Genomic DNA, 115,343 nt, shown 5'->3' on the forward strand with positions numbered 1-115,343 from the left:
TTTTTGCGGACAAGGCAACGCCTACTCCAAATCCCGCCCAGCGGGAAGGGCTGGTGTTGGTATCAAATACACAGTTCTCGATGACCCAGTCACGGCTTGGAGCATTGATTTCAATCCCGTCTCCTTTGATATTCACAAACCGGGTATTCAGGATCTTAACCTCGTAGCTCGGATTTATATTCGACAGAATGCCATAGCCGGAATTTTCGAACAGGCTGTTAAATACAGTTAGCCGGTTGACTGTTACCGCATTCTGAATCCCTTGAACGCTGCATTCGAATCTGACGTCGATAATGTTGATGTCGTCCCCGTTCGGCATAATGCCAATGCGGGCTTTAATCCCGATGCCTTGAACACTCTGTTTGCCGAGCAGGCGCAAGGCGGCTTCATCCTTGTTATCATTGCGGATCAAGGTAGCATCTCTTCTGCCTGCACCTAGAACGGATATATTTTCAGGGATATGAATTGAGTTGATTAGATAAGTCCCTCTGTCGAAATAAATCGTGCCGCCCCCCGAATTCTGCGCAGCCTTTACAGCCTTGGCGATACTCGCCGTATCATTGGTGACTCCGTCCCCTACGGCCCCGTAATCCTTCACATTGAACATCGGAATGGCAAAAGCCTGAACACTTCCTGCGCCCGTATCGCTGCTCCAGGCTTTCTCCGGAGCCTTATTCCAAATGAGTCCCACAGCCAGAGCTGCAGTAAGGACGGCAACCAGGGGCAAAGCTATTTTCCAGCGCATCATGAATCCCTCTCCTTAATGAAATGGTTTATGAGTAACTTTGAAAAACTTTTTTTCCGAAGAAAACATTAATTGTTTACAAAGTTATTCTAAATGAATATAATAATTTTGACAAATACTCCTAATGAATAATATATGACGATAATCATTCGATGTCAGAATATGTGAAGAATGAAAGGGAACATGAAAGGAAATGGGATAAGCGCTTTTTAAAAATATAAGAATTTATATGTTTCACACGATAACTTATCCTTCTATTTCTAGCTGAAACGGTACCGTCCTTAAAAAGGACGGCAAAGCCGTTTCCACTTGATAGAGATTAGGCAAGGAATATTTTTTTTACTTATTTGGTCGCGATATGAATAACTTTTTTTAAATTATTAAACATTTATTCTCAGTGAGAACCATGAGAGGGAGGCCAGTCCTCTTTGGAACGGCAGACGTCAACCTTCATTAGCATATGTGCCCCGCCAACTGTTGGTGCGGCAGCAACAGCGGACAAACGCTGAGATTCCGTATATCATTGCCTGCATTTTTCGCAGGATCAAAGGTAATGCCTCCTGTACCTATATCACTGGAGACACTCGGTCATGCTGTGGGTGCTGATACCTTAGACGTTAATCGTCAAGGGTGTGACGTGAGGAAGGGTTAAATGCCCGCTTATTGCAAGAATTCAGTTCGTCAATAAAGAAACAAGGGATGTGTTCGGGATGAAAAAGGTAAGAAAGGCTATTATTCCAGCAGCTGGGCTTGGAACCAGGTTTCTTCCCGCTACCAAAGCAATGCCGAAGGAAATGCTTCCGATCGTAGACAAGCCGACCATTCAATATATCGTGGAAGAGGCGATTGCTGCGGGCATTGAGGACATTATCATCGTTACCGGCAAAGGAAAACGCGCCATAGAGGATCATTTCGATATCGCGTTTGAGCTTGAGCATACCTTGTTTGAGAAAGGGAAGCTGGAGCTGCTGGAAGAGGTACGGCGTTCCTCCCAGGTGACTCTTCACTATATCCGGCAGAAGGAAGCCAAGGGGCTGGGGCATGCCGTATGGTGTGCGCGCAACTTTATCGGAGATGAGCCGTTTGCCGTGCTGCTGGGAGACGATATTGTGCAAAGCGACGTTCCGTGCACCAGACAACTGATTGAACAGTACGAAAGTCTTGGGAGATCAGTCATTGGCGTCCAGACGGTACCTGCCGATCAAACGAACCGTTACGGTATTGTAGATCCGCTGCGGGCCAGAGGGCGGCTGTACGAGGTGGACCGTTTTGTGGAAAAGCCGGCTCTAGGCCAGGCGCCTTCGAATCTGGCGATTATGGGACGGTATGTGCTTACGCCGGACATCTTTGATTTCCTGGAGAGCCAGGAGACCGGAGCAGGCGGTGAAATTCAGTTAACGGATGCCATTCAAAGGCTCAATACAGAGCAGGGCGTATATGCCTATGACTTCCATGGAGTACGGTACGATGTGGGCGAGAAGCTCGGGTTTATTCTGACCACGATTGATTTTGCCTTGAGAAGACAGGATCTGAGGCATGAACTGTTAAGTGCTCTCGGGGAAATTGTGGATAGAGAACACACCAGTACGTATGCAAAGTCAAGAGGTGAATAATAGATGATACCTTCCAGTCAAAGAGAAGAGGAAGCTGCCCTGTATGCTAAAAGGTACTATCCGGCAGTAAGGCGTGCCGGAGGCAAGCCGGAGACATTATATCTATTTAATAAACGGGTCTTTGACATTGCGGCATCTGCGGCGGCACTCCTTGTGCTGTCCCCCCTTTTCCTTATTCTTGCGCTGGTTATCAAGCTGGAAGATCCCCGCGGTTCTGTGTTTTTCGGGCAAACCAGGGTCGGGAAGGCAGGACGTTTGTTCCGGATTTACAAATTCCGCTCGATGATTGCCGATGCGGAAGCGCTTCTGCCGAACCTGTTGAACCAAAATGAAATGAGCGGCCCCATGTTCAAAATGAGAAATGATCCGCGGGTGACCCGGGTAGGCAGATTTATCCGCAGAACAAGCATTGATGAGCTTCCCCAGCTGGTAAATGTGCTTAAGGGTGATATGTCGCTTGTCGGCCCAAGGCCGTCGCTTCCACGGGAAGTGGAGAAGTACTCGGAATACGACCGGCTTCGTCTATCGGTCACACCGGGATGTACAGGGCTTTGGCAGGTGAGCGGGCGGAGCGGACTGAATTTTAAGCAAATGGTGGAGCTCGATCTGCTCTACATTGAGCAGAGAACGCTGGGCCTGGATCTCAAGATTATGTTTATGACGGCCTGGCAGCTCGTGAGATCGAAAAATGCATTCTAAATCATTTATAACGGGGTGAAGCGTATGGATCGCCATTCGAGAATATATGTAGCTGGGCATCGCGGTCTGGTCGGTTCGGCCATCGTCCGCGCACTTGAGAAACAGGGCTTTCATAATCTTGTCCTCCGTTCCAGAACAGAACTGGATTTGCGCAACGGCGCTGAGGTGGACCGTTTTTTTGAGGATCAGGAGATTGAGTATGTATTCCTTGCTGCGGCCAAAGTGGGTGGGATTGCAGCTAACAACGAACAACCTGCGGAATTTATCCGTGACAATCTGCTCATTCAGACCCATGTCATTGATGCGGCTTACCGTAACGGGGTGAGCAAGCTGATGTTTCTGGGATCAACCTGCATTTATCCAAAGCTGGCTCCGCAGCCGCTAAAAGAAGAATATCTGCTGACCGGAGAGCTGGAGCCGACCAATGCGCCCTACGCAGTGGCCAAAATTGCCGGCATCAACATGTGCCAGTCCTATAACAGGCAGTACGGCACCCGGTTCATTTCTGTGATGCCGACAAACATTTACGGGCCGAATGACAATTTTGATCTGTATTCGTCCCATGTGCTGCCTGCGCTGCTGCGCAAATTCCATGAAGCCAAGGAACAGGGCAGCCCGTCGGTGGAAGTGTGGGGCACCGGCAATCCGAAACGTGAATTCCTGCATGCGGATGATCTGGCCGAAGCCTGTCTCTATCTGATGGAGCACTATGAGGGCAATGATATCGTGAACATCGGTGTAGGTGATGACATTGCGATCAAAGACCTTGCACTGCTGATTAAAAAGGTTACCGGCTACGAAGGGGAAATCACATTCAACACATCCGTTGCGGACGGTACCCCAAGGAAGCTGGTGGATGTATCCAGAATCAATGCCCTTGGATGGAAAGCAAGAATTGGGCTCGAAGACGGGCTGCACGATGTGTACGCTGATTTTCAACATACGTATGCTGTGGAAAAATAATGATGCGGGGGAATTCATCAATGAAGAGAGCTTTAATTACGGGCGTTACAGGGCAAGACGGGTCCTATCTGGCGGAATTTCTTCTCTCCAAGGATTATGAAGTATTCGGACTGCGGAGAAGAACGAGCACGCCCAACTATGAAAATGTGTACTCTATTAAAGATCGCATTCATTGGATTTCCGGAGATTTGACCGATTTGGCTTCCCTGATTGAAGCGGTGAGAATCGCTGACCCGGATGAGGTATACAACCTGGGGGCGCAGTCGTTCGTAGCCGCATCGTGGCCGCAGCCATTGCTGACGAGTCAGATCACCGCCGTTTCCGTTACCAATATGCTGGAGGCGGTCAAGATTGTGAAGCCGACGGCCAGATTCTATCAGGCCTCAAGCAGTGAGATGTTCGGGAAGGTCGTAGAAACCCCGCAGCGGGAGACTACCCCTTTTTATCCGCGCAGCCCTTATGGTGTAGCTAAGGTGTACGGCCACTGGATTACCGTCAATTACCGGGAGAGCTTTGACATGTTCGCCTGCTCGGGGATTCTGTTCAATCATGAATCGCCAAGACGCGGACTGGAGTTTGTCACCCGCAAGGTGACCGACGCTGTTGCCCGTATCAAGCATGGGCTGCAAAACGAGCTGCGGATGGGCAATCTGGATTCCCTGCGGGATTGGGGCTTTGCCGGAGATTATGTCAAGGCGATGTGGCTGATGCTCCAGCAGGAGGAGCCGGATGATTATGTTATTTCGACAGGTGAAATGCATACGGTCCGCGAGCTGCTTCAGGTGGCCTTTTCGTATGCCGGACTTGATTATGAGCAGTATGTGGTGATCGATCCTGAATTTGTCCGTCCGGCCGAGGTCGACCTGCTGCTGGGCGATTCCTCCAAGGCCCAAACCAAGCTGGACTGGAAGCTGGAAGTCGGCTTCCATGAGCTGATTCATATGATGGTGGATGAAGATATGAAGCGTGTCGCTGCTGAGATCCGCTACCACGATGCCTTTACTTTAGTGAACTAATATTTCGATACAGCATAGGTGATCTAACAGGGGACGGCGCTGCCGTCCTTTATTCAAAAATAAGAATTTGTATGCTTCACGCTATAAATTATCCTTCTATTTCTCGCTGAAACGGATACCGTCCTATTGAGGACGACGAAGCCGTTTCCACTTGTGAAGGCTGAAAGCGGGTGAGTGCTCTGTGACCGCACTGAGATTGAGGCTGGCAGGGTTGAGACGCAATCGCGATTTCAATAACGTCATTTACAGCCTGCTTTCTTATTGTATTACTCCTGTCGTTCTGTTCATTTCAACGCCGCTGCTGCTCAGGCATCTGGGTGATCAGCAGTACGGGCTGTGGATTCTTATCCAATCGGTGCTTAATGTGCTGGCGGTATCGAATTTCGGCCTTGGCAATGCGCTGATCAAGCTGGGCTCCGAGAGTGACAGCGAAGAGAGATTTAATGCCCTCTTCCGGGTAACGCTTACGCTGTCGGTTATTCTGGCGGTGTCGGCGAGTCTTTTTCTTCTTCTGTTCGGCACTTATATTTTTCCTTTGCTGGTGAAGGCGGAAGGGCTGGATACCGTGCTGTCCGTCTCCTATTTTCTTAGCGGAATCATCGGCATTCGGATCATCAACGGTATTCTTTCCGGTGCCTACATGGCTAAGCAGCGTTACGATCTGAACAGCAAGGTGAATATCGTATTCAATCTGGCGAGCTCGATTGGCTTCACCATACTGGCCGTCATGTATGGAGACTTGTATCTGCTGGTGCAGTGGATGTTCGTGTTTACGGTGCTGCTGGCAGTATGCAATATCTTCGTTACACGCAAGGCGCTTCCCGGACTTCGATTTGCTCCCTATTTCGAGCGGGACAGCTTCAGAAGGCTGTTTCATTACGGGATTTATTCCTGGGGCCAAATGTTGATCAGCACGCTGAATGCCCAGATGGACAAATTGATTATCGGGGGATTTCTGGGTGCCAAAGTACTGGGGTACTACACGGTTTGCATGCAGGTGGTAGTGAAAATCCATGAAATTCCCGCTGCGGCCGGAGGATATTTACTGCCTAAATTCAGTTCACTTTCCAAGAGTGATGACCGCCGGGAAATCAGGAGGACCTATCATCAGTCACTGGTCATTGCCATTTCATTCGTAGGAGCTGCGGGTTTGGCAGCATTTGTGCTGGCCAAGCCAATTCTGTCCCTATGGATCAGCCCGGAGTTTGCTGAAGCCCATTATGTGCTGTTCCAGGTGCTGGTATTGTCGGTATCTCTGGGTGCACTTGGTGTAGTCCCCTATTATTGTCTGAATGGAACCGGGTACGTCAGGCTTAATACTGCCATTTCACTTCTCACCACACTGGTGACAATGGGTCTGTTTGTTCTATTGATCCCGAGATATGGTGCCATAGGCATCGGCCTGGGCAAATTTGTCGGCATACCGCTGGTTGTCTTCTCCCTGTATTACGTGGAGAAAGTGGTTCTGAATGGCAGCGGTCAAAGGAGGGAACCGGTTCGTGAAGGGACGATGGAAAGCATCTGAAGAGAATCATCAGAAGAAGTACCTGTTCTTTGATTTGCTGAATACTGGACATCATTATCAATATAATCTGGCTGTGATGAAGGGGGTATTGAAGGGGGCGCCCTCCAGTGAAGTCACATACTATTCCAGTAGACTGGAGGAGAACAGGCGGGCGGAGCTTGAGGCAGCAGGGATCAGTTATCAGCGGGCGGTGGAAAGGCGGTACCACCGTTATATGCCGTCCATGCTGGTCCGTGCGCTGCTTCTGCTGCAGGTGCTGCGTTTTGCTTACAAGCATAAGTCCGTTCTGCATCTGTTATATCTGGATACGCTGATCATTCCGCTGGTGTTCCTGATTCCTGCGCTGAGGGGGATGAAAATAACAGCGACGCTTCACTGGTATCCGCCAAGAGAGAGCAAGCGCAGGCTGCTGAGGAATCTGCTGCGGCGTCAACATCTCGATAAGCTTATTGTTCACGGGGATTATCTGAGGAAGCAGGTGCTGGAACTGACCAGCGTGGAGCAGTCAAGAGTAAGCTCTATCGTGTATCCCAACCTGCATCCTGCCGTAGTGCAGGAAACCGTTCAAGCGCCGGACATCCATGCCAGCCAAGGCGCTGCGGAGTTCGTGCCGACCTTACTCTGCTTCGGCGGCCTGCGGTATGACAAGGGGATTGACCTGCTATTGGAAGCAGCCGGGAGACTAACCGGCCAGCCGTTCTCTATCCTCGTCGCAGGCAGGGAGCAGGATTTCACACGCGGCGATTTGGAGCAGATCATCCGTGACAAGGGACTGGAGCACAAGGTAGAGCTATGTTTGGAATATATTCCGGATCATGAGGTGCCGTTATATTTCGAGCGGGCGGACATCATTGTGCTGCCTTACCGCAAAATGTTCTCCGGCCAAAGCGGACCGCTGACCGAAGCGGCGGCCAGAGGCAAGGTGATTATTGGACCGAGCCACGGGGAGATCGGGTACTGTATTGAGCGTTATGGACTGGGGGTCAGCTTCCGGGCGGAGGATATCAGCGATCTTGGCGACAAAATCGTCTATGCCATACATAACATGGATGAACTCCGCCGGAAATCACAAAGCTCGGAGTATAAGGCGCTCCTGTCGCCGGGTATTTTCGAGCAGCGGTATTTCGAGGAGCTTGCCGGGTAGGAGGGAGGATAATGTAAATGGCGTTCGTTTTAAAAATCGGATTCCTGCTGGTGACCGCCTTTTTGATCAAGCCCACGGCTTTGGGAGAGAACTACTCCATGCTGGGAATCGCAGCGGCTATGCTTGCCCTTTTGTTTCATCTCATTGATTGCCGGGTGCATCCCATGAAGAAAATATCCATTCAGGGCCCTCATCGGCTTGTGCTGTTCCTGGTACTGCTGCTGTTCAGCTACCTGCTAGGCCACGCCATGCTGATGAACTCCATCTTCCTGCTGAATGTGTTGAAAGCGGCAGTGCTGAACTGCACCGTAGTTCTCGTTGCGGCCTTCATCCTAAGCGAGGCAAGGGCCAACTATATTTTCTTTCGCAGCATGGTGATCATTTTTATTGGATTCATTGCGTCCTACTATATGACCATCACGCTGGCTGTATTTGTGACTCCCCTGGAGCAGCTGGAGTTGTTCCGGATCCAAATCGGGGACTATCCCTCCTCAGGGATGACCTACTTCCCCTTCACCGTCATGTACGGCGTTTACACCGTAGACGGTATCCGGTTTCCGCGGCTGCTGGGGCTGTTCAGGGAATCGGGCATTCTGCAGATGTTCCTGATCTGGTCATTGTTCAATCTGAAGTCCATCCGGCTTAACCGGTTATGGATTAAAGGAACACTGCTGCTGGGGATTATCGCTTCGTTCTCAACGGCAGGGCTTGCGATTCTCTTCGCCAACCTTGTGCTGTATCTCTTTATGAATAAAAAAGTGATGAGAGGCGTCGTCTTGCTCTGCTTAACCTATGTGGTGGTCATGTACGCCCCGTTTATCGGGATCAACGACAAGACGGAAACGCATGGCGCTTCCATCTCGGACCGTACCATGGCTACAGAAGCAGGGCTGGAAGCGCTCGGGAACAATCCGTTCGGTGAAGGCATGTACAACACCCGTATTCCCAACGCGGGGATCAACCTGGTAGCAGCTTCTTCCATGATCGGCGTGGCCGGCGTGCTGCTCGCGATGCTTGTCTATCTGGTACCGGCGCTTGCTGCCGGGGACCGCAGGCGGTATTTACTCGCAGTCATTCCCATTATTCTGACTTCGCTGATCTCACAACCGCTGCTGGATGCCCCGCTGCTCTATCTGTTGCTGATGGCCCCGTACAAGGGCGAAGAGGAACCACAACCCGAAGGGGCGGCATTACTTGTTCAACCCGCTTTGGAATACATCCGTTAGGATCAAGAAAAGGTAGGGTCTTATGATAAAAACACTATTGATAGCCTATCAGATCGCCCCGTACCGTATCCCGGTCTATAACACGATCGACGCATCGGAGGATATCGATCTTACGGTCTGGTTTCTGGAGGAGAAGGAAGCCAACCGGGAATGGAATATTGATTATCAGGATATGCGATTCCGGTACAGCTGCCTGCGCGGGTTCCATTTGTTCATTCAGCGTATGGATTTCGGGGTGCATATCAACCCGGGCTTATTCTTTAAGCTGGTACGCCTGAATCCCGATGTGATTATCACCACGAGCTATGACGCGATTGGCTATTGGGTCAGCTTGTTCTACGCCAAGCTCTTCCGTAAAAAGTTCGTAGTCTGGTGGGGCAGCACGCTGGAGAGCAGCAGAGTGAAGAACCGGGCGATGAATGCGGTGCGCGGATTGTATTTCCGTTCGGCGGATTCCTTTGTAACCTATGGCTCGGACTCAGCCAGATGCCTGAACCACTACGGCATTCCGGATGAGAAAATGGCTGTCGGCTTCAATACGGTGGATATCCGCTATTACTACCGGAAACGCCTGGCGGTTAAGCCCCATAAGGAAGAGGAGGGGCTGCTGAATCTCCTGTTTGTCGGTCAACTGATCAAGCGGAAGGGCCTGGAGGAGACTATCCAGTCATTGGCCCGGCTGAACCAAGAGAACTGGAGGCTGCGGATTATCGGCACGGGACCGGATGAGAAGAAGCTGAAGGAAATGGTCCGGCGGTACGGCATGGAAGAGAAGGTGCTGTTCGAGGGCTACAAGCAGAAAGAGGAGCTGACCGGCTATTTGGCGGCGGCCGACTGCCTGCTGGTCCCTTCGCTAATTGAGGTGTGGGGGCTTGTGGTCAACGAAGCACTTGTCTCCAACACCTTCGTGCTGGCTTCCAAATATGCCGGCGTGACGAGTGATCTGATTGTCGACAAGGAGAACGGGATCATCGCCGATCCTCTGGACCCGGCCAGTATGGATGAAGCGATGCAGTGGCTGTTCGACAATGTATCCTATTTAAAAGCAGACCGGAAGATCAAGCTGAGCATGTGGAAGAAGCTGCATCCCACGACCTATGCCAAATCAGTGGTCCGGGCCATCCGGATGGCGAGCCGGCCCAGCCATTAAAAAGGTAAGGCTAAGATTATTTCGAGAGAGGTGCAAGGCTATGAAGCCGAAAATTGTGTTCGTGATCAATTATTTTTACCCGGATTATGCTTCCACCGGCCAACTGCTGACCGAGCTGTGCCTGCATCTGCAGAATGACTTTCAAATTACCGTCATTGCTTCGCAGCCCGGCTATTCCGGGGAGGCGAACACAGAGAAGAGAAGATTCATTACCGATCACCTGGAGAATATTGAAATTATCCGTATCCGTCTTCCTGTGGTCAATAAGCTGAATAAATGGAGTAGGCTGCGATATATCGTAACCTACTTTTTTTATGCCATTGTTGCCGTGCTGAAGCAAAGAAACGTGGATTTTATCTATACGATCTCACAGCCGCCGATCCTCGGGGGGCTGATCGGAACGATCGGCAAGCTGCTGAAACGGTCGAAGCATATTTATAATATCCAGGATTTCAACCCGGAGCAGGCGAAGGCGGTCGGCTTCATGCAGAATGCCAGGCTGATGAAGCTTGCCCAGTGGGTGGACACCCTGAACTGCAAGCTGGCGGATCACATTATTACGGTAGGCCAGGATATGCAGGAGACCCTGCTGAGACGGTTTGCCAACAAGAAGGTGACAGAGAATACCGTCATTAACAATTGGACCAATGAACAGGAGATTATTCCCTTAAGCAGGGAGCATCCGCAGGTCCAGGGCTTCCTCGAGAAGCATGGCCTGCAGAATAAATTCATTGTGATGTATTCCGGAAACCTCGGGCTCTATTACGATCTGGAGAACCTGATCAAGCAGACGGCAGCCTTCCGTCATCTCGACAATCTCGCCTTCGTCTTTATCGGAGAGGGAGCGGTGAAAGCCAAAATGCAGGAATATGTGGCGGAGCACGAACTCTCGCAGGTCTATTTTCTGCCTTACCAGCCGAAAGAGGATCTGGTGTATTCCCTGAACGCTGCCCATGTACATCTGGTAGTCAATCAGAAGGGAATCAAGGGTGTCTCCGTTCCCAGTAAAATCTACGGGGTTATGGCTGCAGGCAAGCCGGTGCTTGGTGTCCTTGAGAACGGAAGTGAGGCGTACCGCCTGATTCGGGAAAGCAACTGCGGTCTTCTCGTCGAGCCTCACAGTTATGAGGAGGTTGTCCGCAGCGTGCTGGCTTTATATGAATGGGATCGTGAAGAGCTGGAGGCCTGCGGGATGCGGGGAAGAGCCTATTTGGAACAGTATTTAAGAAGAGAACTGTCTCTTGAACGTTATAGAGAGCTGCTGCTGTCTTTGAAAATCTCATAAAAAGGTGGGGGAATTCATGAAGCTGGTGTTATTGTCCGGGGGTTCCGGAAAAAGATTGTGGCCGTTATCCAACGATTCCCGCTCCAAGCAGTTTCTCAAAGTACTGGAGAACGAAGAGAAGGAAATGGTCTCTATGGTCCAGAGGGTATGGGGGCAGATTGAGCGCAGCGGACTGGGTGCATCCACGTTTGTAGCTACGGGGAAATCGCAGATTGAAATGATGCACAGCCAGCTCGGCCCGCATGTGCCTCTGATTATCGAGCCGGAACGCAGGGATACCTTCCCGGCCATCGCGCTTACAGCGGCCTATCTGTATTCCTTCATCGGAGTAGATCCGGATGAAGTGATCGCCATTCTTCCGGTGGACCCGTTTGTGGAAAACCGCTTTTTTGATACCGTCAAGCAGTTGGAGGAGGTTGTGTCGGCAACGAGAGCGGATCTTGCACTGATCGGCGTGCAGCCCACGTATCCCTCTTCCAAATACGGCTATATCATCCCTGAAAGCGGCGCGGATTCTTCCGGCGGCAGCCTGAAAGTCAGCCATTTCCGTGAGAAACCGCAGGAAGAGGAGGCCAAAAACCTGATTGCCCAGGGCGCCCTGTGGAACTGCGGAGTGTTTGCCTTTAGGCTCGGCTATCTTATTGATATATTGAGCGGGCAAGGCTTGCCTGTGAACTATGAGGAGCTGTCGGAGCAATATGACCAACTGCCCAAGATCAGCTTTGATTATGAAGTGGTAGAGAAGGCAGCCCATATCACTGTGGTTCCCTATGAAGGTTACTGGAAGGATCTCGGGACGTGGAACACTCTTACAGAAGAGATGAAAAACAATCAAATCGGCAGAGGAACGATCAGCGGGGATTGCAGCAACACCCATCTGATCAATGAGATTGATATCCCTGTATCCATTATCGGTTTATCCGATATTGTCGTGGCGGTGAGCCCGGACGGGATTCTGGTCACAGACAAGAGCGAAAGCCCGAGAATCAAGGACTACATTGATTATAATCAGGGACCGATGTATGAAGAGCGTCAATGGGGCTGGGTAAGAATACTGGATGACCAGTCGTATGAGGACGGACGCTGTGCCGTTACCAAACGGGTATGCATTCTTGGCGGCAAAAGTCTCAGTTACCGGATGCACACCAGCCGGGAAGAGGTTTGGACCATTATTAAGGGAGAGGCAGAGTTTGTGCAGAACGGGAATTTCATGCTAATCGGCCCGGGCAATGTCCTGCATATTCCGATGAAGACATTGCATACGCTCAGAGCTTCTGCCGACCTGGAGATGATAGTGGTCCAAAGCGGGCAGGTACGGGAACCTAACCGGATGCTCGAGCTGTATCCTACATGGGATGAGATGTCACAGCATTGCTTCAAAACCTCCTGAATAGTCGAATCATCCTAACCCAAAGGAGGCCAACACATGCATGCAATCGCCGATCAGCTGGAGGAAATCGTTCAGAGGCGTTATAACCGCTGGAAAAATGCAGAGCTGCCCGCTTATCTCAGCAAAGAGCTGAATGAGCTGAAGTCTGCGGAAATTATCGACCGCTTCTATCAAGATTTGCAGCTTGAGGATCATGGCATTTACGGAATTACCGGGGTTGGAACGAACCGGATGAATATATTTACGATCCGCCGCGTTTGCCGGGGACTGGCTGAGGAGATTAAGAGCCGCGGTTTTGCCGCCGGGCAGAGAGGCATAGCCATCGGCTATGATTCAACCTCCTTTTCCAAAGGGCTTGCGGAGCAGGCGGCGCTCGTTCTGGCGAATCATGAGGTGAAATGTTATCTGTTCCGCCAGCCTTCTCCCGCAGGTGAACTGGCCTTCGCCGTACGGTATTTACATGCTGCCGGAGGGCTGCTCATGTCGAGCGGGGGGGAGGCCTCCGGCTACAGCGGCTGCACCCTTTATGATGAGCATGGAATGCCGGTAGAGACGGAGACCAACCTGCGCTTGGCCCGTTACATGGAGCAGTGGGAAGATGGGCTTCATATCGGATTGATGAATGTAGAGGAGGCGGCCCGTACGGGCAGGCTCGTCTTTACCGGGGAGGAAGTCGCCAGCGCCTATCTGGAAGATGTGGACCGGATTCCGGTCTCCCGGGAAATCAATCAAATCATGGGCGCTTCTGTGCGTATCCTTTATATCCAGCCGGGGCAGGGGGAGGCAGGACTGCTGCGCAGCACGCTTCTGCGTTCCGGCTTTACCTCGGTACATGTCGTTCAGGACCCGAAGCTGCAGAGCGCGAAGTCGTCCTCCCAATACTTTGAGCTGTACGATTGGCGGCTGGCAAATGAGGCGGCTGCGGAGATGAATGCCGATCTGATTCTGGCGTTCAACCCGCAGTATAGTGAGCTGGCCTTGTCCATTAAGACGGAAATGGGCAAGTATCTTGTATTAAGCCACAGTGAAACGGCGGCGCTTCTTCTCCACTATCTTTTGCGGCAAAAGAACAACAGAGGGGGAAGCACTGCCGGTGGAGTGCTGCTTAAGTCTTTTTTTACAAGTGATCTTGCCTCGGCCATTGCCCGAAAAGAGGGGATTAAGACGATCAATGTTACCGGAGGTTTTGGCGGAGGGGCATCGCTGGGGAAATTTTGCCGATCGGGCAATCTCCCTTTTCTGTTCGGTTACGATGAGGACGGCGGATTTGCGGTCGGGGGCTCCATTGCTGGCAGTGACGCCATTCAGTATGCTGTGCTGATTGCCGAGATGTCAGCCTATTTTAAGTCCAGGGGCAGAACACTTGGCAAAGAGCTGCTGGACTTGTATGCGGAGCACGGCTGGTTCGCAGATGACAGGATAGAGCTTACATACCGCGGACTTGAAGGCCGGCAGAGGGTGAGCTTTATCATGGGGCGGCTGAGCAAGGATGCGTTAAGAGTAGTGGGCGGATTAAAGGTTGAGCAGTTGTATGACTTCCGGGCCCGGGAGCATATCCAACTGGCCAAAGGCAAACATTTGGCGCTGGATATGCCGCGGTATGACGCGCTCAAATTTATAATGGAGGACGGGTCCTGGTATGGTCTGCGGCCGGTATCTGCACAGCCGGGCATTCAGCTGTTCCTCGGCAGCCATGCTTCTGACAGCCTTGCCAGCAGGAGGAAGCTTGCAGCCATACGATCCGACGTACTGTTTATGCTGGAAAGCATGCTGTAAAACTGAAAATTTTTATTTGTTTACAATGTTATTCGAAACGAATATAATTGAGTCGACAAATACTCTTATTGAGGTATTTTTTGAGAGCCTTAGAGACTGTCTGAAATTGCGGAATGGTGAAAATGGGCATGTAAAGAGGCATGGAAACGGGTTAAAGCAATAATTTATGTCTTGTGGGTCGCGTATTGAATAATTATTATTTTGTTATTCGTTCTAATAATTCGAATGGAGGAATTTGAGTGGAGTTAAAACAGTATTGGACCGTAATCCGAAAGCGATTATGGCTGCTGGTCCTGCTTGTTGTTGTGATTACTACCGCCACGGGGATATACACGTATGAATACACCGAGAAGCAGTATACGGCGTCAACGAAGCTTATTGTAACCCCCAAGCAGGAGGTTGAGCTGCTTGGCGGTAAGCTGGATCTAAGCACCATCAACTCCAACATCCGGCTGATAGCGACCTACAAGGAGATCATCATGTCGCCGAGGATCATGAATCTGGTCGTCCAGCAGTATCCTCAGCTTGGCCTCACATCCGATGAAATGCTGAAGAAGGTAACTGTATCCGCCGTCGAGGAATCCCAGGTGATGTCCCTGGAGACAGTGGATACTTCTTACGCTCAGGCAGCTGCAATTGTGAATGCAGTGGCTGCCATATTCCAGTCAGAAGTGCCCAAGGTGATGAAAATAGATAATATCAGCGTCCTCAGTGAAGCCAATCCGGCGGATACTCCAGATCCCACATCACCGCAGCCGCTGCTCAATATGATTATCGGGCTAGTTCTGTCCCTGATGATCGGAACGGGGCTTATGTTCTTGCTCGATTACCTGGACGATACGATCAAGACGGAAGCGGATATCCGCGAAGTGCTCGGTCTCTCTACGTATTCGGCAGTTCCGGCGATTACCCAGCGGGACCGGGTGGCAGCCCCGAGAAATACAGCCAAGCCGACGAGGAGGAAGAAGAATGTCACGTTCGAAGTCTAAGCACTATCTGATTGCGGATCCCAGTCTGGATTCCCCGGCTGCCGAGGCCTACCGCAAGCTGCGGACTACTCTTGATTATTCGCACCAGGATGAAGGCATCCGGACGCTCATGATTACTTCGGCATTAAGCGGCGAGGGCAAAAGCACGACTGCCGCCAACCTGTCGATGGCTTACGCGCAGTGCCGGAAAAAAGTGCTGCTGATCGATGCGGACCTGCGCAGCCCGTCCCAGCACTCCATATTTAATGTAGAGCAAAACCCGGGAATCAGCGCAGTTCTAAATGGCCAGGCTCTGCTGGAGGATGTGCTTGTGCCCGTGCTTGACGGAACATTGACGCTGCTCCCGGCCGGACCCCTCTCCGGCAACCCTGCGGAGCTGCTGACCTCGCCGCGGATGAAAGATTTGCTGGCTGAGCTTAGCGGGAAGTTCGATCTTATCCTGATTGATACCCCTGCACTGCTGACCTACAGCGATGCCCAGATCATTGGGGCCCAGTGCGACGGCGTCCTGCTGGTAGTCAAGCCGGGCAAGGTGAAGAATGGCGCCGCGCTTAAGGCCAGAGAGAGTCTGGCGCTGGTTAAGGCCCGGGTGCTTGGAGCCGTCCTGAGCAACGTCAACCGCAAAAATGCCGGACGCTTTATCTACTAGAAGAAGGGTACAGGAGAATAGCTATGAATGCTTTCATTTATCTCGCTTTTGCATTGCTCCCGCTGGACAATTTCCCCTATATGTTCGGAGGAGCATACAAGCCGGTTTCTCTGATTTTTATCGTACTGTATTGTGTACTCAAGATTCCGGTACTGATCCGGATGAAGTTCCAGAGAAAGGAGATCTGGATCTTTATCGTTCTGGTATCGGCAGTCCTGATCTCCGCAATCCTGGGCCTGCAGAACAATTACTCCTTTGCGGGGCTTCAGGATGCAGTGGTTTCTCTGGCCGCCGGCATTATCATCTATCTGAGCTTCAGAATATATGTACATTCGAGCGAACACCGCAAGGATTCATTCCTGACCTTGTTCCGCTGGATGTTCAGAGGATATTGGCTGGCCGTCATAATCGGTCTGCTCCAGCTTGTATATATGTATGCCTTTCATAGCGGCGCGCTAAGCAGTGTAATCGGTTTTTTCGTCCAGAGGGATTCTTACGTCACCGCAGGACGGATGCATTTTACATTCTCGGAACCATCCTACATCGGACTTCATACCAATCTGCTGCTGTTCCCGGCCTATCTCATCCTGAAGAAATACAATTATTTAACGAAATCCGACAAAGTGCTGTTATGGATCTTTATCCCGTTATCGCTGCTCTCCTTGTCTATCCGTTATTATCTGGATCTGCTGTTTTTTGTGGTCGTGTATGTCATTGTTACCAGCAAGCCCGAAAAGTTCCTGATGTTATTCATGAAGTTTATGATGTACCTTGCGGCTGCTGCTGTTCTGCTGAATATCGTGTTTGTTAACAATCTCTTTCAATTAAAATCCGATCATTACTACCGTATTCTGCATATCTATGAGGATCCTGCCAGTATTACGGAAGATAATTCATTCAGCATCAGAAGCACTTACTCCAGCCTGGGTTTTCGATCCTTTCTCGATAAGCCGTGGTTCGGGTATGGAATGGGGAATTACTATTACGGCTTTATGCATAATTTGGACCATATTCCCGCTGATACCCTTGAAGAGAACGAGGAGCTTAGGGACGCTAAATACAATCTGACCCTCCCGCAATATAACATGTACACCCGGCTGCTGTCGGAATTCGGCCTGCTGGGGATTATGCTGATTTTATTATTGCTCTCTTTAGTAAGGCTCAGCCACAAGGGCAATTTCCCGAAGCTGATGGTCGTCCTGCTGTTGTATTCGCTTCTGCAATTTGATTCTTTTGCCTTCATCCAGGTGCTCTTTTGGGTGGCTATTCTGCAGAGCGAGGAGGTGTCCCGGCTGCGGATTGGCAAGGCGGAGAGCACAGAGAATAAAAGAAAGATGGCTAAGATGCATTCGGGCCCGTGGGTCCAGCTGCGGAGGTCAGAACATTATCCCAAGTGACAATGAAGGTGATCATAATGAAGAAAATCTGCATTATCGGCCAATTTCCCCCGCCTGTGCACGGATTGTCCAAAGCACTCGAGACACTTCTGAATTCCCGGCTTTTTAACGAAAAATACGAACTTACCCATGTGGATATCAAGGACAATAAGAAAGTTGCTGCTCATATGAGCAAGATCAACCGCCAGGACACAGATATTTTTTACTTTACCATTTCACAATCCAAGTGGGGCAATCTGCGGGATATGTTTATTCTGGCCAATCTGTTCAGGAAGGGCAAAAAAGTGGTCATTCATTATCACGGCGGCTACTTCAGACAGCTGTACAGCCAGTTTAATCCCCTGCAGCGGGCCATCAACAAGAAACTGCTCGCGAAAGTGGATGTGATGATTGTCCTCAGCAAAAGTCTGGAATGCCTGTTTGCCGGGATTGTCGATGCCGGGAAAATTAGAATTTGCGAGAACTGCATTGAGGACAGCCAGCTCTTAACCTCATGGGAATACGAGAGCAAAATCTTCAGGCTGATGGAAACCGAAAAACCGCTTGAGGTGGTATACCTGAGCAATTTCATTAAGAGCAAGGGATACTTCGATCTGTTGATGGCAGCGGAACGGCTCAAGGACCGGGACATTCATTTTCATTTTGCCGGCAGCTTCTTCAATCGGGAGGATGAGGAGGAGTTCCTGGCCTACATTCAGCAGAATGGGCTGCAGGATAAAGTGTCTTATCATGGCTTGGTAACCGGGGAGCGTAAGAAACGGCTGCTGGAGCGCTGCGATATCTTTGCGCTTCCGACCTATTATCCCAATGAAGGACAGCCGATCTCCATAATTGAAGCAATGGGCAACGGATTGGCCATTATCTCGACGAAACATGCCGGCATACCCGACATCGTATCCGAGGAGAACGGCTTTCTGATCGAACCGCAGTCGCCGGAGGCGATTGCCGGAGTCATCGCCGGACTGCTTCAGGACCGGAGCGGAATGAAGCAAATGGCTGATGAGAACCGGAGTAAGATTCTACGCAGGTATAAGGAAGCGGACTATCTAAAGCGGTTGGAACTAATTATGGATGAGGTCTGAACAATGAAGATGAACTTAGCGAAGTATGATCAATCCTGGTTCGTTAGAGGGAGAAGCGGCGCTGTAGTAATGCTGTGGTGGCTGATACAGGCAACCGTGTTCAGAGTGTCGCTGCACAATATGCACGGCTTCCGCAGCGCTTTGTTGCGTCTGTTCGGCGCACAGGTAGGCAAAGGGGTAAGGATAAGGCCTTCGGCGAAGTTCACGTATCCCTGGAAGGTCAAGATCGGTGATTATTCCTGGATTGGAGACCATGCGGAGCTGTACAGTCTGGACAGCATTGTGATCGGCGACCATTGTGTGATATCCCAGAACGCCTATTTATGTACAGGCAGCCATAAGCTGAATGATCCCCATTTCGGTCTCATTACGAAACCGATAGAGCTAAAAGACGGAGCATGGGTGGCTAGCCATGTCTTTGTATACCCCGGAGTAACAATCTATGAAATGGGAGTTGCAGGGGCAAGGAGCACCGTGATGAAAGATATCCCCGCGAACCAGGTTCATGTCGGATTTCCCGCCGTGTATTTCAAAGAACGATTCACGAGCTGAAAGGCTGCACCATTAAAGGAGAGTAGCAATGAGAATGATGAAGAAGGCCTCCGGCAAAAACTTTTCGTGGCTGTTCACCGGAAATTTAATTTATTCGTTATCCCAATGGGGGATGGTGGTTTTGCTGGCGAAGCTCGGAAGCCCGGCCATGGTCGGCCAGTATGTGCTGGCTCTGTCAATTACGGCTCCGGTCATTCTGTTTGCAAATTTCCAGCTTCGTGATTTCCAGGCTACCGATGCCAACAACCAGTATTCATTCCAGCAATATTTAACACTCAGGCTGCTGTCGATGACGGCTGTATTCCTCCTCATTCTCGCTGTTACTGCATTCATTCCGCTATCCTTGAATACGCTTCTTGTGGTCTGGTTCGTCTGCGCAGCCAAAATGGTCGAATCCGTCTCGGACATTTATTTCGGATTATTCCAGCGGAATGAAAAGATGGAGTATGTCGGGAAATCCATGATTCTAAAAGGGGTGTCCTCTGTCCTTGTGCTTGGGATAAGCGTCTATCTGACCCAAAGCATTGCCGCCGGAGCTTTAGCGCTTGCGCTTGCCTGGCTAGGGATTCTCTTGTTCTACGACATGAAGAACGGGGCTGCCATGCTACGCATCGTTTCGGCGGAAGGGAGACTGAAGAAGGGCCGCCTGGTGAGTCTCTGGAAGGATTTCGGGAAAGGGGAGCGGTCTACGCTCAAGGGGCTGCTCCTGCTTGTATTGCCGCTGGGCATTACCGCGGCGCTGGATTTCCTGAACAGCAGTATCCCCCGCTATTTTCTCCAGCATATCGGCGGTGAGGAAGCCCTGGGCTACTATTCTGCGATCGCCTACATCATGATGGCGGGAGGCACCTTTGTCAATGCAATGACGCAGGCGTCGAGTCCGAGGCTGTCGCGCTACTTCCGGGACAACCTGCAGCGGTTCAAACGGCTGCTCCTGCAGATCATGGGCCTATGCCTGCTGCTCGGACTTGCGGGTCTTTCCGCTGCCTATTTCATGGGTGAGTTTCTGCTCAGCCTGCTCTACAGTCCCGATTATGCCGCGTACAACAACGTCTTCATTATTATCATGCTGGCAAGTACGATCTGGTATATGACAGGCTGCCTCAGTGCAGCTTTAACCGTCTCCCGTTATATTAAGCTGCAAATTCCGGTATTTCTGCTGACCTGCTTATCCATTATCGCAAGCTCCTTCCTGCTGATCCCGGTCTATGGGGCAACCGGCGCCGCATGGAGCGTTTGCATCGGGATGGGGATAAGATTTGTCTGCAGCTTTGCGCTGGTTCTTCATGCCTTGTCCAGGCAAGAGGCACTTGCCAAACAGGCGGAGCAGCGGGAGGCGAGGATCGCTCTCGGCGATATAGCCAGGGGATAAGTTCTTCTATTTAAGCTCACAAAACTTTGATGAGGAGCAGAGACATGAACATTACTGTGATAGGAACAGGGTATGTAGGTTTGGTGTCAGGTGTATGCTATGCAGAGCTTGGGCATCAGGTGTATTGTGTCGATAAGGATGCGGAGAAAATTGAGCTGCTTCTGAGTGGCGGCATTCCGATTTATGAGCCGGGGCTTGGGGAGATGTCCTGCACAAATATGGAGGCGGGCCGGCTCCGCTTCACGACAGACCTGTCCGGTGCAGTGTCGGATGCAGAGCTGGTGATTATAGCGGTAGGAACGCCTTCGCTGCCGAGCGGTGAAGCGGATCTGCGGTTCGTCGATGCAGCCGTAAGGGAGATCGGCGCGGCCATGAACGGTTATAAAGTAGTCTGCGTGAAGAGCACCGTGCCGGTAGGCACCAATGACAGAGTCCGTGAGCTGCTGAGCGAGTTATACGAAGGGCCGTTCGATATTGCTTCGCTTCCGGAATTCCTGCGTGAAGGAACGGCTATCCGGGATACGCTGGCTCCGGACCGCATTATCATCGGGACGGACAGCCAGCGTGCTTCCGAACTGCTGAGCGGACTGCATGAGCCGCTGAACACCAGAATATTGATCACAGACATCCGCAGTGCGGAGATGATTAAATACGCCTCCAATGCTTTTCTGGCTACCAAAATTTCATTTATCAACGAGATCGCCAACATTTGCGAGAAGGTAAAGGCCGATGTCACAGAGGTAGCCAAGGGAATGGGACTGGATACACGAATCGGGCCCTCGTTTCTGGGAGCGGGTATTGGCTATGGCGGCTCCTGCTTCCCCAAGGATACAACGGCGCTGATCCAAATCGCAGGCAATGTGCATTATGATTTCAAGCTGCTGAAATCAGTAGTGGAAGTCAATAAAGAACAGCGCTATAGTGTCATCAGCAAGCTACATCAGGCACTGGGCAGCCTGGAAGGCAGAACCATCGCGCTGTGGGGGCTGGCCTTCAAGCCGGAAACCGATGATGTCCGGGAGGCTCCTGCACTGGAGATCGTAGACAGGCTCATTCAGCTTGGCGCCACTCCTAAGGTATACGACCCCGTGGCCATGGATAATTTCCGGCGGCTGCGGAATCATTCCGGGATTCAGTGGTGCAGCTCGGCGCTGGAAGCTGCGAAAGACAGCGACGCGTTGTGCCTGCTAACAGAGTGGAAGCAGTTTAAAGAGATCAATCTGGCCGAGGTAAAAGCAGCCATGAGCGGCACCGTCCTCATTGATGGCAGAAACGCCTTCTCGGAGCAGCAGGTAAGCGGATTGGGCTTTGGGTATTACCCGGTAGGCCGGCCTTCGCTCCAGGAGCCGTTTGGAATTCCGGAAGTCGTGTAGCTTTGCAAGGGGCGTTCCAGCCGGATCACGAAATGAATCCCTGCCGTAGGTGTGGCGGGGATTTTTTTGCGTTTCCATATCCCTGATTACTTAGCCTGGGAATGGAAATAGGATTAATTTATTGTAACCAGTAAATCGAGAAACTTTTAGACCGGTTGATGCGTCAAAGGGATAGTCAAGAAATTGGAATTATTTATTATCCAGGAGGGTGAGCTTGTGAAGAAGTTATGGATTTCGATTTTAGCGGGGTTGCTGGTGTTCCCGATGCTGCTGCAGTCCCCGGCTCAGGCAGATGCACCTATCAAAATTGTGATTGACGGTGTTCCCTTACCTACTGATCAACCCCCTATATCGGTGCGTGGAAGAACGCTGGTGCCGTTACGGGCCATTTTTGAAGCCTTTGATGCCACCACCACGTGGGATAAGCAGACAAAAACAGTAACAGCAACAAAAGAGGGTACAACGATTATATTGAAGCTAGGCTCCACACTTGCCACGATTAACAATAAGCCTGTTATCCTCGATGTGCCTGGTCAAAGTTTGAAGGGCAGAACGCTGGTTCCGACACGGTTCGTCAGCGAAGCTCTGGGTCAGGAAGTGGTATGGAATTCCAAAGCGAGAACCGTGTCCATAACGACTTCCGGAGGTAAAGGTGGAAGCGTAAGTCCGGCATCCAATGTAGTCCTGCAGGATGTGAGTGATAGCGGTGACGGACGTGATCTGCAGGTCAGCTTCGTCCGGGCGGCAGATGAGTCCATTGTTGATCATTACAGGGTATTGATTGTGAAAGCGGGGAACACATTAAACTTGTCATCCGCCCAACAGATCGCACCGTCCAATTATTCTACTGTATTGTCTATCGGAGCTAATCCTACGTTTAAACTGAACGCTGGGTCGAGGGATATCAGCGGTGAATTAATTAAAGTCAACCAGCCGTATATTGCTTATGTTTTGGCGGTAGGCAAAGGGAATAATACCAGTGCCCTTTCGAATAGTTCAGCAACGCTTACGTTGGTGAATAATATTGTATCCGCACCATCCAATATACAAGTGAATGATTTCGGGGATAATGGCGATGGACGGGATTTGTCCGTCAGCTTCAACAAGTTGCCGGATGAATCGAAGGTCAATTCTTACCGGATATTTGTAGTCAAAGCAGCGAATTATACAAATTTTAATGTGGCGGCAGCAAACGCAGTTTCCAGCTCCAACTACACCCAAGTCAGCAAGACGGGAAATAATCTTTCTCAGGTCTTGGCTTCAGGATCCAGGGATGTCGATGGAGCCCTTATAAAGCCGGGTGTGAGCTACCGGGTGTTTGTCATGGCGGTAGATAGCAGGAATGCGGCCAATCAAGTACTGTCTCCTGCGTCATCCGCGATTACGTTGTCCACTACAGGAATCTCAAGCTTTATCGTTAGTGATGTTAATGACTATGGAGACGGCCGGGATATGAAAGTGTCCTTTGTCCATCCCACAGCCGAAGCTAATATTAGCCAGTATCGGATTATGGTCGTACCTACGGCTTATTACAGCGGCTTCAGCGTATCTGAAGCGAATAATGTATCCAGCTCCAATTATACAGCGGTGAGTACATCAGGAAGCAGCACCAATCAAATCCTGACCTCATCAACCAGAGACGTACGGGGTAATTTGATCAAAAATGGAACTGGTTATCAAGTGTACGTGTTATCGGTTGGAAGCAATTCAAGTGCAAATGTGCTTTCCAGCGCTTCATCGGTTATTACGCTGCTGACTGACTTCAGTATGGGAGCCGTTTCTAATCTAACAGTAAGCGACGTTAGCGACAATGGTGATGGACGGGATTTGAAAGTATCATTTACTCATGCTGCGGACGAAAGGTACATTAGCAAATATCTGATCATGGTGGTGCCAACCTCATATTACAGCAACTTCAGCGTATCTGAAGCCAATCGTATATCCAGCTCCAACTATACAGCGGTGAGCACATCAGAGAATAGCACCAGTCAAATATTAAATTCATCCTCCAGAGATGTGCGCGGCAATTGGATCAAAGAGGGAACCACTTACAAAGTGTATGTATTATCTGTTGGTAGTGGGAATTATTCAGGTTCTAATGTCTTGTCCCAGGCATCCACGGACATTACGTTGTCGTCCAAAACCCCTGTGGTTTCTGTAACCAACGTCACGTATCAAGTGAACGACAGCAGAATACTGGCCCGCTTCACCAAATCGTCCAATGAGACCAATATTTCTGAATACCGGGTATTAGTAGTTCCGGCCAAGCAGGGTTTTGGCTTGGGTGATGCGCTTGGGGTGACCGCTTCCTCTTACAAGTCGATCATTCCTAACGGAACGAACCCGGTAATTACAGCATCAACAATCGATGTCAACGGTAGTCCCATCATAAAAGGCAAAAAATATAAACTGTATATTCTTGCCGTGGCAAATAACAAGGGGACGCAGAATGGCGGCCTTTCAGATTCAACGGAGGAGTTTGAATTATAATATTCAATGTTAAATGAGTCGTAAGCCTGACCTTCCATGGTCAGGCTTTTGTTAAAATATAAGAATTTATATGTTTCACACGATAACTTATCCTTCTATTTCTCGCTGAAACGGTACCGTCCTTAAAAAGGACGGCAAAGCCGTTTCCACTTGTGTAGGTAATAGAAGAGATGTATGATGTGCGGCCGTTTGAGCATTATAAATTCAGTATGGAAGTGTAGATGACCAGAGCAGGGCACCCGGCAGTCTTTACCGCAGCTGACTCAAGAAAAGACTTTTGAGGTTAATAACACAAGGAGCGGTAACGTCTGCTTGATTTCATATCAGAAGGGTGCGAAGTAAACGATGACTCATCTTGCAGATCAGATTATTATGCTGCTGGCGGTGCTGCTGCTTGTAGGAGTGCTTTCCACAAAATTCTCTACGCGGTTCGGCATGCCGGCGCTCGTATTATTTATTGCGGTGGGGATGGTACTCAGCCACTTTGTCTATTTTAACAATGCATCCCTGACCCAGATTGCCGGGATTTTTGCACTGGTCGTGATCCTGTTTGAAGGCGGGATGCAGACCAGCATGAAGGATATCCGGCCGATTATGGCGCCGGCGCTGTCTTTAGCCACGGTGGGTGTGCTGCTGACTACAGCCATAGTTGGCATTTTCGCCAAATTCATACTGGGAGTGCCTTGGGCGGAAAGCCTGCTGTTCGGAGCGATTGTCGGTTCAACGGACGCAGCCGCCGTATTCTCTGTTCTGGGCGGCAAAAACATCGACAAAAGGTTGACCTCCACACTGGAGGCTGAGTCTGGAAGCAATGATCCGATGGCCGTATTTCTGACCGTATCACTAATCGAATGGATTCAGCATCCCGATACTGCCATCTGGAGCCTGCTGCTGTCCTTTGTATGGGAAATGGGGATTGGCCTCCTGCTGGGGATCATTATCGGCAAGCTGGTCGTATATCTGATCAACAGAATCAACTTGGATTCCACCGGTCTGTATCCGGTAATGGCTATAGGGTTTGCTGTATTGACCTATGGCCTTACAGCCATGGTACACGGCAGCGGACTGCTTGCCGTCTATGTGATTGGCCTGACGCTGGGGAATTCCGAGCTGATGTATCACCGCACCATCATGAATTTCAATCACGGCTTTGCCTGGATGATGCAGATTGCTATGTTCATTCTGCTGGGGCTGCTGGTGTTCCCGCAGGAGCTTGCAAATATCGCTTGGGACGGGCTGCTGCTGTCCGTCATCCTGATGGTAATTGCCCGGCCGGCCGGGGTATTTATAAGCCTGCTCTTTGCCAAATTCTCTTTCCGGGAAAAAACACTGATCTCATGGGCTGGTCTTCGCGGCGCCGTGCCGATTGTACTGGCCACCTATCCGCTGCTGGCGGGTCTTCAGCAGGGACGGCTGTTCTTTAATGTCGTCTTCTTCGTCGTCCTTACATCGGCTGTTATTCAGGGGACGACGATTTCACCGCTTGCTTCCAGACTGAAGCTGGTCGGGCGGGAAGAAGCGGGGCAGCCTTCCCTGATGGAACTTGTGGCCCTTGGCAAGACGGACGCGGAATTCAATCATATCGGAATACGGTCCTCTATGCCGATTGCCGGGATGCAGATTGCAGAGCTGGGGCTGCCTGATGATATTCTCTTCACGGCGATCATACGGGACAAGAATATCGTCACTCCGCATGGTAATACCGTCATTCAGGCAGGAGATACAGTCTACGTGCTTAGTCCGAAGTCCAAACGCGACGAGATGCGGGCGATCTTCCGGAGCGGAAAAGGTAAGGCGGCGCAAGCAGAAACTACCTAGGTTTAGGCTATTGTAGTTCATGTAATCTTTTGTGCCGCAGCGAGGTGATTTGTGTCAATATAGGTGTTTTTGCTCCAATGTGACACAAATAATAGGAGTATAACAGAAAGTTATGCTAGAATTTGCAGCAACAAAATCGTCGTAATCGTTGCAAAAAGCATAACTTCATGTTATATTGTATATAGATTTAGAACAAGTCTAAATACAATAAAATATATACAAACCATAGGAGGCTATTAGAATGAGTACACAAGTAAAGAGCCAGACTGAACTGCATGCTGCTTTAAATCGCCAAACCGCGAACTGGACCCTGCTCGGAGTGAAACTGCATCATTACCACTGGTATGTGAGCGGATCGCAATTCTTCACGCTGCATGCCAAATTCGAAGAACTGTACAATGAAGCTGCAGGTTATGTGGATGAGCTGGCTGAACGCCTGCTCGCTATCGGCGGACAACCGGCCTCTACGATGACCCAATATCTGGCCCTCTCCGAGCTCAAGGAAGCTGTCGGCGGCGAAAGCGCCAAAGAAATGGTTACCCAACTCGTAAAAGATTTTGCCCTTGTTGCAGAAGAGCTGAAGCATTCCATCGCGGCAGCAGAAGAGCTGAGCGATCAACCGACTGCCGACCTGCTGATTGGTATCAGAAGCAGTGTTGAGAAGAGCGCCTGGATGCTGAATGCTTACCTGGCATAAGACCAAGTGACCAAGTACCAACAATCAAGAACCGCCTGTGATTCCCGGTATAGAAGCTGTGGCCGGGTTTATGGGTTGTGTGCATTGTCTGTAAATTAAAGAGTGCCCTTGCGTGATACGCACGGGCACTCTTTTTGCTAATTAAGATTTATATATATCCCTACTTAATAAACACTCCGCCGAATGGCAGCGCCTCACGGAGAAACCGTTTGATAATCCCGTCCTCATTGTTGTCGCGTTCAAAGCGCCGGCTCTGGCGACCGGCTTGGAACAGCACGGGCCCGTGGCCTGTCATCTTCCAATGATAGCTCATATGCTGGCTGGCCAGATGATTACCGTAGACGGTCAGCTCAAGCTTGGCATTCTCGGGGTAGGCAATGACGCTTCCGGCATCCACATACAGCGGGTCGAAGGGATGCAGCTCCGCTTCGCATACCGTTCCCTCAGTTAAGATGCCGATGCTGCCCCTGCCGGAGAACTTCACCTTGATGACATCGCGCGTCACGAGCATATTCTTCATGCTGAGCACCCGGGTCTGCATCGTAACCCCCTTACTATAGAAGAAGAGATGCCTGAAATCATAGAGCAGATCGCTTTTTCCGTCGAGCTGCAGTGTTTTGATCCGATAGCCGGGAGGGAGTGCGGCAACGAACCGGCAGGGCCCGGACAGATCCGAGCGGATCAGCTTGCGCTTGCGGTACATGCCCTTGACATCCATCAGCCGGTCCGCCCGGCCTGAAGAGGGACCTTGATAAGCAATAATCTGCTGCGGGTGCAGCACATGAACCTCTTCGTTCTCTCCAACAGTAAAGGCAACGGCTTGTCCGCTGCCGCTGTCGCCTTCATCCTGGACATCAACGTTCATAGCTTACACTCCCTGTTCCTGTGACTTCTGTTTATGTGGGTAACGCTCTGCTCCCTGCGGCCTACCGCAGCCGGTCGCTTCTTCTGGACCGGTAGCGCATCGCGAAGCGAAGCAGCCGGGTGAGCAGGAAATAACCGAATATAAGGGCGACCCCGGTAATGACCGTAACTTTAATCCTGTTATAGTAGTTTTCCCGGGCCGTACGATCGTTTTTCAATTCGTCAACCACCAGGCTTAATTGGCGGTTCTGCTCCTGAAGAGCCTCATTCTGGGTGCGGTACGTCTCCATCTCCTGCAGTGTCTGTCCCAAGGCTTGGGTCGTTTCGCCCAGCTCATTTTTGGTCTGCTGGAGCTCGTCCACTGTTTGCTGGTAGCTTTCCTGCAATTGATTAACTTCACCGGGCAATTCCGAGAAATTCTGCAATCCTTTATATATATCGCTGAAGTAATTGGCCTGAGCCGCAGGAGCCGGCAGGGCTGCCGTTATCCCAAGCAGCAGCAGGGCCGAACTTAACAGCTTGATCAATTTGCTCTTTACATGTTTTTTCATTACATATCACCACCTGGTATAGGCTAATATTACTTTTATTTTAACATAGCCGGACAACTTCCGGGTACCCTACAGGGGAAGCTTGGCATCATTTGACGGATAAAGCACATTTTTGTCCCCAGTTATGGAGGTAAAGGGACTTAAGCTTTTTAAAAATATAAGAATTTATATGCTTCACGCTATAAATTATCCTTCTATTTCTCGCTGAAACGGATACCGTCCTTTTGAGGACGGCGAAGCCGTTTCCACTTGCCCTGGGGCTTGCGGCAATAACCATAAAAGTAATACAGCATTAAAGACACTCAGGTTTCGGTTTTGCTACCACAGGTGTACAAATTATCGTATACTTTGAACGGAAAGGGGCTGATGTGATGAATAAATGGCTCAAGACGCTATTGTTTCTGGCAGGTTCTGCCTTTTTGACGCGGTTAATCCCGTTCTCTTCCTTGTTCCGCAATCTGGATACGATGGTTCACGAGTTCGGCCATGCGCTCATGACCCTGCTGCTCTCGGGAAGTGTGCTGCGCATTGAGCTGTACGCTGATCACAGCGGGGTCACCTATTCGGCCATTGGTGCGGGAGCACAAGCGATACTGGTGTCGCTGGCCGGATATCCGCTGGCTTCGTTATTCTCTTTGCTGCTGTTCTATTTATATAGAAGAAACCGGCTGCAATGGGGGCTGATGTTATCCACCGCCATAGCACTCATAATGCTGATTTTATATGTGCGGGGCGGATTCGGCATGATGTGGCTGGCCGGGTTTATTGCGCTGACTCTGGCAATGATGTTTCTCTGGCCTAAGATCAGCAAATATTATTACTTGTTTCTGGCGTTTCTCACGCTTGAGGAATCCGTAATGGGTACACTTTTTCTAGTATCGTCTGCGGCATTTACACCCTCCCGTGCAGGGGATGCGGCCAATCTGGCGAGGTTGACTCCTTTGCCGGCCATCTTTTGGGCAGTGCTGTTTCTTCTATTCTCATTGCTATGCGCCAAAGGGGCACTAGGTTTCTTGTTCAAGGAAGAGCGCCGGAACGGCAAGCTGGGGAATAGGTGAAATTACACAAATTTTTCGTCATCTTTAGACAAAAGAGCGATCTTTCGCAAAGAGGCAATCCACTTTTTAGTGGAGTGGCTCTTTTTTTGTCGATATTCTAGGTCCGAACATATATTCCATGACAAGGAGTTGTCCGCCATTATTGGTACATTAATAGAAGATCCAAAAAAAGAAAGAGGTGGAAATATGCAAGCAAGTATCCAGCCCATATTTACATGGAGTCAAAACCGGATTTTTGCAGGAGCTGCTCGGGATGTAGTTTTGCTAGTCGAGTGGGAAGGCATGGTCCAAGGTGTGGAAACCCGCAAGAAAAGCCGCAAAGTCGTTGCCCGTGAAATCGAACTGAGAGTATGGCTTGAAGCGCATGTAAGTCTGAAGGCATGTTATGGATGTGTAGTGGAGGCAGGGGAAGGAAGATCGCTGCTGCTTAAGCTTGGCAAAATACATGCGGGAGGGAGGAAATATATAGCGCTGGAATTCACCATGGCGGCGATGCCAGCCGGAAACCATGAAGCACTCTGGCTGCAGTGGCAATATAAACAACCCCCGGTGGAACGCATCCGCGAGCTGCCCTTGCATAAGCTAAGCCTAGAGTATACCCACCATACCGATGTGCTCGGCACGGTCAGCTGCTTTCATGTAGCCAAGCATTTGGAGCTGCTCAAGACAGCGATGGTGATGGAAGAAGCAGTGGCCTTACGTTCTAAGACATCCGACCCAGCTTCCTATGATAGGTTGCGCAGACAGGCGGATGATCTGCTGCTGCTGGCAACCCAATCTGGAGACATGCAGCTGGTTAAAGAGGCGGAGGCTTTGTACAAGCAGTTGGACGTGGGGATTCAGGTCTGGTGACTCTAGGAATACACAGTTTAAGATCCATCAACCGGTAACTAGGGCATATACATAACTGCACTATTTCGCTGAGTGCAAACCAGAATAGCTGACAGATAGAGCGATATATTAATGTGGTAATATAGTAAAATAGTTCTATTATATTTTTGTAACGAGGTTATTAATTCCCTGTTTTTAGATATATATAACTAATTTATTTAAAATAATGGGTCTATTTTACCATAAATCAAGGGGAACTGAAAATGACAGACCGATTAATCCGGCTGATGCGCATCATTACGCTAGTTCAGGCCAAACCCGGAATTTTAGCCCGTGAGCTGGCTGAACGCTGCGGCAACAGTGAGAGAACGATATACCGGGATATGGATGCGCTAAGTGCCATGCATATCCCTATTACCCACCTGGGGCACGGGAAGGGATATGCTTTTATCGGGAACTTTGCACTCTATCCTTTAGATTTGTCGGAAGAAGAATCGGCCGCATTTTCACAGCTCCGCGGCATTATGAATGACATTAAGCCTCTGCTGCCTGCGCATTTTGAAGACGCCTACGAAAAAATCATGGCTGCGGAATATAAGCAGAAGGCGGAAAGGGAAGAGAAGATGGAAAGCGTAAAAAAAGAAGCCGGGCAGCATTGGACAGAGAGGGGGACTTCACAGGGGGAGCCTTCGCCTTTTCTGACGGAAATTCTGCTGGCTATAATGAAACAGCGAAGCTTTCAGGCGGATTACAGTGAAAATGCCTATGAAGAGAAGGAGATACAGATCGATCCGTACTGTCTGGTTCCGCTGGAGAACCGCTATCATTTAATCGGGTTCTGCCACCGCTTTGGCATGATAAGGGCTTTTCACATCAACGGGTTTTCGAGTGTCAGGCCATTGAACCGTTTTTTTTCCAAGGAGCAATTTGATTTGCAGTCTTTTATGAAGCAGAAGTGGCGTTTGGACCAAGACAGTCTGGAGATCGAATTCAAGGTGAAATTTTCGGAACGGATGATGGATTGGATCAAATATGAGGAGTTGTTTGTAAAGCCGAGCAAGGTGGACCGCCAGAGCCGCTTTCTCCACTTTAAAGTAGCTGTTGAACAGGATATTGGATTTGTTCGTTGGATCATGAAATTCGAAGAGGAAGCGGAGATTGTGGAGCCGTTTTACTATAGGGATATGATGAGGGTTCAACTGGAAAGGTGGCTATTGGTCTACAAATAGAGCAGGAGCTTTTTGTTTTGTCATTCATTATACCCTTAAATCCTATGAGGTTAGTTAATCTTGCGAATTTTTCTTGTCTACCTTGGTTTTATATAGTAATGTTATACATTAAATAACAACTATGTCGATTTAATAATAAAAACTAACTTATAATGTAAGGTATTAACGGTTAAATCTCTCTTTTAGAGAGATTTTCTTGTCTGTCATTTGACCTTTGTTCAATTTTTAATAGAAGAGAGGGTTCATTTTGATCCAGCCAATTCTGGAAATTGAGGATTTGTATACTCATTTTTTTACGGACCGTGGAGAGGTTCCTGCTGTGGACGGCGTCGATTTGTATATTGATGCGGGCGAGGTTCTTGGAGTGGTTGGTGAATCGGGCTGCGGCAAGAGCGTCACTTCATTGTCCATCCTGAAGCTGGTTCCGAATCCTCCCGGCCGGATCGTAGGCGGCCGCATTCTATTAAAAGGGCAGGACCTTGTTCCGCTTAGGGAAAAAGAAATGCGAAAGATCCGCGGAGACTCGGTATCAATGATCTTCCAGGAGCCAATGACTTCGCTTAACCCGCTGTTTACGGTAGGTCAGCAGATTATCGAAACTGTGCGGCTTCACCGCGGCTTATCGAAACAGGTCCGTTTGTGTTCACCGAATGAAAGCACAATGATTCCATTACGCTGGACAAGAATCCGGGCTACTGGAAAGAAGGGCTCCCTAAGCTGAACAAAGTGATCGTCCGCTCCATTCCGGATAACTCTGCGCGCTTTACTGCTCTGCAGAACGGTGAGATCGACCTGATGGAAGACCTTAGCCCTGATGATCTGTCCACACTGGAAGGCAACACCGGGCTTCAAAATGATCTCCAGAATGTTTGATATCCTCTTGGCCTTTCCGAGTATTCTGCTCGCGATTGCAATTGTGGCTATACTCGGACCCTCTCTGCGGAATGCGCTGCTCGCCATTGCGATTGTTAACATCCCGACCTATGGAAGACTCGTTCGGGCCAAGGTGCTCAGCTTGAAGTCAGAGGAATACATCACGGCGGCAAGAGCGATCGGGATGACGAATACGCGTATTCTGCTGACTCATATTCTGCCGAACAGCCTGACGCCGATCATTGTACAGGGGACGCTGGGCATCGCAACGGCCATTATCGAAGCGGCAGCCCTCGGCTTCCTTGGCCTTGGTGCGCAGCCGCCTGATCCGGAATGGGGCAAGATGCTCTCCGATTCGCGCCAGTTCATTCAGAAAGCGCCGTGGACGGTCATTTTTCCGGGGATGTCAATCATGTTTACTGTACTCGGATTCAACCTGATGGGAGACGGACTGCGCGATGTGCTTGATCCGCGGATGAAGAGTTAAAACAATGAAGGCCAGGGAAGCCCTTAGGCGTTTTACACGCCTGGGGGCTTTTTGCTATGAAGCCCATTATAAATAGAAATGTATGTTAAGGTGTAATCTGTATCAATCATAACTAAATATAAACAAACATAACCAAACGTATAGAAAAACGAAAAAAGGTATGCTAGAATATCATCTAAATATACAAGATATATAAATGGGAGGAATGGAAATGTTCAAGAAATTAGCGTTGGTTGTCATGACTGTAATGCTTGCTGTGGGCTTGTCGGCAATACCTGAGAGACAGGCAGAGGCGGCGAAGAAGAAAACCGAAATTATTGTATCTGCCGCAGCCAGCCTGCAGGACAGTCTTGACAAGATTGCCGTTCTTTATGAGAAGCAGCATCCTGATATTGACCTCGTCTTTAACTATGGCGCTTCCGGTACATTGCAGAAGCAGATTGAACAAGGCGCTCCGGCCGATCTGTTCTTCTCAGCAGGAGATAAGCAAATGACAGCGCTGGTGGATGGCAAACTCATTTCAGACCATACGGAACTTCTAAAGAATTGGCTGGTTCTCATTGTGCCTTCGGATTCCAAAGCCAAGATTACAACAATCACACAGCTTACAGATAAAACGTTCAAGAAGGTCGCTGTCGGACAACCGGAATCGGTGCCGGCGGGCCAATATGCGCAGCAGTCATTGACCGCGAAGAATGTATGGGATACGCTGCAAAACAAACTGGTATTCGCCAAGGATGTCCGCCAGGTGCTCTCCTACGTGGAAACAGGCAATGCTGATGCCGGATTTGTGTATAAGACGGATGCCCTAACCTCGAAGAAGGTGAAGATCGCTCTTACTGTAGGGGCACAGGTGCACAAAGCAATCAATTATCCGGTCGGGATCGTTAAGGATTCCAAACATCAGGCAGAGGCCAAAGCTTTCTATAACTACGTGCAAACCAAGGCGGCAAGTGATATTTTTACCGGCTACGGCTTTCAGCTTGCCAAGTAATTCTAATCGAACTTAAGCGGGGTGAAAGCGGATGGAGATCAATTGGACTGATTTTTTCGCCCCGGTCTGGCTTTCGGTCAAAATCTCTGTAATCACGAGCATCATCGTATTCCTTCTGGCAACCTTCGCGGCCAAGAAGATGGCGGGCCGGAGATTCCCCGGATACAGTCTGGTCGAGACCATTCTGCTGCTGCCGCTTGTACTGCCCCCTACCGTGGTCGGCTTTGTGCTTCTAGTCATTCTGGGACGTCGGAGCTGGATTGGCAGGCTGTATGAGCAGTTCACAGAGCATACCATCCTCTTTACCTGGGGGGCTGCTGTTATTGCTGCGGTGGTTGTGGCCTTTCCGCTGGTCTACCGGACCGTTAAGGCCGGGTTTGAGGATGTGGAAAAGGATCTTGAGGATGCGGCGCGTGCGCAGGGTGCCAGTGAACTGCAGGTACTGCGTTATGTAACACTGCCGCTTGCCAGCCGTTCTCTGGCTGCAGGGTATGTGCTCGGCTTTGCCCGCGGGCTTGGCGAGTTTGGAGCTACGATCATGGTAGCAGGCAATATTCCCGGCCGTACACAGACGGTGCCCACCGCCATATATGTGGCCGTCGACGGCGGCGACATGACGCTGGCCTGGATGTGGGTATGCTCGATTATTGTAATCTCAGCCGCTATGCTGATGTTTGTCAATCGCCGTTCTTGAATCGAAGTATGCGAATAACCTCCGGTTTTGCCATCAAGCATCATGGCGAGACCGGAGGTTATTTACTATGATCATAGAGAGAACAGAACATTTGAGGACGGCTAATAAATGATTATGTGAAATTTCGAACAAAGCCTGGAGTTCATTCGTAATGTTAATTGAAAGGGTGGGCGGGGGCACATGATTACCGATAAACAACTCATTGAAGGGTGCCGGTCCGGCCGCCGTGAAATGCTGGGACTGCTCGTCGACAGATACAAGGATGATTTGTACCGGTTTTGCCGCCACCTTACCCTGAATGCCCAGGATGCCGAGGACCTGTTTCAGGAGGTGTGGGTCCGGGTCATCCGCAAGCTGGAGAAATATGATTGTGAGCGTTCCTTTAAAGCCTGGCTGTTTCAGGTTACGGTCAATTTGCATAGGGACCGCTACCGCAGATGGATAAAACTCCAGCACCGTTTTCTGGGCGAAGCTTCTTTCCAGGCGGATTTCCTGAACATCCGGGATTCGTCGCTTCTCACGGAAGAGGCCTTGCTGCGGAATGAACGGAACGCCGAGCTGGAGCAGGGGCTGCGTGCGTTATCTAAGCGGTATTTGGCGCCGCTGGTTCTCTATTATTACAACGAATTCAGCTATGAGGAGATTGCGGAGATGCTTGGCATTCCCGTGGGAACGGTCAAGTCAAGGCTCAATCAAGGGAAGAAGCTGCTGCAAACCTCCATGCAGCATGTAAAGGAGGAAGCGTGATGAATGAAGAGGAAGCGCAGGATCAACTGCTAAGCCAATATTTTAATGAACCGGCCCTGGCACCTCCCCGGCTTGTTGCGGATACGCTCCGGAAAATAACGGCTGCAGAAAGATTGGGAAGAAGCATTATCGCTGTCGCGGTAATTCAAGTCATTGTGCTAATGCTGCTGGGAGCCTGCGTGCTGACGGGTCCTGTTCCCCTGCTATGGAAGCTGGTCCTGCTGCTGGCCTTCGGTCTCGTTCAGACATCCGCCGCCGCAGCGTTGCTGTTCTGCCTGTCCGGCAGATCGGGTGCAGCAGCCCGGGTATGACTTTTCAGGTATATGGGGCAAGCGGAAGCCAGAGCATCCGCATTATTCTCAAAGGAGGACGGCATATGAAGAGACATGAGCCGCTTGGCAAACTGCTTTTTTGGGTTCTTACAACCGGATTCTTGCTTACTCTGGCCTTAATGGGATATTGGATGTTTCCCTATATGTCGGATGTATTTAGCGAGGACCGTGGCTGGTTTTTGTTTATGGGGCTGGCCGTGCTGCTGCTCATTGGTTTGAATGGAGCTATTGCCGTATTCATCTATAGGGATGCTTCGCGTATGGGGATGAACACCTGGTTGTGGATGACTGCTGTAATCTACATTCCCAATTTAATCGGGCTGCTGATCTACTTTGTGGTCAGACAGCAGCACAAAAGAGACGGCGGCGTTAGTGCCAACGAGAAGTATTGCCCGCATTGCGGGCACATGATTAGAACGGGGAGTGAATGAAATGAACAAAAAGTGGAGCCTGCTGATACTCGCGGTACTGACATCTGCTTTACTGCTTACGGGCTGCGAAAAAAGGCTGATGTTCGTTGGATCAAGCAGTGGTAAACAAATCAAGGCATCCTATAAGCTGCTGTCAGGTACGGAAACAAAGACGCTGAAGCTCAAAGAAGGGGAAACTCTGCTGCTGGACTATACCTCCAAAGTGGATAAAGGCAAGCTGTCCATGAAGCTGTATGATCCCGATCATGAGCTTGTGAAAGAGCTTCGTACGAATGAGGCTGCAGAAGAGCAGGTGGAGATTAAAAAGGACGGAAAATACAAGCTCGAAATTGTCGGCACCGGGACCAGCGGAAGTTATAAAATTAAATATTCCACTGAAGCCGATTAGGAATTACTGGCTGGCTGCTTTCCGCTTAAGTCTCGTAAATGACCCTTCCGGTATCGGTAAGGTCATAGCCGTGAATGGAGCTGAGTTCGTTCTTGAAAGCCGATGACCGTAAAATGTCGATGACTGTCCCGATCCATTGCTCATGCTCCGGCTTCTTGATCATTACAAGATCATAACGCTCCTGAATGAGCGGAATGAATTCAATGCCGTCAACTATCTTGGCGGCTTTTTCTGTGCCGATGCCGACGTCAGCCTCGCCCCGTGCTACCATTCCGGCTACGGCCAAATGGCTGTTCTCTATAGTGTCATAACCGCTTAACTGGGCGGACTGGATACCGTGCAGGCGCAGCTGCTCGTCCAGCAGCACCCGCGCACCGGAGCCGCGCTCGCGGTTAATCAGCCGGAGGCCTTTCTGCTGGAGATCCGACCAGTCACGGATACCCTTCGGATTGCCCTTTAGCACGTAAAATCCTGCACTTCGCGCCAGCATATGCACCACTACATAGGAGAAGCCGACAAGCAGCTTGCGGATATAGGGCAGGTTATACTCTCCTGTATCTCCGTCGAGCAGGTGGGTGCTGACAATGTCAGACTCCCCATGATACATCGCAATCAGGCTGTCCAGACTGCCGGCATAGGAACGAAGCGGCCGGGAGGAGGGCTGGCTGCGCTCCAGGTGGGTAGCCAGAATGTCCAGCGACATATCCTGCCCGGTAATGACCACATTGACTCCGGCGGATTTACCGGTAAACGCAGGCGGCTGGGAAAAGTGAAGCGGTGCTGTAAAAGTGGCTGGCGGCAGCGCAAAGGGAGTATGGGGCAGTGCGGTTGCATCGCCTGCAGGCGGACCGGCCGAAGCTCCGCTGCGCGAATTCTGCTTGTAGGCCTCCAGATCGGATAGATCGACACGCATTTGCTTACCGACACGGTAAGAGGGCAGCTCGCCCTTTTTGATCAAATCATAAACCTTCAGCTTGGATATCTTCAATAACCGGGCGATTTCCTCGGTAGTATAGGAAGTGTTCTCAGACATGGATAAAGCCTCCTAAAGGATGGACTGTAGCAGTGATCATAAAGTCATAATAATAGCTCAAGACTACCTTATTTTGAGGTCGATCGCAATTAAAGAGCCACGGAAAGGCCGGCAAAAGTATTCAAAAAGCAAGATGTCGGCCATGCTTCACCTGCTGTGCATCGGATAATTCAATCAGTTCGGAAACGGTGACGAACCGGAAGCCCCGTTTTGCAAGCTCGGGCAGGATGATTTTGAGCGCTTCGCCCGTCTGCGACTGTCCGTGTACATAATCATGGAACAGTACGATATCGCCATTTTTTGCATTGCGGATGACTTTGCTGTAGATACTCCACACACCAGGACGGTTCCAGTCGCGGGTATCCTGATGCCAGGACCACAGCACCGGCTTCAGGCCCATATTGTTGGATACATCAACCAGCGTATCATCGTACATGCCGCCAGGCGGTCTGAACAGGCTGCTGTGTTTGCCTGAGATCTTTACGATTTCCTTTTCGGTCAACTCCAGCTCCTGCAGAATCTGCTGCTCGGAAATAGGCTTCTTGAAATACACATGGTTGTAAGTATGGTTTGCCAGTTCATGCCCCTCGGCAATCACCTGCTTGGCTACTTCGGGATAGGCGGCGATTTTTTTGCCGATAGCAAAAAAGGTGCATTTGGCATTGTATTTATGCAGCACGTCCAGAATCTGAGTGGTCTCGGAAGGATCGGGTCCGTCGTCGAAGGTCAGTGCTATTACTTTTTGACTGGTGGGAACCTCCCAGATCATGTCCCCGCGCTGCTCATAATAATAGCGGTTTTTAATATTTGGACTGGCTAGTGCGCTGTTAGTAAGCCCAAGCGGAAGCAGATGCAGAAGCATGAATGCTGTTATCGTGATATAGGTTGTTCTACAGCCTGTTTTCATAAGATTCACCTTGCACTCCTTACATGACCCGTGGCAAAGGAAGCGGGTTATTTTGCTTTAGAATGCTCCATGCACCTTGCAAACTATTCACTGCGGCCGGGCAGTTGCTCAACTTTCTATTTTAGAGTGAAAGTTCTGCTGAAAATGACTTATAATGAAATACTAAATACAGATCAATGGATAGGGGCAGCGGATATGACACTTATTGAGAAAAGAGAGCATCGGCAATATCCGGAGATTACCCGACTGGAAACCTCTAGAGCCGCATATGAACGCGATTATTCGCGCCTGATTCATTCGCCGACTTTTCGCCGGCTGCAAGGCAAATCACAGGTGTTCGGCGCCGGAACCGGCGATTATTACCGCACGCGCCTGACTCATTCACTGGAAGTGGCGCAAATTGCCCGTGAAGCCGCCAAGAGCCTGCTGCGCTCTTACCCGGAGGTGGAAACAGGGCAGGCGGACAACCCGGGTCTTGTAATCGATCCCGAAGTGGTGGAATGTGCAGCCATCGCGCATGATTTCGGCCACCCGCCATTCGGCCACAAAGGGGAAGAAGTGCTCGATAATATTTTGGAGCAGCTTGTAGCCAAAAAGACTGAGGAGGAAGCGCTGAAATCCGGCGCGGGTCCGCTGCAGAAGCAGACGATCCACGAAAATCTGAAACGGCAATATGAGCATTTTGAGGGCAATGCCCATAATTTCCGGCTGATCATGTTTCTGGAGAAGCGCGAGAACATCGACGGCCTGAACCTTTCCGACGCAGTGCTGCTGGGTATCAACAAGTATCCTTTTCCCGGCACGGTACTCAAGAAAGGCATGTATCTTCATGAATGGGATTATATCAGGGAAGTCCGCAAGGAATGGGGAGTGCCGGAAGGCAAGAAGACGCTGGAAGCCCAGCTTATGGACCTCTGCGACGACATCGCCTATTCCGCCCATGATTTGGAGGATGGCATAAAGGCCGGCAAAATCGAGGTCCATGAGCACTTTATGCATGATGCCTATATCCAGCGGCTGATCGTTGAGAAGATTACCACGCTGGAGGATTTGTTCTGGGAAGGCTGGAAGTCAGAGGCTATCCATGCCAAAGTTGAAGAGGTGCTGAGCTCATTCCTGCGGGTATGGATGGAGAAAATGCCGACCTGCGAAAATGATTACTCCCGCACCCGGCGTGAGGTTAAAGCCTACTGGGTCAGCACCTTTGTCGCCAGCTTAGGCGTGATTCACGACGGAGACTGGAAGAAGGTCACCTTTATCAAGGAGGGCAAAGAGGATGAGGACATGCTGCGGACGGTCAGCGTGCTCAAAAGCTTCGCCTGGGTCACGATGATTCGCGACCTGCGTGTGCAGCGGCTGCAGAAACGCAGCGAGTGGATTTTGCGGCGGCTTTGGGGCGCATTCCTCGATCCTGAAACGTCGAAGGCGATTATTCCGAGCGACTGGCTGCAGCGCTTTGAGAAGGATCAGCGGTCGCAGAGGCCGATCTGGACGTGGGAGCATATGGTGATTGATTATATTGCCGGAATGACAGATGCTTTTGCTGAGAAAATCTACAATGAGCTTTATGGTCTGAAGGTCGGTTCTATTTACGATCTGGACTAGGACAGGCAAAGCTTGGATAAGAAGACTAAGAACCTGAATATTGCGGGTCTCCATACGATAAACGCAAAGGTCAAACTGTCGGGCGGCGCGGCTAAAGCACGCCTGTTCATCAAGACAGGAGCTGGCTGGGTATGGTCAGACAGCGGAGCACCCCTAACAGTGGACTCCAGCGGGTATACAACTTTGAGCATTTCGTTGCCGTCCGCCGCTGAAGCAGAAGGGGTTGACCTGATTGCCGTAAAGACGATCGGCATCAAGCTTGAAGGGATCACAAACGGCGAAGGAACAGCGAAGTTGTATCTGCAGGAAGTGATGCTTGCCGCAGCCGGGTCGGACATTGATTAACCGGTTTCAAATGAATAAGGCTAAAGACTCAAGGTAAAAGCCTGCAGACTCAGTGGCGTTGCAGAAGACTCGAAGCCCCTATGCGGTGTGCTTTGGGTCTTTTGGTATGTTCTAAAGAGATAGCAATGAATATCGTACATTATATAAATTTCTCATTTCAATCTGCCGAAATATAAGGTAGATCTGTTTTTTTGCCCATTCTTGAAAATGAAATGTAACAGATTGGAATTGCATGTAAAGTTTTCGGAAAAGTTTGAGGAGGATGCGCAAATGAGAAAGGATCTGGGACTTAAGGGATCTGTACACAAGTTCGTTAATGGGACATTGAAGGGGGTAACATCCAAGGGGAAGCAAAGCATCGGCTTCAAAATAGCTTCCGGGTACGTTGTTTTGGCTTTGCTGGTCTTGATTATCGGAGGAACCTCTCTCTATTTAATGAACGGTATGCAAAAGAATACCGGAAATATTGTTGAACAAATGGTCCCTGCGCTGGAAGAAATACATAATGTCAATTATTACACCGAACATATCATGGCGGTCAGTATGCAGCATATTTTAAGTACCGATGCTGCAGAGAAAAAGAAGCTGGAAGCGGAACGTGACCAGTTTATCCGTAAAGTGGCCGAATCTATGAACAACTATAGAAATACGCTGCGGGACAAGGAGCAGAAGGAGCTGCTGCAGTCGCTGAGTCATAAATGGGATGAATTTATGACTATTAACAACCAGGCGATCAAGCAGAGCGGTGCAGGCGACGAAGAACTGGCACTGGAGGTCTCGCAAAAAGGCATTACGGCGTTTAATTCGATGCAGACCGATATGGATGCTCTGGTTGATCTCAGCCAGAAAGCCGCGTCTGAAGAGGGCGAGCGTTCTGTCGAGATTTTTCATACTTCCATTATTGTGAATCTGATTATTGTAGCGGTAGTTCTGGTTGTGATCGGTCTGATTAATATGGTCATCCGGCGTACAATCATCAATCCGCTGAAGCAGGTAACCGTTCATTTGCAACAAATATCAGGCGGTGATTTGACGTCAGAGGATACCTTGATCGCAAATCAGGATGAAATCGGTTTGCTTGCCAGGACGGTAAACGATACGAACCGGACATTGCTGGAGATTGTGAGTCAGATCCGTAGTGTTTCCAGTATTATCGCGAGGCAGGGGGATGAGCTGGTCCGCAATATTTCCGATACAAAGGAGGGCAGCCAGCAGATTGCCCTTACCATGGAGGAGTTGGCCAAAGCTTCTGGAAGCCAGGCGGAGGCAGCTGTAGAAGCATCCAAAGCGATAGAGGATCTGAATATGCTGATTGAGGCTTCTGCAGTCAAAGGTATGGATCTGTCGCTTCATTCCGGGCAGGTGCGCACAAAGGGTGACAGAGGCAAGCAATTAATGGAGAGCTCAGTGGCACAAATGGGGCAAATCGCCGAAGCCGTATCACAATCCATGGAAACGGTGGAGGAGCTGAACCGCAAGAATGAGGGGATCTTCCGGCTGGTTGGCTCGATCCGCAGCATTTCCGAACAGACGCATCTCCTGGCAATCAACGCTGCGATTGAAGCAGCCAGAGCCGGAGACAGCGGGCGCGGATTTGCGGTTGTGGCACAAGAGGTGCGGAAGCTTTCGGAGGAAGTGCAGCGGACGGTATCGGAAATTACCGGGATTACGCAAGGCATTCAGCTGGACTCCAAAGAGGTGGTCGAACATTTGCGCATGGGGGTCATGAGGACAGAAGAAGGCAGCCGGCAAATTGCTGAGACAGGCGAAGCTTTGGATGACATCAATAAATCGGTGCATGTTATGTCCGGCACCATTGAAGAGATGGGCGGTAATCTTCAGCAGATGACCGCAGCAAGCGAAACGATGAACGAGTTCAGCCAGCATATTTCAGCCCTTGCCCAGCAATCGGCGGCAGGTGTGGAAGAAACCTCAGCTTCGGCCCACGAGCAGCTCAGCGCCACCAATGAAGTTGCAGCTGGCATAGGGCAGCTGAAAACACTGCTGACCGAGCTTAGTGAATCGGTAACTCGCTTTCAGGTATAAGAAGACAGCCCCTCACGGGTTCATTTACGCAAGGAGTAAATGTGCCTGTGAGGGGCTGTTTGTGCTTGTACTTGTTATAAACGTGACGGCAGAAGCTTGCTGCACGTTGCTTGGCCGCCAGTCAATAGAGTGAGCTGCCGTCAGTACTGGCGGCTATAGTCAACCCTATTGCGCGAAGGGGCGCCATCTTGCAGATAGGACTGCAGGTTGTCTGTGAAAATATCAACAATGCGGTCGGCATACCGGTCTGTTGTGCCGGCACAATGCGGGGTGATTACCACCTGCTCCATTCCCCATAGCGGATGATCCTGCGGCAGGGGTTCGGTCTCAAAGACATCCAGCCCCGCTCCGGCCAACTGGCCGCTCTTCAGCGCGGCCATCAAGTCTTCGGTATGGGTGGTGGCTCCCCGGCCGATATTGATATAATAAGCGCCTTGCTTGCAGTTGGAGAAGATTTCCGCATTAAACAACCCTTGTGTTTCATCGGTGAGCGGCAGCGTGTTGATCACGAAATCGCCTTGGCGGATTGCGTCAGGCAGCTCGTCAGTGGTGTAGACCTGATCAAAATCGGCAACCGGTTTACCGGAACGGCTTATGCCGATGGTCTTCATCCGGAAAGCCTTGGCAATTCTTGCCGTTTCACTGCCGATGGAGCCGGTGCCTGCAATGACGGCTGTCTTGCCGGTTAATTCACTTTCATTGCCTTCCGAATGCCAGCGGCGGTTCTGCTGGTTGCGTACGGCTGTATGCAAATTACGGGTGAAGAGCAGCATAAAGCCAAAGATTACAGCTGTGATCGGCTCGGCGTGAACACCACTGGCGTTCGTGAGCAGGATTCCGCGCTCCTCCAAACGATCAAGCGGGAGTTTCTCAACACCAGCCGACCAGGTCTGAACCCAACGCAGCGGTGAATCCGGCCGCAGCAGCGTGTCGCTGATGCCCTTGCCCCAGCCGATTACAATTTCTGCATTGGCCAGAAGCTCCAAATCCGGGTTTTTGGCGTTTCCCAGTGTGAGGGTATAACCTGGGGCGGCGTCGAGAATAAGCTTCTGCTGCTGGGATGTAAGGGGCTGTAAACAAACAATGGATTTCGTCATGATGGTTCCCTCCCGTTATACTTTTTTATAGGATTGGCTGATAATGTATAGAATAAGGATAACAAATCTGTCTGGAAAGGTGAAATTTTTATGGAACGTAATAGGTCTGAGCGAGATATGGAGCGCTTGTTTATTGCCGTAAAAGTCCCTTCAAACCTGAGTGAATTACTGGAAAAAGAGTCTGAAAAATGCTCCGCGAAGCTGAAATTTGCAAAATGGACACATTCTAAAGATTATCATATTACCCTGCAGTTTCTCGGTGACACACCCAGGAAAGAAATTCCTGCACTTCTTAAAGCACTCGGGGAAATATCCGGAAAGAGCAAGCCGTTTCGATTAAGCTTGGAGAACTGGGGGACTTTTGGTCTTCCGCATGCGCCTAAGGTGCTCTGGGCAGGGGTTTCCGGCGAGCTTGCGAGACTTGGGGAACTGCAGCGGGACGTGGTTAATGCGACTTCTGGCTTGGGTTTTAAAGCCGAGACAAGGGAGTACAATCCCCATATTACTCTGGCCCGGAAATACCGGGGTGAGCAGCCCTTCAGCGCCGAAGAGCTGCCGGATTTACGTGACTGTGGAGGAGAAAAGGAGAACAATTGTTCGGAAAAGGACTGGACGGTAGATGCTTTTGTGGTGTATGCTACTAGAATGCATGCCATTCCTATGTATGAAATGATTGAAAAATTGACATTTTTCTAAATTAAAATCGACAAGAAAGTTTTCAAAGCTTCCATTTTCGGTTACATACAATAGGAATGTGCCGTAAAATAGGAGGTAAAAAATGGTTATTTTTAAACAAAATCGCTGTATTGCGCTGCTCGTTGGCGTTATTCTAGTGTGTTTCTCTTCAATAAGCCTGATGAACTCCGAGCGTGTATCAGAGGGCAAAAATACAGTACCAATGAATAAATTACAGACAACCCATGCATCTGCCGCATCTGTCCTGTCGCATCCTGCCACAACCGGCGCCAAGAGGATAACCGAATCACCCAAACCCATGCTCTACACCACAGTTGCCGACCTGAGGCTTAACTGGAACAGCAAGCCAGCCGTGAATTGGTTCACTCCCGATAAGCTGAAGCCGCAAAGCGCAGCCAAGAAGGTAACCATTCAGACTAAGGCTACTGTGGTGAAGGCACCGCCGGCAACAGCGCAGAAAGCGCTCGGACAGGCGGCAGCCAAGGGGAGCCAGACCGTAAAACAAGCGAAAACGGCATCTCAGCAACATCCCCCCGCTAAATTGTTCTTCTCCCGGACGCAGTTATTAAGCCAGGAACAGCAAGCGCAAGCAACCTGGAGCTACGCCGTATCCGATGAAGACCTGCTACTGCTGCAAAAAATTGTTATGGCAGAAGCAGAAGGCGAACCGTACCAGGGCAAGGTGGCAGTTGCCAACGTTGTTCTGAACCGGCTGCGGTCAGCCAATTTTCCCGACACCATTTATAAGGTCATCTATCAGAAAAGCCAGTTCAGTCCTGTGGCAAACGGGCGTCTTAAACGTGTCAAACCTAATAAGGACAGCATTAAAGCGGTAAATGCTGCGCTCTCTGGAGTTAAAGAGGTGACGGATGATACGTATTTCTTCCTGTCGCTGAAGCTGGCACAGGATCTGACGGTCCACCATTCGCAGGAGTACGCCAAGACCATCGGCAATCATACCTTTTATAAATAATTTGATTTCAATGAACGAGAAGCATAATTCTGCAAAACTTTTAGGAGGATCACTCTATGAAAATCACCTATTACGGTCATTCGGCGCTGCTTGTTGAGACGGAGGAAGTCAAAGTTATTATTGATCCTTTTTTGTCGGGAAATCCGAATTCGGGGATCTCACCCGATGAGCTTTCGGTCGATGCGGTTCTGCTCACCCACGGGCATTCCGATCATTTTGGAGATGCGCTGGAGATTGCCGCGAAGAATGGCTGTCCGATCTTTGCTGTCTATGAACTGGCAGAATATTGCCGCATCAAAGGTGCGCAGGTCAAACACATGAATACCGGCGGCAGTCATTCCTATAAAGGAATCACCGTAAAGTATACCCAGGCCTTTCATTCCTCCTCCATTACAGAAGGGGATACCTGGATTTATGCCGGACAACCGGCAGGTATTCTGCTCACCATCGGAGGCAAAACCTTATTTCATGCCGGAGACACGGCATTGTTCGGGGATATGCGTCTGATCGGAGAACGAAACGCCATTGATATAGCGGCGCTGCCTATCGGGGACATGCTTACGATGGGGCCTGACGATGCGCTGCTGGCGGCAAGATGGCTTCGTGCGGACAAAGTGATTCCGCTGCATTACAATACATTTCCGGCGATTGCCCAGGATGGCGCAGAGTTCTGTGACCGGCTGCGGCAGGAGGGGATTCAGGGCTATCCGCTGCATGCAGGGGAAAGTGTGGAAATCTAAACTCCCGCTGACGGTATAATAAAAGAACCTCCAATCCATACTTTAATGGATTGGAGGTTCTTTTGGTGTTGCAGTTCAGGTAGTTTAAGGAGTAACATAGACGGCCTCTTCATTGCGGGCCGGTGTCCGCGCTCCCCGCAAATCGGTTCTTCCATCAGCCGGTTTGCCCAGCAGCTGCAGCACCGTAGAGGCGCAATTATGCGGTTGCTGGCGCTCGGGAGCCAGCCGTCGCTTGCGCAGCTCCTCCAGTCCGGCATATTCACGCAGCAGGAGGGAGAACCATTTGTCCACGACATTCGAATCCAGCACCTCGGCTAAGCCAAGCTCAACGAAATACTGGCAATTCTTCTCTTCCTGGCCGGGAATGGCGCTGTAGAAGAGCATCGGTATTCCTTTGGCTTGCCCTTCCGTGCAGGTCATTCCACCGGGCTTCGTAATCAGCAGATCGGAGGTGTCCATCAGCTTATTGATTTCACTGCTGTAACCAAGTATCCTCACGTTGGGATGGTTCAGCAGGGGATTGGCCTGCATCTTGGCCACAAGCTTGTCGTTGCTGCCCATGCAGAAGATCAGTTGGATATCATCCATTCGGGCCGTGAGCGAGTCCATAACATCCTTGCCGAACATGAGTCCCCAGCCTCCGCCCATAATGAGCACGGTAGGAATATCGGCGAGCCCGAGTTCCTTGCGGAGCTGCGTCTTGTTGGAACGCTCCCAGAACTTCGGATGCACCGGTATGCCGGTGACCGTCACAAGCTCGGGAGATACCCCGCGGCCGGTCAGAATTGATTTTACCCGCGGAGTAGAGACTAGATACCGGTCAGCTTCAGCGTTGACCCAGGTGGCGTGTGCGTCATAATCCGTTATGAGTGTAAAGAGCGGAACATTCAGCCCTTGCCGCTTCAACCTCGAAATGACGGCTGCGGGAATGGGATGTGTGCAAATAATTAAATCCGGCTTAAGCTGCTCGATAACCTGTAAGGCATGTGTATAAAAAACCCGGTGAAGCGCCAGCTTCGTCAACCGGTTCAGTGATTTATTGTATTGGGTCTTATACATCATGCCAACCAGCTTGGGCTGGCTGCTGACTGTTTTACGGTAAGCGGAAAGAATCCAAGGAGCGACCGTAGGATTCAGGAATTTCCCCAGCTCGATGACCCGGCATTGTACATCCGGATTCAACAGCTTTATTCCTTCGGCGAGAGCATAGGCTGCCCCTGTATGGCCCGTGCCGAAGCCTTCCGAAAACAGCAGTACTCTTTTCTTTCGCATAAGTTCACCTGCTACTTTCCTTCATAGGTAGAATTGCGGGTTCTCTTCTTTGGCGGATTGGAGATACCTCTATATAATCATCTCTTCTATTATACAGCTAAATTAGCTGTTAATCTCATAATATAAGACTATGTGTGTCCGGCCATTCTATTCTTCCATTTCCCGCAGGGAAACCGCCCTTTTTCAAAGACGAGACAGACGTTTCTTCTTACATTATACAGATAAGACGTAAATAGAAAGTTAAATCCCTGCAATAAATTAAAAAAATATACATTGGTTAAAGTATTGCAAACGCGGAGGCATCATGTTAAAGTAAGTAATGACCGAATGACCGGATTAGTAAAATGGTCAAAATGCGGTTACAGCGATATTTCCGAGGAAAGGGAGTGTACGGGTGGCTGTGGTAGATCGAAGGCAGCAGGTGCTTAAAGCCGCGACGAAATGTTTTTCATTATTTGGCTATAAGGCAACTACAATGGATCAAGTCGCCAAGATTGCGAATGTTGGAAAAGGAACGATATATACCTTTTTCACGAATAAGGAGCAGCTGTTCGATGAAATCCTGCGTGATGTCATTGTCGAAATGAAAAAAATCGCCGAGCGGGAAATCAAAAAGGATAAGCCTTTTTTTGATAACCTGCACAGGGTTCTGGATGCTTTGCTGGAATTTCGAAGCGAACACGAGCTGTTCATTAAGCTTTCCCAGGAAAGTCGCGATTTCGGAACGCCGCAGGCTGGTGAAGGACTCGACAAGATCGAGAGTGTTGTGCTTGACTATTTGAAACGGGAGGTGGAACAGGCGATTCGTCAAGGCGAAATCAAACCTTGCGACCCCAAGATCGTATCTGTTGTAATGTTTAGACTTTACATTGTGCTGACTGCTGAACTTAACAAGGTGCATGTGCCTTTGAACAAAGAGCAAATCAAACATTATTTTCACTTGTTCTTGTCCGAAGGACTGGCAACAGCAAAGTAAGGTTTGGAACTGGAATAGGGATGGCATCGTCAACCGTCTGCTTTCCCTAGATGTTCTTCTACTTAGGCGGCAGTGGAACAAAAACCGGAAAGGTTTTTTTTTATCCCGGACTGACCAATTGGGGAAAACAGTCATATGGTATTACTGTAACTTTCAATACAATAGCAAGAATTGAAGATTCATAGCATTTTAAAAGAGAGCAAACGATTATAAGGAGAGAACCAGAATGAAATCTTTATCCGTGTTTTTCAAGGACCTTGGGGCAGTGCTGAAGAATCCTAAAGTGCTGATTCCAATGTTTGTTGTCCTATTCGTTCCGGTGCTGTACAGCGGGTTGTTCCTGAAAGCATTCTGGGATCCCTACGGTAAAATGAATGAATTGCCGGTCGCTGTCGTAAATGAAGATAAAGGTGCCGACTACGAAGGCTCAAAGCTAACTGCCGGGAATGACCTGATAGAAGAACTTAAGAAAACCGACGGGTTCGAATGGAATTTCGTAACCCGTGACCAGGCAGAAGCGGGACTTGACGACAGTACTTATTATATGGCGATCATTGTGCCTGAAGATTTTTCAGCAAATGCAACAACCTTGCTGGGTACTGATCCCCAGCCGGCCAAAATTATTTATGAACCGAACGAAGGCTTCAATTTCCTTGCCGGCCAAATTGGCGGAACTGCGGTAAAGGATATTAAGACAAAAGTATCGGCCAAAATAACGGAAGCTTATACAGAATCCGTATTCGATAAAATTACGGAGATCGCCAGCGGGCTTGGCGACGCCGGAGACGGCGCAACAAAAATTGCCGATGGCGCAAGCAAGCTGGATGACGGCGCGCTGAAGCTGAAGGATAATCTGGTAGTACTGACCGAGGGCACAGGCAAACTGCTCGATGGTGTAGCACCGCTTACGAAAGGTGTGAGCGATCTGAATACTGGTGCTGCCGCCATACACAACGGCAGCAGCACTCTGGCAGGCGGACTCCAGCAATTGTCCGCTGCACACAAGAAACTGCAGGCTGGTGTATCACAGACTGCAGCAGGCAGCAAGCAACTGAGTGAAGGCCTTAAGAAGACGGAAACCGGAGCAGCTTCACTTCAGGCTGGTACAGCATCAGCTGTAGAAGGTACGACTAAGCTTCAAGCCGGCACGAAGTCGGTTGTCGATGGCAGTGCGAAGCTGGAGGCGGGACTTACTTCTTCCGTCGAAGGCAGTGCCAAGCTGGAAGCCGGTCTGAAGGCTTCCAAGGATGGCAGCGCGAAAGTAAGCGCGGGAGCCAAAGCAGTGGCCGATGGCCTGCAGCAGCTGGCCAAATCAAATCCTCAGCTTGCAGCCAGCCCTGAGGTGCAGAAGCTGCTGGCTGCAAGTACGGCAGTCGCTCAAGGCAGCGCGCAGCTGGATCAAAGCCAGCAGCAGCTCGTGGAAGGCGCATCAGCGCTCCACAGCGGGCAGGAGCAGCTTGTGCAGGGTGCAGGACAGCTGCATACCGGTTCAGAGCAGCTGGATACTGGAGTCAATCAGCTGCATGACGGAGCGCAGCAGCTGAATGCCGGCAGCACACAGCTGCTGGAAGGACAAAAACAGCTCGTGGCCGGTGCAACGAAGCTGGAAACCGGCGGCACTACACTTGCCGCAGGGATGAAGCAGTTCGGCGCGAAGCTGGACGAAGCTGCAGCTGGCGGTGCGAAGCTGGCCGATGGCGGCAAGGCGCTGGAAGCCGGAACTTCGAAACTGTTGAACGGAGCCGGACAGCTGAGCAGCGGCCTGACCTCTGTAGCCGATGGCTCGAAGAAGCTAAGCGCTGGAGCCGGACAGCTGAAGGACGGTCTTGATGATCTGAAGTCCGGTTCAGGCGAGCTTGCAACGAAGCTTGGCGATGCCGCATCAAAGACCAGTTCGGTGAATAAGACCGACGCACTGGTGTCGATGTTCGCCCAGCCTGTGGAGATCGAAGAAGTTAAAGTGAATGCCGTGCCAAACTACGGCACAGGCTTCGCGCCTTACTTCCTGTCCCTTGGACTGTTTGTAGGTGCACTGATCAGCACAATTATTATTCCAATGCGCGATTCCGAAGTGATCGGTGCCAGTCGGTTCAACCGGTTTGTCAGCCGTACGCTTACATTCACAATGATGAGTGTGCTTCAGGCGTTGCTGGCTGCGATTATTGTGCTGTACGGATTGGGTCTTGAAGTGCAGAATGTACCGCTCTTCTATGCATTTATCTTCATTACCAGTCTTGCCTTCATGTGGATGATCCAGGCGATTGTAACCTGGCTGGATCAACCGGGACGGTTTGTGGCCATTGTCATCCTTATCTTCCAATTGACGACAAGTGCAGGTACGTTCCCGCTTGAATTGATTCCGAACTGGATGAAATTCTTCAATCCGCTTCTTCCTATGACCTACAGCGTCAGAGGATTCAAGGCAGTAATTTCCACGGGAGATACGGGTGTAATGTGGAATGATGCAGGACTGCTTGCGATCTACGGCCTTGTATTCCTGGCTCTTACGTTCACCTATTTCATGACCCGCAGTCGTGAAAGTGAAGCTGCTATGAAAAGTGAACAAGTTTTGACTGTATAATCGGTTAATAGAAATAATATAACAATAAGCAGAGGACGCTCCTTAAGGGGCGTTCTTTGCTTATTGCGGAAATGATATACGACATTAAAATGACATGTTATGGAAAGAAAATGAAATAAGCGTTTTCATTGCATAAGAACTTATTCGGTTTTAATGCATAATTATGCATTGTAAAGATTTTTTACGCTTTTATTCACTAAAGCTGTACCGCAAAAGCAATTGTTAATCAAACTCATAAAAAAGTTTAAATTGCGCTCATGTCAGGTCGATGATAAAATAATATAACCAATCTGCCTTGAATAATTATTAAGATTTTTCTCTGAAATATTTTCCTGAAAATATAATGTAAGTAGAGCTTTGCGCTTTGCTTTTTCCTTATATTTTTTGTGAAATTGATGCCGCCATTATGCAGATCGGCAAGCGGGTTCTTCCGATGATAACTTCTACTTTATTATAGAAAGGTTGCGTACAATGAGACACACTGAACTGCCCGGCAAACAGGGCCTTTATGATCCCCAGTTCGAAAAAGATGCATGCGGCATGGGATTTGTTGCCCATATTAAAGGCACACCGTCCCATGATATTGTAAGTAACGCTTTGACTATGCTCTTCAATATGGAGCATCGGGGGGGCCAGGGTAGCGAGCCGAACTCCGGTGACGGAGCCGGCATCATGCTGCAAATTCCGCACCGTTTCTTTGCAGGGGAAGCCGCTAAGCTTGGCTTTGAACTGCCGGAGCGGGGCCGCTATGGCGTGGGTATGATCTTTCTGTCTCATAACGAGGAGATCCGGGCCCGCCACGAGGCGCTCTTGAGCGACATTATTGCAGAAGAAGGCCAAGAGGTGCTTGGCTATCGCGATGTGCCTACCTTTGACGAAATGCTGGGCAAAACTGCCAAGGCAGCGAAGCCTTATGTCCGTCAGGTATTCATCGGCCGTTCCGCAGGCGTCAAGGATGAATTGGCTTTTGAACGCAAGCTGTATGTAATCCGCAAACGCGCAGAACTTGCAATCCGCTATGGCGGTACCGAAGAGGGTGAGTCCTTCTACGTGCCAAGTATGTCCTGTCGTAAGATCGTATATAAAGGCATGCTCACAACTGAGCAGGTAGGCCAGTTCTATCTGGATCTGCAGAACAAAGAGCTGGAATCCGCGATTGCGCTTGTCCACTCCCGGTTCAGCACCAATACGTTCCCGAGCTGGGAGCGTGCCCATCCCTACCGTTTCATGATCCACAATGGTGAGATCAACACCCTGCGGGGGAATGTGAACTGGATGCATGCCCGCCAGTCGCTGTTCAAGAGTGAAGTATTCGGAGAAGACCTCAGCAAGATCAAGCCGGTTGTTAATCCGGACGGTTCCGACACCGCCATGTTCGACAATACGTTCGAGTTCCTGTATCTCAGCGGACGTTCCTTGCCGCATGTGGCCATGATGATGGTACCTGAGCCTTGGAGCAACCATGACAGCATGGATGAACAGAAAAAGGCATTCTATGAATACCACAGCACCTTGATGGAGCCGTGGGACGGGCCTGCCGCGATGGGCTTCACCGACGGTGTGCAAATCGGAGCCATTCTTGACCGTAACGGCCTGCGTCCTGCCCGTTATTATGTAACCAAAGACGATATGATTATTTTATCCTCTGAAGCAGGAGTTCTTGATATTCCGGCAGAGAATGTACTATATAAAGACCGCCTGAGACCAGGCCGGATGCTGCTCGTGGATACGAAGCAGGGCCGGATTATTTCTGACGAAGAAGTGAAAGCGTCCATTGCTTCCGAGCAGCCTTACCGCCAATGGCTGGATGAGCATCTGATCGGACTTGACGAGCTTCCGGATGCACCTGAACTGCCGAACCCGAAACATGACAATGTGCAGCAGCTGCAGCAATCCTTCGGCTACACCTTTGAGGATTTGCGCAAGGTGCTGGAGCCTATGGCTTCAACCGGTGCCGAAGCTGTCGGCTCCATGGGCTATGATGCTCCGCTGGCTGTGCTGTCGGATCGTCCGCAGCGTCTTTACAACTACTTTAAACAAATGTTCGCACAGGTAACCAATCCGCCGATTGATGCAATTCGTGAAGAATTGGTAACGTCAACTGCTACGACAATCGGACCGGAACGCAACCTGCTGAAACCAGAACCGGAGAGCTGTCGACAGATCTCCCTGGAATCGCCGATTTTATCGAATGAGGATTTCGCCAAGATCCGCCATGTCCGCCGTGCGGGCTTCAAATCGATGTCTATTCCGATTCTGTTCCCGGCTGAGCTTGGAGCGGAAGGACTGCGTATCGCACTGGAGCGCATGAATGAGGCTGCTGACCGCGTAATGGCCAAAGGACATAATATTCTTATTCTGTCCGACCGCGGTGTGGACCGCGAGAATGCGGCCATCCCGGCGCTGCTGGCTGTATCCAGCCTGCATCACCATCTGATCCGCTCGGGAACACGTACGAAGGTCAGCATTTTGCTGGAGTCCGGCGAACCCCGTGAAGTCCATCATTATGCGCTTCTTCTGGGCTATGGCGTAAGTGCGGTCAATCCGTATCTGGCCTTCGAAAGTCTGGATGACATGATCAGCCAGGGCCTGCTGCGCGGAATTTCGCATGAGAAGGCTGTGAAGAACTACATTAAGGCTGCGACAAAGAGCGTAGTGAAAATACTGTCCAAAATGGGTATCTCTACTATTCAATCATACCGTGGCGCACAGATCTTTGAAGCTGTCGGACTGAATTCGGAATTCGTCGACCGTTACTTTACCTGGACGCCTTCCCGTATTGGCGGTATCGGCCTTGAAGAAGTGGCGGCAGAAGCGCTGATTCATCATAACCGCGCCTTCACCGACAAAGACGGCAACGATAAAGTGCTTGATTCCGGCGGCGAGTACCAATGGCGCAGCGACGGGGAAGAGCATCTGTTCAACCCGCAGACCATCCATCTGCTTCAGCACTCCGTGCGGAGCGGCGATTACAATATGTACAAGAAATATGCAGCACTTGTTCAGGGTGAAAGCGAGAAACATCAGACGCTGCGCTCCATGCTGCAATTCAAATCGACAAATCAGCCAGTTCCGCTGGAAGAGGTGGAATCGGCAGAATCAATTATGAAACGGTTCAAGACCGGTGCGATGTCCTTTGGTTCGATCAGTAAGGAAGCTCATGAGACGCTGGCAATCGCCATGAACCGCATCGGCGGCAAGAGCAACACCGGTGAGGGCGGCGAAGATCCGGCACGTTTTATTCCGGACAGCAACGGTGATTCCCGCCGCAGTGCAATTAAGCAGGTCGCATCGGGACGTTTCGGGGTGACTTCGAACTATCTCGTGAATGCGGATGAAATTCAGATCAAAATGGCACAGGGGGCCAAACCTGGTGAAGGCGGACAACTGCCGGGCCGCAAGGTATATCCATGGGTGGCAGAAGTGCGCGGCTCCACAGCAGGCGTAGGTCTGATCTCACCGCCGCCGCATCATGATATTTATTCCATTGAGGATTTGGCAGAGCTGATCTACGATCTGAAGAATGCCAATCCACGTGCCAGCATTAACGTGAAGCTCGTGTCTGAGGTAGGCGTCGGAACCATCGCTGCCGGTGTAGCCAAAGGCCGTGCCGATATCATTCTGATCAGCGGTTATGACGGAGGAACCGGCGCATCGCCGATGAACTCTATCCGCCATGCCGGTCTGCCTTGGGAGCTTGGTCTCGCTGAGACCCATCAGACGCTGATGCTGAATAACCTCCGTGACCGTGTCGTGCTCGAGACAGACGGCAAAATGCTTAGTGGCCGTGACCTGGCAGTAGCGGTATTGCTGGGTGCCGAAGAATATGGATTCGCTACTGCACCGCTTGTAGCCGTAGGCTGCATCATGATGCGGGTGTGCCAGATGGATACCTGTCCGGTCGGTGTCGCAACACAGAATCCGGATCTGCGTAAGAACTTTACGGGTGATCCACAGCATGTTGTTAACTTCATGACGTTCGTGGCGCAGGATCTGCGTGAGATTATGGCTGAGCTTGGTTTCCGCACCATTGAAGAAATGGTTGGACGCACCGATTGCCTCGACGCCGTACGCGCTTCGAGTCATTGGAAGAAGAAAGGCGTCGATCTGAGCAGCTTGCTTCATACTCCGGCAATGCCGGAAGGAAGCACACGTTTCCGCAGCAAACGCCAGAACCATGGTCTTGAAGAAACGCTCGACGTTTCGAAGCTGCTGGAGCTGGCCGCGCCTGCACTGGAATTCGGTACGGTAGTTGAAGCCTCGCTGCCAATCACGAACGTGAACCGTGCGGTAGGAACGATTCTGGGCAGCGAACTGACGCGCAAATATGGTGCGGCAGGCCTGCCTGATGATACGATCCGCCTGCATTTCAGCGGATCTGCCGGACAAAGTCTGGGCGCGTTCATGCCGAAGGGGATTACGATTACAGTCGAAGGCGACTCCAATGACTATGTGGGCAAAGGGCTGTCCGGCGGCAAGCTGATTATTAAGCCATCACCGAAGGCAACCTTCGCCGCTGAGGACAATATTATTATCGGGAATACGGCGCTTTACGGAGCGACCGGCGGCGAAGCTTACATCAGCGGCATCGCCGGTGAACGGTTCGCCGTCCGCAACTCCGGTGCGAATGTCGTCGTTGAAGGCGTGGGCGACCATGGCTGTGAATATATGACCGGTGGACGCGTAGTTGTGCTCGGTGAAACCGGCCGCAACTTTGCAGCGGGGATGTCAGGCGGTATCGCTTATGTATACGATCCGAACAACAACTTCATCAAACGCTGCAATCTGGAAATGGTGCTTCTGGAGCGGGTCGAAGAACCGGACGAAATCGCTGAACTGCACAGTCTGATTGCCCGTCATACGGAGCTTACTGACAGTGCTGCGGGAAGACGGATTCTGGATGGCTGGGAAGCGGCTCTGCCGAATTTTGCCCGTGTGATTCCAAAGGATTACAAACGGATGATGGAGCAAATCCGCAAAGTTGAGCAAACCGGCTTGACCGGCGAAGCTGCCCTAATGGCAGCCTTTGAAGCCAATATGCGTGAGCTTGCCCGTGTCGGTGGCTAATCTTTAAGCAATTGTTGAAGTACAAGGGACCGTAGCCTTTTGTAATGAAAGGCTACGGTCCCTTTATTATGTAATGTATTTTTCTTGGTTTTCATGAAAAAGGTAAGTTGTGGTAGTATAGAAATGCAAACTAATGAAAGGAAGTGAAATAATGCCAAATATGGCAGAAGTGTCGAAGCCTGTAGCCAGCCTAATGGGCGTCACCAAAAAAATAGGTTCCAAAACGCTGGTCAGCAATTTAACGCTGGACATTCCGTCCGGTCAAATTTTTGGGTTTCTTGGACCGAACGGCGCCGGGAAAACGACGACGATTCGCATGATGGTAGGGCTTATTTCGATCAGCCAGGGAGACATTCTGATCTGTGGCCGCAGCATCAAGGATCAATTCGAAGAAGCGGTAGCCAATATCGGTGCCATTGTAGAGAATCCGGAGATGTACAAGTTCCTGACCGGATACCAGAATTTGCGCCAATATGCGCGCATGGTGCCGGGTGTAGACAAGCATCGGATCAATGAGGTTGTGGAGCTCGTCGGGCTTGGACAGAGAATTCATGATAAAGTAAAAACCTATTCTCTGGGCATGCGCCAGCGTCTCGGTGTGGCTCAGGCCCTGCTGCATCGGCCGAAGCTGCTGATTCTGGATGAGCCGACAAACGGGCTTGATCCGCAAGGGATCCGTGAGCTTCGCGATTATTTGCGCCGTCTTTGCCAAGATGAGGGAACAACGGTGTTCGTCTCCAGCCATTTGTTGTCCGAAATGGAGCTGATGTGCGACAGCGTCGCAATTATCCAGAATGGCCGGCTCGTAGATGTGAAACAGCTGAAGGCAGTGGGAGACGCAGTAATGCCGACTAAGGAAACACTGTTTGAGGTGAGCAATCCGGAAGCGGCGCTTAGCCTGATTGGCCGTGGAGTATTGAGAGAAGGCGGTCTGGCCGTCGTGGCGAGCCGTGAGGAAGTGGCCGAACTGAATGCGAAGCTAGTGGCAGACGGCATCAAGGTCTACAGCATCAAGGTGCTGTCCCGCTCACTGGAAGATCAATTCTTGGAAATTACAGGAGGTGAAGGCATTGGGTGAGTTCGCTGCTCTCATACATAATGAGAATATCAAGATTTACAGCCGTGTTCGTACATGGATTATGTTGTTCATTCTGGCTTTAATGAGTGCGCTGTTTCCGGCACTGTTCTATTTCACCAGCAGTGGTGATATGTCCAGGATGGGACTATGGGAGAGCTTTCAGACGACCGTGAGCGTTGCCTTTTTCCTGAATACAATCTTCACGGTTGTAGTTGCATCCGACTCCGTGGCGGGCGAATTTTCCTGGGGAACAATTAAGCTTTTGCTGATTCGCCCGTGGAGCCGCTCCAAAATACTGCTCTCAAAATATATTTCCATGATCCTTTTCAGTCTGCTCAGCACAGCAATATTAATTGCTTTCGCTTATGGTTCGTCATTGATCTTCTCCTCTTCAGCGGAAGCGGGAGCGTCTAACTTCGGAAATTGGAGTCCGGTTGAATACTCCTTCCTCGATGTGCTCTGCCGCTATGTTGAGCTGTTTCTAACCGCTGCGCTTGCCTTTATGGTATCCAGTGTCTTCCGGGCAAGCGGACTGGCGATCGGTCTGTCTTTGTTTATTATGTTTACCAAAAATTTATTTATCGTCATCTTTAGCCCGGAAAGGTATGAGTGGGCTAAGTATCTGATCTTTACCCACATGGATTTGCGGGGATATATATTGAGCGATGCCGGTCCTGGCGGTGTAACCCTTGGGTTCTCTGCCGCCGTGCTGGCTGTATATTATCTGCTGTTTCTGGCGGTTTCCTGGATCGTATTCCGTAAAAGGGATGTCGCCGCTTAAGACCGTACGTAAATGGAATGTGAGGCGGGTACATATGGGAAGCTGTGGGAATGAGCCTAGACAGGTTCAAACCGTTTAGCCGGCTTCCAGCTTGCTCTGCGCCTTGGAGGCACGTTTACCTGCCTTGTCCTTATTCTTATCCTCCTGCAGTCCGCCCGCTTTCTCCGGGGCGGGCTGTTCTGCCATGCCTATGGAACCGTTAAGCACACTTCCCTCCATAATACTGAGCGTCCCTGCAAGGATGTTGCCGTGGAGTTGTCCGGTTCCAGTCATGGTGAGGCGGCGGTCGGCGGTAACATCACCGAACACTTTGCCGGCTATAATGATCTCCTGAGCTTTAATGCTGGAACGGACCGTTCCTTGTTCACCTACGGTCACTGTCCCCTGGCACTGAATTTCCCCGCTGAAATTGCCTTCAATCCGCAAGTTGGTATCACACTGCACCTTGCCCTCCAGTGTACCTCCAAGACCGATCAGCGAGTCAGTAGACTTAAAGGATACCTGCTGCTTTGGTTTATTCCACACTATTAATTCCTCCTTAGGGGGTTACATAATTGAGCGGATTCACCGCCTTGTTCTGTTTTACCACCTGAAAATGAAGATGGGGACCTGTACTGCGCCCCGTATTGCCCAGCATTCCGATTTGCTCGCCTTTATTCACCTTGTCACCGGCTTTGACGGTCATTCCGTTTAAATGCATATACCAGGTCTCCAGCCCGTTCGCATGCTCGATAATAATGTATTTTCCTCTTGCACCCATCTGATCGGAGGCGGTGACCACACCGGCCATTGCTGCATAGACAGGATCACCGATATCACCGGCAATATCAATGCCGGAATGATAGGCGGAAACGCCCTTGAAAGGGTCGGAGCGGTAGCCGAAGCTTGAGGTGATCACATTGGAATGGGTGGGCCAGATCACGGCCGGTGCCAAGCGGGATTTTTCGGCGAGTGCTTTTTTGGCCTGAAGGTTGGCTTGAACGCTGTTTGCCCTCTCGGCCTGGGTAATCGTGGTGGAGATGCTGTTCACCATCTCTTCAAGCATGCTGCGGATTTCTGCATAATCATCTTTAGTTTGCCGGACCAGCTCCAAGGGATCCTCCTGATAGACCGCGATATATTCACCGCCTACCTGTGGGGTTATCTTACTGCCCAGTACCGATGAAAGCGCCCCGATCCGGTAGCTTACACCAGACAGCGAAGAGGAATTGGAAACCGCTGCAGCCGTGAAATTCACATCTTTTAGCGCTGTTGCAACGGCTGGAGCAGATCCGTCTACGGTGTCCAATGAAGCTGTGGCATGAGAGAGCGTCCCTGATGACGCATTGGAGGAGGATGTTTTTTCGGTATCGGAGTCTGTGCCTGTACCTTTACCTGAGTCTGTTCCAGTGGTGGAACTGCTCTCCTTATCAATCAGCGACTGGAGCTGTGCTTCCAGCTCGCTGACACTTTTTAGCTTGTCTTTGATGTTCTCGGCCTCCTCCGACAGCTCAGTCACCTGACTGCGGAGCTGCTGAAGTGTCTGGTCTTTGTCGGCGACCTTCATTTCCATTCGAAGATTAGTCAGGGATAGCGCCGCTGCTTCCGATTCCAGCTCCGCAATCGAGCGGGAGGCATGAAAATGCATGGAGGTGACCAGACTGGAGATAGACAGGGCGGCTGCGGCCGGGAGGGCCAGGGCAAGCGGCCTCGATAGCTGAAGTTGTCTGACCGGACGTCCGGCTTCGCGGACGACGAGCAGTGTAATCCGGTTATGATCGGGCTGACTCTTCATAGCTACTCCTTTCTGCGGCTTGTGCAGCCGCCTCGTGGTAACTAAAACTCCGTGCCTGCGAGTGTTAGCTATTAAATGGGCTCATCCGAATTGTCCTACTACTCTATGTATTCCATGCCTTTGGTGAACATGACAACGGTTTGGTTGAATAAAGAAGGAGAGTTACGGCAAAACCTGTACTAGAATTGGCTTGGGTGCAGCTAATTCCCGGTTTTTCATGGAGAACAAAGTGATGCGGGTACCAAAGCCCGAAACCGGCTTGTACGAAGCTCAGGCAGGAGACAGCTATTATAGATTTTCAGGAGGTGTGCGCCTTGAGAATATTTGCAATCATTTTATGCCTTTTTATTCTGCAGATTGCCGTAATACTGCTGCTGGAGCACCGCCGTCCGCAAAGAGCGCTGGCCTGGCTGTTCATTACATTCTGCTGTCCGCCTGCCGGGCTGTTGTTCTATTATTTTTTGGGCCATGATTATTGGCAGAACCGCAGGATCGGCAAACGCTGCACGCCGCTGCTTCGTGAAATTCGCGCCCATGTCTCCGGCAAAATTCAGATCGTGAAAAATACGTCAGACACCGGAAACCCTGAATTTGAAAGCCGCGACGAACTGCTGCATCTGCTCTCCGGGCTCTCGGAAAGTCCAGTTACCGGACGCAATAAGTGCCGGATACTTTCCAGCGGCCAAGAAGCCTATGAGGATATGCTGGAAGCGATGGAAACGGCGCGGGAGAATATCCATCTGGAGTTCTATATTTTTCGGGATGATGTCACCGGTGAGCGGTTTCAAGAAGTCATGATCCGCAAGTGCCGCCAGGGGGTTAAAGTGCGTCTGCTATGCGACGGCCTCGGCAGCCATAAGCTGAGCCGCAGATTTATCCGCACCTTAAAAAATGCGGGCGTAGAGGTCCATTTCTTTCTGCCGCCGCTGACCTCACTCATGGACCGCCGCTTTAATTACCGCAATCACCGCAAAATTCTGATTGTTGATGGTCTAATAGGATATACGGGCGGATTGAATATCGGGGATGATTATTTGGGCAAGGATCCCAAGCTGGGCTACTGGCGGGATACCCACCTGCGGCTTGAAGGAGATGCAGTCTATAATCTGCAATACGTGTTCCTCAAGGATTGGAGATTGGCGGCAGGAGACGCCCTGAGCCATCCCCGCTTTTTTCCAAAGCATAGTTGTGAGGAACAGGAGTCTGTGCTGATTGTGGCAAGCGGACCGGATGGAGCAATAGATGCCTCACTGGAGATGTATTTTGCAGCGTTATGTGCAGCCAGGCAGCGAATCTGGATTGCTTCACCGTATTTCATTCCCGATCCGACGATATGCCGGGCACTTAAGAATGCCGTGCTCAGCGGTGTGGATGTGAGAATTATCATTCCTGCCACACCAGACAACAGGCTGGTTTATAATGCTTCTTTATCCTATCTGGAGAATCTGCAGGATGCCGGGGTGAAATTCTACCGCTACAAGAAGGGGTTTATGCATGCCAAAGTCATGATCATAGACGATCTGCTGGCTACTGTGGGCAGTGCCAATCTGGACATGCGCAGCTTCTACTCCAACTTCGAGCTTACCGCGGTGCTGCTCCAGCCGGAGATCATTAATTCGCTTAAGTCAGCGTTCCAGAATGATCTCAAGCATAGCGAATTTATTGACCCTGCAAAATTTAGCAAGAGGGGACGAAATGTCAAGTTGATTCAAGGGCTCTGTCAGCTGCTTTCGCCGCTATTATGACGGAAAAAGGGTCAAAACCCTAACTTTTCGAAGGCGCAAACATGTTCCGTTCCTTATTTTAGCTTCTTTTATGATATAATATAGGTATAAGAAGAAATTTAAGAAAGTATAGCTTAACAATTATGCTTTCGATTATTCTTGTTTATACTTTTTTATAGGGGGAGTTCTATGACTGTGAGCCAAAATGTCTTTACGAATGAGGAACAGAAGAAACCGCAGAAGTCGGGGGCCTTAAAGACCGCCAGACTGGCCCAGCGGATCATTATGATGGTGCTCGGGGCGGGTATGATGTCTGTTGCACTGGAGATTTTTCTTGTTCCCAATCAGTTGATTGACGGCGGAATTACGGGTATTTCTATTATGCTGTCCGATATTTTTGACATCCCGCTCGGGATTTTGCTGACGCTGCTTAACTTGCCGTTTCTGGTTGTAGGTTACAAGCAGATTGGCAAAACTTTTGCCTTATCCACATTATTTTCCGTAGTAGTAATGTCCATCGGTACTCAGCTGCTCCATCCTGTAAATCCCATAACGGTTGAACCACTGCTTGCCGCAGTGTTTGGGGGCGTCATTCTTGGCGTGGGTGTAGGACTCGTTGTACGTTACGGGGGATCACTTGATGGTACAGAGATTGTCGCCATTCTCGTGTCTAAGAAGCTGCCGTTTTCCGTAGGTGAGGTAGTTATGTTTTTCAACCTGTTTATTCTTTCGAGCGCAGGTTTCGTGTTCGGCTGGAATAATGCGATGTTTTCTCTAATTGCTTACTATATTGCGTTTAAGCTGATTGATATTACGCTTGAGGGGCTTGATCAATCCAAGTCGGTATGGATTATCAGCGATAAATTCCGTGATATCGGCGAAGCGCTGACCGAGCGTCTGGGACGCGGCGTTACCTATCTTGATGGGGAAGGCGGCTTCTCCGGTGAGAACAAGAAAGTGATTTTTGTGGTAATCACCCGTTTGGAAGAAGCCAAACTGAAGTCGATTGTTGAGGATTGGGATTCCGATGCCTTTATCGCAATTGGCAATATCCATGATGTTAAAGGCGGCCGCTTTAAGAAAAAATCAATCCACTAGCGATTCTCAAAACCTGAGCGCTATCCGAAGGAAGGTATATTTACGAAAGTCAGAGTAATCAATAGGGCGGTTGCGTTCGGCAGCGCCGTATTCTCATATATAATACCTTCCGTCCAAAAGCTGGACGCCTGATAAGCCCGCAGCCTGAAAAGGCAGTTGCGGGCTTATTGCTGCTTCAGAATCAAGGGAGCCGGGAGATAATGTTCTCTACCGGCTGAGGCGGTACGCCAACAATTAAATCGCCCATGCGGCTGAGGCGTTCCTCAATATTCAGCAGATGAAAATCTGCAGGGGAGACATTGCGCTGTACCTCTTCCCATAAGAGGGGAGTAGAAACAGTGGCCAGCGGTCTGGCACGCGGTGTATAAGGAGCGGCAAGGGTTTTGCCTCCGTAGTGCTGAAGATAATCAAAATAAATTTTGTCGCCGCGGTGTTTCTTCAGCCGCTCCAGGGTGAACAGATCGGGACGTTTCTCGGTGACATAACGTCCCACAAAATGCCCGATCTTGCGCAAGTCATCGAAAGTAACACCAGGCCGGATAGGAATGATGATCTGCACACCTGTGGCCCCCGAAGTCTTCGGAACGGAAGCCAGTCCCAGTGATTTCAGCACTTCACCGACAGTGGCGGCCGCTTCCATGATCCGCGGCTCCACCTCAAGGGAGGGATCAAGATCAATCATCCATTCACAGGGAAGCTCGCTTCCCGCATAATGCAGGGAAGGGTGAAACTCCAGTGCAGCCAGATTGCCCAGCCAGAGCAGCTCCGGCAAGCCCTGAAGCACGATATAGTTGATTTTGTCCTGTACCGCCGTTCGGACAAAGTCCGGCAGGGGGTCCGGGGCGTTTTTTTGATAAAAGGACATGCCGGAAATGCCGTGAGGGTAGCGGATCACCGTCAGCAGCCGGTCCCGGCAATAGCGCAGCAAATAAGGGGAGAGTGCGGCCAGCTTTTCCAGATAGATCCGTTTGGTAATCCCTGCCTCGGGCCATAATGGTTTGTCGGGGTTCGTTATCGTAATTTCTTGTCCGGCTACAGTGATGGAGCCTTTGATCGTTGCCGGCATACCGGATTCCTCCCTTCCCTTCCTCGTGCATAGCTGCGGCGCACACTTTTTGCGCTTAATCCCTTGTTTCTAATTACCCCTTCTGCTCTATCCGGCAAGACTGCGGCGGCAAATCTACTTGTGCCTGAATGACCGGTTGGCGAAAGGTACCCGAGCTGTTCCATTCCAGAAAATGAAGCTTGAAGACCAGCTCGGGCTTGATCCATACCGCATCCTTGCTGCGCTGGGGCAGTGCTGCAAAAGGCATCTTCGGGACGGTGAGACGATGGGCTGCCGCCGTCACGTTCCGCCAATCCGCCGCCGTCATTCTGCCCGCACCGGCATGACCGATGTAATGCAGCTTGCCTTCGTCGTCGTAGAGGCCGAAGAGCAGCGCATTTACAATCCCGTCACGAAAGGTTACCCCGCCGGCGACGGCAGTTACATCGGAGATGATTTTCCGCTTCTGCCAGCGTTTATCTTTCCCTCCCGGCGCGTAAGTACTATTCACGTCCTTGCATACAATGCCTTCCAGACTGCCGCTCTGGGCTGCGGAGAACAGTTCCGCCGGATTGGCATAGCTCGGCACATTCTGGACGTGGGGATGGGGCAGCAGCATTTCATTTAAGTACTGCTGCCTCCTGGATAAGGGCTGATCGAGCAGCCATAGTCCGTTGCAATACAGGATATCAAACACCATATATAGAACCGGAACCTGCGGTCTAACCGCCCGGATGGCTGCTTCATTCTTCAGGCTGTCGCGGCGCATGACCTCATGGAAGGAGGGTTTGCCGCCACTAAGCGCAATGACTTCTCCGTCCAGGATAAAAGAGCCGGCCCGGCAATAGCTGCGGGGCTCGGCCAACTCGGGATACTGCAGCGTGCGGCGGTTGCCCCGGCGGTTAATGAGCTCTGCATGGCTGCCATCGTAATAAGAAAGCATGCGTACACCGTCCCATTTGATTTGTGCGATCCACTCGCCGCCGGACGGAAGCTGGGCGGCCAGTACAGGCTCAAATGGAATGACTGGCTGCAGCTTCATAGCAACCCCTCCTAAAGGAAATATAAGCGAATAAGCTTAGGAAACCGTGTCTTTGCTCTTGGCGCTGCGGCGTTTTGGCTTAGGTGAAATGACCGGAATCGGTCCGGTTGCTTCGTTAAGCACAGCGGCTGCAGGAGCGGCGGCTGTTGTTTTGGCCTTGGCGGTTTTTTTCCTGGCAGCGGCTGTTTGCGGTTTGGCCGCAGAACCGGACGGGGAGGGTCCAGGGTCCGTCGGGATATGCTGAACCGCTTCGATGCTGGCCTGCAGCGCGGCCATCAGGTCGATTACATTGCTTTCCTGCCGCGCCGGAGCAATATGGAATTCTTCACCGGCAATTTTATGGGAGATCAGATCCAGCATCCGCTGGCGGTAGTCATCGGTATATTTTGCCGGCTCGAACGGTGTGGACAGCTGGGAAATGAGCAGTTTGGCCATATCCAGCTCCTTGTCATTGACCATTCCGGCTTCCGGCAGGCCTGGAACCTGGGAGACGGGCCGCACCTCGTCGGGATAATAGATGGTTTCAATCGCCAGGCAGTCCGACAAGACACGGATGGCGGCGAGACTGCTTTTGGAGCGGATGGAAATTTTGGCAATGCCGATCTTTCCGGTCTGGCGCATAGCTTCCATCAGCAGCCGGTAGGCGTTCATCCCAGCCTGATCGGGAGAAAGATAATAGGTCTTTTGAAAATAAATCGGGTCGATCTCCGTTAAATCCACAAAGTCCAAAATGGTGATGCTTTTGCTGCTCTCCTCGGTAAGCTGATCCAGCTCCTCTTTGTCAAACAGGACAAACTTTCCTTTCTCATACTCATAGCCTTTGCCGATTTCTTCCCAGGCTACTTCCTTGTCACACACGGGACATTTGCGCACGTATGACAGTGGACTGCCGCATTCCTTGTGGATATAACGCAGGGAAATGTCCTTATCCTCCGTGGCGGAGAACATTTTGACCGGAACATGTACAAGCCCGAAGCTGATGGCTCCTTTCCAAACGGTATGCATGGATATCGCCTCCTGATAATAAGTGCTTTGGCTTAGTATGGGGCGGCGGGGCTTTTTCTAGCCGGATGCATTTTTTGCGAACCATGGGAAAAAATAAAGTCAGCAAACCTTGAAGGAAGAAAAAAGAATCAGGAACGCAGCGGAGGTACTATATGGGGCGTGGACCGAATGATTGGATCGACAGCTTATCGGAGCAGGATATTCCGGCAGAGGTCGTGGATTGGGAGAACATTATTGCGGTACGGGAGGACAATGGGCTAAGTGATGAGTCAGAGCACCTCGATGCCGAGGCGACGATTGGTGAACCGCCTACTGCCGAGGAGGAGACAGAGGAACATTGACCTAGTGTGATGTTGTGAAGGAATGGAATCAAGCTAGGGTGCAAAAAAGCGTATATTTACAAAAATAAAGCGCAAGCTTCCCGAAGCTATATTAGTTGAACAAAAGAACTACCTAGAGGCAAAAGCAGCAGAGGGGAATTTTGGAACTGTAGGAGCGATAGCGACCGCCTTTGTATACGGATCTCCACCGCTAAGAGCGGTTATTCATCAAGAAATCTGTAGACAACAGCGGCCGGAAGTCCAAATATTCACCGCAGTTGCGTTATATGCCGGCTCGGTAAATCTAAAGTTCAACTTATATAGTTTTGTACGAAGGTAAATCAATGGGGCATCTGCTCACAAAACTTTAAGGAGCCAAAAAAATGGATGTACAGCGGGCGAAGGCTATTTATGCCTCCAAAGAAATGATCTCCGTGCATTTGGATGGAGAGCCGGTATGGATTGAGCATGTTGATGCAGATAATGGCATGGCTACGGTACAGGTCGGATCTCGTCCGACCAATACGCATACCGTCGGTGTGGATCGGCTGGAGGAGCAGGGAAGTTAGAATTAATGGAAGGCAATGAACCCAACCGATTGAAGGGATAACCCCTATTCAATCGGTTTTTTGTATTTGGCAATTGCCGCTGCATACGAATTATGAAACCGTTAGAATAAGTGGACTCGCATAGCCTGTTCTCCCGGCGCCCGGGAACGGATAACTGCACTTGCAGCATAAGAAAGACCGGAAGCGGGGGCTTTGCTGCCGAGGGAAAGAAGCAGAGCGGGTTGTTGCGGTAGCAGTACCATACCGATATAATTAAGAGTATTGTTACCGGCAAGGTATATTCTAAAAGGTGGTAGTTGCAGCTTGGACAATAATGTTGAAACGGTGTTTACTTACCGTTCTTACAGCTTGCAGGATACGGAGCTGCTCGCTGCCGCTGTCGCTGCTGCTTCAACGGCGGGGATGGTTATCGGCCTGGACGGCGATTTGGGTGCGGGCAAAACGGCATTCTCGCAGAGGTATGCCCGCCATTTGGGCGTACAGGGGATTGTAAACAGTCCTACTTTTACAATTATTAAAGAATATGAAGGCAGATTGCCGCTGTATCATATGGATGTATACCGGATTTCGCTTCAGGAAGCGGACGAGCTGGGGCTGGATGAATATTTTTACGGACAGGGCGTTTGCTTGGTGGAATGGAGCAGCATTATACAAGAGTTGATGCCTCCGAGGCATCTGCATATATACATGGAAACAGCCGGGCCGGACGAGCGACTGATCACGGTTACCGGAATCGGAGAGCCTTACGGCGCGGTCTGCCGGGCTCTGATCCAGAAGTGGGGTAAAGAAAGATGACGAATGAAAATAAAGAGCCGCGCAAGCGGTTTTTGTCGCTGGATACATCAACGGCTGTCCTGGGTGTGGCCATAACCGGAGACGGCAGGCTTTTGCATGAAATCAATGCATCCGGGGAGCGGAACCACTCGGTTCATCTGCTGCCGATTATTCAGGAGGCGCTGCAGGCTTCCGGGACTACCTCCGATATGCTGGCTGGAGTCTCCGTTGGAGTCGGGCCCGGTTCGTATACGGGAACGCGCATTGCGGTTACAGCAGCGAAGACGCTGGCCTGGGCCTGGAAGGTTCCGGTAGCAGGCGTGTCGAGCCTGCATGCACTGGCCTGGGGCGGCCTTGGCGCCGCTCTTGCGCAGCAGCACCCGGAAGCCGAAGGACAGGTGCCGGAGAAGGCCGGGAACGGCCCGGACTGGATTATTCCGCTGCTCGACGCGCGTCGGGGCCAAGCCTATACGGCGTTGTTTGCCGCCAATGGCGATGAGGCCCCGCAGCGGCTTGAGCCCGATGCGATCCGCCTTATGGCAGACTGGGTGCTGCAGCTGGAAGAACGGCTTAAGCAGGCAGCGGCAGAGGGCGTAAAGCCGCGTATCCTGTGGTTTGTCGGGGAGACCGAGCTGCACGGCAGCGAGGACAGCCTTCGTACATTGATGGAAGAAGGTTGTGTGCGGGCCGTGCCTTATGAGCTGGAGGGCCGCTGGACAGGCTTCCTCGGTGAGGAACGGCTGCTGGCGGGGAGTGACGATATTCACGGGTTAATCCCGAACTATACCCAGCTTTCCGAAGCGGAAGCGAATCTGCGCCGGAGCAGTGAAGGGAGCCTGAACAAAAGATGACGGAATCGGAGCCAATTAGAGACCAGGGGAGCGAGCTTATTTTCCGCCTGATGAAGCTGGAGGATATTCCCGAAATTCTTGTAATTGAGCGGGAAGCCTTCACTATGCCATGGACCGAGGAAGCGTTCCGCAACGAGCTGGCGCATAATCATTTCGCTAAATATATGGTTATGGAGCTGGAGAGCCATATTATCGGGTACGCCGGGATGTGGGCAATTGTGGACGAAGCCCATGTGACGAACATCGCCCTGCTCGAGGCCTACCGGGGACGCAAATGGGGGGACAGGCTGCTGGATGAATTGATGAAGACAGCCGCTTATTTAGGCATGAAGTCGATTACGCTGGAGGTGCGGGTCTCCAACGAGGTAGCCCAGAATTTATATCGAAAAAAAGGCTTCCGGCCCGCGGGTACCCGCAAGGGTTACTATTCGGACAACCGTGAGGATGCGCTTATTATGTGGGCGGATCTGCCGGAGTACGAGGAGCATGGAATGATGGAAGGAAGCGTGGATCTGAAATGAAGACAGAAACGGGCGGAGCTCAGCCTGTACTTATATTAGCCATTGAAACCAGCTGTGATGAGACATCGGTCGCGGTCATTAAGGACGGCAGCGAGGTGCTGTCGAATATCATTTCAAGCCAGATTGAGACACACCGCGCGTTCGGCGGTGTAGTTCCTGAGGTGGCTTCACGCAAGCATGTCGAGGTTATAACGCTGGTGATCGAAGAAGCGCTGGCAGCGGCGGGTGTTGAGCCACAACAGCTGACCGCAGTTGCCGTAACGCAGGGTCCTGGGCTGGTCGGCGCGCTACTGGTTGGCGTAGTTGCGGCCAAGAGCCTTGCGCTGGCCTGGGGCAAGCCGCTGATCGGCACGCATCATATTGCCGGGCATATTTATGCCAACCGGCTGGTCAAGGAATTGCAGTATCCCTGCATGACTCTTGTAGTGTCCGGGGGACACACTGAACTCGTGAATATGGAACGGGAAGGGGAATTCCGGATCATTGGACGCACCCGTGACGATGCAGTAGGTGAGGCTTATGACAAAGTGGCGCGGGCACTTGGTTTTCCTTATCCCGGCGGCCCCCATGTAGACCGGCTGGCCCGTGAGGCGGAGGAAGCTGTGCCGCTGCCGCGGGTCTGGCTGGAGCCGGATTCCTATGATTTCAGCTTCAGCGGTCTGAAGTCGGCTGTGCTGAATGTAGTCAACCAGAGTAAGATGAAGGGGCTCACACCGGATGTTGCCGGCATCGCCCGCGGTTTCCAGGAGTCGGTTGTCGAGGTGCTTGTAGAGAAAGCCGTCCGTGCCGTAAAAGCCTGCGAGGCCAAACAGCTGCTGCTGTGCGGCGGGGTTGCCGCGAACATGGGCTTGCGTGAAGCTCTGATTGCCCGTTGTGCTAAGGAAAAGATCGAACTGATCATCCCGCCGCCGGTGTACTGCACCGACAATGCGGCGATGATCGGCGCCGCGGCCTATGTCAAATGGATGCATGACGGAGACACACCGCTGGACATGGTCGCCGATCCCGGCTTGTCGCTGGAGAAGTGGTCGGTAGCCGCCTATTGACAGCATCTGGAGCCGCGGGTATAATCAAGGGCAATTAAACGAAACAAACGCGATGAATGGAAGCAGTAAGGAAACTCCGGGATAAGAGAGCTGCGGGCAGGTGCGACGCAGTCGAAGGAGCCCTGAACTCGTCCGGGAGCGGAGCGGTGGAAGCAGAGGCCTCCTGTTCACAGGAGCGTTGAACGGCGTGCAGGATTGCCGTACCTTTCGTACACCGTTACGGGTTACCTCCGTGAGAGGGTGGTCGGGTAAGACAGGCTGAATTATTAAGAGGCCGGATAATCTTACTTGGCTGTAAAGTGGATATCTTAGGATGGCAGAGGTTTGGCTGATCCGTGATATCAACAAGAGTGGTACCGCGAGGGTTAACAGCCTGTCGTCTCTTGAATGAGATGGCAGGCTTTTTTGTATGGATTTTCAGGGATTCAGAGGTCAAAATCAATATGAATACACGCAATGAACGGGAGCAGTAGATGACGAAGGTGAACAGAGAGCTGCGGGGTGGTGCGACGCAGTCACCGGAAAACATTGAATCTCGCCCGGGAGCGGAGCGGCGGAAAGGCTTGAGGTACGCCGCAACGGTTGTCCCCGTTAACGGACCTTCATGTATCGCGGTTGGTTCCTAATGGAACCGGTACGGGATACATGGGGAAGAGCTGGACGCAGCTGGGCTTGGTATTACCAGGAGCCTATGCGTCAAAAAGAGTGGTACCGCGGAGGGGTGACCCGCCGTCTCTTTATTGAGACGGCGGGTTTTTGCGTTGTTCAGGAGGTGAACGGGGGACCGGAGACCTCCGGTAACGGCGTTTGAGAGTGACGGCTTTCCGCATGCTGCGGGAGGACTACTCTCTACTTGCTGCCGGCAGCAGTGGGAGGGGAAATCAGCAGAGCCGCAAGTCGACGTGCGGTTCTGCGCAAGAAGTGCCAGGGAAGAACACGTAAGACTGACTGAAAGACAAAGTGTGAGACAGACAGGATCACAATATGTTAGACAGACTGTAATACAAACTGTAATACAAGCGGCAATGCAAAAATGTAATCCAAAATGTAATACAAAAGCTCAGACCACCACGCTGACCAACTCAGCAAAATGCATACTCACACTAAGGGGATGCGGTCAATCAACCCACTTTCAGGAGGTTATTCCATGATTATTCCGGTGAAGAAACGTATACAGATTTTTGACACTACACTGCGAGACGGTGAGCAGGCCCCCGGTGCGAGCCTGACTCCCGAGCAAAAGATAATATTGGCCTACAAACTCGCCGAACTGGGTGTCGATGTGCTGGAGCCGGGTTTCCCGGTCTCGAGTCCGGGTGATTTTGCAGCGGTGGAGACGATTTCCCGCAAGGTGGAGGGCGTAGAGATTTGCGGCTTCGCCCGCGCGGTCAAAGGTGACATTGATGCCGCAGTCCGGGCAACCCGGGACGCGCAGCGCCGGCGGATTCACCTGTTCATCTCCTCTTCCGACATTCACCTGCGCCATCAGCTGCGCAAAAGCAGACCCGAGGTGGTTGCTGCCGCCCGCGAAATGACAGCCTATGCCCGCCAGTTCTGCGATGTCGTGGAATTTACCGCCATGGATGCCGCACGGACAGGGATCGACGATCTGATCGAGATGGTGGAAGCGGTCATTGAAGAAGGGGCGACTATTATTAATCTGCCGGATACAGTCGGCTATGCGCTGCCGCAGGAATACGGAGAGATGTTCCGCCGGGTGCGGCTGGGTGCCAGAGGCGGCGGGAACGTGAGCTACAGTGCCCATTGCCACAACGATTTGGGCCTTGCTGTAGCGAACAGCCTGGCAGCGATCGCGGGCGGCGCGACCCAAATCGAGGTCACGGTCAACGGCGTTGGTGAACGTACAGGCAACTGTGCATTGGAGGAATTGGTTATGGCTCTGGAAACCCGCGGGGACGTCCTTGGCGCAGAGACGGGAATCGTTCTCGAAAAGCTGTACGATACTTCGCGGATCATCAGCGGGGCGATGCATTTTCCGATTGCCTACAACAAGCCGGTTGTCGGCAGAAACGCCTTCCAGCATGAATCGGGGATTCATCAGGACGGCCTGCTGAAGGACCGCAGCACCTACGAGATCATGGACCCTGAACGGCTGGGCATTCCGCGCAGCATGATCATTCTGGGTAAGCACTCCGGCAGACATGCGCTGAAGGACCGGGCAGCGAAGTACGGTATTGCCCTGGATTCGGCAGAGCTTGACGCGCTCTACGAATCGTTCAAGGAGACCGCTGACCGTCAAAAGGCTGTCAGCGACGACGAACTGCTGCGGATGGTCAGCAGCACAACAGGGCAGCAGGCGCAGGTCTACGGGCTGGGCGAGGTTCAGGTGCTGGCCGGCAGTGCGCCGCGCCGTGTAGCTGCCGTTACGGTGCATCACCTGAAAAGCGGCAAGGAGACCTCGCATACCAGCACCGGCAACGGTCCGCTGGAGGCAGTCATTGCAGCGATCGCGCAAGGCATCACTGAAGAGATCCGCTTTGACGGTCTGGAGCTGCATTCGCTCGGCAGCGGTGAGAACGCTCAGGCTGAGGCTGCTGTAATGGTGGAATGGGAAGGCTGCAAATTCCGGGGGACAGCGATCCATCAGGATATTGTAATGGCGGCGGGGATTGCCTACATTGCTGCGTGCAATTCGGCGCTGCTGTCTGCCGGGGAAGAGGCTGATCCGGTAGCAGCGGAATTTCAGGCCGCGGAATCCTAAAGGAGCGCGAAGAATCCTCCTCAGGGCATTGAGTTTTCTGACTGAGGAGTACATGGAAAGGCCCTCATCCTGTGCACAGCAGGATGAGGGCTTTTTACTGCTGGAGCACCTCTAATTTTTTTGGCGAAAAAGGTAGAAAATTAGCGAATGCATCTTTTGTCAAGATGTGGACAACGTTATCCACATATTCTGTCCGGGTTGTGTAAAAACCGTGTAAAATCAGCAATAACGCCCTTTTTTTGAAGCCTCAAAATGCTGACTTCTCCAGAGGACATTTCTTGTGGAAATTGTGGATAATGTGGATAATTCGGTGGATAAAAAGTCCTTGACAACGAAAATAGCGATTTTACGCCTAAAAAAAGGCCCCAAGGGCCTTTTTGAAGCGTGAGTTATACACGAAATCTGTGGATGAGCTTGTGGATAAGTATTTTTGAACAAATCAGAAACACTTAAAAAATATTTATTTAACGCATTTACATTATTCGTCAGCAAGGTTTTCCCATTCGCTAAATAATTCTGTAAGATTCGCTTTCTTGCTCTTCAGGTCGCTTTCATGTTCTTGAAGCGCCATATAGTCCTGATAAACTTCAGGTTTGGTCATTTCATTTTCGACACGGGCGATGTCTTCCTCAAGCCGGGCAATGTTCTCTTCCAGCTCGGAAATCCGCCGCTGGCGGTTGCGTTCCTCGCGTTTGGCCTGTTTGTCGGCTTCATAGGAAGAAGCGGTGCCTTTTTCCGCTGCTGAAGCTTCGATGTCAGCATTCCGGGACGCTTTGGCAGAGGCAAGTTCGGCTTCCTCCAGTGCGATGTCTTCAAGCTCCTTCTTCTTCTCGACATAGTCGTCATAATTTCCGAGATATTGGTCGATGCCGCCGGGGTGAAGCTCCAGAACACGCTCGGCCATTTTATTAAGAAAATAACGGTCATGGGAGATAAAAAGCAGCGTTCCCTCGAAATCGATTAGCGCCGATTCCAGTACTTCACGGCTCACCAGATCCAAATGGTTGGTCGGCTCATCGAGAATGAGCATGTTCGCACCGCGCAGCATGAGCTTCGAGAGTGCTACCCGTGCTTTCTCGCCGCCGCTGAGGGCAGCGACTTTCTTCAGGACATCCTCGCCGCTGAACAGGAAGTTGCCGAGGATAGTGCGGATTCGCGCTTCTTCCAGCATCGGGTACTCGCTCCATAACTCTTCCAGCACCGTATTGCGCGGATTCAGCCGGGTCTGTTCTTGGTCGTAGTATGCGATTTTCACTTTTGTTCCCCAGTTGACCGTTCCGGCCGAAGGTTCGCGGGTGCCAGTCAAGCACTGCAGCAGCGTGGATTTGCCGATCCCGTTCGGGCCAATCAGCGCCGCAGTTTCGCCGCGCCGCAGCTCGAAGGAAGCATGCTGAAACAGCGGTGCCGATTTTTCGTTGAAGGCCACAGCGACGTCACGGAGCTGCAGCACCTCTTTGCCTGACATGAAATCAGGCTCGAAGGAGAAGCTGGCCTTCTTGAGATCCCCCAGCGGCTTGTCGAGGCGGTCCATTTTGTCGAGTGCTTTGCGGCGGCTCTGCGCACGCTTGGTGGTGGAGGCGCGCACGATATTACGCTGCACGAAATCCTCCATCCGCGAGATTTCATCCTGCTGTTTCTCATATTGCTTCATGCGGATTTCATACTCCGCAGCTTTCAGCTCCATGTAGCGGCTGTAGTTCCCAGTGTATCTCCGGGACTGATGCCGTTCAATTTCAACGATGGTCGTGACCAGCCGGTCGAGGAAATACCGGTCATGGGAGACGACCAGGATGCCGCCGGCATAGCCGCGCAGGTAATCTTCCAGCCAGGTGAGCGTCTCGATATCCAGATGGTTGGTCGGCTCATCCAGCATGAGCAGATCCGGAGCCTGAAGCAGGATACGGGCCAGTGCCAGCCGCGTTTTCTGCCCGCCGCTTAGCGTCGCGATAGGTGTCTCCGGTGCAAATTCACCAAAGCCCATACCATGAAGCACGCTGCGAATCCGCGTATTCATCTCATATCCGCCGTGGTCCTTGAACCAATCCGAACGTTTGGCATACCGTTCCAGTAGGTCCTCATACCGCTTCGGATCCTCCGCGAGCCGGGGATCGGCGATACTGGCTTCCAACTGCCGCAGTTCGGCTTCCGCTTCAATCAGCGGAGCAAAGACAGCCAGCATTTCCTCCTGAATGGTCTTGTCCGACTGGAGGCCGCTGTTCTGGGCCAGGTAGCCGATTGTGGTTTCCTTGGATTTATGAATTTGCCCGCTGTCAAAAGACATCTCGCCTGCGAGAATCTGCAGAAAGGTGGATTTGCCGGCGCCGTTGACGCCGACGAGCCCCACTCTTTCCTTCTCGTTTACTTGCAGACTTATGCCGTCCAGCACGCTTTGTATCCCATATGATTTCGTAATTCCTGTCGCTTGAAGAAGCATACCGATGAAACCTCCGCCCTTGCTTATTTCGCCTCGGCTTTGAACGCTTCGGCCATATTACATACTTATTCTATAGTTTACATGAAAAGCGTTTGCGGCGCGAGAGGTGCACCCCAGCGTCCGAAGGGAGAATCCGGGTACTGGAGCGAAAAATAGTTGGGCATTGATTCGTATAACAACGTGATTCAAGCTACCTTGGCGAACCGGGGAGAAGAGTGGTAAACTGAGTTTACAAACTATGATAAGCTAGGTATATGAACAAGAGGAGGCGGCTGCTTATGACGGGCCAAAAGCTCCCGCTAGCTGAGTGGAAGCGGGAGCTTCGCGCGGAGAAAGCCGCCCTCCGTGACAGTCTGTCCTTGGATCAGAGGACGTCCTGGTCTTCTCTGGCCTGCAGTCATGCATCAGAATGGCTCCGGCAGGAAGGAGCATCTTCATTCATGGCCTATGTTTCGTTCCGCTCGGAGCTGGATACACGTCCGCTTATCATCGCGGCTTGGGCGCAAGCACGTAAGGTAGTGCTGCCCCGGGTAATTCAGGCTAGCGGAAGGATGAGCCTGCATGCGGTAGCTTCCTGGGAGGATTTGGCGCCGGGAGCTTACGGGATTCAAGAGCCGATTACCGGCGCTATAGAGCTCCCGTGCCCTGAGGGAGTGCCGGATGTTGTATTCGTGCCGGGGCTGGCCTTCGATTCTCGGGGCGGACGGCTCGGTTACGGGCGCGGCTACTATGACCGCTTGCGGGCAGCTTGGGAAGCGGAGCTTCCGGAATCCGCCAGACCGCCGGTATGGGCCGGACTGGCGTACCGACTGCAGCTGGTGCAGGAAGTGCCGATGGATGACCATGATGCCTATATGGACATGCTGATTACGGAAGACGGCATTATTCATTGCCGGAAGGAGAGGGAGCTGTGGAGTTAACCCATTTCAATGAGCAGGGCAGAGCGCGCATGGTGGATGTCAGCGACAAGGAAATTAGCAAGCGGACAGCTGTCGCGCGGAGCAAGGTGCAGATGGACCCGAACACGCTTGCGGCCATTAAAGCGGGCAAGATCGGCAAAGGCGATGTTATGGCTGTTGCCCAGGTTGCCGGAATTATGGCCGCGAAGAACACCTCCAGCTGGATTCCAATGTGCCACCCGCTGCCGCTTACCGGTGTTGATATCAGCTTCTCGGATAACAGCGAAGATGAACTCTATATAGAAGCAACCGTCAAGACGACCGGAAAGACCGGAGTGGAGATGGAGGCGCTGACTGCGGTTTCTGCGGCGGCGCTGACTGTATATGACATGTGCAAGGCGCTGCAAAAGGACATGATTATCGGTCCGACGATGCTGGTATCCAAGAGCGGCGGGAAAAACGGAGATTACTCGCTGGAAGCATAGGAGTGGCAATAGGCTTAGCGCAACAACAGATACCTGAGTGTCATTCAGAGTATTACCCGCGGACGTATTTATTTGCTAAAAAGGGCGGCGCAGCCGTTCTTCTTGGCGGAAAGTGCGAGAAGGCAGCGCAATGCAGGCCTTCCATACATAATACATAGAGAGGGAGGGACAACCTATGGCGTGGAAAACAGCAATCCTGACGGCCAGCGATAAAGGGGCCAGGGGCGAACGGGAAGACACGAGCGCCCAGGTTATTCGGGAACTGGTGGAAGAGGAGCTCGGCGGTGAGATTATTGAGTACCGGATCGTGCCGGATGAGCAGGATGAGATCATTGCTGCTTTGATTGAACTTACGGATTATTTCCAGGCGGATCTGGTGCTGACTACCGGAGGAACTGATCTGGCGATTCGTGATGTTACGCCGGAAGCTACACGGCGTGTGATTGAGCGGGAGGTGCCCGGCCTCTCTGAGGCCATGCGCAGTACCGTCATGCAGAAGAACCGTGCGGTTATGCTGTTCCGCGGCATTTGCGGCATTCGCGGGAGAACGCTGATCGTTAATTTGCCGGGTACACCGAAGGGTGTCCATGAGAATCTGGCAGCGATTATGGATCAACTGCCTGAAGCACTACTCATGGTAACCGGCCAGTACCGTCAATAAACTTGTCAATTCCAGTCCTGTCACAGGAATCACCCTGGATAACAGATGGATGTGTGACATAAGTTATGGTATTATTAATTTATTGTTAACGATATCATGAACGGACAAAGTGACAAGGAGGAATGACTATGCTAAACGGTATTGGTGCTCCCGGAATTATTTTACTGGTCATTTTAGCGCTATTGCTCTTTGGCCCCAACAAGCTTCCTGAGCTTGGCCGGGCAGTCGGGCGGACCTTCCGTGAATTCAAGGACGGGGCGCGTGAAATTATCAGCGAACCTGAGCCGGCCAAGAAGAGTGAGGCTCCTGTTCCGCCGGCCCCGCACATATTAGCAACAGAACTCCCGCAGGACAGACGCTTGCCGGAGTAATACCATCCATTACGCGGGGGCGTTTCTCTCAGTTCTGTTTCAGACTGGGAAGACGCCCTTTTTTTCTGCCATTAATCATGCTATACATATGTCAATTGGGTGGTGTCTGTCATGACTCTGGAACCGGAAGAAATGTCGGTAGTTGAACATCTCACCGAACTGCGTAGGCGGATTATCTACGTGCTGATTGTTTTTGTAGTGGGTCTCATAGGCGGACTGTTCGTCGCCAAACCGATCTATTTATACCTGATCCATGCGGACCATGCCCAGGGTTTTGTGCTGCATGCCTTCTCTTTCTGGGATGGCATTGGCATGTACATGAAGATTGCCATGGCAGTTTCGCTAACGGTATCCCTGCCTTTCATCGTCTATCAGCTGTGGGCTTTCATCAGTCCCGGGCTGCGGCAAGTGGAGCGGAGTGCGGCTTTGCGGTATGTGCCCTATGTGTTTATCCTTTTTCTGCTGGGCATTGCTTTTGCCTATTACATTGTATTTCCGATGGCGCTGTCGTTTACCATCTCGATCACCCGCGGCATGGGACTGGAAGAAACCTACGGAATCGCACAGTATTTCAGTTTTATGTTCAGCTTGGTGATTCCGCTGGCTCTGCTCTTTGAGCTGCCGCTGCTTGTTATGTTCCTGACGAAGCTGAGAATTCTCAATCCGCTGCGGCTGCGTAAGATGCGGAGATACGCCTATTTTGCGCTCGTCTTCATCGCAGTGGTCATCACACCACCCGATTTCATCTCGGACTTTTTGGTGACGATCCCGCTACTGGTGCTGTATGAGTTCAGCGTGTTTCTGTCTGCGTTCGTTTACCGCAAGCAACTGGCTATGGACAACGAGCGGGAGGCGCGCTACGTCAGGAAAGAGTAGGCCCGGCAGGGAGAAGACTCCCGCAGGGCTGCTCTGCGGCTGTGGCCAGCTGCTGCAGTTGAGGCTGGCTTCTGCCAGCGGGATACTAGTGCATATCCTATTGAAACTGCATACTAACAGCAGATTGGCGAGGCTCAGCATCCGAATGGCGGAGAAACGTTCGTTGCCCTGGCAACCCGCAGCATATTTTATTTTCTGCTGGATAGAATGTATGAGGGTATGTGCCGGACAACCTCCGAAACCATATTTTTCCCAAAAACAGATCACAATTTACGTAAAAGGACTTGAAATCCGTCCTCAAGTTGAGTATCATAAAAATTGTTGTTAGCACTACAGAGGGTTGAGTGCTAATGCTGCCCGAAAATATGGGATTAGCGCTTAAAAGCTGCGCTTAAGACGATATTTTCATAACTGCCGCATGAATCCTTGGGATTCACCGGTGCCCTATCTATGTTTTCAAGGTAAACAACATAATTTCAAAGGAGGCTATTTTTCATGATCAAACCACTAGGTGAACGCGTATTGGTAGAGCCAAGCGAGCAAGAGGAAACCACTTCTTTCGGGATTGTGCTTCCGGACTCCTCTAAGGAGAAACCGCAAGAGGGTAAAATTATCGCTGTAGGCAGCGGTGCATTGAAAGACGGAGTACGTGTACCACTCGAAGTTAAAGAAGGCGACCGCGTGATTTTCTCGAAATATGCCGGAACTGAAATCAAATACGAAGGTAAAGAATATTTGATTATGAAAGAAAGCGACATTCACGCGATTCTTGACTAAGAAGACCGTTCATAAGTTATAGCTAAATTACTTACACAAAACTAAGCGATGCTTTCAAAGCCAGTTTTGCACGATACCGATTCAAGAAGAAACGCTCACAAAAATTTAGGAGGTTAATTACACAATGGCAAAAGAAATTAAATTCAGTGAAGACGCCCGCCGCTCGATGTTGCGCGGTGTTGATGCTTTGGCAAATGCGGTAAAAGTTACACTCGGACCTAAAGGCCGCAACGTGGTGCTTGAGAAGAAATTCGGCAGCCCGCTGATCACCAATGACGGTGTTACCATCGCCAAAGAAATCGAACTTGAAGATGCATTCGAGAACATGGGCGCACAGCTCGTTAAAGAAGTTGCTACCAAAACCAACGATGTAGCTGGTGACGGTACTACAACTGCAACTGTTCTGGCACAAGCCATGATCCGTGAAGGTCTGAAGAACGTAACTGCAGGCGCTAACCCGATGGTTATCCGCAAAGGGATCGACAAAGCGGTTAAAGCAGCTGTTGCTGAACTGCAGAATATTGCTAAACCCATCGAAGACTCCCAGGCTATCGCTCAAGTAGCTGCTATCTCCGCTGCTGACGATGAAGTGGGCCAACTGATTGCTGAAGCTATGGAAAAAGTCGGCAAAGACGGCGTAATCACCGTTGAAGAATCCCGCGGATTCCTGACTGAGCTTGAAGTGGTAGAAGGCATGCAGTTCGACCGTGGCTATATTTCCCCTTATATGATCACTGATACGGACAAAATGGAAGCTGTTCTGGAGAACCCGTACATCCTGATCACCGACAAAAAAATCAGCAGCACGCAAGAAATTCTTCCGCTGCTTGAGAAGATCGTACAACAGGCGCGTCCGCTCGTAATCATCGCTGAAGATATCGAAGGCGAAGCACAGGCGATGCTGATCGTGAACAAACTGCGCGGAACATTCAACGCTGTTGCTGTTAAAGCTCCTGGCTTTGGCGACCGCCGCGAAGCTATGCTGCAGGACATCGCTGCCCTGACTGGCGGCCAAGTGATCACCGAGAAGCTTGGACTGGACCTGAAAAGCACTTCTATCGAACAACTGGGTAACGCCCGTCAAGTGCGCGTAACCAAAGAAAACACTACAATCGTAGACGGAAGCGGCGACAAAGCGGACATCAATGCACGCGTAAGCCAAATCCGTTCCCAACTGGAAGAAACCACTTCCGAGTTCGACAAGGAAAAACTGCAGGAGCGTCTGGCTAAATTGGCCGGCGGCGTAGCCGTTGTTAAAGTAGGCGCTGCAACTGAAACAGAACTTAAAGAACGCAAGCTTCGCATCGAAGATGCCCTGAACGCAACCCGCGCTGCGGTTGAAGAAGGTATCGTCTCCGGTGGGGGTACTGCTCTTGTGAACGTATATGCTGCTGTAGCTGCTGTAAATGCAGTTGGCGACGAAAAAACAGGCGTGAACATTGTACTGCGCGCTCTGGAAGAGCCTGTCCGCACAATCGCAGCAAACGCTGGTCAAGAAGGTTCCGTAATCGTGGACCGTCTGAAAAAAGAAGCTATCGGCATCGGCTACAACGCTGCTACCGATGAGTGGGTGAACATGTTCGAAGCAGGGATCGTTGACCCTGCCAAAGTAACTCGTTACGCGCTGCAAAACGCAGCATCCGTAGCTGCAATGTTCCTGACCACCGAAGCTGTCATCGCTGACAAACCGGAGCCTGAAAAAGGCGGCGGAATGCCAGATATGGGCGGCATGGGCGGTATGGGCGGCATGATGTAATTCGTCTACACAACCTTATTTATCCAAAGAAACGGGACCTTTACAGGTCCCGTTTTTTTGTTGTCCGGATGCAGCAGGAATGGTTAATAGTTCAGGTGGAAGGCGAGCAATTCTAACAAAATACTATTTTACCCAATCAAAATCATAAAAAAAGAATAGATTACAATATACGATCTTCCGGCTCGAAGCATGATATGTCTTGTGCCGAAAGGTTGGACAGGTTGAGCAGATTATGCTTGGACCCGGAAACAACAGGAATCTCAGACCAACAACGAACGGGGGGATGATGATGGATTTGAACGCATTGACTGGCCTATTCAACGACAACAGCGGTTCAGTCGTGCTCAATGTCCTTCTCTCTATTGCATTAATCTGGAGCGTTAGGCAGTTAGCCAGTAAGGAAAAGATCATTCAGAACTATCAGAAACGCGATGAGGAGAACGAGAAACAGCTTAACCAATACAATCGTACACTCGTCAAACTTCTAATAGAAAGAGGGAGCACCGATAAAACCAATGGTGAGGAGGTCGTCGACAAGTGAAGCTCCTCGATATATTCAGAAAGAGCGAGATCAAACCCAGTCGTGTAAAACGGGAGATTGAAAAACTAGGCAGAATCCAGGAAGCCTATGAATCGAATGATATCGAAAGCCTTATTGACCTGCACCGTTCCGGCTTAGGCAAGAGAGGAGATGACCTTCATGGAAATTATTGATTTAACTATATTCACACTGGAAGCCTTTGCATTTTTCGTGTTCACCGCCTATGTGATCCGTTACAGTAAATATTTCATCGGACGCGGCCCGCAGCGGAGTTATAATTTGTACCTCCGCAGTGTATGGGTGACCTACATTACCGTCGCGCTGCTCTGCCTCAATCTGATGTGGGGCCGGTTGAATATTGTTTTTGGATACAACATAGAGAGTACTTCCAATAGTTTCAGAGAGTTTGTTATGATCCTGACACTGCTCCTTCTAGTGCATGCAGGTTGGACGCATAAGGACATTTGGGAGAGCAATAAAGACAAATAAGCCACCTGGAGGTGGTTTTTTTAAAGATAAGAATTTATATGTTTCACGCTATAAATTATCCTTCTATTTCTCGCTGAAACGGGTACCGTCCTTTTGAGGACGGTATCCGTTTCCACTTGGTGCTGTATTTCCGGCTTTTATGGGGATGAGTTTCTGTATTTCTGATGCAAGCTAGGCTGAGGGTTAGCTATGATAGATTGCTTGGGCGGTATGGGCGGCATGATGTAATAAGCTGGGGCCAGTATTAATCGCGTTGGTTTTCGAAGCTCTTTTCATTAGGCATGACAGAAGCAGCTGCTGTGCTGTCCATCTGCTCATGCTGTCAGGGCCGCCTACATCAATCGCACGGCCGTTTAATACGGTGTTGCCTATACTATTCTTCAAAGCAAGCAGCACGTCTGACAGGGCAATGGGATGGGTCTGGGTGCGCGTCCATTTCGGCAGCACCATAACCGGCAGACGCCGGACCAGCTTCGCCAGGATGGGGAAGGAGGAGCCTTGCGGCCCGACAATCAGTCCGGCACGTACAGTGGTTACAGGCACACCGTAAGAACCAAGCACACGCTCCACCTCCAGCCGGCTGCGCAGATGGCGTGACAGCTGTTCCTGCGGGATATGATCAGGGATAATTCCGCTTAAATAAATGATTTGTTTAATTCCGTTCTTGCGGGCTGTTTTTCTTAGAGTCTCCGTGTCTGGACAATGCAATTACATGATATTCGTCCGTTAACTGCTTCAGTAAATGCTGCCCGATATATCCGCTGGCTCCGGTTAAGGCAATGCTCTGCCGCTGCTTGCAAGGAAAGGCTTCTTGTGTGCTTCTTGTTGTATTTATAATTTAATCCCTGCTCCCATTCTTAAAGACGTGGCTGAAGTGAAAGGTTTGTGCTTTCCGTTATTTTTTGCGCGGCTTCAACCGGAAACGGCAAGCTTTCTTGGGATATGGAACAGAACGACCTCCACTTGAAACAAACCGCTGTCATAGGTAATATCCAGCAGGCCGCCCCATTCCTCCACAGTTTTCCGGATGTTTCGCAGTCCGATGCCATGCGACCGTGTATCGGCCTTGGTCGAAGAGATTTCACCATAACGGTTGGTGCTGATTTCATGGGCATACGGATTCTGAATTTTTATGAACAAGCTGTCATTCAGATAATGCATATGGATCAAGACATAACGCTCCTGATTAAAGGTCTCCCGGCAGGCTTCAATTGCATTGTCCAGGGTATTGCCGAGAATGACGCTGATCACCGTAGTGTCCAGCTCAAGCTGCGGCGGAATGTTCAGCTCTAAGCGAAAGGGGGTGTCATAGCTGCCTGCGGTCTGCTCCTTGTAGCTGATCATCGCATCAATGACCGGGTTTCCAGTATCGCAGCTGCCTGCAGGCTGTCCAATCGTGCCCAGCAGACGGTCCAGTTCATGGACGGAAGTTTCTTCATCTTTGGCAAGCCCTGCGCGCAGGCCAAGCAGGATATTTTTGAAGTCATGCTGAAATTTGAAGGCTTCCTCCTGCTTGTCCCGGGTCATCAGATATTGGTTAACATAGTAGGTGTTCTGCTGTTCCAGCAGCAGACGTTTGCTTCTCTCGGACTGCACGCATAGGATATGGTCGCTGAGCACAAAAATCAGGCAGTTGATCGCCAGCAGCAGGGTAGGTACCACGGGGAACAGGTTGGGATACGCCTGGAAGAAGAAGTTGTCCGACAGCGAGACCAAAGTAATAACGCTCAGAACAGGGCAGACCAGCAGCAGACTCCAGTACCATCCCGCTAAATTACCGCGCCCTTCCCCTTTGGTGATTCGCAGCAGAAGGTATACGAGTGACAATACCAGCAGCTTGGAAAGAAAGAGGTTTGCTATGTATCCGCTATCCGTATACGCAAACGGCATCACGGCTTCGCCAAGAAAGATGAGAGCCGTAACAAAAAAAGCGGAATACCCCCTCCACAGGTTATCCCCCCGGTAGAGCAGTGATAACAAGAAGATCAAGCCGGTATTTGCGGTGAGCAGAACCATGTCCGGAAGCTGGCTGTGATGCAGCGCGAGATGACAAGCCATATAGAGAGCGTAGATCAGGACAAGATAAGGGTTGCTCTTGATCCGGCAGGTGAAGCTGCGGCTGAAGAAATAATGAAGGATTACAGGAATCAGCGGAAAAGTGATGAGATACAGCAGCTCTTCCCGCAGCATGGTATTCATACGAGCGTCCCCCTAAAGCTGAGGTAGGCTTTCCGCACGGATAAGCTGTGCTTCTCGCTGACCGGCAGCTCCTTGCCGCTGACTAGCGTAACCCTCTTCGCACTGATTTCTTTAATAAAGAAAAAGTTCACAATGTAAGATTGGTGAATCCGCACAAAATGACCGCCGGGCAGCTTGCGCTCCTCATCCTTAAGCATGCCGTAATAATGGATCTCCCTGTCCTTCGTGATAAGGGAAACCCGTCTGATGCTGCTCTCCAAATAGAGGATGTCCCGAAAAGGGATCAGCAGCTCCTTTCCTTTTTGCTGTACCGGCAGGAAGTTGGTTTTGCCCTGCTGGCGGGTACGTATGGCCTTTTGCAAGGCGGGAATAAGCTTATGTATGAATGCTTCCGGTTCAACCGGCTTCTTAATAAAACCCGACGGCCGCACATCGAACAGCTGCAGATGATACTGCTCATGGCTGGAGATATAAATCAATTGTACAAGATCATTTCCGTCATCTTCCCGCAGTACTTGCCCCGCTGTGATTCCATCCATTCCACCCATTTCAATATCCATGAAAATAAGGTCAAAGCGGTCTCCGTCCTGAAGAGCCTGGGCGAAACTTTCCCCGGAGTAATAGAGGGATACCTTGAGCTCTTCCGAACATTGGTGCCGGGCATCTAAAATCAGGTTCTCAATCTGTCCTGCAGCCTGCAGATCGTCGTCACAAACGGCGATATGAATCATACCTTCACTCCGTTCCGTATTTATCGCTCTATTATACATTTCCAGGGAAAAACGGGCCAGATGTTATGAAGTGCTCCTTAAAAACGACAATAATCTGCCTAAAAATAGCAGACGGTGTGGCCGGACCGCTTACCCATGATAAGGTAGCCGAGTAGACATATCAGCGAGATGAAGGAGTGTTCTGATTGAAACCGCTTGTGTTCGAAACCAGAGAGCTGACTAAAAAGTATGGCTCCGCGTTTGCGCTTCAGCATTTGAATATGACTATTGAAGAGGGGGATATCTACGGATTTGTCGGGGAGAATGGTGCCGGGAAAAGTACGCTGATGAAAGTGATCGGCGGGCTTGTACACCCGACAAGCGGAGAAGTTTCACTGTTTGGCCAGCGGGAAAAGCAGGAGCTTATCCGTGCCAGGCGGCAGGTTGGGTTTCTGATTGAAACGCCGTCTCTTTATCCGCATATGAACGCCGAGGAGAACCTGGGTTTTTATTGCCGGATCTTTGGAATTCAGGATAAAGCAAGAATCGGGGAGGTGCTGCAGACTGTAGCGTTAACGGATGCCGGAAGCAAAAAAACCTCGCAATATTCCCTCGGCATGCGCCAGCGTCTCGGACTCGCCATCGCGCTGCTTAACCATCCGAAGTTCCTTGTACTGGACGAGCCTATCAACGGGCTGGACCCTGTGGGGATTGTGGAAATGCGGAGGATTCTGGAGCTGCTGGCGCATGAGCAGGGGGTAACGATATTGATCTCCAGCCACATTCTAGGTGAGCTTCAGCTGCTGGCGACAAAATACGGGTTCATACATCAGGGCGGGCTGATCAAAGAGGTCTCTGCCGGAGAATTACTGCAATCGGCACAGTCAATGATCACAATTTCTACACCTCATCCGGCTGCTGCTATGGCTCTTTTGAAGGAGAAGCTGCAGCTTGAAGACATCTCCATCAATACTGCCGGGGCCATTGAGATCCCTAAGGAAGTCGCAGATTTGGAGCAGCTGATGACGGTTCTCCTGCAGCAGGGAATTCCGGTTGAAGGGTTCAACCTGTCCGCGCCTAATCTGGAACACTATTATATGGATCTGATTGGAGGTAAAGGTCAATGAGGAATTTTTTGCAGGCTGAAATTTATTATTTGCGAAAAGATCTGGCGTTCAAAAGCATCAATGCTGTTTTTGTGCTGGGATCCATTCTGCTGGTTGTGATCATCGGGAACCATGGCGGGTATGAATTAAGCAGTCCCATGCAGCCCTTAAAGCTCGCCGGTTCATTCTCCCTGTTTCTATATCTGGTTATCCCGATGCATGCCTGCTTTTTCTCTACAGAAGGTTTTGAATACGGTTCGGTGCAGAATATAATCGCTTCGGGGCAGAGCCGACCGGGGTATTATATGGGTAAATATATGCTGGAGCTGCTGGCGATTTTTTGGTGGCTGCTGCAATTTTTCGGACTCTTCTCCATCTTATATCTGGCTGCGGCGCTCGTTACCGGATCTCCTATCGGGATGGAGAGCTTAAGAGAGGATTCCATTCAGGCGGTCAGGGCTTTCGGGTTGAATATCTTATATTTGGCGGCTTATTGCGCCGTAATCATGATGCTGGGGGTGCTGATCCGTAAAGCGGCTTCCGCTGTGGTGGCAACCTTTTTCTTTATTTTCGGTAATTTACTTCTTACAGGTTATCTCAAGGATTCGTCTTCGGCATTCTTGAAATGGGTATCGGATCATTCCCTGATGACGCAAATCATGAAATTTTCCGGGATGTATGTAGCGGACTCGGAGCAGATCCTGCTGTCGGGTGCGGGAGATTACATTCAAGCGGTGCTCATTCCGGTTATTGTTATCCTCGTTTGCTTACCGGTTGCCCTGATTTCTTTGGAGAAGCAGGATATTCATATATAATGGAATTCCAGCATGGACGGATGAAGTGCCTGGACTAAATTCGGAGGGAGTAGTTCTTATGAATGGAGACAAAGCTGTACAACAACTCGCCACCTTCGCCGGCGGCTGCTTCTGGTGTATGGTCAAGCCGTTCGACGAGCTGCCGGGCATTATTTCGGTGGTGTCTGGCTATACCGGCGGGCATACAGTGAATCCGACTTATGAGGAAGTGGGAACGGAGACCACAGGGCATATTGAGGCGGTGCAGATCACCTATGAGCCGGAGCTATTCCCGTATGAGCGTCTGCTGGAGATATATTGGCAGCTCATAGATCCTACCGATAAGGGCGGGCAATTTATGGATCGGGGCTATTCCTACCGGACGGCGATCTTCGTGCACAGCGAAGAGCAACGGGAGAAGGCGGAAGCCTCGAAGGAAGCGCTGAAGGCAAGCAAGCGGTTCAAAGCTCTGATTGTGACGGAGATTCTGCCTGCTGCCCCGTTTTATCCGGCGGAGGCTTTACATCAGGATTACTATAAGACCCACCCGTTGGATTATAAAATGTATCTGAAGGGCTCGGGCCGAGGCGAATTCGCTGAGCAGCACTGGAACAACCGCGAAGACCGGGAGCGGCTGCGTAAGCAGCTGACCGGGCTGCAATACGAAGTCACGCAGAATAAGGGTACGGAGCCGCCTTACCAGAATGAATATTGGGACCATTTTCGTGAAGGGCTGTATGTTGACGTGCTGAGCAGCGATCCGCTGTTCAGCTCAGCCGATAAATTCGCTTCCGGCACCGGCTGGCCCGGTTTTACCAGACCTATTGAGGAGGGACTGATCCGCAGGGAAGCGGACTACAGCAGCGGTCAAGTGCGGACGGCGTTGCGGAGCAGGCTGAGCGGAGCCTATCTGGGACATCTGTTCCACGACGGCCCGGAGCCGACGAAGCAGCACTACCGCATCAACTCCGCCGCACTGCGGTTTATTCCCAAGGAGGAGCTGGAGGGAAACGGTCTAGGGCGGTATTTGAGTCTGTTTGAGTAGCGGGTGATTGAGGGGAGCAGGAATTGAGTAGGAGTGAGGAAGCGGCGTCGGAGGATTAAAGCACCAGCAGGTGAACAGGTGAGTAGGTAATTAGGTAATTAGGCAATTAGGTGATAAGTGCGGAGTAAAAGCGGCAATAGTAAGGTTAACAGCAGTAGTATAAAATTGGAGTGAGTGCAGGAACATTAGCAGTTGAAGTCGGCTAAGTGTACTTCGTACAACTAAATTCAGGGGTTTTGAAGACAAATTACAGATAATTGTACTCCGTACACTTATATTTGCGCGATCTAGCGTAGTTGACTTGAATTGCGAATTTTAAGTGTACGAAATACATCTAACTCATAGAAGGGGCCTGATTTGTGCGTTTTAGCTGCACAGAGTACAACTATCCTTCTGAGCATAGCCACAGTCTTCATCCTGCCTAATAGAATCTACTGCAGGAAATGCAGCAGATTCATTTTTTGGCTGGAGATTGAGCAATTCTGCTACATTTTCTGCAATCATACAAGAGGGGGAACATGCCTTAATTGAGATCCAGAAGGCGATGGGTGATACCCGGGAGGCGTAGGGCTCCAGTCTGAACCACTGCTTTTTAATTACATAATCCAGTACTGCCTAGCATTCCGGGATCCAGGTGCTTACGTTATTCCTCATTGCAGCGAAAGTCGGAAATCAATACGCTGAAGCTATAATAAAACGCAGAAGCTATAGCTACACCAAACAGCCAGGCTCCGGGAAGCCTGGCTGTTTAGCGTTAACTTATACGTATACTTGGATCTGCTTAATGAACTATTCGTTTTCTCTTGCAATTTGATTAAAAATTTCATGAAGAGCTTTTATGGCTTCGAGCCAATCTGCCGCAGTTGCGTCGGTGTTGTTTATAACCGCTTTGGCAACAGTTACAGCTTCCGCAAGGCCGGGATGAGTTGAGCCATCCAGCAGCATTTTATCGGCTAGTTCAACAGAATCAGGCAGCGCGGTGAATACACTAGGGACCGTAATAATAATTTCTTTGGTAACCGCGGAAAAGTCGCGTTTTAATTCCAGTTTGATGCTATAGTCGACAGGATCTGCGGTGCCGTTGTAATTCATGTACCATACCGTGTAATCTCTTAGGATGTATACATCATCAGTCACTGTGGAAGGGCGATCATAATTCAACACAGTTACGCGGAGATCCCTTGGCAGCGGCTGCTGTGGATCAGGCAGATAAACGACATCTCCCACAGTCATTGTGCCAGGCAGTACTTGATCCTTAAATGAAGCGGCGATCGTTGTTTCCAGTTCGGCATATTGTGCTTCGGAGTAGACAGGTATAGGTACAGCATGGCTCTCCGAAAGGTTCGGTTTCTTTAAGGAAATATAGACAGTGGTGCTGTCTGCGCCGAAATCAAGACCTGTCAGCTTAACGCTGGTTGATCCTTCGGCCACTGTTGCAGTTTGCAATAACATGCTGTCGTCAAGCTCATCTGCGTAGACAGAAACCACATCTCCGGGTTCAAGGCTTCTCACATTTACAACGTCATTGGCACCGGCATGATTTTCTACACTCAGGAAGTTTGTATTAACAGTAGGACTCTCAGTATCCTGACCATTGTCTTGATCAAGATCAGACTTTGGAGCCGTGTCCGTCAGCATGTTCTTGTCCACAAAGGTCAATTCGCTGCCGGATACGTTCATATCAAAAACGTACCAGTATAGCATCTTGGTGTCTGTAACGGGAATGTGGTACGTTTTAACAGGCGTGGCATTGTGGCCGTTGTAAATTTCTACTTTGGCACCGGAAGCGGTTAAAGTGTTCGCTCCGGCTGTGCCGTTTCCGCTGAAGTTGTGAACGAAGAAGGTGTACTTTCCATCCACACGTTTACGAATGGTGGTCGTCTCCGGACCGTAAGAATTTACATCGTCATGGTCCAGATCGGCATAAGTTTCATTATTATAACTATATACTCTATCGCCGTACCAGGTATGGAATGACCTATTATTGGGTGCAGCGCCAATCAGATGTGAATCTTCATCCAGCGGAAGCAAATCCCAAGTGAGTACAATTCGAATTTCGTCGTTGGCAGGGATTTTAATTGCTGTGGCATTCTGGTTAATATTCTTATGAGTACTCAGCGAAGCACCAACAACGTGAGTAGTAATAAATCCGGATTTCGATAATTCACCGGTGTAAACGCCAGGGGCCAGATTGGCAAAATATTTACCTGCCGCATCCGTAACCACAGTTGCTGCGATTTCGCCTGTAGTTGCTCCGAGGCCTCTACGGAAATGGATCGTCATATCTGCTACGGGCTGATCGTCTACATCCGTAATTACGCCTTCGAAGCCATACACTGTCTCTGTCACAGTGCCTGGATTGCTGCCGTTTGAACCGCCGTTTGAACCGCCGGATGAGTCACCAGATGAACCACCGGACGAACCGCCGGATGAGCCGCCTCCGGAAACAACCGGAGTGCCGATGACAGCTGTAGCATTATTGCCGTAGTTTACATGCTCAGGAGTCTGGGCAAGAGTTGAACCGTTGGCATTGATTGAGGCAGTGCCAATGGAGCCTGTTCCGGTTACTCTGGCAATGGCATTTAGAATTAGAGCATTGATGCGGGCTCCGCCTGTAATGTCAATTCCCGTATTTCCGGCGCCGGGAGCCACTTGAAGCTGGCCGATCGAACCGGAACTCAGGTTTACTTGAATGGAGGTTGCCATAACATCCACCGTCTCGAAGGATCCGGCTAAGGATACCTGTGCATTTGCCGGAATTGCTGCGGAGAGATCGACATTGCCGAAGCCGCTGCCTGTGCCGTTGCCTTCTTCCAGTAGCGCGCCGGATTGCAGCGTGATCTGTTCAACCGAGCTGGCACCTTCAGTAACGATTCGGATACTTCCGTCTTTTTTATTGACAATGACGGTTACCAGGACTGAATCCACTACGTGGATACTGTTTTTACCGCCTCCGGCAATGGTAGTGGTGCCTTTAACAGTGACATTCTTTAGCGTCACATCACCTTTGCCAACGCCTTCACCAATCACCAGATCACCTGTGATAAGCGTGTTGTTCAGTACAACTCCTGGCGCTTCAATATATACCGAACCCTTTACTGTAGTAAGACCTGTCTCCGGGCCATAGTTCCCGGCTTTGTCATAAACGACCTTTTCAGAGGATTTGGCCGCTGCAAACTTCAATGCCCGGTCAAGCACACTGACTGCTTCTGCTCTGGTGGCTGTGTCGAGCGGTCTGAATTTTTGATCATTTCCACTCATAAGTCCAGCTTGAGCAATGGCATTAATCTGGAGCTTGCTCCACTGGTGGCCTACAGCTGTATCCGAAAATGCAGCAGGTGAATCGGTGGCGCTCAGCTTAAGAATAGAGCTCACAATGGCTGCCATTTCTTCACGGGTAAGCGGCTGGTTAGGTCTAAACGTCTGATCAGTGTATCCTTTTATGTATCCTGCGGCAGTTGCTTTTGCAATATCCGCGTAGAACCAATTAGATGCTTTAACATCTTTATAAGCAATTTCCGCTGTGTTTGTATAACCGAAAGATTTGTTAATCAATGCTGCAAATTCCGCGCGGGTAATCTTGTGGTCAGGCTGAAGGGTTCCATCTTGATAACCTGAAAGTAACCCTTGCTGCTGCCATTCTTTTAAGACGTTCTCTGACCAGTGGCCGGATATGTCTTTTGCTGCAACGGAAGTCCCAGAAGCACCAGATGCGGCAAAAGCTTGACCAAAGGACATTAGATTCAAACAAATACATAATAGTACAATAAGAGTATTTCTGCGTACCTTGTTCTTCCTTCTCAATACGACACCAGCTTTCGTTTAATAGTACTTTTTGTAAATGTGGACAGTTAGGAGACTAACCCTCCTTTGATAAAAATAGGTCTACCTAAGTGATATTAGCTTTTTATTGTAGATAAAAGTAGTTTTTTGTAAAAAAATAGGCGTATTGAACGATAAAATTGCGCAAAAGCGAAGGGAAAAATAGGTTTTTATATTTAAAATATTAAAAAATATATTATGCTAATTCAAAGAAATGGCCTACAATCTGGAATTAATCTTTCAGTTCAGGCCGAGGGAGGGATAAGCCCTATGTACATAAGAGTTCTTAATTCTGCTGATGCGGAAATATACCGCGAGATTCGGCTGCAGTCGTTGTTGAACCATCCTGAGGCTTTCCTCAGCTCCTATGAAGCGGAGTTGGGAATGCCGATAGAGACAACCCGGACCAGGCTTCATGCGATGGACGGCAAATTCACGCTTGGCGGCTTTAATGGGCAGGAGGAACTGGTTGGTGTAGTCACATTTGTCCGTGAGAGCAGAGACAAGATCAGCCATAAAGGCAATGTATACGCCATGTATGTGAGTCCCTCGGCACGGAAGCAGAAGCTGGGGCATTTGCTGATGACGGAGCTGATTGTGAGGGCCAAGCAGTCTCCGGGAGTTGAAATCCTTAATTTGGCAGTGTTTTCAGATAACCTTCCAGCCATCCGGCTGTACCAATCGCTGGGATTCACCTGCTACGGGACGGAGCAGAATGCGGTGAAGCTCAACGGCAGTTATCTGGACGAGGACCTGATGACCTTGCCGCTGATCCCCTCACTCTAGAGAAAAATCAACAAGCAGACATAATGAAAGCTGCCGCAAGCATAAGCTTGTCTAAGAGGTCCTGTCCATAAAAGGGGTTGAAGACTTGGCGACTGCGCTGCTTGGCAGCTTTTTGTCGGCGATGGCGACTGTTCTCGGAGTGGTTCCCATCCTGTTTGTGAAAAAACTTTCCGAGCTGTGGAAGGATGTGCTGGTCGCCTTCACCGCCGGAATTATGGTTTCTGCGTCTACCTTTGGCCTAATGCCGCAGGCGATAAGGGAGTCGGGGATCATCGCTCTGACGCTGGGACTGATTACCGGTGTGCTGCTGCTCGATCTGATCGAGAACAACATCCCGCATATCGACGTGGAGAACAAACCCGGATTCACCAACATGGATTCCAAGGCGCTGCTTGTTTTGATCGCATTGTTCATCCACAACATTCCCGAGGGTCTCAGCACAGGTTTCAGCTATGCCAGCGAGCAGGCCAGCCTGGGTCCTATGGTGGCGATTGCCATTGGTGCGCAAAATATGCCGGAGGGACTGATTCTGGCCATCTTCCTGATGAATTCGCAGGCAACCCGGCGAAAAGCATTGTTTATGGCCGGTTTAACCGGACTTATGGAGATGGTGTCGGCAGTCATCGGGTATTGCGCGGCCAGCTATTTGCATAATAATGCCGTAGGTTACGGACTGGCTTTTGCTGCCGGAGCTATGCTCTTCATCGTCTATAAGGAGCTGATTCCGGAGAGTCATGGTCATGGCTATGAGCGGCCCTCCACCTATTCGTTTATCTTCGGACTGCTCGCCATGCTGTACATTACACAGTTTTTTGGCTGACGTAGAGGATATTATAGACGTTGGCTTAATTCAGCAGAGTTCGATGAAGAAGAGGCTATCCCGGCTGCGGCAACAGTCAAGGGATAGCCTCTTCTTCGTGTATTGAATTAAAGGTGTACTGTGTAGCGGTTTGGTTTGCTTACGCGACGGACGGCCTCAAGCTCCTGCAGCGAGAGCGGTGAGGCCGTGGCGGCTGCAATATTCAGCTGCAGCTGCTCCAGACTGCTCGCGCCGGGAATGATCGCGGCCACAGCGGGATGCCCCAGCGGATAGTGAAGCGCTGTTTGCGTTAGGGTACGGGAACCAGTGGATTGCTGCATCAAATGCTCCTGTAGCCCAGGCAGTTCTCCGGCTTCATGATCAAGGTACGCTTTGCCTGTGCGGCTGTGCCCATGCTCGGTTAATATGCCCCCGGCCAGCGGCCCCCGAGCGATCAGGCTGATTCCATGCTCCGCCAGTAAAGGCAGGATCTCTTCCTCGGGCCGTCTGTCCAGGATGCTGTATTGGCTCATCACACTAATAATAGCGGAGCGCTGCACGTATTCCCGGATCACATTGGGGCGGATCGAGGAGATCCCGTAATAACGGATGAGGCCTTCCTGCTTCAATTCTTCAAAAGCCTCTATCGTCTCGTCGATGGGGTCTTGGATCGTTCCTCCGTGCAGCTGATAGAGATCGATATAATCTGTCTGCAGCCGGCGAAGGCTCTCTTTTACTGCTGATTTAATATAGGCTTTGGAAGGGTCCCAGCTCCAGCCTTCTTTGCCGGGGATTCTGCGGTTGCCGACCTTCGTAGCCAGGATGACGTCCGCACGCCGATGGCGCACCGCGTTGCCAATGATTTCTTCATTCCGTCCCTCATCATATAGATCCGCAGTATCCAGGAAATTAATGCCCTGCTCCAGCGCTTCGTGAATGATCGCCGCAGCATGAGTCTCATCGGTCCCCAGGGACATGCAGCCAAGGCCCATGGCACTTACATATAAATCAGATTGGCCCAAACGGTTTTTGTTCATTCTGCAACCCTTTCTGTGCTGTTTTTGTGTCCATTATACCATTCCTATGCCAAAAGACGGCCATCGCGCGCCGTCTAGCCTGCTGGCTGTATGGACGCGATTGCCGTTTTTATTGTGATATGCAGGGTTATCCCCGCAGGATCGTTTCGATTTTCTCTAATTCTTCCGCGCTTAGCTCAGGGGCATTCAAGGATGCCACGGCATCTTCGATCTGGCTTACCTTGCTTGCGCCAATCAGTGCCGAGGTGACTTTGCCGCCGCGAAGCACCCACGACAAGGCAAGCTGCGACATCTTCTGGCCGCGTGCGGCAGCCAGTTCATTCAGCTTGCGTACCTTGCCGATGACCTCTTCGGTAATTTCCTTCTCCGAGAGGAATACGCTGGGTCCGGCTGCGCGGGAATCCGCAGTAATTCCGTTCAGATAACGGTCGGTCAGGATGCCTTTTTGCAGCGGCGAGAAGGCGATGGTGCCGACGCCTTCTTCGGCAAGCACATCCTGCAGGCCGTCTTCAATCCAGCGGGACATCATGGAGTAGTTGGGCTGGTGGATCAGGCAAGGTGTGCCCAGACGGCGGAGGATTTGAGCGGCCTCGCGCGCCTGCTCGGCACTGTAGTTGGAAATGCCGACATACAGCGCTTTGCCTTGGCGCACCAGGAGATCCAGCGCACTCATGGTTTCCTCCAGCGGCGTGTTCGGGTCCGGACGGTGATGATAGTAAATATCCACATAATCAAGTCCCAACCGCTTCAAACTCTGATCAAGACTTGCGACGAGGTTTTTCTTCGAGCCCCATTCGCCATAAGGGCCGGGCCACATATAATATCCGGCTTTGCTGGAGATGATCAGCTCATCGCGGTAAGCGGCGAAGTCCTTCTTAAGAATTTGGCCGAAACTCTCCTCGGCAGAACCTGCGGGCGGACCATAGTTGTTGGCGAGGTCGAAATGGGTAATTCCCAGATCGAAGGCCCGCCGGACCATTGCGCGTCCGTTCTCAAAGACGTCATTGCCGCCAAAGTTATGCCACAGCCCGAGCGAAATGGCAGGCAGGAGCAGGCCGCTTCGGCCGGTGCGGTTATATTTCATCTGGTCGTAGCGTTCAGGATTCGCGTTGTACATTTTGTTTTCCTCCTAAAAGTTTTATGGAGCATTACTTTCATACATCCTTCGCAATAAAACTGGCTTCGGAAGCGTTTACTACATTGCCGGGTACGTTCCTATTGTAGCGAAAGCACGGCGACAAACGTATGTCAGCAAGGAAGATGTTTATAGAACAATGTCATTATCGGCATGCTGGAGGCGGTACCCTTTGGGGGAACATCCCTTGACCTTCTTAAACATGCGGGAGAAGAGCAGCGGGTCCTGATAACCGACGGAACGCGAGATCTCACCGATGGTACAATCGGTTTCTGTCAGCAGCTCGCAGGCCTTGGCGATCCGGTAATTTAGCAGATACTGCTGCGGCGGAAGGCCGATGGTCCGTTTAAATAATGCGGATACGTATTTGCGGTCCAGCCTAAGGGAAGATGACATCATCTCCATCGTGACATTTTCACAGTAATGGGCATGCAGGAAGTGGAGACATTGCTCGACGTAAATGCTTTTTTGGCGCGGAATCGGGAATACATCCTTGGCCGCCGGTACCTTGCTCAGCAGGAGAGAGAAGAACTCATACATCATTGCTTTGAGCGGCAGATTCAGGCAATCGCTGCGGTCCGCTGCCTCTGTCAGCCGATCATACAGTGAGGGCATAAGCAGTTCATCCATCGGAAAGACGGGATGCTCCGGCGACAGCGAGGTTTTGGACAGCAAGTGTTCAATTTCTTCTCCGGTAAAAGCAATCCATGAATAATTCCAAGGCGTATCCAGGTCAGCCGCGTAATAAGTCACGATATGCGGATAAGTCAGAAAGGCCTGACCCGCCTGAAGTGTATGTGTCTCTTCACCGACGGCCACCTTGCCGGTACCTTCGTGGATGAAATGGATTTTGTACAAATCGCGTACACAGGGTCCAACGGTATGACCGGGGGCACACTGCTCCCGTCCCCAATAATGAAGATGCAGATCGGAATTCCCCCGGAACGGACGCTGTGAATTATATTTGAATATGGCCATGCTTCAGCCTCTTTCCTGTATGAGGTTGTCCTGGACAACGCCCGGGATATGCTCCCATTATACAATAGATTCGAAACGGCGGATAAACCGCAAAAAGTCCCAGCCCCCTTTTGGAGGGGAGGGACTCGCAGAGCAGGCTGGATTATGCCTCCATTTTCAGCATCACCAGTTCTTCCACAGGCTCGCCGTTTACCAGATGCTCTTCCACGATGCGCGGAACATCGTCTGTCGTCACATTGTAGTACCAGATGCCGTCAGGGTAGACGATAACAAACGGTCCGTTGCCGCATAGCCCGAGACAGCTGGTTTTGTTGATTTTAACTGTCTTATGGATGCCTTGCTCTACCAGCTGTTCCTTGAATGCCTGCATAACATCCTCTACCTCCTGATTGTTGCAGTGCTCGCTGCAGCAGAAGAGCAGATGTTTTTTTAACACCTTTAAACGCATATTCATGGTTAAGCCTCCTCGATCTTGTGTGAATTGTGGACGTATCTTTAGGAGGAGTATAGTCTCTTTTGCAAACTCTGTAATGAGGTTGAGAGCATTGTTCTAAAAGGCTACATATATGAGATAAATCCGGGAGATTAGTGTTAGATTAGTTAACTTTCCAAGCAGATGTTTGAACAAAAAGTGTCATTCCCCTTATTTACCAGTGCATTTCCTGTTTGAGAAATATAATTGAGGACTCTCCTTAAATTTAAAGTAAAGCAGTTTAGCGCATGATCGTTTGGTTAATTAAGAGCTATGAAAGAATGATTATGCAACATCAAACTTTAACTATCAGGAGGGAATCGTTATGAATAAGAAAATAGTAGGTGTATTTTATACCGAGCATGAAGCTTCACGGGCAATTGAAGACTTGAAGAACCAAGGATTTCTGACAGAGGATATCTCCGTGATTGCCAGAAACAAAGAAGATGTTGACGCGATTAATAATGAGATGGGCACCAAGGCGCCAGAGGGTATGGCATCCGGTGCGGCTACCGGCGGTTTGCTGGGCGGTGTCACCGGGCTTCTTGCAGGAATCGGGGCGCTGGCTATACCGGGAATCGGACCGATACTCGCCGCAGGACCGATTGCCGCGACATTGGCAGGAGCTGCTGTTGGTGCAGGAACAGGCGGACTGGTCGGTGGACTGATTGGTCTCGGCATTCCTGAGGATGAAGCGGAAAGTTATGATAATTATGTAGATGAAGGTCGTATTCTGGTTATGGTGGATGCGGATAATACACGGGCCGAAGAAGCATATTCTGTGTTCCGCAGCCACAATTCAGCCAATGCCGACCGTTATATGGATGATAATATTGCAGCAGGAGATGTTACGGGGACGGCCGGCAATTCTTTAACAGACACAGTGGATGCTGCATTTAACGGATCAGGGCTGGAGGGACGTCAGGATACGGGGCTGGATACAATGAATTCTGCTCCTGTTCATGATCTTCCTGAAACACGGGCGCTGGATGATGTGAACCGGCCGGGAATGACAGGGGATGTATATTCCGGAACTCCGGATGGCATAGCGAATTTGGATCGAACCGGATCAGATCCATTCACGGATGAGGATGAAGCCCGCAAGCTGCGCCTGCGTGAGGAACAGCTGGATGTGTCCAAGAACAAGGTGCAGACCGGTGAAGTCCAGGTGCGCAAGGAAATTATTGAAGAGCAGAAAACGATTAATGTACCGGTTACCCATGAGGAGATTGTAATTGAGCGCAGATCCGTCAATAATGACTCAACGGCTACACCCATCGGAAAAGATGAGACGATCCGCATTCCTGTAAGTGAAGAGCAAGTGGAGGTTCGCAAGAACACGGTAGTTACTGGTGAAGTGGACGTTCATAAGCGCGAAGTCCAGGGCACTGAACAGGTTAAGGATACAGTGAAACGTGAGGAAGCCCGGGTGGACAAAACAGGCAAGGTAAAACTTGATTCCAGCGATGAGCTGCTGAGAGATCACAGCCGGATGCATTAAGCGAAAGTTTCCTGGTCACGATAACTGAAAACAAGGTTTCCCCAAGGTCCTTTTCGGGCCCCGGGGAAACCTTGTTTTGATGTTATGAAGGAATATCCTCTGCGCTATAGGTTAGGCCCTTTACATAAAAGCCGCATTCGGTCTGGCCGAGTAGCCCTGCGGAATCTCCTTGCCGGGCAGGAAGTGGATGCTGCGGATATAACGGATCGTCCGGCTCTGTGACCGCATGATGACAGAATGTGTCTCGGCGCGTTCCTTGCCGATGAAGCGGACTCCGTTCAGGAATTCACCGGAGGTGACCCCGGTGGCGGCAAAGATAACATCGCCCGTCCCGACCATATCCTCCATGGACAGAATGCGTGTCGGATTGTCGATGCCCATATGCAGGCAGCGCTGCATCTCAAAAGGGCCCTCCGGCAGCAGTCTTCCCTGGAGCTCTCCGCCGAGGCATTTCAGCGCGGCGGCGGCAAGCACGCCTTCGGGCGCTCCGCCGGAGCCCATGTACAGATCCACATCGCTGTCCGGCAGCGCGGCGGCGATAGCCCCGGCCACATCACCGTGGCCGATCAGCTTGATTCGTACGCCCGCTTCGCGCAGGCTGCGGATCAGTTCCTCATGCCGCTTGCGGTCAAGCACCATCACCGTCAGCTCGGAGAGCGATTTGCCGGTGATCATGCTGGCCTTGCGCAGCGTAACCCCGGCAGGATCTGCGAGGCTGAGCCTGCCGGCCAGCTCGGGGCCGCAGGCGAGCTTCTCCATGTAAATGTCGGGAGCATGCAGCAGGCTGCCCCGGTCGGCAATGGCAATCACCGACTGGGCGTTGTGCAGTCCGCAGGCTACCACCTCGGTGCCCTCCAGCGGATCAACAGCCACATCAACGGAAGGGCCGCTTTTGTTCCCGACCCGTTCTCCGATGTAGAGCATCGGTGCTTCATCCATCTCGCCTTCGCCAATGACGACAGTCCCGTCAATGGAGACGGAATCGAACATGGAACGGATAGCAGTCGTAGCAGCATCATCCGCCGCATGTTTATCGCCCCGGCCAATCCAGCGGGCCGAGGATAAAGCGCCCAATTCAGTTACCCGTACAATCTCCAGTGCCAATTCGCGTTCCATATGCTTTCCCTCCATTACATTTTTAGTGTGGATGTTTCCGGTGTTTCCGGAGAATCGGAGATATACCCCATAATAATTCCCGCTGTCTCCTCAATGGCTTTGTTCGTAATATCTATGACGGGGCAGCCCAGCTTGGCAAAAAGCCCTGCTGCATACTCCGTCTCTTCCTGAATGCGTTCAAGGCTGGCATATTGGGAGCCTGCCGGCAACCCCAGCATCTTAAGGCGTTCCGAACGGATCTTCAGCATATATTCCGGCTTCATCGTAAGGCCGATGATCCGGTTCGGCGGCAGACTCATCAACTGCTGCGGCGGGCCAATCTCGGGGACAACAGGGTAATTGACGACCTTCTTGCCCCGGTGGGCCAGAAAAATGCTGAGCGGAGTCTTGGAGGTACGGGACATGCCTAGCAGCACAATATCGGCCTTAAGCATCGCGCCAAGATCGCGTCCGTCATCACTGGCAACCGTGAATTCGATCGCTTCGATCCGCTGGAAATAATCTTCGTCGAGCTGATGCAGCAGTCCCGGCCGGGCCTGAGGCGCATCGTCGAAAGTGTCGATGAAGGCCTGCATCATCGGGCCCATAATATCGACAATCCTCAGGTCAAGCCGGACAGCCTCTTCACGGATCATCTCCCGGAGCTCCGGCTGGACCAGTGTATAGGCGACAAAACCTTGCAGCTGCGCCGTTTCCTCCATCAGTTTCCGCAGTTCGTCCTCATGTCTTACATTGCCATATCTTCTGATGGTAACCCGCTGATTCTGAAATTGGTGAATGACAGCCTGCACAACCGCCTCCGCCGTATCTCCTATCGAATCTGAGCAGATCGTAATGAAGTGTGAAGATTGCTCCATGCGTTTCGATTCCTCCGTTATCCTTTGGCTTCTAGATCGAGGAGAAGCTTTACGATGGAGGTTTTGGTCAGGCGCCCTACCACGTCAAGCTTGGGGCCGGTTTCCTCCGTGCCGCTGGGCACAACCACCGGCAGACTGTCTACCTCGTGAACAATCATTTTATGCGCGGCCTCAAGCACCGGGTCATCGGGAGAAACGGTTACTACCTTGGGCTGGCGGGTCATTACCATACTCACCGGCATGGATACTGCGCCGGGATTGCCGAGCGTTACCTTCAGAAAATCTTTGCGTGAGGCGACACCGGCTAGTTTGCCGTCGCCATCGCAAATAATAAGCGTGCCGACATCCTGCAGGAACAGCGTAACCACGGCATCCTGAATGGTTGTCGTCTCGCGGATAATAATCGGGATACTCTGGATATCCCTGACTCTGGTTTCCTGCAGCAGAGAGCTGCTGCCTTGACGCTGAGCTGCTTTCTTGCCGGGGAAATATCCGACCTTTGGCTTGGCATCAATGTATTCCAGCATGACCAGGATGGACAGGTCGTTGCGGATGGTCGGCCGGCTGAGATTCAGGGTTTCCGCAATTTGGTCGCCGGTAATCGGCGCTCTTTTTTTTACAATGTCAATGATTTGCATTTGACGGGATGTCAGTTCAATCACAGGTTTCCTCCACTTTCCGGATACAATCAGGTGCTCCTCTATAGAAAAGGAGTTCTGTTAAGTAAGATCCCCCTTTCAATTAGACGTCCTAATGGTAATAAAATCCCCTAACTTGGTTATATAATACGCAATAATAATCAATTATGCAACATATAGTATGTCATATATAATGTTTTTTTTTGAATTTTCATTCCAGCCATGAGGAACAGTAATGAAGGGAGCTGCGTTGAGAAATAGGGAAGGACAACAACAGAACAGCCTGAAGCCCATTTTTTTTCAGGGGTCCAGGCTGTTCTGTTGTTTAGGAAATATACAATATTTATTCCTGTGGAAGAGCCTCAATGTTTCCTTTTTGAAGAATCGGGGCAGGCGGTTTTTGTTTGAAAATCAGTTGTTTCAGCGCTCCCGCATTCACAAGCACGGTTCCGGCAATGATGGTGAATACCCCGAGGACGGTTATCCAGCTTACAGCTTCCCCGTAGAATACAAGACCCACACCAACGGCGATCGGCGGCGAAATATACAGCCAAGTCGACGGGAAAACGGGATTCGTCTTGGCGACGAGCCAGTAGAACAAGGTGTGTCCAACCATGGAGCCGACAACGGTCAGGTAGAGCAGCGAGCCGGCGGTTTTGAACGAGAGCAGAAACCCGGGATGCACATTTTCGGTGAAAAGCGACAGGATGAACAGGAGCGCTCCGCCATATATCATTTGTGCTGCATTCAGCGCGACGGGTGAAACCTCGGAGAAGGTTGTAGTTACTTTTTTGGAGTGAATTGCCCCCGCCGCATAGCAGCATTCCCCAATCAGCACGGCAGCGCAGCCGATGAGCCACAAGGGGGAGACATCAATCGCCAGACTGGGCAGAACCAGCAGCAGAACGCCGGTGAAGCCGATGATACAGCCGTAGATCGAATACGACGGAGCTTTTTGACGGAACAAAGCGGTCTGCAGCAGCAGAATCATCATCGGTCCGGTAGCTGACAGCCCGGCGGCAAGACCGGAGGATACATATTGCTCCGCCCAGTACAGCCCGGCGAAGGTTCCGAAGGTCAGCGCGGCGCCGGTGAATAGCATCTCTTTGCGCAGCAGCAGGGAGAAGCTTGCTTTGCCTTTCCAGACCATCCAGAGGAACAATATTGCCCCTGCCATAAAGAAACGGATTCCTGCTGAGAAAAAAGGCGGTGCTCCGGCATCCACACCAATTTTAATCGCTAAAAAGGTAGTGCCAAAGATCAGACAGACAAGAGAGTAAGCCAACAGAATCATATCCAGTTCCCCTTTATAAAGTTAATATGGCAGCCCAGTTGAAGCATTTTGTTAATCATATAGGGGTGGGGACAGAACAGATTGCAGACAGCAGAACAGATGAGAGGAATAATGAGGTACAATACGGGAAAGAGGATTTGCAGAAGAGGCTGCAATATGCGGTTATCACAGGGAGGGTGGATTACGATGAAAAAAGCTACGGGAGCGGACCAAAGCCATCCCTTGTTCCGCCAAATCTGCGAATTCATACTGAACCGGATGGAACGGGGGGAATGGAAGGCGCATGATAAGCTGCCCTCGATCCGTCTGCTGGCGGAAGAGCTGAAGGTGCACCGGCTGACGGTATTTAAGGCTTACCGGGTGCTGACTGAGGACGGCAAGGTCTATGTGAAAGACAAATCCGGTTATTATGTATCTCCGGGCGACAGGGCGCTGGGCGATGGTTCAAGCGAAGGGGCAGCGGTAGCCACTTATTCACTGACGAATCCCTTATCTGATATCCAGCGGATGCCGGTCCAATACCAATTTTCGCAGGCGCTTATTGATCCTAATCTGCTGCCGAACCTGTTCCTGTCCGATTATGTGAAAAAAGTGTTTGACCTTTATCCGAAGGTCATGGGAACCTATTCCTCTGTTCAGGGCGATGAGGAGCTGCGCGAAACGTTGAGCCGCCATTTCCACGATCAGCACCGGCTGCAGCTGTCGCCGGAGGAGCTGCTGATCACCTCGGGTGCGCAGCAGGCGATCAATCTGATCGCCGGTATTGTGCTCGGGCCGATGGACAATGTGCTGGTGGAGCGCCCGACGTACAGCGTGGCTATGGATATTTTTCGCCGGGCCGGTGCACGGCTTATACCAGTGGAGATTACACCGCAGGGCTATGATCTGGAGGCGGTGGAGGAGCTGATGCGCAGGCACAAGCCGCGGATGTTCTACATGAACCCGACCCATCACAATCCGACCGGATATACCGTTCCGGCGCGGCAGCGCAAGCTGATGGTTGAGCTGGCAGAGCGGTACCGCTGCCTGCTGGTGGAGGATGATCCCTTCCGCGATATGTATTTCGGGGAGAAGCCGCCGCCGCCGTTTTTTGCCTATGATACGGAGGGCTGGGTCATTTATATCAGCAGCTTCAGCAAGTATGTCGCTCCAGGCCTGCGCATCTGTGCGGTCGCCTGCCGTTATCCGTTTATGGAGCGGCTGATTACCGCCAAATCGCTGGCCGATAACGGGACTCCGCTGCTTAACCAGAAGATTTTCCTGCACTATTACACCTCGCCGCGGCTGCAGCAGCATCTCGGCAAGCTGCGCATTGCGCTCCAGGTGCATAAGGAAATTGCGGAGGAGGAGCTGGCGTCTGCCAACTGGGTGTGGACAGCGCCGCAGGGCGGGCTGAACCTGTGGGTGAAGCTGCCCGAATCCATCTCTGTGGCAGCGTTGTTTGACCGCAGTATGGAACAGTCGATCTCCTTCATACCGGGAGAAATTTGCGATCCGCTCGGTGAAATGAAATCCTGGCTGCGGCTCAGCTATTCCTTTGCCAGCGAAGGTGTGCTGCGTGAGGGCATCCGGCGTCTGGTGATGCTTGCCGGACAATTAGAAAAATGAACAAGATTGTAGATGAGAGCGCATGTGAAGGGGTATGGAGAAGAGTGTGATAAGGTGCGTATAAGAGTACCATGGGAAGTGTGTGATCAGAGGTGCGTAGTAAAGTGTGTATAAGAGCACCATGGAGAAGAGTGTATAAGAGTACCATGGAGAAGTGTGTGATAAGGGTACATTGAAGTGCGCGAGGCGTCGCTTGGTGATGTTCACGAGGAGTCGTATTGAGAAATGTGAGAGGATGCACAGAAGTTAGCGTTGGGAGTAGAGCGATCTGTGCTGTGGGGTTTAATAGTAACCTGCTGCTGCCGAGTATGTATTACTCTAACTGGACTCCAGTGCAGCTATTTGCAGTAAATGCTCCATTTCAGGAGTGTTGCGGACCCCAGCACCGTTATTCATACGATTTCCTGCAGCTGATTGGCTTTTTTCAGCAAATAACGTCACTCCAGTCCGGAAGGTATGGAAATAGGCCAAAGTCAGCACAATAGCGGCTTTCCTGTCCGCTTGGAATTGGAAGGGAACAGGAAAGACAGGATTGTGGAGGAACGTAACAAAAATCCACAGTAGCGGAGTCTGACTCAGATAACACCGAAAGCTCCGAAAGCACCTGTGACCAGTTGAAGAAAGCACAACAGTAGCGATAGCACAGATGTACCATCAAGCAAGCATCCAGAAGCGCAGCAGCGCCTCAACTAAATAGGCATTGCGAAGCGCAACAGTGCCTCGACTAAGCAGGCGCCCAGGAATTAGTGTCTCAACTAAGCAGGCATCCAGAAGCGCGCATCAGCGACTCAACTAAGGAGGCCTCGAGAATCGCATCAGTGTCTCAACTAAATAGGCCTCGAGAATCGCATCAGTGTGTCAACTAAGCAGGCATCCAGAATCGCGCATCAGCGACTCAACTAAGGAGGCCTCGAGAAGCGCATCAGTGTCTCAACTAAGCAGGCCTCGAGAAGCGCATCAGCGACTCAACCAAACAGGCCTCTAGAAGCGCACATCAGCGACTCAACTAAGCAGGTGCCCAGAAGCGCATCAGCGTCTCAACTAAGCAGGCGCCCAGGCATTAGTGCCTCATCCATAAGCACCCAGACCCGAAGCGCCCTGTCCGAGCAAGCAGACAGGGCGCTTCGGGTCTATTTATTAAGTGTACGCAGGGTCCCGCTTTGTGCTAACCAGGACCATAACTCATTCACGCTTTCCTCCGGCGTCTGCTCGGCTGTGCGGAGCGTTAACTCTGGGCTGACAGGCGCCTGGTAAGGATCAGAAATACCGGTGAAGGAGGGGATTTCGCCCCGGCGGGCCTTGGCGTACAGCCCTTTGACATCCCGCGACTCGCAGATTTCTAAAGGGCAATCTACATAGAATTCTGCGAAACCGGGCAGCGACTGGCGGGCATAGTCGCGCATTTCCGCATAAGGGCTGATGACCGAGACCACTGAAATGACGCCATGCCGGTTCAGCATTCCGGCGACGTAGACGGCCCGGCGGATATTCTCGAACCGGTCTTCCCGGCTGAAGCCGAGGCCTTGTCCGAGCGCACGCCTCAGCTCATCTCCGTCGAGCCATTCGGCAGCCAGACCCTGTTCCCTCAGTCTGTCCGTCAGAAGCGAGGCAATCGTTGATTTGCCCGCCCCGGACAAGCCGGTGAGCCACAGAGTCATTCCGTGACCTGAACGAATCCCTGCAACTTCGTGCGTTGCTCCAAACCCGGTGCCCTCGTGCTTTACTCCAAGTCCAGTACCTGCTCCATGTCCCACACCTTTGTGTTTTACTCCAACTCCAGCATCTGCTCCACGCCCCGAACCGTCGCACTCAACTCGAAACTCAGCACTTTCTTGGGCTGCTTCCAAATCGACACCTTCGTACTCTACTCCAACCTCAGCACTTTCGCGACTAGCTCTCATCCTTGCACCTCCGCGATTCCGTAGGGTATTCGTTCCAGCAGGCCGGAGCCGTAAATCTGCTTCAGCCGGAGCCCGGGCATGTGGATGTAACCGATATAGCAGTCGCAGAAGTTCATGCGGCAGCTCCGCTCCGCAGCGAGGCCTTCCAGGCCGTCACGGTAGAGGTTGCCGATGACGCCCCTGTCCTTATAGCAGCGTTTTACTATACCGGGTCCCTGCACATAGAACACATTGCTGCCGGCGTTGCAGAGTTTCCCCAGGCTTTCATAGTCGACTGTATTGATATGAAAATGCGGATCAATGCCGCCGAGAAAGGCGAGATCTTCCGGTGTGTAATAATCCGGTTTGTCTTTGTAGGCATTCACCCACAGATAGACATCATCCGGCAGGGCGGCCCGCAGCGAAGCAATTGCCGGAAAGGCGCTGCGCAGACCCACACTGCCGACACTGAAGGGAATGCCCTGCTTATAGACAGCCATACATTGGGCCAGAAACCGCTCCTCCCGCACCTGGCCCGGGTGATAGGTAGCCCAGAAGGCAGCCGTGGCCGGGTTCAGCTCCGGGATAAAATCCAGGCTGGCCGACAGGTTGGTCTGGATAGCCACCTTTTCCACATGGGGGAGATGCGAGAGGGTGATCAGCGCTTCTTTATACCAGCGGTGAATCAGTCCTTCACCGTAAGGATTGAAGAAGATCGACAGCCGGTGGCCTGCCGCACCTTGCTCCGCAGCCCAGCGGACAAAGGTCTCCAGTCCTTCGCGGTCCTTGGCAAGCGTAGCGGCGCTGTCTCTCGTCTTGCCGAACGGACAGTAGGGACAATCATAATTGCAGGAGGTGAGGGCCCCGCGGTAGTAGAGGACGGCATTCATGGCAAAATGAATCCTTCCATACGTTCCCTGATTTCACCCGAGATGAACCAGTCGCCGATGGAGTCCGAGTAGCCCAGACCCTCAGCGGTTAACCGCAGGATACCTTCCTCTACTTCGCCCAGACCACTTTGAAGCAGCAGGTCAAGCTCAGGATAATCATTCCACAGCGAAGCCGAGAAACGTCCGCTGTAGTCGGCCAGCTTCAGCCCCTCGCTGTGCAGCACAGCTTTCAGAATGAAGCGCCGTTTCTGTTCTTCCCGGCTTAGCACAATGCCGTAATCGGCCGTGTCATAAGACTCGGACGACACATAATCGGCAATGATGCTCTCCGTTGCTTTGCGGCTGACGCCGTAGCGGGAGGCGTAGTGCACCTCCCGCGTATAGGAACGGGCTCCGCAGCCGAGGCCGACCATCCCCTCCTCCTGACAGCTGTAGTCGAGGATGGCTTTGCTGGTGCCTGCCGTTTCCTTAGCGAAGCGGCGCATGGAATACTGGCGGTAGCCGTGCTCTGCGAGGAGCTGGCAAGCAGCAGTATAGCAATCATGGCGGAGATCCTGCTGGCGCAGCAGATCTCCGGGCTTAACAATGGTATGCTCGCGGGTGTAGAGCGGATAGAGAAAAATCTCCTCCGGTTCATACAGGAGCGCCTCCTTCAGCGAATAGAGCCAGGACTCCACGCTCTGGCCCGGAAGCCCGTAGATGAGATCCAGATTCAGGATGGGGAATTGATATTTCCCCAGCAGCTCCAGTGCCCGGTATACCACCTCAGGGTTCTGCGGACGGTAGATGGCTGCCGATTCGGCAGCGACAAAGCTCTGAATGCCCATGCTAACCCGGTCCACGGTATTGTCCTTCAGGACGGCAAGCTTCTCTTCCGTAATTGTCTCGGGTGAGGTTTCGACTGAGATTGAAGCAAGGGCGGTGTCCAGGCCCATGATCTCCCGGGCGATCCGGAACAGCCGGCTTAGCTGCGGGGCGGCCAGCAGGGTTGGCGTACCGCCGCCGATAGCGAACCGGGCATACGGCTTATGGCCGGTAAAGGCCGACCACTGCTTTGCCTGCCGTTCCAGCGCATCCACATAGGTGGCGTGGACATCTGCACGTTTGTCCGGCAGGGTGAAGAGGTTGCAGAAGCCGCAGCGTGCGCCGCAGAACGGAATATGCATATAGAGAAAAAAAGAATCCGCAGGCTCTTCCAGCCACAGCTGTTCCAGCGGAATAGGAGGCTGGAATTCACGATAGGCTGTCTTGTGCGGATAGGAATAGAGATAATTGCGGTAAGGGTTAGCGGTAATCTGCTCTCTCCAGCGCTTAAGCTCCTCCGAAGAGAGAGACGGTCTTACGTCGTTGTCATTAGGATGCTGCAGGAAATTGCCGGTTGACGTCATACGTTTCTCCTTTCTTCCGGGTTGAACCGGGCTGTTGATCTAGAGGATGAATTCCCGGTAAGGGACATTCCACACGGTCTCATGTGCCAGACGGTGTCCCTGATAGCCATCTTCCCCATAGGCTGTGCCGTGGTCCGAGAAGGCCAGGCAGAAGACCGGATTGCCACGTTCGCGAAAGCGCTCAAACAGGCGCCCCAGCTCTCCGTCGGCATAACGCAGTGCGGCACGCTGGCTGTCCACGGAATCCTTCCGGGCACCTGGAAGGAAGAAATGGTTCGGCCCGTGGATGGCTGACACATTGAGGAACAGGAACAGCCTTTGATCCAGCGGGGTATCGTTCAGCACCTTCAGGGCGTGGTTCACCTGATGCTCCGTGGAGCGCGGGTTCGTGACACCGAAGGTCATCCGCCAGTAGCTCTGCTGGAAATAACCGGGCAGTACGCGGGCAAGCGGGACCTTTTTAGTGAAAAAAATAACCCCGCCAATACATACCGTACGGTAGCCCTCGGCAGCAAGCCCTGATACAAGATCTGGCGTGTCGAACAGCCAGGTGTGCGGATGGGTCTTCATCCCGGTATTTCTGGAATGGAACAGCCTCACATGCGAAGCTTTGTACGTGTCTGCGGGAGTCGGCAGGAAACCGCCGAAGAAGGCATGATGTGCGGCATAAGTGAAGCTGCCGGGCGTATGCCTTTTCTCCCAGGAACCGGTGCCGCACAGATTGGGGCAGTTCTCTTCCTCCAGAACGGCAGCATCGTAGCGCAAGGTATCCAGTGTGATCATCAGGATGTCATGGGTGCCAACAATGGCATTCATATCTGTCATAACCGTTATAAGCGCCCTTTCTTAATAGATATGGATTAAAAATAGCAATACGCTATAAGGTCTCTCATTCATGATTCGCAATGGCATTCAGCTTTTTCATTTCCCATTCATAGGTGCCGCAGCCGTCATATTCCACATCGTAGAGTAAGTCGCCAAAAGGATTTACGTCCGCAGCATAAGTGCGCCGGGAACTGCCTGAGGATACCAGGATATCAATCCCGGCAACAGCCGAGCGGGGGAAGGCGGCAAGGGCCTGCACGGCTGTACGCCGTACCTGCTCCTGCACCTCTTCCGTGAGCCCGGCTTCTGCGGGAGACATCCGCTGGCTGCGCAGATGCAGGTTCGTAATGGGCGTGGTGCTGACCCGGGCAACGGAATGGCAGGCTTCTCCAAGCACGACAAGCTGGCGGATGTCGAACGAAACTCCAGCTGTGCCCGGCTTGGGAATCCATTGCTCAGCATACGCGCCATGACTGTAGAGCCAGTTGATGATTCCGGACAGGACAGCGGAGTCGGTATAACGCCGCAGTTTCCCTGAATTATAGTACACGGGAGGGCGAGTGATGTACTGCTCAACCCCGATAGTAGTCACAGCGATTTCGGCTCCCGTAGCGGGATTGATCTGATAGGCGATGACGCCGGAAGCGGCAGAGCCGCAGGACAGCTTGATGAATACCCGGTGCATCCGCTCCGTGATCATCAGCTCCCGCAGGGACGCATAGTCTGACGGAGGATGTCCGCCGCCCAGGGGCCGGGGCACCGGAACACCGGCCTCAGCCAGAATCTGCTGAGTCCGGCGTTTGTCGGTCATGGCGGCAATATCCCCGGGATGGTTCTGCCACCGGGCTTCAGGCATCAGCGCTGCGGCCTCGCGCTGAAGCCTGGCCAGCAGCCGGCAGTAGCCGCGGAACCATTGAGATGGATGATGCAGCACGCCGGGCATGTCCTTCAGCCGCCCGGCAGCCTGGAGACTCAGCGGACGGGGATCAGGATGATGCCCGAAGGGGTGCAGCGAGTCATCCTGCTCCCCGGCATCCGGTGCGCCCAAGGCAATGAGGGCCTGCTCAATCTCGAAGCTGCCGCCGGGTGAATCCAGCCGCAGGAGAGGCGGAGCTGCTGCCGGACCTGAACCGGAAGGCGCTGGCCACAGGCCCGACCGCCCGCTGGTCTGCAAGTGCAGCGCCTGCTCCAGCAGCTCGGCGAGCGAACTTCCCCGCAGCAGCTCCGAGTACGGGATGAGCAGGGCCGGGGGCATCCCGAGGCGGCTCCGCGCCTGCTGGATGCCGTCCGAGCGCCTGTCGCCGGGACAACTTAGCAGGATCAGCGGCTGCGGTTCCTGCATCATTCGGTGATGGAAGGATAACGCCAATCTTCCTCGTCATCGCTTTTTTGCTGGTCGCTGACATCGGCCGGCAGGCCGCTTGCCTTCCAGCGGGCAATCATTTCATTCGACATATAATGATAGCTCAGGTTCAGTGCCTGCAGGCCTTTAATCCGCTCGCTGGCCAGCAGCGCCTCTGCACCTTTGTCACTGAGCGTTCCAAGCGAAAGGTCCAGCGTATGCAGCTGGTCCAGAATGGGTGCATCGGCCACGGCCGCAGCGATTTCATCCTGAATTTCACTGTTTTTCAGTCCCAGATAGGTAAGCTTGGGGAACTTATCCGGCTGGATCAGCGGGTAGAGATCTTCCAGTCCGCCATCAAAGCCATAGTTGTCCACGCCAAGGTACAGCTCCAGCTTGCGCAGATTCGGCAAATGTCCTGCGGCGATTTCTGCCAGAACGCTTTTGCCAAGTCCGCCGGTAATAATAATCAGTTCCTCCAGCTTGTCATGCTGCAGACTGCTGAGGCTCAGAGCATTTCCGCCTTGAATGGTGAGTGACTGAAGCTCCGGATAAGCGGGGAGCAGCGGGGAAAGATCGCTTTGTGTAATCCACGAAATTTCGCATTCTTCATAACCCATCTCCCCGATAAACAGCTTGCGAAGAGCCGGAAAGCTTCCTCTGTATTTCACAAGGGCTGATACAACCTCCTCGGAGCTGTTCTCATAGGCCTGTCCCCAATCCCCAATGATGAGGCTGGTTAGTTGCGCAGCTTCAGGACTTGCGCTCAAGCGTTCAATCTCCGTGCCTATTCTTTGACCTTCTTCAAATTCGTCGTACCCGACAGTAAGCTTTACTTCCGTCATTAACATTCCCTCCCGGAAAAATATGGCTTCAATTTCACCCTAACATCTGGGAAGGGGGGAGTCAAATTACGGGACAGAACGGGAGTGGAGCCTTGAACGGAGCCTGTCAGGCAGTTGCAGCAGCAGCGGGAATTCCGCTTTCTCCGGAAATGTGCGGATACACAAAAACAGCCCGGCCCCTCCCTGTATACGGGAGAAGCCGGGCGCGTAAGAACTCTGTCAGACCCAGCCGAACAAGCGCGCTGCCTGTGCGACCAGGAAGGTGACGGCAATGGCGATGCCCAGCGGAATGACGGCCGAGAGCACTGCCCATTTCATGCTTTTGGTCTCTTTGTAGATGTTGATCAGAGTAGTGCCGCATGGATAGTGGAGCAGGGAGAACAGCATCATATTGAGCGCGGTCAACCACGTCCAGCCATGGCTCAGGAAGATATCCTTGATGCTGCCGATACCTTCGACATCGACCATAGCGCCGGAGGACATGTAGCCCATAAGCAGAATCGGCAGCACGATTTCATTGGCCGGAAGCCCCAGGATGAAGGCCATCATAATGAAGCCGTCCATGCCGAGCAGCTGGGCAAAAGGATCAAAGAAAGCGGCCATATGGTTCAGCACACTGTCTCCGCCAACGAATACATTCGCAAGGATCCAGGTGATAATGCCTGCCGGTGCGGCAACGACGATGGCGCGGGTCAATACATTCAGCGACTTCTCCTTGGAGGAGCGGACAATCGTCTTCCAGATCTGCGGACGGCGGTACGGCGGGAGTTCGAGCGTATAGTGGGTGGGAACGCCGCGCAGCGCGGTTTTGGACATGACCCAGGACACCGTTAAGGTTACCGTGATACCAACCAATACGATTCCCATCAGGACAAGGGCTGTGGAGAAGGTCCGCAGCGCACCAGTCGTAGCAGCCCCCACCATAAACATGGAGGACAGCAGAATAAGGGTCGGCCAGCGGCCGTTGCAGGGCACGAAATTATTGGTCAGAATGGCCAGCATCCGTTCACGCGGCGATTCGATAATGCGGGTGGAGAGAATGGCGGCAGCATTGCAGCCGAAGCCCATCGACATCGTTAACGCCTGCTTGCCGTGCCCGCCGGATTTCTTGAACAACCGGTCCATATTAAAAGCAACGCGCGGCAGATAGCCGAAATTCTCCAGCAGCGCAAATACCGGGAAGAAAATCATCATTGGCGGCAGCATGACGCTGATAACCCAGGAGGTTCCGCGGTACAGGCCAAGCACAAGCACGCCGTGCAGCCAGGCCGGAGCGCTCACCGCTTCGAATCCGGCGGTTAAATAACCTTCGATGATGCCGAACAGAGAGGCCAGCCAGCTCGAGGGATAGTTGGCGCCGGCAATCGTAATCCAGAAGACGAGGCCAAGCCCGGCGAGCATAATGGGGAATCCCCATATTTTGGAGGTGACAATATTATCAAGCTTATAAGTGCTGCCCAGTTTCTTTTTGTCCTGGTAGGTGACTGCATCTCTGCAGATCCCCGCAGATACACCATATATTCCGCTTACGATTTCATCACGGATTCCGCCCTTGTCTGCGAGATTCTTCGCTGCAGAGAGCAGGGAATCCATCGGATCGGGTCCCTTAATGACATGCGGTGACTCCATGGCTCACTACCCCCTTTGATCCGGAAATATTCCTCTGTCCCATATTGGCTTTGAGCGAAGCGAGCAGGCTTTCGTCACCATCCAGCAGCCGCAGGGCAATCCAGCGTGCCGGATATCTTGAACCGACCGTCTGCTCTACCATAGGAAGGAGCGCAGCAATGCCCTGTTCAATCTCATCGCTATACGTAATCCGCAGCGGCTCCGCTGTATAAGTACCAGTAGCTACACGCTCAATTTGATCCAGCAGCGCCTCAATGCCGATTTCACTCCGGGCCGAAATTGCGGCTACCGGCACGCCGAGCCGTTTCGAAATGGCCTTCAGGTTAATATCAATGCCCAGCTTCTTCGCTTCATCGATCAGGTTGATGCAAACAACGGCCCGCCCGGTAATTTCCAGCACCTGCAGGGCAAGATTGAGATTGCGCTCCAGCGAAGTGGCGTCCAGCACCACCAGCGTCACATCCGGCTGTTCAAAAATAATGTAGTCCCTTGCGGCCTCCTCGTCAGCTGAGTTGGAGTACAGGGAGTAGGTACCCGGAAGATCTACAGCCAAGTAGGTATTGTTCTTGTGGGTAAACTCGCCTTCGGCGGTGATGACGGTCTTGCCCGCCCAGTTGCCGGTGTGTTGGCGCAGGCCGGTCAATAGATTGAAGAGTGTGCTCTTGCCCGTGTTGGGATTGCCTGCAAAAGCTACAGTGTAACGGTTCATGCTTCATCACCTCCGATTAATTCTCCGTAAATCAGAGCGCTTTCTTCCCGGCGCAGGGCAATGGTTGTATTGCTTACCCGGAAGGCGGTAGGGTCTCCGAGCGGACTGCGCCGCAGTACCTCGACAGCATTGCCGACGACAAACCCGAGGTCGAGCAATCTTCTCCTCAGCACACCCTGCACTTCTATGCTGCGGATACGCAGCGTACTGCCGTTCACAGCTTCAGATAATGGAATTACGGCTCCGGCCATAAGATTTTCCTCCGTTCCATCCAGAATGATTGAGCATGTATGTTTTATTGATTTATGTTATGCACATGGGTTAGATTCTTGTAGTCTGCCACAATATTAGTATACGTAAATAAATTTGTCCTTGCAACAAAAAAGTTTCCTTAGGGAAAAATAAATAACCCTTGGAGAAAGGCAGCTGTTGCTGCTTTTCTCCAAGGGTTGGGGATGGCTCAGGAAGTAGCCTATACATTCGATTGGGTGTGGCGAAGACCGGCTGCTTCTACTCCCAGCTTCCAAAATCTAGCGTACTGCCTGTCTCTACCAAGGTCTTGATGTTGCTGAGAATCTGCCACCAGGAGCTTTCGCTGGGGCCGTAGGACGGATCATCAGGTTGCCATTGATCATGAATCAGTGTCAGCTTGGTACAGCCGCCAACCGGCTCCAGCAGCCAGGAGATGCGTGATTCATGCGGTTCGCCGCTCTTGAGATAGGAGGGGCCGACCTTGTGGGTGAAGCGGAACGCCTGCTCTGGAGAGAATTCCAGCACTGTGCCGTATACATGCAAGGTGTCGGGGCCATCTGCCCCCGGCCCGATATATTTCAGCGGCTCCCCTGCTGTAAAGCTGGAGTGGATCGTGCTGCCGTAATAGATTTGCTGTACTTTATCCGGTGAGACGAGGCTGTCCCACACCTGTGCTGGTGTTCCGCCGATATAGAATTGATATTTCAGTTCTTTCATGCCGTATTCCTCCTGCCTTTTATGTTCTTGTTTGCCTTGGCAAAGTCCTATGAATGTTTGCCTCAGGGATAAGTTCACTATACAAAAGAATCACTGACAGCTGCGGTCAGTGATCCGGAAAAAGATATTATTCTTTATAATAATCCGCAAGGTCCGCAGTGATGGCGGCCAGCTTCTGCCTCAAAGCTGCGGGTTCGAGAATCTTAAGCGCTTTGCCGTAAGGCAGCAGGAAATAGGGGGCGTAGCTGTATAACGAGGCTTCATCCAGCAGGAAGCTGGCTTGTTCCGGGGTTCGTTCCGTAAGCGTATGGCCGAACAGCCAATGGCTGCACAGATCATTCAGGACGGCTTCCGCAGACTGGATGATGACAGCCACCAGTGCGGAATCTTTATCCTGGCCGGGAAGCAGGCCGCGCAGCAGAAACTCGCGTGCGGAGAATCCGGCAGGGCGCACAAAGCCTTCCCCGGTCCGCCGCAGTCCCCCAATCCGGTCTACCCGGAAGCTGCGGATTTCCTGGCGGTGATGGCAATAGCCGGCCATATACCACTGGCCTTTCCACAGCACCAGCCCGTAAGGATCTATAGACCGGGCAGAAACATCCGCTCCGTTTCCCTTGCGGTAGTCCATCTGCAGCGTAAAGCTGCCTGCGATGCAGGCCTCCAACTCCTCCAGCAGCGGCTGCAGCGCAGCGCCAGGTGCATGGAGCATCTCCATGCCGGCTTCGTGGCGCTCCATTTGCGACAGCTGCGCCGCATTGCTGTAGCGTTTGAGCTTGGCAATCGCTCCGTCCAGGGCTGCGACATAAGGGTATCCGCTGCCCCGGGCAAAGGCGGAGGCCTGTACGAGCGCCCTCTGTTCCACGGTGTCAAAGAACAAGGGCGCTGCACGAAAATGCTCAGGCAGGCTGTACCCGCCTCCCGGCCCGGCGTCGGCAATTACGGGAACGCCGCTGGCACAGAGCGCATCAATATAACGGTAGACGGAGCGGATGCTGAGCTCCAGCTCCTCCGCGAGTTCGGCAGCGGTTCTTCTCCGTTGCTGCAGCATCCACAGGATGGACAGCATATGATCGGCTTTGGACATCAGGCAAGACCTCCGGGACGCCTGTAGTTCTGCTTTCTGGTTGCAATCAAGCAGCGGCGTTTTATTCTAAATCAATAGGACACAGCATTCATTGTAGCCTAACGTCTCCGGGTTACACCATCATCTTCTTCAGACTATGAATATAGCGGGATCTGACAATGATGAAATACACGGTTTGCACAACCAGGAAAGCTGCCGATGTGATCAGCACAGGAACGGTAACATTCGTGATATCCATCACTTTCAGCACGGGACGGACAACTACAAGAGTCTGCACGGCTGCAATAAGAATAGGGATATAGAACAGCAGTGCAATCTGTCTGGTGGCGGAAGCCGACATCTCTCTGGTGCTGAGTCCAATCTTGGAGAGTGCATGGTACATCCGCATATCTGCGTTCAGCTCCGTATGCAGCTTGAAATAGAGAAAGCTGGCTGAAGAGAGCGAGAAGATCAGGGCGATAAAGATGCCGATAAAGCT

105 protein-coding genes, 3 pseudogenes and 1 other annotated feature (2 of these 109 cut by a window edge) are annotated in these 115,343 nt (G+C 51.4%); of the genes and pseudogenes, 70 read left to right on the forward strand and 38 right to left on the reverse strand.

The window, feature by feature from the left end; all coding sequences use genetic code 11:
* Positions 1 to 748, reverse strand: the 5' portion of a protein-coding gene (locus ACQ76X_RS12750) for a glycosyl hydrolase family 28-related protein (RefSeq protein WP_438494251.1). It extends 335 nt beyond the left edge of the window; 748 of the gene's 1,083 nt are visible here — the first part of the coding sequence; the start codon lies at positions 746 to 748; its stop codon lies beyond the left edge, outside the window.
* 707 nt (positions 749 to 1,455) lie between these two features.
* On the opposite strand from ACQ76X_RS12750, the gene galU reads away from it, so the two are divergent.
* The 21 genes from galU to ACQ76X_RS12855 all read left to right on the forward strand — a co-directional run bounded on the left by galU (position 1,456) and on the right by ACQ76X_RS12855 (position 26,951).
* The gene (gene galU, locus ACQ76X_RS12755) at positions 1,456 to 2,358 is read left to right on the forward strand and encodes a UTP--glucose-1-phosphate uridylyltransferase GalU (RefSeq protein ID WP_438494253.1); all 903 of its coding nucleotides are present in this window, start codon (positions 1,456 to 1,458) and stop codon (positions 2,356 to 2,358) included.
* A 3-nt stretch (positions 2,359 to 2,361) separates the two neighbouring features.
* On the forward strand, positions 2,362 to 3,057 hold the full coding sequence (locus tag ACQ76X_RS12760) for a sugar transferase (RefSeq protein ID WP_038586535.1): 696 nt from the start codon (positions 2,362 to 2,364) through the stop codon (positions 3,055 to 3,057).
* Positions 3,058 to 3,081: 24 nt separating this feature from the next.
* The gene (locus ACQ76X_RS12765) at positions 3,082 to 4,020 is read left to right on the forward strand and encodes a GDP-L-fucose synthase family protein (RefSeq protein WP_438494255.1); all 939 of its coding nucleotides are present in this window, start codon (positions 3,082 to 3,084) and stop codon (positions 4,018 to 4,020) included.
* Between the two features lie 20 nt (positions 4,021 to 4,040).
* Positions 4,041 to 5,036, forward strand: a complete 996-nt coding sequence (gmd, locus tag ACQ76X_RS12770; protein WP_438494257.1) for a GDP-mannose 4,6-dehydratase — start codon at positions 4,041 to 4,043, stop codon at positions 5,034 to 5,036.
* Between the two features lie 211 nt (positions 5,037 to 5,247).
* Entirely contained in the window at positions 5,248 to 6,561 is a 1,314-nt protein-coding gene (locus tag ACQ76X_RS12775; RefSeq protein WP_438494259.1) for an oligosaccharide flippase family protein, read from the forward strand.
* Positions 6,536 to 7,705, forward strand: a complete 1,170-nt coding sequence (locus ACQ76X_RS12780) for a glycosyltransferase family 4 protein (protein ID WP_438494261.1) — start codon at positions 6,536 to 6,538, stop codon at positions 7,703 to 7,705. The genes ACQ76X_RS12775 and ACQ76X_RS12780 overlap by 26 nt, the downstream gene beginning before the upstream one ends.
* A 17-nt stretch (positions 7,706 to 7,722) precedes the next feature.
* On the forward strand, positions 7,723 to 8,931 hold the full coding sequence (locus ACQ76X_RS12785) for a hypothetical protein (RefSeq protein ID WP_438494263.1): 1,209 nt from the start codon (positions 7,723 to 7,725) through the stop codon (positions 8,929 to 8,931).
* 22 nt (positions 8,932 to 8,953) lie between these two features.
* Entirely contained in the window at positions 8,954 to 10,081 is a 1,128-nt protein-coding gene (locus ACQ76X_RS12790; protein ID WP_076109982.1) for a glycosyltransferase family 4 protein, read from the forward strand.
* A 40-nt stretch (positions 10,082 to 10,121) separates the two neighbouring features.
* Positions 10,122 to 11,366: a glycosyltransferase family 4 protein gene (locus tag ACQ76X_RS12795; protein WP_438494265.1), complete on the forward strand. Its 1,245-nt coding sequence runs from the start codon at positions 10,122 to 10,124 to the stop codon at positions 11,364 to 11,366.
* A 16-nt stretch (positions 11,367 to 11,382) separates the two neighbouring features.
* On the forward strand, positions 11,383 to 12,756 hold the full coding sequence (locus tag ACQ76X_RS12800; protein WP_038586552.1) for a sugar phosphate nucleotidyltransferase: 1,374 nt from the start codon (positions 11,383 to 11,385) through the stop codon (positions 12,754 to 12,756).
* Positions 12,757 to 12,792: 36 nt separating this feature from the next.
* Entirely contained in the window at positions 12,793 to 14,532 is a 1,740-nt protein-coding gene (locus ACQ76X_RS12805; RefSeq protein ID WP_438494267.1) for a hypothetical protein, read from the forward strand.
* 239 nt (positions 14,533 to 14,771) lie between these two features.
* On the forward strand, positions 14,772 to 15,521 hold the full coding sequence (locus ACQ76X_RS12810) for a YveK family protein (RefSeq protein ID WP_438494269.1): 750 nt from the start codon (positions 14,772 to 14,774) through the stop codon (positions 15,519 to 15,521).
* Complete coding sequence (locus ACQ76X_RS12815; RefSeq protein ID WP_438494271.1) at positions 15,502 to 16,170, forward strand: CpsD/CapB family tyrosine-protein kinase; 669 nt, start codon at positions 15,502 to 15,504, stop codon at positions 16,168 to 16,170. Before ACQ76X_RS12810 ends, ACQ76X_RS12815 begins: the two co-directional genes overlap by 20 nt.
* A 23-nt stretch (positions 16,171 to 16,193) precedes the next feature.
* A complete protein-coding gene (locus ACQ76X_RS12820; RefSeq protein ID WP_438494273.1) occupies positions 16,194 to 17,567 on the forward strand; it encodes an O-antigen ligase family protein in 1,374 nt (457 codons plus the stop codon).
* Between the two features lie 17 nt (positions 17,568 to 17,584).
* Positions 17,585 to 18,649, forward strand: coding sequence for a glycosyltransferase family 4 protein (locus ACQ76X_RS12825; RefSeq protein WP_438494275.1), 1,065 nt, complete (start codon positions 17,585 to 17,587; stop codon positions 18,647 to 18,649).
* A 3-nt stretch (positions 18,650 to 18,652) separates the two neighbouring features.
* Positions 18,653 to 19,201, forward strand: a complete 549-nt coding sequence (locus ACQ76X_RS12830) for a WcaF family extracellular polysaccharide biosynthesis acetyltransferase (RefSeq protein WP_038586568.1) — start codon at positions 18,653 to 18,655, stop codon at positions 19,199 to 19,201.
* 28 nt (positions 19,202 to 19,229) lie between these two features.
* Complete coding sequence (locus ACQ76X_RS12835; RefSeq protein ID WP_438494277.1) at positions 19,230 to 20,573, forward strand: lipopolysaccharide biosynthesis protein; 1,344 nt, start codon at positions 19,230 to 19,232, stop codon at positions 20,571 to 20,573.
* A 44-nt stretch (positions 20,574 to 20,617) separates the two neighbouring features.
* Entirely contained in the window at positions 20,618 to 21,946 is a 1,329-nt protein-coding gene (locus ACQ76X_RS12840; protein ID WP_438494279.1) for a UDP-glucose dehydrogenase family protein, read from the forward strand.
* Between the two features lie 216 nt (positions 21,947 to 22,162).
* The gene (locus ACQ76X_RS12845; RefSeq protein ID WP_438494281.1) at positions 22,163 to 24,436 is read left to right on the forward strand and encodes a copper amine oxidase N-terminal domain-containing protein; all 2,274 of its coding nucleotides are present in this window, start codon (positions 22,163 to 22,165) and stop codon (positions 24,434 to 24,436) included.
* A gap of 345 nt (positions 24,437 to 24,781) precedes the next feature.
* Positions 24,782 to 26,254 carry a potassium/proton antiporter gene (locus tag ACQ76X_RS12850; RefSeq protein WP_438494283.1) on the forward strand — a complete coding sequence of 491 codons (1,473 nt, stop codon included), beginning with the start codon at positions 24,782 to 24,784 and terminating at the stop codon, positions 26,252 to 26,254.
* 241 nt (positions 26,255 to 26,495) lie between these two features.
* Positions 26,496 to 26,951: a Dps family protein gene (locus ACQ76X_RS12855; RefSeq protein ID WP_038586577.1), complete on the forward strand. Its 456-nt coding sequence runs from the start codon at positions 26,496 to 26,498 to the stop codon at positions 26,949 to 26,951.
* A 160-nt stretch (positions 26,952 to 27,111) separates the two neighbouring features.
* Here ACQ76X_RS12855 and ACQ76X_RS12860 read toward each other — a convergent pair whose 3' ends face one another.
* Complete coding sequence (locus tag ACQ76X_RS12860) at positions 27,112 to 27,816, reverse strand: AIM24 family protein (RefSeq protein ID WP_038586581.1); 705 nt, start codon at positions 27,814 to 27,816, stop codon at positions 27,112 to 27,114.
* 61 nt (positions 27,817 to 27,877) lie between these two features.
* Positions 27,878 to 28,366: a hypothetical protein gene (locus ACQ76X_RS12865; protein ID WP_438494285.1), complete on the reverse strand. Its 489-nt coding sequence runs from the start codon at positions 28,364 to 28,366 to the stop codon at positions 27,878 to 27,880.
* 371 nt (positions 28,367 to 28,737) lie between these two features.
* Here ACQ76X_RS12865 and ACQ76X_RS12870 point away from each other — a divergent pair, with 371 nt between their 5' ends.
* From ACQ76X_RS12870 to ACQ76X_RS12925, 12 genes and pseudogenes are all read left to right on the forward strand, one after another.
* Positions 28,738 to 29,424, forward strand: coding sequence for a M50 family metallopeptidase (locus tag ACQ76X_RS12870; RefSeq protein WP_438494287.1), 687 nt, complete (start codon positions 28,738 to 28,740; stop codon positions 29,422 to 29,424).
* Positions 29,425 to 29,610: 186 nt separating this feature from the next.
* Positions 29,611 to 30,276 (forward strand): hypothetical protein, encoded by a 666-nt coding sequence (locus tag ACQ76X_RS12875; RefSeq protein ID WP_438494289.1) that lies wholly within the window; start codon positions 29,611 to 29,613, stop codon positions 30,274 to 30,276.
* 242 nt (positions 30,277 to 30,518) lie between these two features.
* Positions 30,519 to 31,484: a helix-turn-helix transcriptional regulator gene (locus ACQ76X_RS12880; protein WP_038586590.1), complete on the forward strand. Its 966-nt coding sequence runs from the start codon at positions 30,519 to 30,521 to the stop codon at positions 31,482 to 31,484.
* Positions 31,485 to 31,731: 247 nt separating this feature from the next.
* Positions 31,732 to 32,115, forward strand: a pseudogene (locus tag ACQ76X_RS12885) (ATP-binding cassette domain-containing protein); the annotation flags it as partial.
* Positions 32,109 to 32,333: pseudogene (locus ACQ76X_RS12890) on the forward strand (ABC transporter substrate-binding protein); the annotation flags it as partial. The pseudogenes ACQ76X_RS12885 and ACQ76X_RS12890, both read left to right, overlap by 7 nt.
* Before the next feature lie 4 nt (positions 32,334 to 32,337).
* Positions 32,338 to 32,844 (forward strand): annotated as a pseudogene (locus ACQ76X_RS12895) (ABC transporter permease); the annotation flags it as partial.
* Between the two features lie 211 nt (positions 32,845 to 33,055).
* Entirely contained in the window at positions 33,056 to 33,838 is a 783-nt protein-coding gene (gene modA, locus ACQ76X_RS12900) for a molybdate ABC transporter substrate-binding protein (RefSeq protein ID WP_438494291.1), read from the forward strand.
* A gap of 31 nt (positions 33,839 to 33,869) precedes the next feature.
* Complete coding sequence (gene modB / locus ACQ76X_RS12905) at positions 33,870 to 34,532, forward strand: molybdate ABC transporter permease subunit (protein ID WP_438494293.1); 663 nt, start codon at positions 33,870 to 33,872, stop codon at positions 34,530 to 34,532.
* A gap of 180 nt (positions 34,533 to 34,712) precedes the next feature.
* Positions 34,713 to 35,279 (forward strand): RNA polymerase sigma factor, encoded by a 567-nt coding sequence (locus tag ACQ76X_RS12910; RefSeq protein WP_438494295.1) that lies wholly within the window; start codon positions 34,713 to 34,715, stop codon positions 35,277 to 35,279.
* Complete coding sequence (locus ACQ76X_RS12915) at positions 35,279 to 35,590, forward strand: hypothetical protein (protein ID WP_438494297.1); 312 nt, start codon at positions 35,279 to 35,281, stop codon at positions 35,588 to 35,590. Before ACQ76X_RS12910 ends, ACQ76X_RS12915 begins: the two co-directional genes overlap by 1 nt.
* 65 nt (positions 35,591 to 35,655) lie before the next feature.
* Entirely contained in the window at positions 35,656 to 36,042 is a 387-nt protein-coding gene (locus tag ACQ76X_RS12920) for a hypothetical protein (protein ID WP_438494299.1), read from the forward strand.
* A gap of 1 nt (position 36,043) precedes the next feature.
* Positions 36,044 to 36,430, forward strand: a complete 387-nt coding sequence (locus ACQ76X_RS12925) for a hypothetical protein (protein WP_438494301.1) — start codon at positions 36,044 to 36,046, stop codon at positions 36,428 to 36,430.
* Between the two features lie 25 nt (positions 36,431 to 36,455).
* Here ACQ76X_RS12925 and ACQ76X_RS12930 read toward each other — a convergent pair whose 3' ends face one another.
* Together ACQ76X_RS12930 and ACQ76X_RS12935 are read right to left on the reverse strand one after the other, a co-directional pair.
* A complete protein-coding gene (locus ACQ76X_RS12930) occupies positions 36,456 to 37,463 on the reverse strand; it encodes a substrate-binding domain-containing protein (RefSeq protein WP_438494303.1) in 1,008 nt (335 codons plus the stop codon).
* Positions 37,464 to 37,584: 121 nt separating this feature from the next.
* A complete protein-coding gene (locus tag ACQ76X_RS12935) occupies positions 37,585 to 38,370 on the reverse strand; it encodes a polysaccharide deacetylase family protein (protein ID WP_438494450.1) in 786 nt (261 codons plus the stop codon).
* Positions 38,371 to 38,565: 195 nt separating this feature from the next.
* On the opposite strand from ACQ76X_RS12935, the gene ACQ76X_RS12940 reads away from it, so the two are divergent.
* The 3 genes from ACQ76X_RS12940 (at position 38,566) to ACQ76X_RS12950 (ending at position 42,366) form a co-directional block, all read left to right on the forward strand.
* Complete coding sequence (locus ACQ76X_RS12940) at positions 38,566 to 39,975, forward strand: deoxyguanosinetriphosphate triphosphohydrolase family protein (protein ID WP_076113482.1); 1,410 nt, start codon at positions 38,566 to 38,568, stop codon at positions 39,973 to 39,975.
* 12 nt (positions 39,976 to 39,987) lie between these two features.
* Positions 39,988 to 40,320, forward strand: a complete 333-nt coding sequence (locus ACQ76X_RS12945) for a hypothetical protein (protein ID WP_438494305.1) — start codon at positions 39,988 to 39,990, stop codon at positions 40,318 to 40,320.
* A gap of 270 nt (positions 40,321 to 40,590) precedes the next feature.
* On the forward strand, positions 40,591 to 42,366 hold the full coding sequence (locus ACQ76X_RS12950) for a methyl-accepting chemotaxis protein (protein ID WP_438494307.1): 1,776 nt from the start codon (positions 40,591 to 40,593) through the stop codon (positions 42,364 to 42,366).
* A gap of 140 nt (positions 42,367 to 42,506) precedes the next feature.
* Here the strand turns inward: ACQ76X_RS12950 and ACQ76X_RS12955 are convergent, their stop codons facing one another.
* Positions 42,507 to 43,463, reverse strand: a complete 957-nt coding sequence (locus tag ACQ76X_RS12955; protein ID WP_438494309.1) for a D-2-hydroxyacid dehydrogenase — start codon at positions 43,461 to 43,463, stop codon at positions 42,507 to 42,509.
* Between the two features lie 126 nt (positions 43,464 to 43,589).
* Here ACQ76X_RS12955 and thpR point away from each other — a divergent pair, with 126 nt between their 5' ends.
* The 3 genes from thpR (at position 43,590) to ACQ76X_RS12970 (ending at position 45,872) form a co-directional block, all read left to right on the forward strand.
* Complete coding sequence (thpR, locus tag ACQ76X_RS12960; protein WP_438494310.1) at positions 43,590 to 44,159, forward strand: RNA 2',3'-cyclic phosphodiesterase; 570 nt, start codon at positions 43,590 to 43,592, stop codon at positions 44,157 to 44,159.
* 82 nt (positions 44,160 to 44,241) lie between these two features.
* Positions 44,242 to 45,132, forward strand: a complete 891-nt coding sequence (locus ACQ76X_RS12965) for a cell wall hydrolase (RefSeq protein ID WP_438494312.1) — start codon at positions 44,242 to 44,244, stop codon at positions 45,130 to 45,132.
* A gap of 56 nt (positions 45,133 to 45,188) precedes the next feature.
* A complete protein-coding gene (locus tag ACQ76X_RS12970; protein ID WP_438494314.1) occupies positions 45,189 to 45,872 on the forward strand; it encodes a metal-dependent hydrolase in 684 nt (227 codons plus the stop codon).
* Between the two features lie 84 nt (positions 45,873 to 45,956).
* Here the strand turns inward: ACQ76X_RS12970 and ACQ76X_RS12975 are convergent, their stop codons facing one another.
* Positions 45,957 to 47,144: an MGDG synthase family glycosyltransferase gene (locus ACQ76X_RS12975; RefSeq protein ID WP_438494316.1), complete on the reverse strand. Its 1,188-nt coding sequence runs from the start codon at positions 47,142 to 47,144 to the stop codon at positions 45,957 to 45,959.
* A gap of 394 nt (positions 47,145 to 47,538) precedes the next feature.
* Here ACQ76X_RS12975 and ACQ76X_RS12980 point away from each other — a divergent pair, with 394 nt between their 5' ends.
* The 5 genes from ACQ76X_RS12980 (at position 47,539) to ACQ76X_RS13000 (ending at position 57,627) form a co-directional block, all read left to right on the forward strand.
* Positions 47,539 to 48,120 (forward strand): TetR/AcrR family transcriptional regulator, encoded by a 582-nt coding sequence (locus tag ACQ76X_RS12980; protein ID WP_038586643.1) that lies wholly within the window; start codon positions 47,539 to 47,541, stop codon positions 48,118 to 48,120.
* Between the two features lie 226 nt (positions 48,121 to 48,346).
* Positions 48,347 to 50,701: a YhgE/Pip family protein gene (locus ACQ76X_RS12985; RefSeq protein ID WP_438494318.1), complete on the forward strand. Its 2,355-nt coding sequence runs from the start codon at positions 48,347 to 48,349 to the stop codon at positions 50,699 to 50,701.
* Positions 50,702 to 51,172: 471 nt separating this feature from the next.
* On the forward strand, positions 51,173 to 55,768 hold the full coding sequence (gene gltB, locus ACQ76X_RS12990) for a glutamate synthase large subunit (RefSeq protein ID WP_438494320.1): 4,596 nt from the start codon (positions 51,173 to 51,175) through the stop codon (positions 55,766 to 55,768).
* A 160-nt stretch (positions 55,769 to 55,928) separates the two neighbouring features.
* Positions 55,929 to 56,846 (forward strand): ABC transporter ATP-binding protein, encoded by a 918-nt coding sequence (locus ACQ76X_RS12995; protein ID WP_438494452.1) that lies wholly within the window; start codon positions 55,929 to 55,931, stop codon positions 56,844 to 56,846.
* A complete protein-coding gene (locus tag ACQ76X_RS13000; RefSeq protein WP_438494321.1) occupies positions 56,839 to 57,627 on the forward strand; it encodes an ABC transporter permease in 789 nt (262 codons plus the stop codon). The genes ACQ76X_RS12995 and ACQ76X_RS13000 overlap by 8 nt, the downstream gene beginning before the upstream one ends.
* A 75-nt stretch (positions 57,628 to 57,702) precedes the next feature.
* Here ACQ76X_RS13000 and ACQ76X_RS13005 read toward each other — a convergent pair whose 3' ends face one another.
* Entirely contained in the window at positions 57,703 to 58,152 is a 450-nt protein-coding gene (locus ACQ76X_RS13005; protein WP_438494323.1) for a bactofilin family protein, read from the reverse strand.
* Positions 58,153 to 58,165: 13 nt separating this feature from the next.
* On the reverse strand, positions 58,166 to 59,401 hold the full coding sequence (locus ACQ76X_RS13010) for a peptidoglycan DD-metalloendopeptidase family protein (protein ID WP_438494325.1): 1,236 nt from the start codon (positions 59,399 to 59,401) through the stop codon (positions 58,166 to 58,168).
* A 314-nt stretch (positions 59,402 to 59,715) separates the two neighbouring features.
* On the opposite strand from ACQ76X_RS13010, the gene cls reads away from it, so the two are divergent.
* Positions 59,716 to 61,146, forward strand: a complete 1,431-nt coding sequence (cls, locus tag ACQ76X_RS13015) for a cardiolipin synthase (protein ID WP_438494327.1) — start codon at positions 59,716 to 59,718, stop codon at positions 61,144 to 61,146.
* 168 nt (positions 61,147 to 61,314) lie between these two features.
* On the forward strand, positions 61,315 to 62,223 hold the full coding sequence (locus ACQ76X_RS13020; protein ID WP_438494329.1) for a YitT family protein: 909 nt from the start codon (positions 61,315 to 61,317) through the stop codon (positions 62,221 to 62,223).
* A gap of 181 nt (positions 62,224 to 62,404) precedes the next feature.
* On the opposite strand, the gene ligD is transcribed toward ACQ76X_RS13020, so the two are convergent.
* The 3 genes from ligD to ACQ76X_RS13035 form a co-directional block, all read right to left on the reverse strand.
* The gene (gene ligD, locus ACQ76X_RS13025; RefSeq protein WP_438494331.1) at positions 62,405 to 63,289 is read right to left on the reverse strand and encodes a non-homologous end-joining DNA ligase; all 885 of its coding nucleotides are present in this window, start codon (positions 63,287 to 63,289) and stop codon (positions 62,405 to 62,407) included.
* Between the two features lie 73 nt (positions 63,290 to 63,362).
* Positions 63,363 to 64,310 (reverse strand): ATP-dependent DNA ligase, encoded by a 948-nt coding sequence (locus tag ACQ76X_RS13030; protein WP_438494333.1) that lies wholly within the window; start codon positions 64,308 to 64,310, stop codon positions 63,363 to 63,365.
* 36 nt (positions 64,311 to 64,346) lie between these two features.
* Positions 64,347 to 65,315 carry a Ku protein gene (locus tag ACQ76X_RS13035; protein ID WP_438494335.1) on the reverse strand — a complete coding sequence of 323 codons (969 nt, stop codon included), beginning with the start codon at positions 65,313 to 65,315 and terminating at the stop codon, positions 64,347 to 64,349.
* A 152-nt stretch (positions 65,316 to 65,467) separates the two neighbouring features.
* On the opposite strand from ACQ76X_RS13035, the gene ACQ76X_RS13040 reads away from it, so the two are divergent.
* From ACQ76X_RS13040 to ACQ76X_RS13070, 7 genes are all read left to right on the forward strand, one after another.
* Entirely contained in the window at positions 65,468 to 65,656 is a 189-nt protein-coding gene (locus tag ACQ76X_RS13040) for a hypothetical protein (RefSeq protein ID WP_438494337.1), read from the forward strand.
* 362 nt (positions 65,657 to 66,018) lie between these two features.
* Complete coding sequence (locus ACQ76X_RS13045; protein WP_438494339.1) at positions 66,019 to 66,204, forward strand: H-type small acid-soluble spore protein; 186 nt, start codon at positions 66,019 to 66,021, stop codon at positions 66,202 to 66,204.
* Between the two features lie 303 nt (positions 66,205 to 66,507).
* Positions 66,508 to 66,999 (forward strand): tRNA (adenosine(37)-N6)-threonylcarbamoyltransferase complex ATPase subunit type 1 TsaE, encoded by a 492-nt coding sequence (gene tsaE, locus ACQ76X_RS13050; RefSeq protein ID WP_438494341.1) that lies wholly within the window; start codon positions 66,508 to 66,510, stop codon positions 66,997 to 66,999.
* Entirely contained in the window at positions 66,996 to 67,829 is an 834-nt protein-coding gene (gene tsaB / locus ACQ76X_RS13055; protein ID WP_438494343.1) for a tRNA (adenosine(37)-N6)-threonylcarbamoyltransferase complex dimerization subunit type 1 TsaB, read from the forward strand. Before tsaE ends, tsaB begins: the two co-directional genes overlap by 4 nt.
* A complete protein-coding gene (rimI, locus tag ACQ76X_RS13060) occupies positions 67,826 to 68,350 on the forward strand; it encodes a ribosomal protein S18-alanine N-acetyltransferase (protein WP_438494345.1) in 525 nt (174 codons plus the stop codon). The genes tsaB and rimI overlap by 4 nt, the downstream gene beginning before the upstream one ends.
* On the forward strand, positions 68,347 to 69,396 hold the full coding sequence (gene tsaD / locus ACQ76X_RS13065) for a tRNA (adenosine(37)-N6)-threonylcarbamoyltransferase complex transferase subunit TsaD (protein ID WP_438494347.1): 1,050 nt from the start codon (positions 68,347 to 68,349) through the stop codon (positions 69,394 to 69,396). The genes rimI and tsaD overlap by 4 nt, the downstream gene beginning before the upstream one ends.
* Positions 69,397 to 69,843: 447 nt before the next feature.
* Positions 69,844 to 70,136, forward strand: a binding site (T-box leader).
* Between the two features lie 407 nt (positions 70,137 to 70,543).
* Positions 70,544 to 72,118, forward strand: a complete 1,575-nt coding sequence (locus ACQ76X_RS13070) for a 2-isopropylmalate synthase (RefSeq protein ID WP_438494349.1) — start codon at positions 70,544 to 70,546, stop codon at positions 72,116 to 72,118.
* 478 nt (positions 72,119 to 72,596) lie between these two features.
* Here ACQ76X_RS13070 and ACQ76X_RS13075 read toward each other — a convergent pair whose 3' ends face one another.
* Positions 72,597 to 74,552: an ABC-F family ATP-binding cassette domain-containing protein gene (locus ACQ76X_RS13075; RefSeq protein ID WP_438494351.1), complete on the reverse strand. Its 1,956-nt coding sequence runs from the start codon at positions 74,550 to 74,552 to the stop codon at positions 72,597 to 72,599.
* 278 nt (positions 74,553 to 74,830) lie between these two features.
* On the opposite strand from ACQ76X_RS13075, the gene ACQ76X_RS13080 reads away from it, so the two are divergent.
* From ACQ76X_RS13080 to ACQ76X_RS13125, 10 genes are all read left to right on the forward strand, one after another.
* Positions 74,831 to 75,472: a 5-formyltetrahydrofolate cyclo-ligase gene (locus tag ACQ76X_RS13080; protein WP_438494353.1), complete on the forward strand. Its 642-nt coding sequence runs from the start codon at positions 74,831 to 74,833 to the stop codon at positions 75,470 to 75,472.
* Positions 75,463 to 75,936: a cyclic pyranopterin monophosphate synthase MoaC gene (moaC, locus tag ACQ76X_RS13085; RefSeq protein ID WP_438494355.1), complete on the forward strand. Its 474-nt coding sequence runs from the start codon at positions 75,463 to 75,465 to the stop codon at positions 75,934 to 75,936. Before ACQ76X_RS13080 ends, moaC begins: the two co-directional genes overlap by 10 nt.
* Before the next feature lie 175 nt (positions 75,937 to 76,111).
* Positions 76,112 to 76,597 carry a MogA/MoaB family molybdenum cofactor biosynthesis protein gene (locus ACQ76X_RS13090; RefSeq protein WP_038586695.1) on the forward strand — a complete coding sequence of 162 codons (486 nt, stop codon included), beginning with the start codon at positions 76,112 to 76,114 and terminating at the stop codon, positions 76,595 to 76,597.
* Positions 76,598 to 76,725: 128 nt separating this feature from the next.
* A complete protein-coding gene (tatA, locus tag ACQ76X_RS13095) occupies positions 76,726 to 76,968 on the forward strand; it encodes a twin-arginine translocase TatA/TatE family subunit (RefSeq protein WP_038586698.1) in 243 nt (80 codons plus the stop codon).
* 111 nt (positions 76,969 to 77,079) lie between these two features.
* Positions 77,080 to 77,844, forward strand: coding sequence for a twin-arginine translocase subunit TatC (gene tatC / locus ACQ76X_RS13100; RefSeq protein ID WP_038586700.1), 765 nt, complete (start codon positions 77,080 to 77,082; stop codon positions 77,842 to 77,844).
* Between the two features lie 495 nt (positions 77,845 to 78,339).
* Positions 78,340 to 78,621: a co-chaperone GroES gene (gene groES / locus ACQ76X_RS13105; RefSeq protein WP_249896980.1), complete on the forward strand. Its 282-nt coding sequence runs from the start codon at positions 78,340 to 78,342 to the stop codon at positions 78,619 to 78,621.
* Positions 78,622 to 78,745: 124 nt separating this feature from the next.
* Positions 78,746 to 80,377, forward strand: coding sequence for a chaperonin GroEL (groL, locus tag ACQ76X_RS13110; protein WP_038586705.1), 1,632 nt, complete (start codon positions 78,746 to 78,748; stop codon positions 80,375 to 80,377).
* Positions 80,378 to 80,609: 232 nt separating this feature from the next.
* Positions 80,610 to 80,918: a hypothetical protein gene (locus tag ACQ76X_RS13115; protein WP_438494358.1), complete on the forward strand. Its 309-nt coding sequence runs from the start codon at positions 80,610 to 80,612 to the stop codon at positions 80,916 to 80,918.
* Positions 80,915 to 81,091 (forward strand): hypothetical protein, encoded by a 177-nt coding sequence (locus ACQ76X_RS13120; RefSeq protein WP_156130817.1) that lies wholly within the window; start codon positions 80,915 to 80,917, stop codon positions 81,089 to 81,091. Before ACQ76X_RS13115 ends, ACQ76X_RS13120 begins: the two co-directional genes overlap by 4 nt.
* The gene (locus ACQ76X_RS13125) at positions 81,078 to 81,407 is read left to right on the forward strand and encodes a hypothetical protein (protein WP_438494360.1); all 330 of its coding nucleotides are present in this window, start codon (positions 81,078 to 81,080) and stop codon (positions 81,405 to 81,407) included. The genes ACQ76X_RS13120 and ACQ76X_RS13125 overlap by 14 nt, the downstream gene beginning before the upstream one ends.
* 183 nt (positions 81,408 to 81,590) lie before the next feature.
* Here the strand turns inward: ACQ76X_RS13125 and ACQ76X_RS13130 are convergent, their stop codons facing one another.
* The 4 genes from ACQ76X_RS13130 to ACQ76X_RS13145 all read right to left on the reverse strand — a co-directional run bounded on the left by ACQ76X_RS13130 (position 81,591) and on the right by ACQ76X_RS13145 (position 84,337).
* Positions 81,591 to 82,115, reverse strand: coding sequence for a hypothetical protein (locus ACQ76X_RS13130; RefSeq protein ID WP_438494362.1), 525 nt, complete (start codon positions 82,113 to 82,115; stop codon positions 81,591 to 81,593).
* Positions 82,060 to 82,245 (reverse strand): NAD-dependent epimerase/dehydratase family protein, encoded by a 186-nt coding sequence (locus ACQ76X_RS13135; protein ID WP_438494454.1) that lies wholly within the window; start codon positions 82,243 to 82,245, stop codon positions 82,060 to 82,062. Before ACQ76X_RS13135 ends, ACQ76X_RS13130 begins: the two co-directional genes overlap by 56 nt.
* A gap of 74 nt (positions 82,246 to 82,319) precedes the next feature.
* Positions 82,320 to 83,606, reverse strand: coding sequence for an ATP-binding protein (locus tag ACQ76X_RS13140; RefSeq protein ID WP_438494364.1), 1,287 nt, complete (start codon positions 83,604 to 83,606; stop codon positions 82,320 to 82,322).
* A complete protein-coding gene (locus tag ACQ76X_RS13145; protein ID WP_438494366.1) occupies positions 83,603 to 84,337 on the reverse strand; it encodes a LytR/AlgR family response regulator transcription factor in 735 nt (244 codons plus the stop codon). The genes ACQ76X_RS13140 and ACQ76X_RS13145 overlap by 4 nt, the downstream gene beginning before the upstream one ends.
* A 185-nt stretch (positions 84,338 to 84,522) precedes the next feature.
* On the opposite strand from ACQ76X_RS13145, the gene ACQ76X_RS13150 reads away from it, so the two are divergent.
* Genes ACQ76X_RS13150 through msrA form a run of 3 tightly spaced genes read left to right on the forward strand, consistent with a single transcriptional unit; the run spans position 84,523 to position 87,261 of the window.
* Positions 84,523 to 85,443, forward strand: coding sequence for an ATP-binding cassette domain-containing protein (locus tag ACQ76X_RS13150; protein ID WP_438494367.1), 921 nt, complete (start codon positions 84,523 to 84,525; stop codon positions 85,441 to 85,443).
* A complete protein-coding gene (locus ACQ76X_RS13155) occupies positions 85,440 to 86,237 on the forward strand; it encodes a hypothetical protein (protein ID WP_438494369.1) in 798 nt (265 codons plus the stop codon). Before ACQ76X_RS13150 ends, ACQ76X_RS13155 begins: the two co-directional genes overlap by 4 nt.
* Before the next feature lie 58 nt (positions 86,238 to 86,295).
* Positions 86,296 to 87,261 carry a peptide-methionine (S)-S-oxide reductase MsrA gene (msrA, locus tag ACQ76X_RS13160; RefSeq protein ID WP_438494371.1) on the forward strand — a complete coding sequence of 322 codons (966 nt, stop codon included), beginning with the start codon at positions 86,296 to 86,298 and terminating at the stop codon, positions 87,259 to 87,261.
* Positions 87,262 to 88,050: 789 nt separating this feature from the next.
* On the opposite strand, the gene ACQ76X_RS13165 is transcribed toward msrA, so the two are convergent.
* Positions 88,051 to 91,065 carry an S-layer homology domain-containing protein gene (locus ACQ76X_RS13165; protein ID WP_438494372.1) on the reverse strand — a complete coding sequence of 1,005 codons (3,015 nt, stop codon included), beginning with the start codon at positions 91,063 to 91,065 and terminating at the stop codon, positions 88,051 to 88,053.
* A 288-nt stretch (positions 91,066 to 91,353) separates the two neighbouring features.
* On the opposite strand from ACQ76X_RS13165, the gene ACQ76X_RS13170 reads away from it, so the two are divergent.
* Both ACQ76X_RS13170 and ACQ76X_RS13175 read left to right on the forward strand, forming a co-directional pair.
* The gene (locus ACQ76X_RS13170; RefSeq protein ID WP_438494373.1) at positions 91,354 to 91,869 is read left to right on the forward strand and encodes a GNAT family N-acetyltransferase; all 516 of its coding nucleotides are present in this window, start codon (positions 91,354 to 91,356) and stop codon (positions 91,867 to 91,869) included.
* Positions 91,870 to 91,954: 85 nt separating this feature from the next.
* Positions 91,955 to 92,689, forward strand: a complete 735-nt coding sequence (locus tag ACQ76X_RS13175; RefSeq protein ID WP_438494375.1) for a ZIP family metal transporter — start codon at positions 91,955 to 91,957, stop codon at positions 92,687 to 92,689.
* Positions 92,690 to 92,796: 107 nt separating this feature from the next.
* Here the strand turns inward: ACQ76X_RS13175 and ACQ76X_RS13180 are convergent, their stop codons facing one another.
* The 4 genes from ACQ76X_RS13180 to ACQ76X_RS13195 form a co-directional block, all read right to left on the reverse strand.
* The gene (locus ACQ76X_RS13180; RefSeq protein ID WP_438494377.1) at positions 92,797 to 93,705 is read right to left on the reverse strand and encodes an aldo/keto reductase; all 909 of its coding nucleotides are present in this window, start codon (positions 93,703 to 93,705) and stop codon (positions 92,797 to 92,799) included.
* A gap of 127 nt (positions 93,706 to 93,832) precedes the next feature.
* The gene (locus ACQ76X_RS13185) at positions 93,833 to 94,822 is read right to left on the reverse strand and encodes an aldo/keto reductase (protein WP_438494379.1); all 990 of its coding nucleotides are present in this window, start codon (positions 94,820 to 94,822) and stop codon (positions 93,833 to 93,835) included.
* 147 nt (positions 94,823 to 94,969) lie between these two features.
* Positions 94,970 to 95,818 (reverse strand): AraC family transcriptional regulator, encoded by an 849-nt coding sequence (locus tag ACQ76X_RS13190; RefSeq protein WP_438494381.1) that lies wholly within the window; start codon positions 95,816 to 95,818, stop codon positions 94,970 to 94,972.
* 142 nt (positions 95,819 to 95,960) lie between these two features.
* Positions 95,961 to 96,272 carry a (2Fe-2S) ferredoxin domain-containing protein gene (locus tag ACQ76X_RS13195; RefSeq protein ID WP_076114424.1) on the reverse strand — a complete coding sequence of 104 codons (312 nt, stop codon included), beginning with the start codon at positions 96,270 to 96,272 and terminating at the stop codon, positions 95,961 to 95,963.
* Positions 96,273 to 96,615: 343 nt separating this feature from the next.
* On the opposite strand from ACQ76X_RS13195, the gene ACQ76X_RS13200 reads away from it, so the two are divergent.
* The gene (locus ACQ76X_RS13200; protein ID WP_438494384.1) at positions 96,616 to 97,791 is read left to right on the forward strand and encodes a YsnF/AvaK domain-containing protein; all 1,176 of its coding nucleotides are present in this window, start codon (positions 96,616 to 96,618) and stop codon (positions 97,789 to 97,791) included.
* 120 nt (positions 97,792 to 97,911) lie between these two features.
* Here ACQ76X_RS13200 and glpX read toward each other — a convergent pair whose 3' ends face one another.
* The 4 genes from glpX to ACQ76X_RS13220 form a co-directional block, all read right to left on the reverse strand.
* A complete protein-coding gene (gene glpX / locus ACQ76X_RS13205; protein ID WP_038586750.1) occupies positions 97,912 to 98,907 on the reverse strand; it encodes a class II fructose-bisphosphatase in 996 nt (331 codons plus the stop codon).
* A gap of 14 nt (positions 98,908 to 98,921) precedes the next feature.
* Positions 98,922 to 99,764, reverse strand: a complete 843-nt coding sequence (locus ACQ76X_RS13210) for a pyruvate, water dikinase regulatory protein (protein WP_038586753.1) — start codon at positions 99,762 to 99,764, stop codon at positions 98,922 to 98,924.
* Positions 99,765 to 99,781: 17 nt separating this feature from the next.
* On the reverse strand, positions 99,782 to 100,402 hold the full coding sequence (locus ACQ76X_RS13215; protein WP_052092453.1) for a helix-turn-helix transcriptional regulator: 621 nt from the start codon (positions 100,400 to 100,402) through the stop codon (positions 99,782 to 99,784).
* 343 nt (positions 100,403 to 100,745) lie between these two features.
* Positions 100,746 to 101,696 (reverse strand): DMT family transporter, encoded by a 951-nt coding sequence (locus tag ACQ76X_RS13220; protein ID WP_438494387.1) that lies wholly within the window; start codon positions 101,694 to 101,696, stop codon positions 100,746 to 100,748.
* Positions 101,697 to 101,882: 186 nt separating this feature from the next.
* Here ACQ76X_RS13220 and ACQ76X_RS13225 point away from each other — a divergent pair, with 186 nt between their 5' ends.
* Positions 101,883 to 103,304 carry a PLP-dependent aminotransferase family protein gene (locus ACQ76X_RS13225; RefSeq protein ID WP_438494389.1) on the forward strand — a complete coding sequence of 474 codons (1,422 nt, stop codon included), beginning with the start codon at positions 101,883 to 101,885 and terminating at the stop codon, positions 103,302 to 103,304.
* A 1,130-nt stretch (positions 103,305 to 104,434) separates the two neighbouring features.
* Here the strand turns inward: ACQ76X_RS13225 and cysC are convergent.
* The 12 genes from cysC to ACQ76X_RS13285 all read right to left on the reverse strand — a co-directional run.
* On the reverse strand, positions 104,435 to 105,205 hold the full coding sequence (gene cysC, locus ACQ76X_RS13230) for an adenylyl-sulfate kinase (RefSeq protein WP_438494390.1): 771 nt from the start codon (positions 105,203 to 105,205) through the stop codon (positions 104,435 to 104,437).
* Positions 105,202 to 106,074 (reverse strand): STM4011 family radical SAM protein, encoded by an 873-nt coding sequence (locus ACQ76X_RS13235; RefSeq protein WP_438494392.1) that lies wholly within the window; start codon positions 106,072 to 106,074, stop codon positions 105,202 to 105,204. Before ACQ76X_RS13235 ends, cysC begins: the two co-directional genes overlap by 4 nt.
* Positions 106,071 to 107,462 carry an STM4012 family radical SAM protein gene (locus ACQ76X_RS13240; RefSeq protein WP_438494394.1) on the reverse strand — a complete coding sequence of 464 codons (1,392 nt, stop codon included), beginning with the start codon at positions 107,460 to 107,462 and terminating at the stop codon, positions 106,071 to 106,073. Before ACQ76X_RS13240 ends, ACQ76X_RS13235 begins: the two co-directional genes overlap by 4 nt.
* Before the next feature lie 39 nt (positions 107,463 to 107,501).
* Positions 107,502 to 108,287 (reverse strand): STM4013/SEN3800 family hydrolase, encoded by a 786-nt coding sequence (locus ACQ76X_RS13245; protein ID WP_438494395.1) that lies wholly within the window; start codon positions 108,285 to 108,287, stop codon positions 107,502 to 107,504.
* Between the two features lie 64 nt (positions 108,288 to 108,351).
* The gene (locus tag ACQ76X_RS13250) at positions 108,352 to 109,656 is read right to left on the reverse strand and encodes an STM4014 family protein (protein WP_438494397.1); all 1,305 of its coding nucleotides are present in this window, start codon (positions 109,654 to 109,656) and stop codon (positions 108,352 to 108,354) included.
* Positions 109,629 to 110,474: an STM4015 family protein gene (locus ACQ76X_RS13255; RefSeq protein WP_438494399.1), complete on the reverse strand. Its 846-nt coding sequence runs from the start codon at positions 110,472 to 110,474 to the stop codon at positions 109,629 to 109,631. The genes ACQ76X_RS13250 and ACQ76X_RS13255 overlap by 28 nt, the downstream gene beginning before the upstream one ends.
* 219 nt (positions 110,475 to 110,693) lie before the next feature.
* Positions 110,694 to 112,103: a nucleoside recognition domain-containing protein gene (locus tag ACQ76X_RS13260; RefSeq protein ID WP_438494400.1), complete on the reverse strand. Its 1,410-nt coding sequence runs from the start codon at positions 112,101 to 112,103 to the stop codon at positions 110,694 to 110,696.
* Entirely contained in the window at positions 112,081 to 112,812 is a 732-nt protein-coding gene (locus tag ACQ76X_RS13265; protein WP_038586779.1) for a FeoB small GTPase domain-containing protein, read from the reverse strand. Before ACQ76X_RS13265 ends, ACQ76X_RS13260 begins: the two co-directional genes overlap by 23 nt.
* Positions 112,809 to 113,063, reverse strand: coding sequence for a FeoA family protein (locus tag ACQ76X_RS13270; RefSeq protein WP_076113662.1), 255 nt, complete (start codon positions 113,061 to 113,063; stop codon positions 112,809 to 112,811). Before ACQ76X_RS13270 ends, ACQ76X_RS13265 begins: the two co-directional genes overlap by 4 nt.
* Positions 113,064 to 113,322: 259 nt before the next feature.
* Positions 113,323 to 113,781 (reverse strand): SRPBCC domain-containing protein, encoded by a 459-nt coding sequence (locus ACQ76X_RS13275; RefSeq protein ID WP_340894480.1) that lies wholly within the window; start codon positions 113,779 to 113,781, stop codon positions 113,323 to 113,325.
* Between the two features lie 127 nt (positions 113,782 to 113,908).
* A complete protein-coding gene (locus ACQ76X_RS13280; RefSeq protein ID WP_438494403.1) occupies positions 113,909 to 114,865 on the reverse strand; it encodes a helix-turn-helix transcriptional regulator in 957 nt (318 codons plus the stop codon).
* Positions 114,866 to 114,977: 112 nt separating this feature from the next.
* Positions 114,978 to 115,343: the 3' portion of an FtsX-like permease family protein gene (locus tag ACQ76X_RS13285; protein ID WP_438494405.1), read on the reverse strand. It continues 1,581 nt past the right edge of the window; only the last 366 of its 1,947 coding nucleotides appear in the window; the start codon falls outside the window, past its right edge — the gene reads right to left on this strand; its stop codon occupies positions 114,978 to 114,980.

This window comes from Paenibacillus sp. IHBB 3054 (assembly GCF_051594305.1).
GTDB lineage: Bacteria > Bacillota > Bacilli > Paenibacillales > Paenibacillaceae > Paenibacillus_AQ.

Excerpts from the sequence above, each read along its gene's own strand:
- ACQ76X_RS13210 (WP_038586753.1), bottom strand. The coding sequence starts at position 99,764 with ATGGAGCAATCTTCACACTTCATTACGATCTGCTCAGATTCGATAGGA.
- ACQ76X_RS12795 (WP_438494265.1), top strand. The coding sequence starts at position 10,122 with ATGAAGCCGAAAATTGTGTTCGTGATCAATTATTTTTACCCGGATTAT.
- rimI (WP_438494345.1), top strand. The coding sequence starts at position 67,826 with ATGACGGAATCGGAGCCAATTAGAGACCAGGGGAGCGAGCTTATTTTC.
- ACQ76X_RS12865 (WP_438494285.1), bottom strand. The coding sequence starts at position 28,366 with ATGAAAAAACATGTAAAGAGCAAATTGATCAAGCTGTTAAGTTCGGCC.
- ACQ76X_RS12985 (WP_438494318.1), top strand. The coding sequence starts at position 48,347 with ATGAAATCTTTATCCGTGTTTTTCAAGGACCTTGGGGCAGTGCTGAAG.
- ACQ76X_RS12765 (WP_438494255.1), top strand. The coding sequence starts at position 3,082 with ATGGATCGCCATTCGAGAATATATGTAGCTGGGCATCGCGGTCTGGTC.
- ACQ76X_RS13040 (WP_438494337.1), top strand. The coding sequence starts at position 65,468 with ATGGGGCGTGGACCGAATGATTGGATCGACAGCTTATCGGAGCAGGAT.
- ACQ76X_RS13070 (WP_438494349.1), top strand. The coding sequence starts at position 70,544 with ATGATTATTCCGGTGAAGAAACGTATACAGATTTTTGACACTACACTG.
- gmd (WP_438494257.1), top strand. The coding sequence starts at position 4,041 with ATGAAGAGAGCTTTAATTACGGGCGTTACAGGGCAAGACGGGTCCTAT.
- ACQ76X_RS13275 (WP_340894480.1), bottom strand. The coding sequence starts at position 113,781 with ATGAAAGAACTGAAATATCAATTCTATATCGGCGGAACACCAGCACAG.
- ACQ76X_RS12825 (WP_438494275.1), top strand. The coding sequence starts at position 17,585 with ATGAAGAAAATCTGCATTATCGGCCAATTTCCCCCGCCTGTGCACGGA.
- cysC (WP_438494390.1), bottom strand. The coding sequence starts at position 105,205 with ATGAGAGCTAGTCGCGAAAGTGCTGAGGTTGGAGTAGAGTACGAAGGT.
- tsaD (WP_438494347.1), top strand. The coding sequence starts at position 68,347 with ATGAAGACAGAAACGGGCGGAGCTCAGCCTGTACTTATATTAGCCATT.
- ACQ76X_RS13240 (WP_438494394.1), bottom strand. The coding sequence starts at position 107,462 with ATGACGTCAACCGGCAATTTCCTGCAGCATCCTAATGACAACGACGTA.
- ACQ76X_RS13045 (WP_438494339.1), top strand. The coding sequence starts at position 66,019 with ATGGATGTACAGCGGGCGAAGGCTATTTATGCCTCCAAAGAAATGATC.
- ACQ76X_RS12935 (WP_438494450.1), bottom strand. The coding sequence starts at position 38,370 with ATGAAAACAGGCTGTAGAACAACCTATATCACGATAACAGCATTCATG.
- ACQ76X_RS13080 (WP_438494353.1), top strand. The coding sequence starts at position 74,831 with ATGACGGGCCAAAAGCTCCCGCTAGCTGAGTGGAAGCGGGAGCTTCGC.
- tatA (WP_038586698.1), top strand. The coding sequence starts at position 76,726 with ATGCTAAACGGTATTGGTGCTCCCGGAATTATTTTACTGGTCATTTTA.
- ACQ76X_RS13200 (WP_438494384.1), top strand. The coding sequence starts at position 96,616 with ATGAATAAGAAAATAGTAGGTGTATTTTATACCGAGCATGAAGCTTCA.
- ACQ76X_RS12840 (WP_438494279.1), top strand. The coding sequence starts at position 20,618 with ATGAACATTACTGTGATAGGAACAGGGTATGTAGGTTTGGTGTCAGGT.
- ACQ76X_RS12975 (WP_438494316.1), bottom strand. The coding sequence starts at position 47,144 with ATGCGAAAGAAAAGAGTACTGCTGTTTTCGGAAGGCTTCGGCACGGGC.
- ACQ76X_RS13035 (WP_438494335.1), bottom strand. The coding sequence starts at position 65,315 with ATGCATACCGTTTGGAAAGGAGCCATCAGCTTCGGGCTTGTACATGTT.
- ACQ76X_RS12970 (WP_438494314.1), top strand. The coding sequence starts at position 45,189 with ATGAAAATCACCTATTACGGTCATTCGGCGCTGCTTGTTGAGACGGAG.
- tatC (WP_038586700.1), top strand. The coding sequence starts at position 77,080 with ATGACTCTGGAACCGGAAGAAATGTCGGTAGTTGAACATCTCACCGAA.
- msrA (WP_438494371.1), top strand. The coding sequence starts at position 86,296 with ATGAATGGAGACAAAGCTGTACAACAACTCGCCACCTTCGCCGGCGGC.
- ACQ76X_RS12910 (WP_438494295.1), top strand. The coding sequence starts at position 34,713 with ATGATTACCGATAAACAACTCATTGAAGGGTGCCGGTCCGGCCGCCGT.
- ACQ76X_RS13255 (WP_438494399.1), bottom strand. The coding sequence starts at position 110,474 with ATGACGGAAGTAAAGCTTACTGTCGGGTACGACGAATTTGAAGAAGGT.
- ACQ76X_RS12820 (WP_438494273.1), top strand. The coding sequence starts at position 16,194 with ATGAATGCTTTCATTTATCTCGCTTTTGCATTGCTCCCGCTGGACAAT.
- gltB (WP_438494320.1), top strand. The coding sequence starts at position 51,173 with ATGAGACACACTGAACTGCCCGGCAAACAGGGCCTTTATGATCCCCAG.
- galU (WP_438494253.1), top strand. The coding sequence starts at position 1,456 with ATGAAAAAGGTAAGAAAGGCTATTATTCCAGCAGCTGGGCTTGGAACC.
- ACQ76X_RS13140 (WP_438494364.1), bottom strand. The coding sequence starts at position 83,606 with ATGAATACCATGCTGCGGGAAGAGCTGCTGTATCTCATCACTTTTCCG.
- ACQ76X_RS12800 (WP_038586552.1), top strand. The coding sequence starts at position 11,383 with ATGAAGCTGGTGTTATTGTCCGGGGGTTCCGGAAAAAGATTGTGGCCG.
- ACQ76X_RS12835 (WP_438494277.1), top strand. The coding sequence starts at position 19,230 with ATGAGAATGATGAAGAAGGCCTCCGGCAAAAACTTTTCGTGGCTGTTC.
- ACQ76X_RS13265 (WP_038586779.1), bottom strand. The coding sequence starts at position 112,812 with ATGAACCGTTACACTGTAGCTTTTGCAGGCAATCCCAACACGGGCAAG.
- ACQ76X_RS13155 (WP_438494369.1), top strand. The coding sequence starts at position 85,440 with ATGAGGAATTTTTTGCAGGCTGAAATTTATTATTTGCGAAAAGATCTG.
- ACQ76X_RS12955 (WP_438494309.1), bottom strand. The coding sequence starts at position 43,463 with ATGACGAAATCCATTGTTTGTTTACAGCCCCTTACATCCCAGCAGCAG.
- ACQ76X_RS12940 (WP_076113482.1), top strand. The coding sequence starts at position 38,566 with ATGACACTTATTGAGAAAAGAGAGCATCGGCAATATCCGGAGATTACC.
- ACQ76X_RS13125 (WP_438494360.1), top strand. The coding sequence starts at position 81,078 with ATGGAAATTATTGATTTAACTATATTCACACTGGAAGCCTTTGCATTT.
- ACQ76X_RS12815 (WP_438494271.1), top strand. The coding sequence starts at position 15,502 with ATGTCACGTTCGAAGTCTAAGCACTATCTGATTGCGGATCCCAGTCTG.
- ACQ76X_RS13235 (WP_438494392.1), bottom strand. The coding sequence starts at position 106,074 with ATGAATGCCGTCCTCTACTACCGCGGGGCCCTCACCTCCTGCAATTAT.
- ACQ76X_RS12930 (WP_438494303.1), bottom strand. The coding sequence starts at position 37,463 with ATGTCTGAGAACACTTCCTATACTACCGAGGAAATCGCCCGGTTATTG.
- ACQ76X_RS13190 (WP_438494381.1), bottom strand. The coding sequence starts at position 95,818 with ATGGCCATATTCAAATATAATTCACAGCGTCCGTTCCGGGGGAATTCC.
- ACQ76X_RS12995 (WP_438494452.1), top strand. The coding sequence starts at position 55,929 with ATGGCAGAAGTGTCGAAGCCTGTAGCCAGCCTAATGGGCGTCACCAAA.
- ACQ76X_RS12915 (WP_438494297.1), top strand. The coding sequence starts at position 35,279 with ATGAATGAAGAGGAAGCGCAGGATCAACTGCTAAGCCAATATTTTAAT.
- ACQ76X_RS13090 (WP_038586695.1), top strand. The coding sequence starts at position 76,112 with ATGGCGTGGAAAACAGCAATCCTGACGGCCAGCGATAAAGGGGCCAGG.
- groL (WP_038586705.1), top strand. The coding sequence starts at position 78,746 with ATGGCAAAAGAAATTAAATTCAGTGAAGACGCCCGCCGCTCGATGTTG.
- ACQ76X_RS12870 (WP_438494287.1), top strand. The coding sequence starts at position 28,738 with ATGAATAAATGGCTCAAGACGCTATTGTTTCTGGCAGGTTCTGCCTTT.
- ACQ76X_RS13010 (WP_438494325.1), bottom strand. The coding sequence starts at position 59,401 with ATGAAGAGTCAGCCCGATCATAACCGGATTACACTGCTCGTCGTCCGC.
- ACQ76X_RS12805 (WP_438494267.1), top strand. The coding sequence starts at position 12,793 with ATGCATGCAATCGCCGATCAGCTGGAGGAAATCGTTCAGAGGCGTTAT.
- ACQ76X_RS13225 (WP_438494389.1), top strand. The coding sequence starts at position 101,883 with ATGAAAAAAGCTACGGGAGCGGACCAAAGCCATCCCTTGTTCCGCCAA.
- ACQ76X_RS12860 (WP_038586581.1), bottom strand. The coding sequence starts at position 27,816 with ATGAACGTTGATGTCCAGGATGAAGGCGACAGCGGCAGCGGACAAGCC.
- ACQ76X_RS12880 (WP_038586590.1), top strand. The coding sequence starts at position 30,519 with ATGACAGACCGATTAATCCGGCTGATGCGCATCATTACGCTAGTTCAG.
- ACQ76X_RS13030 (WP_438494333.1), bottom strand. The coding sequence starts at position 64,310 with ATGAAGCTGCAGCCAGTCATTCCATTTGAGCCTGTACTGGCCGCCCAG.
- ACQ76X_RS13260 (WP_438494400.1), bottom strand. The coding sequence starts at position 112,103 with ATGGAGTCACCGCATGTCATTAAGGGACCCGATCCGATGGATTCCCTG.
- ACQ76X_RS13075 (WP_438494351.1), bottom strand. The coding sequence starts at position 74,552 with ATGCTTCTTCAAGCGACAGGAATTACGAAATCATATGGGATACAAAGC.
- tsaB (WP_438494343.1), top strand. The coding sequence starts at position 66,996 with ATGACGAATGAAAATAAAGAGCCGCGCAAGCGGTTTTTGTCGCTGGAT.
- ACQ76X_RS13180 (WP_438494377.1), bottom strand. The coding sequence starts at position 93,705 with ATGAACAAAAACCGTTTGGGCCAATCTGATTTATATGTAAGTGCCATG.
- ACQ76X_RS12790 (WP_076109982.1), top strand. The coding sequence starts at position 8,954 with ATGATAAAAACACTATTGATAGCCTATCAGATCGCCCCGTACCGTATC.
- ACQ76X_RS13115 (WP_438494358.1), top strand. The coding sequence starts at position 80,610 with ATGCTTGGACCCGGAAACAACAGGAATCTCAGACCAACAACGAACGGG.
- ACQ76X_RS13270 (WP_076113662.1), bottom strand. The coding sequence starts at position 113,063 with ATGGCCGGAGCCGTAATTCCATTATCTGAAGCTGTGAACGGCAGTACG.
- ACQ76X_RS13185 (WP_438494379.1), bottom strand. The coding sequence starts at position 94,822 with ATGTACAACGCGAATCCTGAACGCTACGACCAGATGAAATATAACCGC.
- glpX (WP_038586750.1), bottom strand. The coding sequence starts at position 98,907 with ATGGAACGCGAATTGGCACTGGAGATTGTACGGGTAACTGAATTGGGC.
- ACQ76X_RS13245 (WP_438494395.1), bottom strand. The coding sequence starts at position 108,287 with ATGACAGATATGAATGCCATTGTTGGCACCCATGACATCCTGATGATC.
- ACQ76X_RS13195 (WP_076114424.1), bottom strand. The coding sequence starts at position 96,272 with ATGAATATGCGTTTAAAGGTGTTAAAAAAACATCTGCTCTTCTGCTGC.
- modA (WP_438494291.1), top strand. The coding sequence starts at position 33,056 with ATGTTCAAGAAATTAGCGTTGGTTGTCATGACTGTAATGCTTGCTGTG.
- groES (WP_249896980.1), top strand. The coding sequence starts at position 78,340 with ATGATCAAACCACTAGGTGAACGCGTATTGGTAGAGCCAAGCGAGCAA.
- ACQ76X_RS12950 (WP_438494307.1), top strand. The coding sequence starts at position 40,591 with ATGAGAAAGGATCTGGGACTTAAGGGATCTGTACACAAGTTCGTTAAT.
- ligD (WP_438494331.1), bottom strand. The coding sequence starts at position 63,289 with ATGCCGGCAACGATCAAAGGCTCCATCACTGTAGCCGGACAAGAAATT.
- ACQ76X_RS13020 (WP_438494329.1), top strand. The coding sequence starts at position 61,315 with ATGACTGTGAGCCAAAATGTCTTTACGAATGAGGAACAGAAGAAACCG.
- ACQ76X_RS12850 (WP_438494283.1), top strand. The coding sequence starts at position 24,782 with ATGACTCATCTTGCAGATCAGATTATTATGCTGCTGGCGGTGCTGCTG.
- ACQ76X_RS12830 (WP_038586568.1), top strand. The coding sequence starts at position 18,653 with ATGAAGATGAACTTAGCGAAGTATGATCAATCCTGGTTCGTTAGAGGG.
- ACQ76X_RS13280 (WP_438494403.1), bottom strand. The coding sequence starts at position 114,865 with ATGTCCAAAGCCGATCATATGCTGTCCATCCTGTGGATGCTGCAGCAA.
- ACQ76X_RS13170 (WP_438494373.1), top strand. The coding sequence starts at position 91,354 with ATGTACATAAGAGTTCTTAATTCTGCTGATGCGGAAATATACCGCGAG.
- ACQ76X_RS12855 (WP_038586577.1), top strand. The coding sequence starts at position 26,496 with ATGAGTACACAAGTAAAGAGCCAGACTGAACTGCATGCTGCTTTAAAT.
- ACQ76X_RS13215 (WP_052092453.1), bottom strand. The coding sequence starts at position 100,402 with ATGCAAATCATTGACATTGTAAAAAAAAGAGCGCCGATTACCGGCGAC.
- ACQ76X_RS12760 (WP_038586535.1), top strand. The coding sequence starts at position 2,362 with ATGATACCTTCCAGTCAAAGAGAAGAGGAAGCTGCCCTGTATGCTAAA.
- ACQ76X_RS12920 (WP_438494299.1), top strand. The coding sequence starts at position 35,656 with ATGAAGAGACATGAGCCGCTTGGCAAACTGCTTTTTTGGGTTCTTACA.
- ACQ76X_RS12965 (WP_438494312.1), top strand. The coding sequence starts at position 44,242 with ATGGTTATTTTTAAACAAAATCGCTGTATTGCGCTGCTCGTTGGCGTT.
- modB (WP_438494293.1), top strand. The coding sequence starts at position 33,870 with ATGGAGATCAATTGGACTGATTTTTTCGCCCCGGTCTGGCTTTCGGTC.
- ACQ76X_RS13145 (WP_438494366.1), bottom strand. The coding sequence starts at position 84,337 with ATGATTCATATCGCCGTTTGTGACGACGATCTGCAGGCTGCAGGACAG.
- ACQ76X_RS13220 (WP_438494387.1), bottom strand. The coding sequence starts at position 101,696 with ATGATTCTGTTGGCTTACTCTCTTGTCTGTCTGATCTTTGGCACTACC.
- ACQ76X_RS12785 (WP_438494263.1), top strand. The coding sequence starts at position 7,723 with ATGGCGTTCGTTTTAAAAATCGGATTCCTGCTGGTGACCGCCTTTTTG.
- ACQ76X_RS12875 (WP_438494289.1), top strand. The coding sequence starts at position 29,611 with ATGCAAGCAAGTATCCAGCCCATATTTACATGGAGTCAAAACCGGATT.
- ACQ76X_RS12925 (WP_438494301.1), top strand. The coding sequence starts at position 36,044 with ATGAACAAAAAGTGGAGCCTGCTGATACTCGCGGTACTGACATCTGCT.